Here is a 115,343-nt window from a genome sequence, read left to right as displayed (position 1 = left end):
AGCGATGCCTATCGTACAAGCTTATCAATCAGGAGTCGGGCAAACAATGGATGCCGTGTATGGGTCATCCAAGCAAAAATTGAGTCCAGCAGATGTGGCATTTATCGCGAAAGAAGCAGATTTACCCGTCTACGTCAAAGGTGTCCAATCAGAAGAGGATGTGGCACGTGCTTTAGACGCAGGCGCACAAGGCATCTGGGTTTCCAATCACGGTGGCCGGCAATTGGACGGTGGTCCAGCTTCCTTTGATTCGTTGCAAATCGTGGCAGAAGCTGTCGCAGGTCGTGTGCCGATTGTCTTTGATAGCGGTGTCCGTCGTGGGCAGCATGTTTTTAAAGCGATTGCCTCTGGCGCTGACTTGGTGGCCATCGGCAGACCAGCAATCTACGGTTTGGCCTTAGGCGGTCAAACAGGTGTCAAACAAGTCTTTGATTTCTTCAAGAAAGAATTAGAAATGGTCATGCAACTGGCGGGAACGCAAGATGTGGCAGCGATCAAAAAAGCCGTCTTGCGGGAAAATCGATATATGTAGGTATGTAGAGAAGGAGCCGCTAAGCGGCTCCTTGTTTTCTTTTTTGGAACTGTAAAAATGAAGAAGTCTGTTGTTGTGAATCCAAAAGCGAAAAAACTTCTTGCTGATTCAGCTGTTGATAGTAACGATCTCGTTCCTGATACTGTCGTGCAAAGCGATTGGCTTGAATGGTTTCGATGATGCCCAGCACCAAAGCAAGCAGTAAGGCAGTGCGAAACAACCAAACAAAAATCGCAAACCAATAGATCAGTGTGTAAAAAAGTGCGATCAAATAAAAGAAAGTGATGATATTCATGGTAAAATCGACTTTACGATAAAAAAAGAAACGCTTGTTGCTCAGTTCTTGATCCATGTTCATACCTCCGAAATCGCGTTTGTTAGTAAAAAATGATTGTGTTGATTTTATCATGAATCTGAACATGAAGCAAAGTTATCTGATTTGTCTGTCATTTCGTTCTTTCCATTGCGGTGTAAATCATTTTGCATCAGTCATAGAATCAGCTACACTAATGATATACAGTAAAAAGGAGCGAGTTGCATGATACCAAAAAAAATCCATTATTGCTGGTTTGGTGGCAATCCATTAGGAGAACAAGAAAAGAATTATATGGATACTTGGCGCAAGTATTGTCCAGATTATGAAATCAAACGCTGGGATGAGTCAACGATCGATTTGTCTAAATTTGGTCCTTATCTCAAAGAAGCCTATGAACAAGAAGAATGGGCCTTTGTTTCCGATGTTGTTCGGCTGTATGCGTTGGTGACAGAAGGCGGGATCTACATGGATACCGACATCGAAGTCGTCAAATCATTGGATGATTTACTTACACTAGATGCATTTATGGGATTTGAGATCGAAACCAAAATTTCTACAGGTATCATTGGGGCCGCACCGCATCAAACCTTTATGGAAGAATGGCTCCATGATTACGATGATCGAAGGTTCGTGCGAGCAGAAAAAACAGAAGACGTTGTGACAAATGTGATCCGCGTGACAGAATTACTTCAAAATCATGGCTTGCAATTAAACAATGAAAAGCAAACTGTTGCAGGAGTGACGATTTTTCCGCAAATGACTTTTTCACCGAAAAGCTATATTACCGGAGAAGTAGAAGAGGATCCATCAACACTAGTTATCCATCAATTTTCCGGTTCATGGTTATAACAATGAGAAGCCCCCAGCAAGGGCTTTTTTTGTTGCAAAGAATCGGTTATGATAGAACAATCTGATGAAAACGAGGAGGAGCAACAGTGGAAATCAAACAATGTACCATAGCAGATTTGGCTGAACTGGCTGAAATCAGTGTCAGCACTTATTTTGACACCTTCGAGGCGTTTAACTCGGCAGACAATATGCGCATTTACTTAGAAGAAGCCTATAACAAACCTAAACTAACTAAGGAACTGAATACAGCTGAATCAGCCTTCTTTTTTATTCAACATGAAGGTGAAACAGCTGGCTATCTAAAAATCAATTGGGGGCGCGCACAAACAGAATCGATTGCTCCTGATGGATTAGAGATTGAGCGAATCTATATCAAATCAGCTTTTAAACGATTAGGATATGGAAAACTGTTGCTGACGCATGCTGAAAAAATGGCTCGTGAAATGCAAAAACGCTCGATTTGGTTAGGCGTCTGGGAACACAATCCAAATGCATTAGCCTTCTACGATCAAATGGGTTTTGAAAAAGTCGGCAGTCATTCCTTTTTCATGGGAGATGATGAGCAAACGGATTTCTTGATGGAAAAACAACTTGACTAGATACAATCGATGAAAAGTGATAGATGTAGAAATCGCTTTTCATTTTTTTTGGAATCAAGTATAGTTAAAAAGGATCAATGAAAAAAAGTAGGATTGCTGCATAGCGATCGTTAAGGAGTTTAAAAGTAAATGGAAGAACGAAAAAATGAAAGTGTGTTATCCCGATTTATGAAAGGGGTCATTATTGCACTTGGCTTTATTTTGCCAGGGGTTTCTGGTGGGGTTCTAGCCGCTATTTTAGGGATCTATGAACGTATGCTTCGGTTTATGGCGCATCTAACCAAAAACTTCAAAGAAAACCTCTTGTTTTTCTTGCCAGTGGGTATTGGTGGGATTGTTGGGATTGGGCTATTATCGAAACCCTTAGAGTGGCTGTTGCAAAATTATCAGATTATCGTCCTTTGGGGGTTTGCCGGGGCAATCATAGGGACATTGCCTGCTTTGGCCAAAGAATCAACTGCCAAGAGCAAGCGGTCAAAAGGCGACCTTTTCTGGTTTTTCGGTACGATGGCTATTGGCTTTTTGTTCTTGTATTTCATGGGGGATATTTTAGGTACCATCCCAGCCAACTTCTTGGGTTTTGTATTGGCTGGCGGCTTGATTGCATTAGGTGTCTTGGTACCGGGTTTGAGTCCATCCAATCTACTGCTGGTGTTAGGATTATATGATCCGATGCTGAAGGGATTTAAGAGCTTTGATATTGTCGGTGTTTTTTTGCCAATCGCCATCGGTGGTTTGGCAGTCATGCTGCTGTTTTCTAAATTGATGGAGTGGTTATTGGCGCACTTTCATTCCAAAGTCTATCATTTCATTTTAGGTATCGTGGTTGCTTCTACTATTTTGATCGTGATTCCCCCAGTTGCCGACTATACAGGATTCACTTGGTTGACAGCTGTCATCGGGATCATCTTGTTTGGTTTAGGTTTGTGGCTAGGTCTATGGATGAGCAAGTTGGAAGATAAGTATAAATAGAGAAAGAGAGCGGTGAAAACTGCTCTTTTTTTGTGCAGAAACCATTTTTTGTATATGATTTTGAAATGAAACAGGAATGATAACTGTTATATTTTTGTTGCGATTTCCAAATGAATTTGATATATTAATCTTTATAATTAAGGAAAATATAGTATATAATACAGGGAGTATGCTTGTATGTTTAATAACGGGGTTAATTTTTTTTCTGATTAGAGATTCGCTCAGAAAGACGAGGAGGAAAACCATGCAAGATGCAACGTATTGGGCAGAACAATTAAACAACGGTAATCTCAGCTTTACGGAACGTTTAGATATGATCGAAACAAAGATTGCACAGCACAATCCAAAATTGAATGCGCTTATTCATGTGGATCGCGACGCTTCGTTGAAAGCTTATCAAGCTGGCCGCAAGCAACAGCGACTTTTTGGCGGTCAACCGATGCCTTTGAAAATTCTCGGTCAAAGCAAAGCGGGTTGGCCAGCAACAGCCGGTGCAAAGTTGTTTGCTGATATGAAAGCGAATCAGACCGCACATTTTGTGACGGCTCTTGAACAGGTTGGCTTTGTGCCTTTCGGACAGACCAATGCGCCAGAATTCGGTTTTAAAAATATAACGGATCCCGAACTATATGGTGCGACCCGTAACCCCTGGAATCCGCTCTTTTCTGCTGGCGGCTCAAGTGGTGGTGCCGCAGCCGCAGTTGCCAGCGGGATGTTCCCGATTGCGGGGGCCAGCGATGGGGGTGGGTCAATTCGGATCCCTGCTTCCTTCACGGGACTGATTGGATTGAAACCCACCCGTGGGGCAATGCCGGTTGGACCGGGTGAATGGCGCAGTTGGCAAGGTGCGTCGATCAATTTTGCCTTAACAATTTCTATGCGGGATACGCAACGATTGTTTTATGGGCTGCGAACGTCTCAACCAGCGGCGCCTTATCAGGCACCACAAGTGGAATGGACACATCACAAAGCCAGTCAGAAGAAGCAATTAAAGGTTGCTTTTTCTACGAAATCACCAGTGGGCCAGCAGGTATCCGAAACGGCAATTCAGGCAGTGAGAAATGCTGTAGATTTCTTGACTGAGCAGGGACATCAAGTGGAAGAAGTCGATTACCCCATCGATGGGCAGCGAATGATGCGCAGTTATTATGCCATGAACGGTGGCGAAACAGCGGCAATGTTTGCGGACATCGAAGCTGCACGTGGTCAAAGTGTGGGAATCAGTGAAATGGAATTGATGACTTGGGGATTGTATCAATATGGGCGTAAACTATCAGCGGCAACGTATATTCAATCCCTGCAGTACTGGGATCAAATTGCCGAAAGAATGGAACGGTTTTTTGAGTCGTTCGATCTGTTTTTGACACCAACGACAGCTTTCACAGCACCATTGATCAATGCAGACTTGCAAAGCGATGCGATCCGTCGCAACTTACAGCACATCGATGGTCTTTCAGAAGCGCAAGCAGCTGATGTGATATATGAGATGTTCGATCAGAGTTACCAACTGACACCCTATACACAATTGGCAAATCTGACTGGGCAACCAGCCATTAGTTTGCCAACGACGGTCAGTGATGAAGGGTTACCACTGGGGATCCAGTTTATGGCATCAAAAGGACGTGAAGACATCCTATTTCAAGTAGGGCAGCTGTTTGAAGACTGTGCGCAATTTCGGTTGCCCCCTAGTGTAACAGAATAAAGACTTTTTAGGAGGAAATAATGAGTATTTGGCATAAAGGAAAAGTAGCGATGGTGATTGGTTTGGCTAGTTTCGCTTTAGGTGCTTGTGGCAATCAAAGCGATTCAATTGAAGACCAAAGTGTAAGCAAAGTGGAAGAAGCTAAGACGTTAGTGGTTGCAACGTCTGGTACGCTTTATCCGTCTTCTTATTATAATGACAGCAATGAATTGGTTGGCTATGATGTCGATGTGGCAAAAGAAGTGGCCAAGCGATTGGGTGTCGAGATCGAATTCAAAGAATATAACGTTGATGGGCAAGTATCCTCTTTGACCAAAGGAGAGGCAGATTTTGCTGCCAATGATTTTGGCCTAACGGATGAACGGGCAGAAAAATTTAGCTTGTCAGAACCAATCAAATATTCGTTTGATAGTATGATCGTGCGGGAAAGTGATGATTCTGGTATTGCTTCGTTAGAAGATTTAAAAGGCAAAAAAGCGGCCGGTGAACCCAATACCAGTTACATGCAATTAGCGGAATCCTATGGCGCAGAGTTGGTGACTTATGACAATGCCACGAATGACCAATACTTGACGGATGTGGCCAATGGTCGGACTGATGTGATTTTAAACGATTACTATCTGCAAAAAATGGCTGTGGCAGCGATGCCAGATATTCCTGTGAAAATTTTGGAAGATGTTTATTTTAATCCAAATGAAACCGGGTTTTTATTTGTCAAAGATCACGAAGCGCTACGAGAAAAAGTAGATGAAATCTTGGCAGAGATGAAAGATGACGGCAGCTTAAAAGCGCTTGCTGAGGAATATTTCCAAACCGATATTTCGGTCAAATCTGATCAAGAATTTGACACTGCGGCATCAAACTGATGTATATACCAACGCTTGATTTGTCGTTGATGTGGGCGTCATTGCCTTATTTGTTGACAGGATTGTCCTATACAGTCGGTATTGCAGTTGCTTCTTTTCTTGGCGGCAATGTAGTGGGCATCTTGTTGACAGTACTAGGGATGATCCATAACCCAATTATTCGCGGATTTGTTCGGGGCTATCTTTCATTTCTGAGAGGTGTACCGGCGCTGGTCTTGCTGTTTTTACTCTATTTTGGCCTACCGTATCAGTTGTCTGCATTGAGCGCAGCGATTATTTGTTTCACATTGACCAGCAGCGCGTTTATTGGTGAAATCTATCGCGGGTCGATTGCAGGTGTGGATCGTGGACAGTTTGATGCTGCATATGCGTTGGGACTGTCTTTCAGTCAAACTATGCGCTTGATTATCTTACCGCAAGCATTTCGTATTTCCGTACCGGCGTTAAGCAACGTGGCAATGGATCTTTTAAAAGGGACCTCATTGGCAGCGATGATCACGATTCCGGATATTTTTCAAAAAGCCAAAATCGTAGGCGGACGTACCTTTGACTATATGTCGATGTATGTTTTGGTTGCTATCATCTATTGGCTGCTTTGCATGGTGATCGAGGCGGGGCAGAAGTGGTTGGAGAGTTATTTTATGCGAAGATTTACTGGTGGGACGGATTAGGTACTTTTATAAACGAAGCGTAATCTCTATAGGTAAATGGAGGTGCTCTTCGTTTTTTTTTTATTACGAATAAATAGATATTCCTTGACAAATCAATGTTGATTTCATGGTAAAATAGTTGGAAATACAGTTCAGAAGGAGGATTCAATGAAATACGAATGGCGAAAACAAGAAAAAGATGTGTATGTACCAAAGAAACCAACGATCCTCACAATACCAACCTATCACTTCATTGGGTTAAACAGTCAAGGTGATCCCAATCGACCGGCATTCGCTCAACAAATCGAGGCTTTGTATAGCGTGGCCTACAGCATCCGTATGGGATTGAAAAAAGGAACGATTGGTTCACCTTTTGAATATACGGTCTATCCATTAGAAGGTGTGTGGACCTCGAAAACAAAACCTGATGGTCCAGTGAAGAAAGATGAATTGATCTACAAAATCATGATCCGACAGCCTAAACAAGTCACAGAAAGTATGTTTCAAGCGCAGTTACTGGAAGTGAAAGAAAAAAAGCAAAATCCTTACTTGGATCATTTGATTTTTGAAAGTTATGAAGAAGGGTTGGCGGTCCAAGCGCTTCATATCGGCCCTTTTGAAACGGAGCCAGAAACTTTTGCTCAAATGAAAGAAGTATTGGCGCAAGAACAATTGATGATTCGGCCAACGATGGACAACTTTCAACATCGTGAGATCTATTTGAGCGATCCGAGAAAGACTGCACCTGAAAAAGCGAAGACGGTCTTGAGATGGGCGGTGGCATCGATTGGTGAGGAGGATGCGCTGAATGAGTAAACACTATCTAAGCATCGACATCGGAGGCACCCATCTCAAATCCGCATTGATTGACCGTTCCGGACATATTCTGGCAAAAACACGAACCAAAACACAGAAATCGTTGCCTGATTTTTTAGCAGCGATCGAGGGGATCATCAGTGAACGCCAACAAGAGATTCGTGGCATCGCTTTTAGTACACCAGGGAAGGTCGATACTCAGAAAGGAACCATTTCCTTTGGTGGTGCCTTGCCATTTTTGGATGGTGTGTCTTTGAAAGAGATACTGACGGCGAAGTTCGCTTTGCCTGTGTCAGTCATCAATGATGGCAAAGCGGCGGCTTTAGCCGAATTATGGTTGGGCAACTTGCAAGGTATCGACAATGGTGCCGCTATCACATTAGGAACAGGTATTGGTGGGGGCATCATTCTTGATGGTCGATTGGTCGAGGGTACTCATTTTCAAGCAGGAGAGTTAAGTTTCATGCTTAATGCTGCCAGAAATAGCGAGAATGTGAATGAACAAAGACTGTCGGTTCAGCAACTATATGGTTTTAGCGGCTCAGCAGTTGCCATGATTCGTCAAGCTGCGAAACAACTCGGACTGGATGACTTAGCGGATGGCGAAGCTGTTTTTGAAGCAATTAATCGTAAAGATCCACAGGTATGGCCTTTGTTTGTGGAATATTGCCGGGAAATCGCTTGTATGATTCTCAATGTTCAGTCAGTGGTCGATTTGTCCTGTTATGTGATTGGTGGGGGAATTAGTGCACAGGAAATTGTTTGTGAGGAAATCAATCATCAATATGATGGGTTACTAAATAGTTTGCCGTTGTTGCAACAAACACTGACTAAGCCAATGATCAAAGCTTGCCATTTTCAGAACGATGCCAATATTTTAGGGGCGTTGTATCAATTCTTTTTATCTCATGAGAATAATCAGTTAGCAAAATAAATAGTCAAAAACAGGCACATCTTGCCATTGATCCATAGGATCGGTAACAAGATGTGCCTATTTGATTTTGAACATATGAACTGTGTCTTAGCAGACAACAGCTTTATTTTTTCGCCGACCGATCTTCGTCACCTAAGTAATCTTTACTCGTGAAAGCACTGTGGAAGTATTTGCCATCTTGTCCATAGAAACGATTATAACGTTGCTTGAACTTGCGAAATAGATAGACTACCAATACTTTGATCAAGCAATAAATCGGAATCCCGAAGATCACTCCTACTAGGCCCATCAAATCCCCCATGACCAATAAAACGACCAAAATCGTAATAGGATGGATTTTCAAACGATCCCCCATGACACGAGGTACGACCAAATCGCCATGAAGTATTTGAACAGCGAACCAAGCAATCAAAAATTTGATCAACATGCCCGTCGAGTCCTGTGCAGCAATAAATAACCCCGGGAAGAAGACGATGAAGGGACCAATATAAGGGATAATACACAAAATACCAGCGGCAATGGCGATAATACTGGCATATTCCAAACCAATCAACAAGAAAACGACCCAGTAGATAGCGCCTAAAATTAGAGATGAGATGATTTGACCTTTTAGGAAAGCACCTACTTGCAGATCGGAGATTTTCACCAGTTCGTTAAAATCTTTTCTAAAGCGAGGCGGAATCAACGACAAAACCGAAAAATAAAACTTATTGGGATTGCGCAGCAAGAAGAACGCAATGATGGGTCCTGTGAATAATGCGATAAAGAGTGTGGAAATCGTAGAGAAAAGACTACTTAATCCAGCAGCACCTGTCTGCCAATAATTACCGATGAAGGACATGATGTTATTGGCAATATCTTGAAACGTATCCGTGATCTGACTCATTTCATCGTTGAAAGGTGTATTTGCTAAAAATGAATCAGCATTTTGTTGAAAATCATCCACTAAATCAGGCAAGCTATTGATTAGATCCGTGGTTTGTTGGGCCAATACAGGATAGAGCTGGAAACCTGCAAAGACGATCAACAAAGCAATAATCAAATAAATGCCCGTGATTGTGACGGTACGGGGAATCTTTGGTGCCAATTTGTCGACGATTGGATTAAATAAGTAGTATAAAATCAAGCCAAACAAAAATGGCGGGATAATAGCTGTTACGATGGCTGCAAAAGGTGTAAACAAAAAAGAAATTTTATTCAATAAAAAGATAGCGACTGTACATAGGATAATCAAGCCCAGAACATAATAACTGGTTTTGCCACCTAAAAATTGGATCAAACGATTTTTTTTCATAATATGCCTCACTTTCTATTCCTCATTATAGCGAATCTCATTATTTCTGTAAAAAAAGAGTGAGTCTGAACAAAAATATTTTTACTTTTAACGTCTATTGTCGTTTCTATTTATGTAAGGGCGCCACTTACAGATGCAACATGAATCAAAAGAAAGGATGTGGGGAATATGAAAATCGGTACAACAACCAAATTGGCCGTGCGTATTGATACGCCTGATTCAGAAAAGCCGATCAATCAAACATTGAATCGTGTCACGAATGGTGCCAGTGAAGCGCAAATCGTCGCTGTCGGCGAAGCATTGACGCAGTTCTCAGAGACCGCGGCATTGTCTTCCGTTGTCGAAACGATCCAAAATGAATATGTCAAATAACCGTTGCTGAAAGAAGCAAAGAAAGGAGACGCTGATGAAAAAATTACACACGATTTTCTTGAACAGTGAAGGCAAGAAGCATACCTTGCAACCGAAAGTCTTTGATGAAACGATTTCTGCCGAACAAGTGCGGCAAGGCATGGAAGCTATTGCAGCAGTGGGCATCTTTGCAAGCAATGATGTGCAATATTACGCAGAAGTATCAGGTGCGAAGATTGTTGAAACCATCGAAACACAATTGTTTTAAAAAATAGGCATACACAAAAACAGCGAAAGGGCCGCCTTTCGCTGTTTTTTTTTTATAGAAAAAGGCAGTAGCCGTTGTTTTAGCTGCTGGCTTCTTTTTTCTTCAATGTTGTCAAGGTACAACGGCCAACAGCGGTCTTTGGTCCATGTTCTTGCCAAATCGTTGCTTGCCAAGTTTGGATACGGGCGCCGATTTTATCAGGGGTGGCTTCAACGATCAGCGTGCCGTCTTGGACAGCATGTAAATGATTGACTTGCAGATCCACACCGGCAGCAAAAGCTTCATCTGCTGCTAATGCTTGGTTGGCGCCGATACTGCACGCCGTTTCGATCAACACACCATTGATCCCGCCGTGGAGGATACCGAAGGGCTGTTTGTGTTGTGGGCCAACATCCATTCGTAATCGGACAAGTGCAGCGGTGGTTTCCTCAATTTGAATGCCTAATGTGTCGAGTAAGTTCATACAGTGGACTCCTTTTTTTGTTTGATTATAGCATGTTTTCTGGCGGCTATCCCTGCACGTATTGGTTCAAATAAGATTTTTTATAGGAAATGAATGATTCAAAGCAATTTCCAACGAAAAGCACGTAGTTATGTGTATAATGGAACTATGTGAGTTGAGGAGGAAATTGGAATGAGAGAATGGAAATCCCTTAAAGAGTATGATGAAATTTTATTTGAACAGCATGGTAAAGTGGCGAAGATCACGATCAACCGTCCCCATGTACACAATGCCTTTACACCAAAAACGGTGTTTGAAATGATCGATGCATTTTCTATCAGTCGTGATGAACCCGGTATCGGTGTGATTATTTTGACTGGTGCTGGCGATAAAGCCTTTTGTTCTGGCGGCGACCAAAAAGTACGGGGACATGGTGGATATGTCGGTGAAGACCAAGTACCACGTTTGAATGTTTTGGACCTGCAACGTCTGATCCGGACACTGCCAAAACCAGTGATCGCAATGGTCAAAGGCTGGTCGATTGGTGGCGGGAATGTTTTGCAATTGGTCTGTGATTTGACAATTGCAGCAGAGAACGCTAAGTTTGGTCAAACTGGACCGAACGTGGGCAGTTTCGATGGCGGTTATGGTTCTGGATACTTAGCACGTACGATTGGCCATAAGAAAGCCAAAGAAGTCTGGTTTATGACAAAACAATATACAGCTGAAGAAGCATTAGCAATGAACTGGATCAATACGGTCGTACCTCTAGAAGAGGTCGAAGACGTGACGATGGAATGGGCTGAAACCATGTTGCAAAAGAGTCCATTGGCCTTACGAATGATCAAAGCTTCAATGAATGCAGATACGGATGGATTAGCGGGTATTCAACAATTAGCAGGGGATGCAACCTTGTTGTATTACACAATGGATGAAGCCAAAGAAGGCCGCGATGCCTTTAAAGAAAAGCGTCAACCTGACTTCGATCAATTCCCTAAATTCCCATAATGACAGGGAGTTGGCTGCAAAGGCAAGCACAACTTCATCCAGAACGACCAGCTTTTTATTGGCAGAATAAAAGCTGGTCGTTTGCTGCCTTACAAGCAGAAGTGAACCAATATACTGCCTATTATCATCCTAAATTAGAAGAAGCAAGCCGTGTAGCGATTTTCAGCGAGAATCAACCGGAAATGGTCTTTACGATCCTTGCCTTATGGGAATTAGGAATCGAAGTCCAGTGTTTGAATACCAGGTTGACCAATAAAGAGTTGGTCTTTCAACTGCAAGATGCAGATTGTCGTTTTGTGATCACCGACAAGCGGCTTGATTTAGCAAACGTTCAATTGCTGCCATTTGGCAAAACTGCAGCTGCTTCCTTTGAGGTGGCGGAACGTCAGGTGTATCAACCCAACCAGATAGCATCGATCATGTATACTTCTGGGACGACAGGGAAGCCAAAAGGCGTGCCGCAAACCTTTGGCAATCATCAAGCAAGTGCGCAAGCCACACAGCAAAACTTAACGATTTCAGTAAATGATTGCTGGCTGTGTGCCGTACCGCTATATCATATCAGCGGTTTATCGATCGTACTGCGGATGTTGCAATTGGGCATCAGTATGCGTTTGTATGATCGTTTCGATCCGCAAGACATGGCGACTGATCTAAGCAACAGTCAAGGGACAGTGGTTTCATTGGTGAGCAAAATGCTCAGGGATCTATTGCCCTTTGTACCTCAAGCAGGGTTTCCTGCGTTACGCTATATTTTGCTGGGCGGTGGCCCTATTGACCGCGGCTTACTTGCTCAATGTCAGCAAAAGCAGTTGGCTGTCATCCAGTCCTACGGCATGACGGAAACGTGTTCGCAAGTGGTTGCTTTACCGCCAGATAAAGCAATTGCCAAACGAGGGGCCTCAGGCATTCCGTTGAAGAATGTCCAGTTGCAGATTGTTGATACAACACATTCTTCAGGCGTAGGGAGAGAAGCAACCTGTACTGTCGGAGAAATCTACTTGAAAGGCCCAGCAATTGTCTCGAGTTATCTCAATGATCGAGGAAACGAACAGTGGGATCACCAAGGATGGTTTGCAACTGGCGATTTAGGCTATTTAGATGAAGAAGGGTATCTCTATGTAGTGAGCCGCTCAAGTGAACTGATTATTTCTGGCGGTGAAAATATTTATCCTGCAGAAGTAGAACAAGCACTGCAACAGCATCCAGCGATCGTTGAAGCAGCAGTTGTTGGCCAAGACAATCCTCAATGGGGGCAAGAAGCTGTTGCCTTTGTAGTATTGAATCAATCGGTCACCAAACAAGCTCTGCTGGATTCTTTAGAAGATACGATTGCCCATTATAAATTTCCCCGCCGTTTTTTCCAGATGGACACATTGCCACGCACAGCCAGCGGCAAAGTCATCAAGCGGCGGCTGTTAAGTGAAGAAAGAGTGAACGAGATTGAATAGTACTGTAACGAAAGAGTATCAACAAGCGTTTGATTCGGGGAAAAGCTACTTTAGTACCTGTGAAGAAATTGTCTGTGGTGATGTTTTGGCCCTTTATGCTGTGGCTGAGACAGCGAAAGGTGCCCGTTATTTTTGGCGCAATCCTGATCAAACGATGACAATAGCGGCATTTCATTGGTTAATCGATTATCAAGCACCTAGTTTAGCAACATTTGATGCGATTCAAAATGATGTGAAAAAAAACCATTATCAGCCCGAAACTGATGCCTGCCAAGCATTATTGCTGGGTGGTTTTGCTTTTGATACGCACCGTGCTGCGCAAGATGAATGGGGGCAGCTGGGCAGTGGTCTATTTGTGTTGCCTGAAATCATGATCAAACAAGAAGGAACCAAAACATGGGCTGTGTATACCGTTACAGCAGCCGACGAAGCAGAAAGACTGACCAAAGTTGCTGCACTACATGGGCAAGTCTTGTTATGGCTTGCTGCCTGTCGTCAAGAAAAACAAACGTCGTCGTATGCTGTGATGACTGACCAAGTAGAGGTTGCTGTTCCTGAATGGCTGCAAGCAGTCGATGCGACTGTCCAAGCAATCAAAGACCCGATCACAGATTTGACTAAAGTCGTCTTGGCCCGACAAATGCGCTTGACGACAACAGATACGATGCATAGTGAGACAGTTCTGGCACATCTGAACCAACAACAACCAAGTACCTATTTGTTTGCTTTGGAACAAGGCGATACCTTTTTTATTGGGGCTACGCCAGAACGCTTATTAAAAGGAACGAATGAGTATTTTGAAACGGTGAGTATTGCGGGTTCGGCTCCTAGAGGACAGACAGAGGCGGAGGATCAAGTGCTTGCTGAGGGGCTTTTGTCAGACCCTAAAAATACCCATGAGCATCAAGTCGTTGTGGATCGCTTGGCACATGCGTTGTCTACATTGATTGAAGACGGCTTCCATTCGGAAAAGCGTTCTGTAATCAAGAACCGTGATATCCAGCACTTATTTGTTCCGCTCAAAGGAAAACGGAAGCCGGCTGTTTCTTTTTTGACGGCGGTTCAAAAACTGCATCCGACACCGGCTTTAGGTGGGGAACCAAAAGAGGCGGCTGTTCAATGGATCAGAGACCATGAACCAAAAAGCCGTGGCATGTATGGGGGACCGATTGGTTGGTTAGGCATCCAAGAGGATACTGGCGAGTTTGCGGTAGCGATCCGTTCAGGAGTTGTAACCAAAAACGAGGCGACATTGTATGCCGGGTGCGGTATTGTCGCGGACTCACAGGCTTTAGCAGAGCAGCAAGAAACGCGTTTGAAATTTCAACCAATGAGAAGGGGGATCATCGGAGATGTCTAATCAAGAAGTGATGACGGATTATTTGCTGGCGGCGATCGCAGGCTTAAAAGCTGCTGGCGTCACCAGAGGGGTGATCAGTCCAGGTTCGCGCTCAACACCTTTGGCATTGTTGTTGCACCGGGATCCTGAGATAGAATGTTTTGTGGATGTCGATGAACGCTCGGCGGCTTTCTTTGCGTTGGGGATGACCAAAGTGGATGGAGAACCAACAGTCTTATTGTGTACATCGGGGACTGCTGCCGCCAATTACTATCCGGCGATTTGTGAAGCAGAAGCCGTCAATCTGCCGTTGATCGTGCTCACCGCAGACCGACCGCCTGAATTAAGAGGTGTCGGCGCACCACAAGCAATGGATCAGCAACAGTTGTATGGCTCCCACGTCAAACAAATGATTGAAATGACCGTACCTGAAAATCAACCGAATATGTTGCGTTATAGTTTTTGGCAAGCCGCCAATAGTGTGACAGAAGCCAAAAAACACCCCAAAGGTCCTGTGCATATCAATTTCCCATTACGGGAACCTTTGCTGCCAGATCTTGAGAAAAGCAGTTCCTTTCATCAACCATTCGTCTATGTAGAACCAATCAAGCAACTTGCCGAAGAAATGATCCAGCAAGTATTGCCGCAACTTCAAAAGAAGGGTGTCATCATTGTAGGAGAGGCTTTGACATTGACTCAAGCGCAACACTTGCGCCTCTTTGCTGGGAAAATCGGTTGGCCGATCATTGGTGATCCTTTGACCAATTTAGCCACCTGCGGCATAGCTGCAGGTACATTTATCAGCCAAGCAGATTTACTGCTGCCGCAAATAGACGAAACTTTTCAGCCAGAAGTCGTGCTGCGTTTCGGGCGCTTGCCTGTAACCAAGAATGTACTGTTGTGGTTGGACCGATTGCCAGCATCCACCACATGGTTATTTGTGGATGCTTCTGGACAATGGCAAGATCAATTGCATCGGGCGCATTATTTGATTGAAGCGGAAATCGATTGCTTTACTGACCAATGGCAACATCATGATTTTCAAGTCGATCAGGGGTGGATCACTCAATGGCAGAGAGTACAAACAGTTGCCAATCAGATCATCGTTGATCAATTCCTGGATCATCCTTTTGATGAGAGTCAATCTGTACGGATGCTGCAACAATCTTTGCCAACAGATGCACAGATTCTATTGGCCAACAGCAATGCGATTCGGTTCTTTGATCGATACGGCAGTGAAACAATGCAACCATATCGTGTGTATGGCAATCGGGGCGTCAACGGCATAGACGGGTTGATCTCGACTGTGGCGGGCATTGCGCAAGCGAGCCAAAAGCCAACCTATCTATTGATTGGTGATTTGGCTATGTATCACGATATGAACGGCTTACAGTTGCTGCGGCAATATCAGTTGCCGGTGACGATTATTTTGTTGAATAACGATGGTGGCGGGATTTTCTCTTTCTTATCGCAACAGACGTTAGCACCGGAAGATTTCGAGCCGTTATTTGGCACATCGTTGCATCTTGATTTTCAGAAAGTAGCCGCATTATATGACGCTGATTGGTCTTTAGCAGAAAGTGTTGAGGCGTTTCAAATGCAAATCAACGCGTCTGCTATGGAACCGCGTTTTCAAATCTTAGAAGTACGGGGCACTCAGCAAGAACCAGTTTCACTTTGGACACTGAGTCAGAAACGGTTTGCTGAGGAGTGGGCCAAATGATTCATCAGATTCGTGGCGTCAATTATGCGTATCAATGGCTGCAGCCTTATGATGATCAGCGACCAACGGTAGTTGCCTTGCATGGTTTTACTGGCACAAGGAACACCTTTGTGCCGATGTTTGACCAGCAGCAAAGCTATAATATATTGGCGATTGATTTGATTGGCCATGGGCAGACGGATGTGTATGTCCATCCCATGCGCTATGAAGTACCGCTATTAGTGGCTGATTTGGCGGAACTATTGGCATGGTTAGAGATACCGCGGTATCTCCTCTATGGCTATTCAATGGGGGCCAGAGTAGCGTTGGCTTGGACGACGCACTTTCCAGATGCTGTGGAGGGGTTGATTATGGAAAGTGGCTCACCTGGTCTATTCACTACTGCGGAAAGAAGCGCGCGTGTCAAACAAGACCGCCGTCTTGCGCTAAAATTGATGAAAGAGCCCCTCGCAACATTTGTTGAGTATTGGCAAGCATTGCCGTTGTTTGCAAGTCAGTATAAGTTACCAGCCGAGGTGCAGGAACGGGTTAGACATGGGCGATTACAACAAGCGCCTTTTGGCTTGGCGATGAGTCTGGCTTATGGGGGAACGGGCAAACAACCAAGCTATTGGGCTGCTTTGGCAAACATCCACTGTCCAATCCTTTACATCGCTGGAGACAAAGACCTTAAGTTCCAAGCTATCGGTTTACGAATGAAAGAACAGCAGCCAGCAATCACTTACCGCGTGGTTCCAGCAGCCGGACATTGTATTCACTTAGAACAACCAACTGCTCTTTTGCAGCAGATCAACGACTGGTTCTTCCAGCAATTTGACAGAACGGCGTAAGTTCAAAAGAAAGAGGTCGCATCTATGGATATCAAAAAAATAGAATCGATTGCTTGTCGATTGCCATTGAGACAGCCCTTTGTGACAAGCTATGGCCAATTGAATGAAAAAGCCTTTGATATCATACGCATCACAGCGGCTGATGGCAACGTAGGATTTGGCGAGCTGGTCGCATTCGAACAACCAGATTATATCGAAGAAACGCTTTTTTCAGCCCGGCAAGTGATCTGCCAACAGTTGCTGCCATTGTTGACTGCGACGCCTATCGATCACCCAGACCAAGTGTCTTCATTGTTTTCCGTTGTACAAGGCAATGCCATGGCAAAGTCTGCGGTGGAAACAGCAATGTGGGATTTATATGCCAAGCAAGCGGGGCGTAGTATCACTGATTTTTATCCCACGCAAAGGGGGAAAATCGCAGTAGGGGTGAGCGTGGGGATACAACCTGCGACTGATCGATTATTGGATCAAGTAGGACAATATGTCGCACAAGGCTACAAACGTATCAAACTGAAAATAAAACCAGGGCTAGATCGAGAACCGCTAGCAGCCATTCGCGCACGGTTTCCTGAAGTGTTGCTTATGGCAGATGCCAATGGCGCATATGTGGGACATGAGGAGATGTTATTGGCATTAGATGATCTTGGTCTTGTGATGGTCGAGCAGCCATTGCGGGTGCGGGATCTAACTGGACATGCTGCATTGCAAAAAAACATGCGCACGCCATTGTGCCTGGATGAAGACATTCGTTGTGCAGAGGATATTGCCACTGTGGCAGCTTTAGGCAGCTGCAGAGCAATCAATCTAAAGATTCCTCGAGTTGGCGGCATCACCGAAGCGCAGAAAATCGTGACAGCTTGTGCCGACAACGGATTGACTGTCTGGTTAGGCGGCATGTTCGAATCTGGCGTCGGAAGGGCGATGAATCTCCAATTCGCTAGCCAAGCGCCCTTTCAGTTTCCTGGGGATCTATCGGCCGCTGACCGTTATTATTATGATGACATTGTGACACAACCTGCTGTGATGGAAAACGGATTGATCACTGTACCAAGCGGATTAGGCTTTGGCGTGACACTAGATGAAGAGAAACTGACGAGATATGGACAAGCACCGCACATTATATTTGAACAAAAAAACAGCATCCCACGCGCGTGAGATGCTGTTTTTTTATGCTTTAAATTCTTTTTCGATCTGCAATCGTTGCACTTTCATCGTGGCTGTTCTTGGTATGTCTTCATAGTCGCGCAACAGTGGTTCATTCAGCCGAGGCAGATCAACTACCGCTTGCCACCAAGCATCCCAGTCCATGTCGCGATTGGGTGCCAAAGCGATGATTGGTTGAGGAGAATCTTCTTTGTCTCGAACAATCACAACTTCGGCCAGAAAATCAAGTTGATCCAGCAATAGATCTTCTAAAGCTAAATTACTTTCAATCGATTTGATCAAATCGACTTGACGGTCTTTCAAGTATAAGTGACCAGTTTCATCGATCATTCCATAATCTCCGCTATCCCACCATGCATCGTAGACATTATCTGCAAAACGCTGATCTTCTTTGTAATAGGTCAAAGCGCGACCTTTAGAAAGAAAGTGGATATGGCCATCGGTGTTGATGGGCAATTCATTGCCCTTGGCATCAGTGATCCGGGCCTTTGTCAAATCAGTTAACCCAACCCCCATATCACGGGCGTTGTTTTCTTTCAGGCTTTCAAGGGTATGGGCCTTCAGAATCATTGGCCCACACTCGCTTTGTCCATAGACTTGCAAGAAAATCGCCTCATGATCCGTTGCAGTTGCTAAGAAAGAAGCCATAGTCTGATTGTTGATCGCATCAAAGGTGGAATGATAATAACGAATACCCGCGAATGCTTCTGGGTGTTCTTCTGCCACAAAGCGCCATTGAACGAAATTGTTTGGATGTGTTTCTAACGCAATCGGCGGATATTCAGTGAGCATTCTAACAATATGCGGTCCAGTTGCACCGGCCAAAGGCATCATAGGAAAGCCCATCGCCATCAATGAAGAAATACCGATATTGAATCGAGAATGTACGGGCGAGATGTGAAATGCAACTAAATCAGATGCCGCTTGTTGCCGATCGATTTTGGTGAAAATGGTTTTTTGCCATTTGGTGCGCCAGCCCATGGATTGCGCCGAGTGACAAATCAATTTAGGTATACCCGTCGTACCAGAAGTGTGGGTCATATAAGAGATGTGATCCTCCGGCAGTTTCACTTGAGGGACTGGTTGGGCTGGTGCCAATAGTAATTTGCGGACAGTGATTTGTTTGTTCGCACTACTGTTTTTGACCAATGCGATCCGCGCTTCTGTTTCTTCGTCAAAGAGGATATAGGGATCTTCCAAACGCGCAACAAATACTTCAATCGTTGCTGCTGGAAAATGATAAGAAATCATGACAGGGACAGCGCCTAAATAAGAGGCAGCCGTAGCCAATAAATACGTATCAAACTTTGAGGATTTATACAAAATGATTTTGTCTCCTGATTTGACACCCAAAGCCGCCAATTGATAGGCTCTTTTTACGATTGCTTCATGGCTGGAACGGTAAGTGCTTTGGTAGCCCAATTCAGGAAAAGCACCTAAAATTTCATCATGGATGATTGGGACATCGGGGTATGTCTGTGCTGCTTCTTGGTAGTTGGTATATAGATTCAATGGTCGATAACTAAGTAGATCCATGTATGACACTCCTTAAAGTTCGTGAAACTATTCATTTACTGCTTATTTTAGCATAGTTGCGTTTTCACACAAGGTATTCTTACTGATTTTTTTAAAACAAAAACCTAGCCAACAGGGTCGACTAGGGCGATAAAAATGGCTATTTTCTTGCATACTTTGAAATAAATTCATTGATTGGCAGGCGGAAATCCAAATATCGCGCTTCTAACACTTCTCGTGACCATTCCCACCAAGCGATGTCTTGCAAAGCTTGAATCGTTTCTGGATCAAAACGGTATTTGATTGTTTTGGCAGGTACGCCGCCAACGATTGCGTAAGGAGGTACATCTTTTGTTACCACAGCATTCGAGGCAATCACGGCACCGTTGCCGACAGTGACACCTGCTTGCACGACTGCACCATGGCCAATCCAAACATCGTTGCCAATAGTGGTTGTTATTTCTTTACGTTTCGCCAAAAATTCTTGGTCCTTTGGGGCAAAACCGTAGCCTTCTCCGTTATACGCAAACAGATGCTGACTAGGTCTTTCGTAAGGGTGATTGGTTGGTCCAATGCGGACTGCTGCGGCTATACTGACAAAACGGCCGATTTGGCTGTTTTGAATAAAACAAAATTGTCCAGTATACGTATATGTATCCAACGTAGAATGATCGATATGGTTTGCTTCTCCGATTTCTACATAATCTTTGAGTTGCGTGTCTTGAACCTGTGAATCTTTGCCGATAATTGGTTGTTCATCCTGAAATTGTGTGATCGATAAATGCATATCCATCATCCTTTCTTGCGTATTGCTATCATTCTACCTCACTTTTGGGTAATATTTGATGAATAAGCATTTTGAAAGTGGGGGGATTTGGATGAGAAATATCTATTTGCTGGATAAAATAACAGAACCGACAAAAAGTAGAGCAATCAAAAAAAGGTATTCTTTTCAAGATTCGGCTACACCAGAAGCCATTTTTGTAAGAAGCAAACAAGTGCCGGATGCTATGATCACACCTGAGCTGGCAGTCATTGCGCGCTCGGGAACCGGAACAAACACGATCAATATTGAGAAATGTACAGAAAATGGCACAGTGGTCTTTAACACGCCCGGTATTAATGCCAACGCAGTCAAAGAATTGATATTGGCAAATTTATTTTTGCATGTACGCCCATTAAATAAAGCCCACACTATCATGGATCAAATCAAAGAAGAGGCGAGAAAAGGGGAAATTGCAGCGGCGGATATACTAGCTATTGCTGAAGAACGCAGGTCAGCAATCATTGGGGAAGAATTGGCGGGAAAGACAATTGGTATTCTAGGATTGGGTGAAATTGGGGAACGGTTAGCGGAAGCTTGTTTCCATTTAGGAATGGATGTGATTGGCTATGCGCGCACACAAAAAGAGAGTCAATTTTTCGAACAAACGGCAGAACTATCGGAACTATTGCAAGAAGCCGATTTTGTGGTTGTGTTATTGCCATTGAATGAACAAACAAGTGGATTGATCGATGAAGCAGCGATAGCCCAGATGAAGCCTGATACCGTTTTGCTAAACTTTGGCAGAGGGGAAATCGTTGAAGAAACAGCTGTACTGTCAGCATTGGACCAAGGAATCCTGAAACAGTACATCACCGATTTTCCGACAGCCGCGTTATTGAACCATCCGCAAGTGATTTGTTATCCCCACATGGGCGGAACGACGATCGATGCGTTGACCGCAGGAGACCAAGTCGTTTTTGCTCGTATGGATCGTTATTTGCGCTATGGGACGATCAAAGAAGCTGTGAATTATCCACAAGTCACATTGCCTTTTTTGGCCCCTCATCGGATAACGATTTTTCATAAAGATGCGCCGGGTGCGTTGGCACCGTTGTTAAAATTACTGTCAGAAGCGGCTATTGATATCGCGCATTTGGCGAGTGAGAGACAGTCAGGAATGGCGTATACGATCATTGATCTGGCTGAACATGATACGAAGGGATTAGCTGCCGTTGCCGCATTGCTGCGTGAATTGCCGCAAGTTCACCGGGTCCGTCTGCTGCGTAATCCCCATAGCGATGAATAGTTGTCAGGTGAGCCAATTCTTGTTATCATGAAAAAAAATGCAAAGGAAGTTCTTCATGACCAGTCAGTTCCCAAACAAAAAGAAAGTCGCATTGCCCAGATATCAACAGATTGCCGTCGAAATCGCTGAACGGATCGTTGAAAATCGTTATCAAGTCGGTCAAAAAGTCCATGCGCGTTCTACTTTAGCCAGCAATTTCAATGTCTCTCCTGAAACAGCCCGCAAAGCTATTAATGTCTTGGTTGATCTTGAAATCATGGATGTACGTCATGGCAGTGGTGCCTACATTGCTTCGAAAGAGAAAGCCCAAGCGTTTGTCGAGCAATATCAAGATGTTCAAACGATCCAGGAAATTCGCGCTGATATTTTAGAAAGTGTCGACCGCCAGCAGCAAGAACTGGATAATTTTTCTGAATTATTGAATGTGTTGGTGCAGCAAACCAAGAAAGTACATCATATGAGTCCTTTTGTGCCATTCGAGCTAGCTTTGACGGATGAAGCCCAACATTTAGAAAAAAGTGTTAACGAGTTGAATATTTGGCAAGTGACCGGCGCCACCATTATAGCCATTCAAACTACAACAGAATTGCTGCTGTCACCTGGACCCTATGCGAAATTCAGTGCCGGTAATAAGATATACTTTGTGGGTAATGAACTTTCGCTGCAACGAATGAACAATTTCTTTTACCCAAGTGATCCTCATTAAATCGAATAAATTTGGCTATTTCACATTGTCTGTGACTTAGCCGAATTTTTTTTTTGACAAAGTGACCACCGCTTGTTACTATAGTATGGTCACTTTCGTGAAATTTTTCAGAAAAAGGAGTAATTTTCATTTGAGTAAAGTTAAAGTGGAACACTTAACCAAAATTTTTGGCAAAAAGAAGCAACAAGCGTTTGCCATGATCCAAGAACAACGCAGCAAGAATGAGATTTTAGAAAAGACCGGGGCGACTGTTGGTGTGTATGATGTCAACTTTGAAGTCAACGAAGGAGAAATTTTTGTCATCATGGGCTTATCAGGGAGTGGGAAATCTACCTTGATTCGTTTGTTGAATCGCTTGATCGAGCCTTCTGGCGGAGACATCTATATTGATGGCGTAGATATTGCAAAGATGAGCAAAGAAGAGTTGCGGGAAGTCCGTCGTCATAAAATCAATATGGTATTCCAAAGTTTCGGCTTGTTTCCTCATCGCACGATTTTAGAAAATACCGAGTATGGTTTAGAAGTGCGTGGTGTGCCAAAGGAAGAACGAACCAAGAAAGCAGAAAAAGCGTTAGATAACTCAGGACTATTGTCCTTTAAAGATCAATACCCTGACCAGTTATCTGGTGGTATGCAGCAGCGGGTCGGCTTGGCACGGGCGTTAGCCAATGATCCAGAAATCTTATTGATGGATGAGGCCTTTTCAGCACTGGATCCTTTGATTCGTCGTGAGATGCAAGATGAATTATTAGAACTGCAAGCCAATGTCCAAAAAACCATCATCTTTATCACCCATGATTTGAATGAAGCCTTAAGAATTGGTGATCGGATCGCCTTGATGAAGGATGGACAAATTATGCAAATTGGTACAGGGGAAGAAATTCTAACCAATCCTGCCAATCAGTATGTCCGTGATTTTGTGGAAGATGTTGATCGGTCGAAAGTCTTGACGGCCCAAAATATCATGGTGCCAGCGTTGACTACCAATGTTGAAATTGATGGACCAAGCGTGGCTTTGAATCGTATGCGTAAAGAAGAAGTCAGTATGTTATTGGCTGTAGATAAGCGCCGTCATCTTAAAGGGAGTCTAACAGCTGAATCAGCGAGAGATGCCCGCAAAAACAATTTGAGCCTTAAAGAAGTCATTGATAAAAATGTTCAAAAAATTGATAAAGATATGTTGGTTACAGATATTTTCAATTTGATTTATGACTCTCCAACACCTTTAGCGGTCGTTGAAAATGATCGTTTGATTGGCGTCGTGATTCGCGGCAGTGTGATTGAGGCACTTGCAGAAACGGATACGCAATCAAGCACAAAGGAAGGGGTAGTCATTAATGGGTAACTTTTTACAACAAACGATTCCGGTAGCAGATTGGGTGGAGGCTTTTACTGAATGGCTGACAAGTACATTCAGCGGGTTATTCTCCGCTTTACAATCCTTTGGTCAATTGATCATGGATACCATCACCAATGTTTTATTGTTCGTACCGCCTTTGGTATTGATTGTGTTATTGACGATTGCCGCCTTCTTAGTGTCAGGTAAAAAATGGGGACTCACCGCCTTTACATTTGTTGGTCTGTTGTTTATTTATAACCAAGGTTTGTGGACAGACTTGATGAATACTGTGACATTGGTCTTGCTTTCTAGTTTGGTTTCGATCATTATTGGGATTCCACTAGGGATCCTCATGGCCAAAAGTGAAAAAGCACAAAGTATCGTCACACCGATTCTGGACTTTATGCAAACTATGCCAGGCTTTGTCTACTTGATTCCTGCCGTTGCTTTCTTTGGCATCGGTATGGTACCAGGGGTCTTCGCCTCTGTCATTTTTGCACTACCGCCAACTGTACGAATGACCAACTTAGGTATTCGTCAAATTTCTCGCGAATTAGTGGAAGCGTCAGATTCCTTCGGCGGCACTGGATGGCAAAAGTTGATCAAGCTTGAATTGCCGTTGGCCAAAAGTACCATCTTGGCAGGTGTCAACCAAACAACCATGTTGGCCCTATCGATGGTCGTCATCGCATCAATGATCGGTGCCCCAGGTTTAGGACGCGGCGTCTTATCTGCTTTACAGCGGGCACAAGTAGGGAATGGATTTGTCAGCGGTGTTTCATTGGTGATCTTAGCTATCATTATGGACCGCTTCACACAAAACTTGAATAAACCAGCACATAAGAAACAAGCCGTTACAGCGAAAAGCCGTAAGCAAAAAAGATTATTCGGCGGTGTTGCCGCGGTAGCAGTTGTGGCGTTGATCGGTGCGTCTGTAACTTTTGGAAATGTGTCAGACAATAAAGGCACTGTCAATTTGGCCTATGTTGAATGGGATACAGAAGTTGCCTCAACACATGTAGTCGCCGAAGTCTTATCTGAGATGGGGTATGAAGTCAATACAACACCTTTGGATAATGCGATTATGTGGGAATCAGTGGCAAAAGGCGAAGTGGACGGAATGGTTGCAGCGTGGCTGCCTTCTACTCATGAAGCCCAGTATGCACAATATCAAGATCAAGTGGAAAATTTAGGGCCTAATTTAGAAGGTGCCAAGCTAGGAATCGTTGTTCCCAGCTATATGGATGTAGATTCAATTGCGGACCTTTCAGATGAAGCAGGCAAAACAATCACTGGAATCGAACCAGGTGCCGGTGTGGTTTCAGCTGCTGAAAATACGGTTGCCTCTTATGATAATTTATCTGATTGGCAAGTGGCGACTTCCTCTTCGGGTGCCATGACAGTTGCCTTGGGACAAGCTATCAAAAATCAAGATGAGATCGTGATCACTGGTTGGTCGCCCCACTGGATGTTTGCGAAGTACGACTTGAAATATCTAGATGATCCTGAAGGAACGATGGGAGATGCGGAAAGCATCAATACGATGGTACGCCAAGGGCTCTCTGAAGATATGCCTGAAGTTTACGACGTACTGGATAAATTCAGCTGGACCCAAGAAGACATGGAAGAAGTCATGTTAGCCATCAATGATGGTGCATCTGCAGAAGACGCAGCTAAAGATTGGGTAAACAATCACGCAGAAGAAGTTGCAGCGTGGACAAACTAAAATAGACAACAAAACCAGTCCAATTTGGGACTGGTTTTGTTGTTCTTAGAAATTTATCCTGTTAATCGAACGAATGAAATACTGGTTCCATTTGATCAAAGGTACAAATATGATCAAAACCTAAAGTGTGCAGTAACGCTTGTCCTTCTCGAATTTGAAAGCCTAAATGCTCTGGCTTATGGCTGTCGCTGCCAATCGTGATGATCTTCCCGCCTAAGTCACGGTATAGTTTCAAAATCTCAATGGACGGAGTATACCCGTTGATGCCATAACGGTACGAGGAAGTATTGAGCTCGATGCCTTTCCCGTCGCGAATCACAATTTTAAGAATCTCGGCAATTTGTTCCTTTGTCGTGTCAAAGGCATCTTTTTCTTTATCCAAGTAGCGACGGATCAGATCCATATGCGCAAGTGCTGAATAATCTTTATAAGTGGTGACTAAGTGATACATCTCTTCATAATAACGTTGATAACTCTCTTGCTGGCTGCGTCCTTGTTGATAGGCACCTGTCCAAAATTCTAAATCATCTATTTGATGAACGGAGAGCAAGATGAAATCAAACGAATGGGCATCAAATAGTTTTTGGAATGGGGGAATGGTATGCATTTGCATACCAAACTCCATGCCTGTTTTGATTGTGATTTGTGCTGCATATTTTTCTTTTAATTCAGCCAACTCTTTAAAATAGCGTGGATAATGGACATTTTTTACGACTTTATTTTTTCCTACTAGATAGGTATCCTCAGGTTGCCAGTCTTCTTTAACGCCATAATCGACATGTTCTGTAAAACAGATTTCAGATAAGCCTTTTTGAATGGCATCTCTGACAACATCTTCCATGAGGTACCAAGAATCATCGCTATAATCGCTATGGACATGGTAATCAGTAAATAACATATCTTTTCTCCTTTAGTCGTTGTTAAGTGACTGTATTTTACTATCCAATTCTGTTGTCAATTCAATCAAATTGCCCTCAGGGTCTTGAATCACTGCTTCATAATATCCATCACCCGTTGTTCGGGGACCATTTAAAAGAGGAAAGCCATCTTCGACAAACCTTTTGGCAAGTTGGTCCACATCTGATTTGCTGCCTACAGCTAGTGCTAAGTGCGTATAGCCATAGCTTTCTGCATTACGTGGACTTAAATGTGCTTTCGTTGTTAATTCTAGGCGACTACCTGAATCAAAACTGAGAAAATAAGATTGAAAGCCTGTTTTTTGATTATGGTATTTATCCCCGCTTTTTGCACCAAAATATGTTTCATAGAAAGACTTCATTTCCTCTAAGTCTTTTGTAAAGATAGCGAGATGCTCTATTTTCATTCTATCTTCATCCTTTCTTTTTATGTGAAAAGAACTTAATAAACTTTGTTTAAAAAGATGCATATAGTATACCTTTATAAAGAAAATTAATAAAGCTATAAGCTATAAATAGTACTGAACATTTGATATGATACGAATGGAATGGAGGCTGAGAGATGAAGGCGTATCAACCAAAAAATATTAAAGAGCATAATCAACACTTATTGCTGTCTATTTTAAAAGAGGAAAGAGTCGGTATGACAACACGTCAATTGGCAGAGTCCTCTGGCTTAAGTGTTGTTACAATCAATAAGTTACTGCCGGAACTGATTGAAAATCTGTGGATCACACCTTCAGAAGTGCGCCAAAAAACTGGTGGAAGAAGGGCTTTTGCTTACCAGTTCAATGCATCGAGAGCATTTATTTTGGTGGTACAATTTATTGAAAAAAAACAGATGATCGATTTTTGTTTTTCAATCGCAGATTTACATGGTGACATCGTATTCACTATTGAGAAAGAGATAGAAGATATACAAAACTTCCGAAAAATGTTAAAGGAACTGAAGCGTCTGTATCCGAAAATCCATAAAACGGTGATAGGTATTCCAGGTGTAGAAATCGTTGGAAAACTTGAGATTTCGGATGTGCCATTTCTAAAAGGTGTCACTTTAAGAGAAATCATAGCTGCCGAAATTGGTGCCGATGTAGTGATCGAGAACGATGTGAATGCAGCTGCCATGCATTACCGAAGCGGTTCATCAATCGTTGGTGTCATCTATTTTCCTGAACAATTTCCACCAGGGGGTGCGTTGGTCATTGGTCAGCAGTTGTTTACCGGGGCCAATCAAATGAGTGGCGAAATCAAGTATTTGCCGCAATTTGATAAGGTATCCTTCCCATTGAAAGTGGGAGAAATTCTTATGCAAGTCAACGCGGCTGTTCAAGCGATGGTTGCAATGTATGATCCCAATAAACTGATCTTATTTATCCCGGATAGATGGGCTGACAGCGTGGTGCCACAATCAGTTGCAACGCATTTGGCTTCTGTGTATGCAGATCTTATTCTGCCAGAGATCGTGGTTGAGACAGCATTTGTACAAGCTTGTTTGTCAGGATTGATTCAGATTGGCATTGAATGGCCAACAATCGACTACTAAGAGGGATCTTGGGTTTTCTTATGTAAGCAAAGAGACTGTCAGGTCTTATTTCTGACAGTCTCTTTACGCTAAGACTTATTCGCTAATTTTTGTGCTTTTTCGGTATTGGCAAAGTGCAGCTTGGCGTATTTGCCTAGTAAGTCCTCGCCGCCGATGTGCAATATCTTGGCCGCAACTAAGTCTGAAGCATGGCCAGCGCCAGAAGGTACTTTAAAGCCAAGGTTTTTCGATGCTTGATCCAGTTCATCCAGAAATACTGTCCGGCAGAGAATCGAAGCTGCAGCAACAGATAGATGGTACTGTTCGCCTTTGGTGGCAAAATACAAAGGTGCCGTAACAGCATGTTTTTCCGATTGTAAATAAGTACGATAATTTTTTTCTGACGTAAATTGATCGATCAAAATCGCTTCAGGTTTTTGCGGTGCGATCTTTTCCAGTAATAAGCGGATAGCTTGATTGTGCAAGGCAACTTTCATACGGACGGTATTGTACGCTGGTTGGATCTGATTGTATTTCTCAGGTGTGACAGTCAGTAGTTGGAATGGCACCAAATCTTTGATTTTTGGGGCCATCGCGCGAATTTGCTGATCGGTCAGCATTTTGGAATCTTTGACGCCAAGGGCTTTTAAAGCAGGTAAATGGGCTTGATCCGCATAGACGGCACAGACGACCAATGGACCCAAATAACTGCCATTGCCGACTTCATCACTGCCGATGGCACTCTTCTCGCTAAAACCCGCGGGAAGGGGATTGTCAGTCGTTTGTTTGGATTTGCTTGCAGTCGGGCTACCCCATAATGCTGCTTCTTTTTCCGCATTTGTCCCTTGAAACATGACTTTACCTGATTGGTAGGCAGTAATGGTGGTTTGATTTTTCTTCGCTGTGAACAGTGTGTAGGGCGCTGTTTTGGGTAAGCGGTCTGACTGATAATACTGTGTGATTTTTTTCATTTCAGCTGGTGATACTTTGATGACGGTCGCGGACATATTTTTCCTCCTTACACTTTGTTTTTACACGCAAAAACAAAGGATACATGAAGATTTTATCATACTTTCGTCGCTTTTTTTGCCTTGAATCAGGAATAGCAAAGTGAAGCATGGAAATTCAGAAGAAAATCACGTATAATAGTGAAGAGTTTGCGACAAGTATGGTTTAGGTGATAGAATAATACAGAATGTAGGCAGTGGGAGGAAGTTTCCTATGACGGAGCAAAAGAAACGCTACAAGGCAGTGATTGCAAATCAAAACTATACGATCATTGGCCGTGAGAGCAAAGAACATATGGATATGGTGACAAAACTGGTGAATGAACAACTGGTTGAAATCATGCAGTTATCCCCTCAGACGGACAAAGAACAAGCATCGATTTTGTTAGCAATCAATGCCATTTCAGATCAATTGAAGAAACAAGAACAATTATTGCGCTTGCAAAGAAAAGTGGATGAATTACGTGTTCAAGCCATTAAAGCCACAGAATTGGAAAACCGGATCAAACGGATCGAAGCCATAGAATCTGAGGCCCGTAAAGTATTGGATGATACCGGACGCAGCGAGGTGGAAATCCACAATCATGTGGAAGCACAACAGATTTTGAACGAACAACGAAAACGAAACATTCAAGAAAAAACAGCCCATGGCTAGTGTGGCGTAGAAAGGATACCTAAATGATTGGATTAGTGGTTGCGATTCTGCTCTTAGCTGCCTTTTATGGTGGGGCGCGTCGTGGGACCAGCTTACAGTTGGTTTCAGTGTTGGGGTTTGTACTCTCTTTCATGATCGCCGTAGCGAACTATCAGGATATTGCAAAAAAAATTGAATTATATGTTCCTTATATGTCAGTTACAGCCGATTCTAAACTGAAATATTATGATCTGGATATGGCATTGGACTTGGATAAGGCTTATTATGCAGCTGTGGCCTTTGTGATGGTCTTGTTCGCAGGATGGTTGCTCACCAAGTTAGTGGCGATTTTTGCGGATAGCTTGCGATACAAACGGCTGCGTTTTTTGTATGGGTATGATTGGGCGTTGGCAGGTGTCTTGAATGTGATATTGATGTATATCAATTTGTACATCTTCTTCATGATTCTTTCGATGATTCCTTTTGCGACAGTACAAAACCTATTTGATAAAAGCAGTACAGTCGATTTTATTGTCAATCATTCGCCAATTATTTCAGATTATTTCTATCAAATTTGGATCACCGATGTGATTGGTTAAGACGTTGAGGCAGATGGTTGGATAGCCAGACTGCCTTTTTTATAGCAAACAACAGCAAAGCAGGTGAAAATGAATGAACAAAAAAATATTATCCGTATTGGCATTTGATCAGGTGAAACAAAACATTGCCCAATATATCGTTACAGCGCAAGGGAAAGAAGCGCTTGAAAAACTGGTTCCTTCTAGTGATGCATCAGTGATCACAGCGTGGCTTTCTGAAACGCAAGATGCGCTGAAAGTGCATCGGTTACGGGGAGGGATTCCTGTGCCGAAAATCGAAAATATCCGCCCGCAAATGAAGCGAATCGAAATTGGTGCCGACCTGAATGGTATCGAATTAGCGCAAGTCGCGAGAGTGTTGTCTACCACACAAGAGCTCAAGCGTTTTTTTGATGATTTATCGGATAGCGAGATCGAATTCGCCCGTTTGTATCATTGGGAAGAACAGCTGATTTCCTTACCGGCCCTCAGTCGTCGTTTAAAAGAAGCCATTGACGAGGATGGTCGGGTCACAGATGATGCATCTCCAGCGTTAAGGGGGATCCGCCAGTCGATTCGCCGTTCGGAACAAACGATTCGAGAAACGCTAGACAATATCGTACGTGGCGGCAATGCAAAATATCTAAGTGATACGATTGTCACCATACGAAATGACCGCTATGTGATCCCTGTTAAACAGGAATACCGCGGTGTTTTTGGCGGCGTCGTCCATGACCAAAGTTCGTCAGGACAAACATTGTTTATCGAGCCAAAACAAGTAGTAGAACAAAACAATCGCTTACGTCAACATCAAATCGCCGAGCGAGATGAAATCACACGGATTTTAGCAGAATTGTCAGCAGAATTGGTCCCTTATCAAAAAGAAATTCTGCACAATGCGTATGTGATTGGCCAATTTGATTTTATGAATGCCAAAGCCCGTTTTGGTAAAGAAATGAAGGCCATCGTACCAACCATAGATAGCGAAAATCATGTGGTCTTCAAACAAGCCCGCCATCCTTTGATCGATCAAGAAAAAGTGGTGCCGAATGATATTCAAATTGGTCAAGATTATCAAGCGGTCGTCATTACCGGACCAAATACCGGTGGGAAGACGATCACGTTGAAGACGCTAGGACTATTGCAAATCATGGGTCAAGCAGGGTTACCGATATTGGCTGAAGAAGACAGCCAAATGGGTATCTTCACTGAAATTTTCGCAGATATCGGTGATGAACAATCGATTGAACAAAGCCTATCGACGTTTTCTTCTCATATGACGACCATTGTCGATGTTTTGGATAAAGTCGACAGCCACAGTCTGGTTCTGTTTGATGAATTGGGCGCTGGAACAGATCCTCAAGAAGGTGCCGCGCTAGCGATTGCGATTCTAGATGATTTAGGGGCTAAATCCGCTTATGTGATGGCAACGACCCATTACCCAGAATTGAAAGTCTATGGCTATAACCGTGCCAACACGATCAATGCGTCCATGGAATTTGATGTGGATACCTTAAGTCCTACGTATCGCCTATTGATTGGGGTACCAGGAAGAAGTAATGCCTTTGAGATCTCCAAACGATTGGGTCTGCCAACAGGTATTATTGATCAAGCCAAGCAAATCATGGATGGGGAAAGCCAAGATCTAAATGAAATGATCGCTGATTTAGAAAACCGCCGCAAAATGACGGAAACGGAATATTTAGAAATACGACACTATGTCAAAGAAGCGCAAGATCTGCATAAAGAATTGCAAAATGCCTATGGCTACTTCTTTGAAGAACGTGAAAAAGAATTGGCTAAAGCGCGTAAAGAAGCCAATCAAATCGTAGAAGACGCCAAAGAAGAATCAGAGAAAATCATTGCGGATATTCGCAAAATGCAACTGGCTGGTGGACAAACAAAAGTCAAAGAACATGAATTGATCGATGCCAGAACGAAATTATCTGGTTTGCAACAAGAAGAACAGCTACAAAAAAACAAAGTACTGCAAAAAGCCAAAGCAGCCAAAACCTTGAAAACTGGTGACGAAGTCTTGGTAACTTCATATGGCCAACGAGGCGTGTTGCTGAAACCTGTTGGTAAGGATCAATGGCAAGTGCAAATCGGCATTTTGAAAATGACTCTGCCAGCAGCAGACTTGCAGCCAGCAGCGCCTGTCAAAGAACCTGTGCAGCGTGTTGTGAATACGGTCCGTTCTGCAGATAGCAATCCTGTCATCAATCAATTGGATTTGAGGGGCAAACGATACGAGGAAGCCTTGGCAGAAGTTGATCAATATTTGGATGCAGCCATTTTGTCAAACTATCCGCAAGTCACCATCGTCCATGGCAAAGGAACGGGTGCTTTGCGTCAAGGGATTACTGAATACTTGAAAAATCACCGTTCTGTCAAAAGCTTTGAATTTGCGCCAAGCAACCAAGGCGGCAATGGTGCGACAATCGTGAAATTTAAGTAATTCTTCATGATTCTTACCTTTTGTAAGCAGACGGTTTTAAAAAATGTTTGATCCATGTTATACTTTTTTTAGTCACACAAATGGAGGGGAAGTACAATGGCATTAGAAATTACAGATAAAACATTTGCAGAAGAAACCGATAAAGGTTTAGTACTGATTGATTTTTGGGCAACATGGTGTGGTCCTTGTCGTATGCAAGCACCAATCTTAGAACAATTAGCAAGTGAATACGATGAAGATGAATTAAAAATCGTGAAAATGGATGTGGATGAAAATCCTGAAACACCAGCTTCATTTGGCATCATGTCTATTCCAACTTTGTTGTTGAAGAAAGACGGCCAAGTGGTCGACAAAGCGATTGGGGTCCACACAAAAGATCAATTGAAAGCATTGATCGCTGAACATAGCTAAGACGATTTCAAACAGTTGAGCAAAGACTTCGCGGTCCTTGCTCTCTTTTTTTTTATCATTTTTTACGGTCAGTGGTATACTAAATTGGTAGGGTTGATTCATCGGATACACACAAAGAAATCATCATAGAACAAAAGGGGGAGTAAGGATGAAAAAAGTCAAACGTCGGGTACTGAACAGTGTATTTGCCTTTCTATTACTGGCAACACCAGTTTTGGGTACGGGCATCGAGGTTTACGCAACAGCCACAGATACTACTGCCACAAGTGACAGTGCCGCAACAGATACGGACAGTGCCATTGAGGAAGAAAATAGCACGACCCAATCAACAGGAAATGGCGCCTCTGGAGAACCTTCGACTTCAGAAGAAGAATCGCAATCAACTACAGATACAGGTTCAGATACACCTTCATCATATGAAGGTGTGATAGAGGAACAAACTTCCGGATCGGCTGCAACTGAAAAAAATCCGTCTAGCGCAACAAGTGAGGAATCAGAATTACAAGGCATCACTTCATTCTCTGATCAAACAGAGGCAATCGTAGTTGAAGAAGTCCAAGGGTATGTAACTCAATACGTGAAATTGAAAACGATAGCCATCAATGACACAGAAAATGTGCCAACAAGTACACTATTCTATCAACTGACAGAAGGAACGTTAACAGAGAATGGATCAAATCAAGCCCTCGCTGGTCAAACTTTCAAAGCTGTTAAGAAATATCAAGAGCCAACAACCAAGCAAGAGTACCTGCTATTGCAAAATGACCAAGGTAAGGCAGGCATTGTCGAAATAGGCGCTGTATCGATTGCTTCTGGCACGCTAAAAACCGAGCAAACATATGTGACAATCCAAAAAAACAATTATCCAGTATGGCAATCGGTCTTTTTGGATACACAATTGACGACCACGGCAAATTACAATCAAAAAACGTATCTAGTGAAAGAAAGTTTTTACAAAAACAGCAACAAAGCAACCTATTATGCATTATATGACAACAAACAAACCTTTATCGGTTGGGTCAATGCGGCTGGTACCAAAGCAGCGGCTAATGCAGGCGGCGTGTGGCAAAAAGAAAACAAATATGCAACGATCACCAGCAGCAATTATACGTTATGGCAAAACTTCAATTGGACAGCCCAAAAAGGCACCAGTGCGGCAATCAATGGTCAAACTGTGAAAGTGACAGGGAAATATCGTCATTTCAATGGGTCAACCTATTATTCTCTGTATGACAAAAACAACAAATGGCTGGGTTATATCAATGCGACAGGCGTGAAATTGTCTAGTAATGCGCAAGGAGCCTATCAAAATTATGGCAAGTACGTGACTCTGACAAAGAAAAATTACACGATTTGGGGCAATTTCAGTTGGACAAGCAAGAAAAACAATACAACGACCTTAGCAGGGAAAACTTATCTTGCCAAAGGAAAATATAGTCATGCCAATGGGGCTGTGTACTTGTCATTATATGACAAGAGTGGTAAGTGGATCGGGTATCTAAATGCCGACGCAGCTACAGTTGCCAACAATCAAGGGGGGACTTGGCAAAGTGAAAAGTTGACTGTTCAAATGAAAAATAGCAATTACACATTGTGGCAAGACCTCAACTTTTCTAAGAAAAAAGCCAGCAGCAGCAATTACCTGAATCAAACGATTCAAGTCACTGGCAAATATCAACATTACAATGGATCAACCTACTATTCATTGTACAAAAACAATCAATGGCTAGGCTATATCAATGCAACAGGGGTAAAAACAGCCCATACGATCTATTCACAAAGTTCGATCAGTCGCTATGTGATCGTCAACAATAGTAGTGGCAATTTCTTTGATAAAGCCGATCCTAATAGTACGAAGTTAGGTGCCAAGAGTGCCTACAAAGGCTATATGGCTCAAGCAACCAAACTCGCAAAGACGAGCGATGGCAACTATTTGTATTTGGTTTCTCCTGCTGGGAAAATCGGCTGGATCAAAGAAAGTCAGACCTATAGTGTCAATAGTAATTTTTGGATGTACACAACTGGCGGCAAGTATCCGTCGCTAGATGTGAAAAATTTAAATATCCAAGTCTCTATCAGTAAACAAAGAGTCTATATCAAATCAGGGGACAAAGTGATCTACACAATGCTTTGTTCAACTGGGGCAGTTGGAACACCGACACCATTAGGTAGTTTCCGTATCCAAGCTGAAAAAGGCCTTGCGTTCTCAAGTGCCGCTTATTACCGCTCCTTTAAAGATCACGGTGTGTATTTGTTCCACACGATCCCAACGAGTATTGCATGGTCCACCAACACCTTCAGTGCAATCGAAGGACGGAAATTAGGCACGCGGGCATCTCATGGGTGTATTCGCTTGGCGGTACCTGATGCCAAATGGTTCTATTACAATATGCCATACAATACACCAGTCAAAATCGTCAACTAAATTTCTGCGCTGTTTCCTCAATGGGAGCAGCGTTTTTTGTCTGAAAGGGTTTGACACAGTGACTGAGATTCGCTACTATATCATTAAGTGATATAGTTTGCAGGATGGAGGAAGAAAATGGAGGAAGCATTGACGGACGCAACCTATTTGATTTTATTGGCATTGCTCAAGCCGCAACATGGATATGCCATCATGAAACAAGTCCATGAAATCAGTCAAGGTTCCTTTGAAATTGGACCAGCGACCATGTATACCATCTTAAAAAAATTGACCAAGAAGGAATGGATCATTTTAGAGGAAACAGCCGATCGCAAAAAGATTTATCTCATCACACCTCAGGGCAGAGACGTGTTAGAAGCAGATATTCGCCGGCGGAAACTTTTTTATGATATTGGTGCTGGAATGATGATGAAAATGGGAGGGAGTGAACATGAAAAAGCGTAAGATTTTATTCTCTTTGGGGGTTGCCTATTACCCAGAGAAAGAAATGCTTCGACTACAGAAGCAAGCCATGTTAGGGTGGCATTTTGTGGGCATGAATCGGTTGGGCTTTTTACGGTTTGAGAAACAGGCACCGCAAGCAAAGAAATTTGCGGTTGACTTTTTTGACGGTGAATCGTCAGAAGAATCTGAGTATATCGCATTGTATGAAGCAAGCGGCTGGCATTACATCAGCAACTATCAAAAACGGTATTATTATTTTGAAGGAAATTTAGCGGCACCACCGATATTCAGTGACCAAGATAGTTACCAAGAACGGATCAATGCGGAACAACGGTATTTGATCAAACGATCTTTTTGGGTCGCATTGGTGGGGGCTTTATTATTGGCAATATTGTATAGCGTCAAATCAATCTGGCATTGGCAGGATCATGCTATTTGGTCATTTGTATTTGGCATTTGTACCGGGCTGCTGTTTGTTCCCGTCATGATTGCCATCGTTTCTTATCTAATGGGCAAATTATACAAAGATCGCGCTGCGTTTTACAACCAGCCTGAGAAAATTGCCAAGCGGCAAAAGGTGGTGCGGGATCTCCTGATTATGGCCTTGGCAGGCGCTGTTGCAGGGGGTATCATCGGTTATATATTTGGATAAAAGCAGAAAGAGGAAGGTGAAAATGTGTTAGAAGCAAAACAACTAGTGAAAACATTTGGAGATTATACAGCTGTTGACCAGCTTTCATTTGCCATCAATGATGGGCAAATCATGGGCTTGATCGGGCAAAACGGTGCAGGAAAAACAACGACGTTTAGACTGATCTTGGATTTCTTAAAAGCAGACCAAGGCGAAGTTTTATGGGATGGGCATAAAATCAGCGAGAAAGAGTATAACTTGATTGGTTACTTACCGGAAGAAAGAGGACTTTACCCTAAAGTAACAATTGAAGATCAATTGATTTACTTTGCCCGCTTACGGGGGAAAAGTAAGGCTGAAATCGTACCAAAAATCGATTACTGGATGGATAAATTTCAAGTCAAAGGCAAAAAGACTGACAAAGTGAAGTCGTTATCGAAAGGGAATCAACAAAAAGTTCAGTTGATCGCTACCTTGATTCATGAGCCGAAGCTGGTGATTTTGGACGAACCCTTCAGTGGATTAGATCCTGTAAATGCCGAGTTGTTGAAAAATGGAATCATCGAATTGAAAGAGAAAGGCTCATGTGTGATTTTTTCCAGTCATAATATGGATAATGTGGAGAAAATTTGCGACCATTTGATCATGTTAAGAGATGGCGCAACGGTCTTGAATGGCCGCGTGCATGAAATCAGAGAGTCATTTGGTCGGACGAAGGTCTTTCTGGAATCTCATTTGACCAAAGAACAAATCGTTGCAATCGATGGGGTGGAACAGGTTCACTTACGGGAAGATGGCAGTTTTGATATCACGATCAATGATCCCAAGGTTGGGCGCAACATCTTTGCATTAGCTACGGCGGATGGGTATATTCCTATGTTCAATCAGCAACCGCCAACCCTAGAAGAGATTTTCAAACGGAAAGCGGGGCAAATCCATGAATAAATTTTGGGTCATTGCGTTAGATGTATATAAGAAAAATATCAAGTCGATTTCATTTTTGATCATGATACTGGTCCCTTTTATCGCTGTCGGTGTCTTCTATGTGATTGGACTATTTATGGATGGTGCGGATAACGAGGATACGATTGCAGTGTATGCCAATGAGCCGGCGATTGCGGAAACTTTTGCAGCACAAAGCAATGATGACTATACATTTGAAGTTGTCGCTAGTGAGGCCGAAGGTGAAGCGCAATTGGCAGATGAATCCGTTAAGGGATTATTGGTGATTACGGCTGCGGAGGATCAATTGAGTGGAGAACTACTTAGTGAATCTTCGCTAGGACAAACGACTGAATTGACGATCCAACAATTGTTATCTGGCTTGCAGTCATCATTAAGAGCCGATGCATTAGGGTTAACTGGTGAGGAAGTCGGTCAATTGGCTGAACCAGCAACATTCAGTAAACAAAAAGTTTCTTTTGATGAAGATGGCGCCATGACTTTTGGCGAAGACCATAGTGATATGCAGTATATTGTCAGTTATGTAGCAACGATCATTTTGTTCTTCTTTATTCTGACATATGCCCAAATCATTGCCCAAGAAATTGCATCAGAAAAAGGCACGCGGATCATGGAAGTGATATTGTCCAGCACCCGTGCCCAAACCCATTATTATGCAAAACTAACAGGTGTGATCATGGTCGCTGCCACTCAGTTGTTGGCGTATGCAGCAGTATTTGGCGGTAGTTATTTCTGGATCAAAGATATTCCAATGATCAGCAGCTTTATTGCCAATTTTTCATTAGATGGCATCTTTGGTTCGTTCATGGTTTTCTCACTTGTCTTTGTCTTTTTAGGTATTTTGATTTATGCAGTGCTCTCGGCTTTGTGCGGCTCCCTCGTCAACAAAGCAGAAGACACTGCAAAAGCCATTATACCGGTAACATATCTCTCTTTAGCTGGGTATATGTTAGGTTTGGTATTAGGTGCGGCAGATCCTAACAACATCATCATGCGCGTGACATCCTATATTCCATTTCTTTCATCATTCATTATGCCAGTACGCTTGGCAAATGATACGGTGGGCGTCGGCGGCGCATTGGTGTCGGCCGCGATTCTATTGGCATCGACCCTTGCGTTGATGTTGGTTTCCGCAAAAATGTATAAATCCAATGTTTTGATTTACAATGACAATGGCTTGATTGCTTCGTTGAAACAATCGATTGTCTTAATGAAAAACGAAAAATAAACCCAAAAAAGGTCAGCTGATGCAGCTGGCCTTTTTGCGTGGTTGATGATTATAGCGTCTGTACAAAAAAGGTGAAGATCGCTTGTTCAGAAGGTCTAGTTTGGGCAGCGAGTTCCGGATGCCATTGAATGCCTAAAATTGGTGCGCCAAAGGCATGAGATTCGATTGCTTCCACGACACCATCAGGGGCGGTAGCAATCACTTGGAAATCTTTCGCGATCTCTTTCACTGCTTGATGGTGAAAGGAGTTGACTGGATAAGTAGTGCCCAATAATTTGCCAAGCTGACTGTCTGCATTGAGCGTTACATCATGGGTAGCAAAGCGAAAAGGTGTGGGCAACTGCACATGTTTCAGGTGGGGATTCTCCATCAATGAGAGGTCTTGATACAGACTGCCGCCAAAGGCTACGTTGATCAGCTGCATGCCGCGGCAGACACCGAAAATCGGTTTCTTTTGGGCGACTGCTTCTTTGATCAGTGCCAACTCAAAGGCATCACGCTCTGGATGCGTTCCTTGAATCAACGGGTGAAGGGTTTCTCCGTAATGTTGAGGAGAGACATCGTGTCCGCCCGCAAGTAAGAGCTTATCGATCCGAGAAATATAGGCTTTTGCATCCTCTATGACACCCATTGGGATCAAGAGAGGGATCCCTCCGGCTTCTTGAATATGGGTGACGAAATTTTTTGGGGTATAGGTTAACCAATGCTCGCTCTCTTCAATCATTGATCGTTCGTTGGCTGCAATGCCGATAATGGGTTTCATCGTCTTTTTCCTTTCTGATCGTATGTATAAACAAAAATAAAAAAGGACATAATGTCCTTTTTTTATATGACTATTTTTCGCGGATAACCTCGATTTTATAGCCGTCTGGATCTTTGACAAAATAATAAGAGGGTTGTGTGCCAGGTAAACCTTTTAGATCAGTGACATCAAAACCAGCTGCTTTATGTGTGTCATGCAACGCTTCTAGATCAGCACTGCTGATGGCGATGTGGCCATAGCCATCACCTAAATCATATCCAGGATGATCATAATTGTAAGTCAATTCCAACTCATAATCATCTCCAGGTAAAGTTAAGTAAACCAAGGTAAATTTGTGTTCAGGGAAATCGCGGCGACGAGATTCTTCAAAACCAAAGGCCGTTTGATAAAAATCTAAAGAGGCTGTTAAGTCTTTGACTCGTACACATGTGTGTGCCATTTTCATAAAATGCAATCATCCTTTCTTCTTTTGTTACCTCAATCATAACATAATTCGTTTTCTAGTGGGGAGAAAATGATTTCATACCTATTTCTCGCTTGTCCCTCGCAAGTCCATAAGGTAAAATGGAAAGAAAACTTGTTGGAGGGTATCATGCCGGAAAATGACATCGTGTTTGGGGTTAAAGACGAGCAGCAAGTGTACAAAGCACGGTTTGGCGCCTATGTCGTCATACCAAATGAAGAAAATAAAATCATTCTAGTGCAAGCACCAAATGGGGCGTATTTTTTGCCGGGGGGCGAAATTGAGTCTGGAGAATCGAAAGAAGAGGCCATTGAGCGGGAGCTGATTGAGGAATTAGGTTTTAAAGGGGAAATCGATCAATATTTTGGCGAAGCAGTGGAATATTTTTATTCTCGTCACCGCGATACGTACTATTATCATCCAGGCTATTTTTTCTTAATGACCAAGTGGCAGGAGATATGTGCACCTACTGAAGACAACAATCAACTCTCTTGGCAAACAGCGGACAATGCGATTCAGTTATTGAAACGCGGCAGTCATCAATGGGCAGTTAAACAATGGATACAGCAAAAAAGCAAGCAGGATTGACCCTGACTTGCTTTTTTTGCGTAATCGTGACAGACAGCGGATAGCAAAAATGGTTACTGATCGTTTGCTTGCAACACGTATTCGTTGATTACTTTTGCTACGCCATCTTCTTCGTTTGTCGCTGTAATGACATCGGCCATGTTGCGGACATTGTCCGTTGCATTCCCCATGGCTACACCGATGCCTGCATACTCGACCATCGTCAAATCGTTTTCATTGTCGCCAATCGCCATGACCTCAGATTGATTAATGCCTAAATGTTCTGCTAGTTTTTTGACTGCAGCACCTTTATGGGCTTTTTTGTTTAAGACTTCTAGGAAAAACGGGGCACTTTTGACAACGTTGTATTGATCGGTCAAAGCAGCAGGTAAATCAGGAATCACACTGTCTAACAAAGCAGGATCATCGATCATCATCATTTTGATGATATTCAAATCAGCGGTCATTTCTTCTGGTGTGCGATATTTCAGCGGCATATTGACCAAGAAGGCTTCATACACCGTATAAGGGCTGATGTCGCGATTGGCTGTATACATTGTATCTTGTGTTTCCACATGCAGATGCACACCGAGTTGGCGGGCAGTCATTTCAACAAACAAATAATCTTCTTGCGACAACCCAAATTCAGAAATGATCTCTTGGTTTTTAGTCTTTTGTACCAATGAACCATTGTAAGTGATCACAAAGTCGTTGTCGGTAAATAAATCTAATTCGGTCAATAAATCTTGTACGCCGGTCAACGGGCGACCAGTACATAAGACGATACGTACACCTTGCGCTTCGGCTGCTTTCAATGCTTTGTAAACGGCAGGTGTGATTTTACGGTCGTCATTTAACAATGTGCCATCGATATCGATAGCGATCAATTTGATGCTCATAATTTCCTCCTAAAAGTTGCTTGGTTTGATCAAAGCGCCATTACGAATATAAGTCGCAAACGCTTGATAGGTCTCCTCAAATAAATCATAGTGATTTTGCAAGTTGGGGTCAATCATTTCTTTTGGAAAATAAAAACGACGATCCCCTTGGGTTTGCCCCGCCAAAGCGGCCACCAGTTGACTGGCTTTAGATAACTCGGTCAGCGTCCCATCTTTTTCTTGTAATTCGATTTGCGTGCGATGCATGCCCGAGGTCGGGCGATAAAAATCATAAGGCAAATCAAAACTAGAGTTGATAGCTGTATAATATGTTGGATTGAAGCCGACTTTCTCTACTAATTTTTTTAAGTCCTCGATCAACGGCAATTGTGCATCATCCGTGAAACGAATCGATTTTAACGGTTTGCGATTCAAGAACCGTTTGGCAAGATCGCTTAAAATCAGATCAGATTCTTCTGTCCATTGAGTGAAATACGTATTCAATACGCCATCGTCTAATTTCAGGTACTCTTCCAACGAAAAGTCTTGTCTCAAAAAGGGCAGCAATAACTGAGAATGATGTTGGAATAGTTCATCGTTCTCCGTATAGCATTCAGCAGCGCGATTCAACAGATGGGCCAAAATCACTTCCATCCCTCTTGAACTAGCATGGAAATAAACCTGAACATACATTTGATAGCGGCTGACGATATAATCCTCAACGGCGTGCATCCCATTCATCGAAAAGGCGATGCCACCCTCATAGGGACGAATGACCCGCAAAATCCTCGTTAAATCGAAAGTGCCGTATTCTGTACCAGTGAAGTACGCATCTCGCAGCAAATAGTCCATGCGATCGGCATCGATTTGACTAGAGATCATTTGGACCACCTGCGGATTGGGATAAGTTTTTGTGATGACGCTGGCGACTTTTTCGGGAAATCCTTCGGCCACTCGATTCAATATTTGATGGACTTCTGTTTCCGGCGAGGTGATGATTGCCACCGTGATGGCTTCATGGTCGGTGTGGAAAATGTGTTCAAAGGTGTGGGAATAAGGGCCATGACCAACATCATGCAATAGTGCTGCACACAATGTCACCAATCGTTCCTGATCATCCCACCCAGAAGGGCCAACCTTTTCGATCGAATAATTTCGTTGAAAAATATCGCAGATGCGCCGACTGATCTCATACACACCTAAAGAATGGGAAAAGCGGCTATGCTCTGCGCCATGAAAGGTAAAGGAAGCAGTACCCAATTGTTTGATTCGTCTTAAGCGTTGCACTTCTTTCGAGTTGATCAAATCGAGGATCACTTGGTGTTGGACATGTACATAATTATGAACAGGGTCACGAAAGACTTTTTCGATTGCTAAGGTTTGGTTTTTATAAGAGATGGACATCGTTGACCTCCTTTAAAGGTTCATTTCTCTGGGCCATATGTGTGAGACGTACAGCAAGTTCTTCTAACTGTTGATTCGCTGATAGCCACTCGTTGACATCGATTGGTGTGACGGCATCATTGCGTAATGTGCTAAGCGCGTTTGACAAACGCGCCATGACTTCTTGGATGGTCCATTGGTGGTCGGACACGGCTGATAATGTTGTCATACTTTCTGGATTGACAGCAGGATAGCCATTGGTGCCAAAGGCTGTTTTTAAGCCAGCTTGATAGAAGCGCCGCACCAGCTCTCCGCGACTTTGCTGATCGCCATTGACACTTAAGTACATCATGACAGCGATCCCTTCTTTGATTCTACGTTGCGCCGTGCCCGCGATTTTCTGACCGTTGATGCTCAAATCAAAGCTGCCAGGACAATAAGAATCGGAGATCTCATACGCGGCAATGTCATGCTCTGGAAAAGCATGCTGCAGTAATGTCTGCATCAATATATAGGCTGCATCGGTAGAGGCGGCCAACTCTTTGGGGAAAATCAGCGACACATTCAAAATGCCGGCATCGCTAATCACACCTAGACCACCAGAATTTCTGATTACAGGTTGAAAGTGCGCTTTTTTCACTTCAGTTAACGCGTCCTTCAAATCAGGAAGACGGGTGTCTTTCATGCCAAGAATCAACGTATCAGACAACTGCCAAAAATGGCAAAATGCTTGCTGTGTATGACCAGCATAGGCTGTTAGGACGTCTGTCAGTGCAAATGGGACAAACGGGGATGGGGCATTCGGTAATGTATGGTCAATGGAATAAATCGTCAAGACAAGTTAAACTCCTTTATCGGGTATTCTCTGTCTTCTCATTATATACGATTATCCGACATTTAAGTAAAAGAATGAAACAATTCAACTTATTTTCATATGATTGGGGAAAAATGTGGTAACTGAAATGATTGACAAATGATTGAAAAAAAGCAAGAATGTAAGTGAAATCTGTGAAGGAGGCAATGAAACATGCAAGAACTATCGCAGGGTGTTCCGATTTCGATTCATTTGACGACCAATGTTCGCCAAGGGGATCAGACAGAAGACTTTCTTTTTGATTTGCAAGGACAAGCAGTCAAAATCGGAGATACCTTATACATAAGATACAAAGAAATCCAACCGGATGGGGAAGAAATCCCAGTCACAATGAAAATCATGCCCGATGGTGTAATCCAGTTGATTCGCTCCGGAGAAATGCGGATGCGTTTGAAATTTGCTTATAAAGAGCAGTTAGAAACAAGTTATCAAACACCATATGGCACGATGATGTTTCATACCTTTACCAATCATCTGCATGTCAGTTTAAAGGATCGCCCTTACTCCGGCAAAGTTGATATTGAGTATGATTTGTTCGCCGCAACGGACAAAATCGGTGCATACAAGCTGGCCCTTGAATTTACAGCATAAGGAATTGTAAATACTAAAAGAAAAAATTGCAATTTGATCAACAATTTTGTATGATTAGGAGTAGACTGTGAAAGGACGTGTCCAGTTTGGAAATTAATGTATTTGAAGGTGTAAACAAACACGAATTATCGATGATCGAAGTTGCACATGCAATTTTAGAACAGCGTGGAGATGTCATGGATTTTTCTGATTTGGTCAACCAAATCCAAAATTATCTTGAAGCATCAGATAGTGAAATTCGTGATTCATTGGCACAGTTTTATACTGACTTGAATATTGATGGTAGTTTTATTTCTTTAGGTGACAACCGTTGGGGTCTGCGTTCATGGTATGCCATTGATTCGATTGATGAAGAAGTCAATCATGGTGTTGATGACGAAGATGAAGATACCCCGCGCCGTCGCAAACGCAAAAAAGTCAATGCCTTTATCAATGATGATGAAGATGCAATCGATTATAACGATGATGATCCTGAAGATGCTGATTTGTCAGAAGATGAAGAAGACGATCTCTTTGATGACGACGATGATGACGATGAAGAAATCTCTGCATACAACTCTGATCTACAAGAAATCGGCGCTGACAACAACGACGATGATGAAGAAGAGTTGCCAGGCAACATTGAAGAAGATTTGACAATTATCGATGATGACGATGAAGATGATTTTGCAGAAGATGAAGAAGAGGAATAATCCTCTTCTTTTTTTGCGCAGCGACATCCAATGAGGCAAATGTTAAAGCCATCTTTGCTCATTAAGGCACAATGAACAGACACAAAAAAAGGATCGCAAGCTGCGATCCTTAGATGATTTTGAATTATTGGTCAAAAACAAGTATACTGATGATGCGAAGAAATAAAAAACGCGCCTTGAGGGAATCGAACCCCCGTCTCAAGAACCGGAATCTTACGTGATATCCACTACACTAAAGGCGCGAAGCACAAATAATAGTTTAACCAATTTTAAAGAAAAAAACAAGGGGTAGAATGATGAAATTTCAACAGCAATTTTCACAACAGCAAAAACAGACACAAAAGCTTGCTATGACGCAGAAATTACAACAGTCGATCCAAGTGCTGCAGTTTTCTGCGGATGAGTTGATTGCGTTTATTGACGATCAAGCGCTGGAAAACCCGCTGATTGAACTCGGAGAGTACGACACGCCGATCATTCCCACAAAAAGCAGCCAGTCTTCTGACCAAATGATGGATTATCTCAGTCAGATCCCAGATCAACAGACCTCTTTATTTGAATATCTGATTGAGCAAGTCCACCTCAATTATCGAGATACATTTTTGCGGACGATTGTATTGTATTTGGTAGAATCAATCGACTTGAATGGCTTTCTGACGATTGATCTGAATCAAGCCGTGCAACAAATGGGGGCGACACCGATTCAGGCGTTGGATGCTTTGACTCTGATCCAACAACTCGACCCGGCTGGCGTAGGTGCCAGAGATCTACGTGAATGCCTGATGCTCCAGACAGAAAGAGATGATTTCGCGCCGCCGTTGGCTTATATCGTGTTAGAGGAGTACTTTGATGATTTGGCTGCTCGGAAATGGGATACGATCGCCAAAGGATTACAGATATCTTTGACCGATGTCCAAGTAGTCTTTGATTATATCCAAACATTGACCCCTACACCAGGCGCCGCTTTTGGTTCTTCAGACGGTCTATATATCGTGCCTGACCTGACTGTCAAAATGGATAAGGGGATCCCTGTCGTGCTCTCTAACAAACGGGCATTGCCTGAAGTGCATTTCCAACAAAGTTATTTTGACCGTTTGAAACAAAGTGGCGATCAAGAAGTACAACGCTATTTAGAAAACAAAGCGCAAGAATTCGAGTGGCTCAAAAAAACACTCCAACAAAGAGGGGATACGATCTATCGTGTTGGCGAACAAATCGTTACCCGGCAGCAAGCCTTCTTTACCGACGCAGCGCGTCCATTAAAACCGATGATCCTCAAAGAAATCGCTGAAGCGATTGGCGTTCATGAATCGACCGTTAGCCGCGCGGTGAATGGCAAATATTTGGAAACCAGTTTTGGTGTCTTTGAATTGAAAATGTTCTTCGGTCAGAAAGTGTCTACACAAGAAGATGGTGACGATCTAACGACCCAGTCGATTAAACAAGCTCTGAAGATCTTGATCGATGAAGAAAATAAACAAAAACCGTTATCTGACCAAAAGCTGGCGGGCCTGTTGAAAGAACAAGGTATAGATATCTCCCGCAGGACGGTGGCCAAATATCGAGAGGCAATGGGAATCCAAGGCTCTTCAAAGCGAAAACGATTTGATTGACCCTACAAAATGAGAATCAATGAGAAAATGGAAAGGAAGTGGCAGGAGCCAAAGCCTTTCCATTTTTCAGTGAATGGCTAAAACTTCGCTTATTCTGAATATTTTCTGGAAAGCTGACGAATTGTGGTTGAAATAGTTGCGTAGAATGGTTAGAAGTGCTACTATTATTGGTGTAGGAAATACAAATCGTATTTTTTTTACAGTCAATGGGTCATTTTAAGTCATTGTAGGACGAAAGTTGTCCAACGGGAGGATGTATCATGCTCGATGAATTAAAATTGATTGAGGCAATCACCCCGGATATTCTTGCTGTGCTCCAAGAGCGTTACCGGATTCTACGGAATATTTATTGGATGCAGCCAGTCGGACGCCGAACACTTTCAGAAAGTTTGACCATGACAGAGCGTGTGCTAAGAACCGAGACGGATACCCTCAAAAAGTTGAAACTGATCGATTCTTCAAAAAGCGGCATGCAGCTGACTGCCTACGGAGAAGAAGTGTATACCAAAATTGGGACATTGATGGACCAACTGTTCGGCATGCACCAAATCGAAAAACGATTATCAGAAACCTTTGGCATCGCGCGTTGTTTGATTGCCAGTGGCGATGGGGATCGGCAGCCAAAAGTGATTGCAGAGTTTGGACAGCTATTGAATGAATCACTTGACTTGCTTTTGCCTGAAGGAGACAATACCATTGCAGTAATGGGTGGTACAACGATGGCGAAAGTCGCACAGGAACTGACGAATTTAGAAACAACAAAACGACACAACTTATTCGTACCTGCACGAGGCGGGATCGGTGAGTCGGTGAACGTTCAAGCGAATTCTGTTAGTTCAGTGATGGCGATGCAAACCAACGGCGATTATCGTTCGTTGTTTGTACCAGAACAATTAAGCATGAACACGTATGAGTTTTTGTTGAAAGAACCGGCGATCGTTGATGTCTTAAACTTGATAAGTCAAGCAAATTGTGTTATTCATAGTATTGGGCGAGCTTTACACATGGCAGCAAGACGCAAAATGTCAGAAAAAGAAATGTTGATGTTGAAACAAAAAAATGCAGTAGCAGAATCGTTTGGTTATTTCTTTAATGAAGCAGGTGAAGTGGTCTATAAAGTGCCGCGCATCGGTTTGCAATTAAAGGATCTGCAACAAGTACCTATCGTATTCGCGATCGCTGGCGGAAAGTCAAAAGCCAAAGCGGTCAATGCATATATGAAAAATGCACCAAAACAAACCTGGCTCATCACAGATGAAGCTTGCGCAAATGAGATTTTAAAAGGGGCAACCCTTTAAAATAAATAATTTTTATGATTTTCATAAGGAGGAAATCTTAAATGACAGTTAAAGTAGGTATTAATGGATTTGGACGTATCGGACGCTTAGCATTTCGTCGTATCCAAGAAGTAGAAGGAATCGAAGTTGTGGCTATCAATGACTTAACAGATGCTAAAATGTTAGCTCACTTGTTAAAATATGATACAACACAAGGACGTTTCAACGGTACAGTTGAAGTTCATGAAGGATCTTTCAACGTGAACGGCAACGAAATCAAAGTATTGGCTAACCGCAACCCTGAAGAATTGCCTTGGGGCGAACTAGGTGTTGAAATCGTGTTAGAATGTACTGGATTCTTCACTTCTAAAACAGCTGCTGAAAAACATTTAACAGCTGGTGCAAAACGTGTAGTTATCTCTGCTCCTGGTGGAGACGATGTACCAACAATCGTTTATAACACAAACCATGAAACTTTAACAGGTGAAGAAACAGTTATCTCTGGTGCTTCATGTACAACAAACTGTTTAGCACCAATGGCGAAAACATTAAACGACAAATTTGGTGTTATCGAAGGCTTAATGACAACTATCCATGCTTACACTGGTGACCAAATGACATTAGACGGACCACACCCTAAAGGTGACTTCCGCCGTGCCCGCGCTGCTGCTGCAAACATCGTACCTAACTCAACTGGTGCTGCTAAAGCTATCGGCTTAGTAATCCCAGACTTGAACGGTAAATTAGATGGCGCTGCACAACGTGTTCCAGTTGCAACTGGTTCATTAACTGAATTGGTTACTGTTCTTGACAAAGAAGTAACTGTTGATGAAATCAACGCAGCAATGAAAGATGCTTCAAACGAATCTTATGGCTACAACACAGACGAAATCGTTTCTTCAGATATCGTTGGTATGACTTTTGGTTCATTATTTGATGCAACGCAAACAAAAGTAATGACAGTTGGCGACAAACAATTAGTTAAAACTGTTGCTTGGTACGACAATGAAATGTCATACACTGCACAATTAGTTCGTACTTTAGAATACTTCGCTAAACTATAAGATTAGCGTCGCGTAATTTAAAACCATCGCAAGAGAAAGCGGGGAAGCAGCGCGCTTCTCCGCTTTTTTTACAATTATGATTAGGAGGCATCTCTTCATGGCTAAAATGACAGTCCAAGATATCGATGTTAAAGATAAAAAAGTCCTTGTGCGTGTTGACTTCAATGTTCCGTTAAAAGACGGCGTCATTGGTGACGATACACGTATCAAAGCAGCATTACCTACAATCAACTATGTGATTGAAAATGGTGGGAAAGCAATCTTATTTTCTCACTTAGGTCGTGTAAAAGAAGAAGCAGACAAAGCAGGTAAATCCTTAGCACCTGTTGCCGCTCGCTTAAGCGAACTTTTAGGCAAAGATGTCACTTTTGTCGACCAAACACGTGGCGAAAAATTAGAAGCAGCGATCAATGATATGAAAGATGGCGATGTTGTCGTATTCGAAAACACACGTTTTGAAGATGTTGATGGCAAAAAAGAAAGCAAAAACGATCCTGAATTAGGTAAATACTGGGCTTCATTGGGTGATGTTTTTGTCAATGATGCGTTTGGTACAGCACACCGTGCCCATGCATCAAACGTTGGAATTGCCTCAACTGGTATCCCAACTGTTGCAGGCTTCTTGATGGAAAAAGAAATCAAATTCATCGGTGAAGCAGTCGAAGAACCAAAACGTCCAATGATCGCAATCCTTGGTGGTGCGAAAGTATCTGATAAAATCGGCGTGATCGAAAACTTGATCCCTAAAGCGGACAAAATTTTGATCGGCGGCGGTATGACGTATACTTTCTACAAAGCCAAAGGAATGGAAATCGGCAACTCATTAGTTGAAGCAGATAAAGTTGAATTGGCAAAAGAATTGATCGAAAAAGCTGGCGACAAATTAGTCTTACCAGTGGATTCAATCACTGCTGCTGAATTCTCAAATGATGTGCCAACTGAAGAACATACTGGCGATGTACCTGCAGGCCAAATGGGCTTAGATATCGGACCTGATACAATCAAATTGTTCTCTGATACCTTAAAAGGTGCGAAAACCGTTGTATGGAATGGCCCAATGGGTGTATTCGAAATGTCTAATTTTGCAAAAGGTACGATCGGTGTTTGTGAAGCCATTGCAAACCTTGAAGATGCAACAACGATCATTGGTGGCGGTGACTCTGCAGCTGCAGCTGAACAATTAGGCTTTGCGGACAAATTTACCCACATTTCAACAGGTGGCGGTGCCAGTCTAGAATTACTAGAAGGCAAAACCCTTCCTGGATTAGCAGCAATCAACGACAAATAATCAATAACGAGGGGCAGGTGCTAAGCAAGATTGCTTAGTGCCCCTTGATAATGAAAAGGAGTACCAGACTATGCGCAAACCAATTATTGCCGGAAACTGGAAAATGAACAAAACTGCAAAAGAAGCAAAAGAATTTGCTGAAGCAGTCAAAACAAAAATCCCTAGCAACGAATCTGTAGATTCAGTGATCGGTGCCCCTGCATTGTTCTTAGAAACATTAACAACTGCAGCACAAGGAACTGAATTAAAAATCGCTGCCCAAAACAGCTACTGGGAAAATGAAGGTGCCTTTACTGGCGAAACTTCACCTGCAGCTTTGGCTGACCTAGGTGTTGATTATGTCATCATCGGCCATTCAGAACGCCGTGAATACTTCCACGAAACAGACGAAGATATCAACAAAAAAGCCAAAGCAATCTTTGCCAATGGTATGTTGCCTATTCTTTGCTGTGGTGAAACGCTTGAAACCTACGAAGCAGGTAAGACTGCTGAATGGATCGAAGGACAAATCACTGCTGGATTAGAAGGATTGACAGATGGTCAAGTCAGCAATCTAGTGATTGCTTACGAACCAATTTGGGCAATCGGAACTGGTAAATCAGCTGATGCCAACATTGCAGATGAAATTTGCGGTGTGGTACGTAAAACAGTTGAAAAACTGTATGGCAATGAAGTAGCACAAAGCGTTCGTATCCAATACGGCGGTTCTGTGAAACCAGAAAATATCGCTGAATACATGGCAAAAGAAAATGTTGATGGTGCTTTAGTTGGTGGCGCAAGCTTACAAGCTGATTCATTCTTAGCATTGTTAGACGCTGTAAAATAATTTTATTTTCATGAAATTATCATTTGCAGTATGCTGATTTTTTCACTACAATGAATATGTTCGCAAGGGCTTGACCCTTAAGATAAAACAAACTCAAAGGAGAGACAAAACATGTCAATTATTACTGATGTTTACGCACGCGAAGTCCTTGACTCACGTGGTAACCCAACTATCGAAGTAGAAGTCTACACAGAATCAGGTGCTTTCGGCCGCGGAATGGTGCCTTCAGGCGCTTCAACAGGTGAACACGAAGCAGTTGAATTACGTGATGGCGACAAAGCTCGTTATGGCGGTAAAGGTGTGACGAAAGCAGTTGACAATGTAAACAACGTCATTGCAGAAGCAATCATCGGTTACGATGTACGCGACCAAATGGCTATCGATAAAGCAATGATCGCTTTAGATGGAACTCCTAACAAAGGTAAATTAGGCGCCAACGCAATTTTAGGTGTATCTATCGCCGTTGCACGTGCAGCTGCTGATTATCTTGAAGTGCCTTTATACCACTACTTAGGCGGATTCAATACAAAAGTATTGCCTACGCCTATGATGAACATCATCAATGGCGGTTCTCACTCAGACGCACCAATCGCTTTCCAAGAATTCATGATCTTGCCAGTAGGCGCGCCTACTTTCAAAGAAGGTCTACGTTGGGGTGCTGAAGTATTCCATGCCTTGAAATCAATCTTATCTAAACGTGGTTTAGAAACTTCAGTTGGTGACGAAGGTGGTTTTGCACCTCGTTTTGAAGGCACTGAAGACGGTGTTGAAACAATCTTAGAAGCAATCAAAGCTGCTGGTTTAGAACCAGGTAAAGATGTATATCTAGGTTTTGACTGTGCATCATCAGAATTCTACGAAAATGGCGTGTATGACTACACTAAATTTGAAGGCGAAACTGGCGTGAAACGTACAGCTGAGCAACAAGTTGACTACTTAGAAGAATTAGTTAACAAATACCCAATCATCACAATCGAAGATGGTATGGATGAAAATGACTGGGATGGTTGGAAACTATTAACTGAACGTCTAGGCGACAAAGTTCAATTAGTAGGTGACGATTTGTTTGTTACCAACACTGAAATCCTTGAAAAAGGAATCAAAAACGGTATCGGTAACTCAATCCTTATCAAAGTAAACCAAATCGGTACATTGACTGAAACTTTCAATGCCATCGAAATGGCTAAAGAAGCTGGCTACACTGCAGTTGTATCTCACCGTTCAGGTGAAACAGAAGATTCTACAATCTCTGATATCGCTGTAGCAACAAACGCTGGCCAAATCAAAACTGGTTCTCTTTCACGTACTGACCGTATTGCAAAATACAACCAATTACTACGTATCGAAGATCAATTAGGCGAAGTTGCTGAATACAAAGGATTACAAGCATTCTACAACTTGAAAAATAAATAAGCACTTACGCTTATTGACTTGATTGATAAAGCCTGTCGGGAGGAATCCTGACAGGCTTTTTTTGCGTTACATTGTGATGCTTTTATGTACACATAGGCTAGATAAAGTGGTTCATTGCTTGTAGCAGAAGATGTGAAATAAAAAGCAAAGCGCCCTTTTGATTGAGTGAAACCGGAGTTGCAGACAAACATTAGCAGTTCCGTTTTTTGGGGTACATGTTTAGATACAGATAAGAACTGTGATAGAAAACAATAAAATTTTTCGTTAAAAAAATGAGAGAATAATCAAATGAATTTGAAATTTTCATTTGCGTTTTCATGAAAATGTTTTTTTAAAGATAATCCCAACATTGAGGGACATTATAAAGAAAGGATTTCCATCAAAAAAAGAAAACTAAAACCCAAAATCCGATCATCTGTCAAAGAAACTTTATTTCTCCTTTGTAAAAAAAAGATGAAATATCTAATCATTGCCAATCTATTTGTTATTATCGTTTTCCTAGAAAAGAATAATTTCACATTTTTCTCCCATAATCGGTTCACTGTGTACTTTTGCATTTTTGCTGGGAAACAATTAGGATAATCAGCAGTAGAAAAAGAGATTATTGGAGGAACTAAGATGCGCAAGCTTGTGAAACATGTACGTTGGTCTATTTTGGCGGTCATTCTTTTATTTTTGTCCTATGTCAGTCCTTTGTTTGTTACGACAGCTCTAGGTGATACAGCTGTTGAGACAAAGTTATTCGATGGAGAGATTGGACAAGCGACAATTGCTTATTCAGTCGGAACTGATCAAACGATCAATTGGCAAATAACGATCAACAAAAACCAACAGGATGAAGCGAATCAGGTCGCATTTTCTTTAAGTAGTGAGGGCCAAATCGTCTCGCCATCTGATGTAACGAGTCATGGCGTTTCATTTGTGCAAAATGACAATCGTCTGATTGAAGAAACAGCCTGTGGTGCTTTTGATACAACGACGGTGACGTTTAAAACCAGTCAAATCAGTGCACTCGCGATTCAAACAACTGTAGAAACATCAGGTAAGGCAACAAGTTCAGTAGTGACAGATTTAGGCAGTGTGACAGTAAACGTGACTGATCCTGAGGATATCACAGTTGGCACAACGTCGACTGTTTTGCAAGAATCCAGTGCACTAGCGACAAGCGGGAGTCAAACGGAAACTTCTGCTTCAATTGAAATGCATTCGGCAGACAGCAGCACGAGTGAAGTAACCTCTGATCATGCGTCAGAAACGACGCAAGCAACAATAGAGAATCAAGTACCTACGGGAGGATCAAGTACAAGTGATCTGACAAACAGTGGAGATGCACTGCTTGGTGTGGCGCAATTTTTTCATATCTTTGCCAATCAAGCAACGTTAAATGCCCATACGAACGGCAATCTAGCGGTTGGCAATCTAACGGGTCATGTCAATTTTGGTACCAGCATTCATGATGGCGCTCTTCATCAAGAAATCAATTATATCCAACAAGTGACACAAATCGCCAATTCATCCTTTGTTTCTGCAACCAGCAATCGTTCAAATAAAGTGATTTTCGGTTCCGGTGTCACATTGGGATTAGAAGATCAAAACCATCAAGCAGCTGTTTATGTGAACGGTCAGCGAATGGATCACTTGCGTACATCGGAAGTCTATCAAGATGCAAAAACGCCGTATATTGATTTCGACAGTGTGTTTCAAACGTTAGCAACAACATCTGAAACATTGCAAGGCTTAGAACAAACCAGTGGGGTAAACGCTGATTTTTCAGACAACAATCGTCGAACGATTGTTCTGGGCCAAAGCGCCATAGATCAACTTTCAGATAGCCTGCCTGTCGTGTTGACATTGACAGATGAAAATGGTCAACCATTGGCCGGAGGTACCTTCGAGTTGGAGAACCAAGACACGCAACAAGAAGTGGAAGATGAAACTACCAGTCAACAAGGAACCGTATCAGCAACTGATTTACCTTCAGGGCATTATGCCTATGTTGAAACGCAAGCCCCTGAAGGCTATCAATTAAATACAACACCTCAGACATTTGTCGAAGACAGTTCGAACACGGCGGATAAAATCGTTGTCAACTTATCTAAAGCCGATCTCGAAAAAGATACCCCTATCACGATCAAAGGGTTAAGCAAACAAGGGACAGCGGTGATCATTAATGTGGACACAGAAGGGGCCAGCGAGATCAATATCAAATCGCAAATCAAACTGGAGTACTCGGATGGCACCACGAGAAATAGCCAAGAAACTGAAGATTTTTCGGATGCCACATTGTTGTGGAACTTTACGAATCGCGCAGAAGGTCAAACGATCAATGTCAATAGTCCTTTTCAAGGAACGCTTCTGGCTGTGGGAGATACTGTAAATGTACAACAAAATCTAGATGGCAGTATCATTGCAGATACAGTCAACATCAATTCAGAGACCCACCGATGGGATTTGCAAGCTGATGCTGCTTTGACACCGCAGATCAGCTTACATGTGGTGAATATCAAAGTAGCAAGTCAGGAAACCACATCACTATCTGGGTCAAAAACTTGGATTGATGAGGACAACAAATATCAAACCAGACCGGAAAGCATCACTGTGGATCTTTTGCAAAATGGTACGAAAATCGATGCGCAAGTAATCAGAGCAGATAATAATGGAGATTGGCATTATACCTTTGATAACTTGGTGAAATATGATAGTCAAGGAGCGGCTTATACTTATACAGTTACAGAAGAACCGGTGGCAGGGTATACAGCTACAGTCAATGGGACAACAATCGTCAATACCTATGACACGCCGAGTGAACCGAGTGAACCAAGTGAACCGAGTGAACCAAGTGAACCGAGTGAGCCAAGTGAACCGAGTGAACCGAGTGAACCGAGTGAGCCAAGTGAGCCAAGTGAGCCAAGTGAACCAAGTGAACCAAGTGAACCAAGTGAACCGAGTGAACCAAGTGAACCGAGTGAACCAAGTACACCTAGCGAAACGTCTGAATCAACGACTACGACTGAATCTATTCAATCTACCACGGATCGTTCTGATCAAAGCAAGAAACTACCAAAGACAAATGAAACAGTTTCCTACCAACTGCCTGCCTTGGGAACGGCTTTCTTAGCAATAGCAGGGATTGTCTTGATTCGACGCAAAAAATAATCGCATCCGCATGTTGCACCTCTCTTTGATACTAGAAAGGAGCAGCATGCTTTTTTTATTTGGCAATAGCTATTCAAAATTTTGGCTCAATCACTTTGTAAATGGTACACTAAATGTAAGGGGGGCGCCTATGATTTGGTTATTGATCGTATTGCTTATTTTATGTGGTTCTTTATATTACATCTACCGTACTGCGCATCTTAAAAAAGGTGTTCGCTATTTCGTTTCGGCCATCATTATGCGAAACAACGAATGGTACGTCAAAGAAGGCAGAAAAAAATTGGGTATTCCTTATGAAAATAGAATAAATGAAAACGTAGATTCATTCTGGGATCAAGGTGCAGATTGCACATTGGTTTCCGGTGATGATTTATTATTGACAGCAAGAGTGTTTGACCAGTGTGCCAAGACATGGGTGATTTGCCTGCATGGCTATCGCAGCGATGGACGTTCAGATTGCCAAGGTCCTGCTGAGAAATTTTGGCAAGCAGGGTATAATGTATTGGTTCCTGATTTAAGGGCACATGGGCGCAGTGAGGGCAAAGAAATCGGCTTAGGCTGGTTGGATCGGTTGGACTTGCTTTTATGGATCGATACAGTCTTAGAAAAAGACAATCAATCTCGTATTTATCTGTATGGTCTTGGGATGGGGGCAGCAACCCTATTATTGGCCAGTGGGGAAGTGATGCCGACACAAGTTTCTGGACTGATTGCAGATAGTAGTTATACTTCGGTCTATAGCGGGATCCGTTCGAGTTTGCCACAATTTTCTCGATTGCCAATCAAACGTTTTTTACGGATTGCGAACCGATACAGCAAGCAGCTAGTGGGGTACCCTTTTTTGCAAATATCTGTGACACGACAGATTGGCAGCAATCACTTGCCTGTCTTGTTCTTACACGGAGAAGCGGATACTTTTTTGGCAGTCAGTGAATCCAATACGTTGATGGAAGCAACTGCTGGAACAAAGCAGCAAGTGGTTTTTCCTGAAATGGGTCATTTGCAAGCAGTTACGGATGCGCCTGAGTACTGGCCGACGGTGCTTGGCTTTATTGCACAACAACAACCACAGACTTTGTCTGATAGGAAGGATGTAGAGAATGGAAATTAAAGAAGAAAACAAACGGTTTGCATTATATGATGAGGAGACAGAAGTGGGTGAAATCACTTGGCAAGAAGCATCAGGAGATGTCTTGGTCGTGGATCATACGTTTGTTGACAGTCACTATCGGGGACAGCAGCTGGCACAAAAACTATTGGCAGCTGTTGTGGAAAAAGCCCGCCGTGAAAAGAAAAAAATCATGCCGGTCTGTTCCTTTGCTGTAAAAGAATTCAAAGAAAAACCAGCTTACGATGATGTTTTAGCTCGTTGATGATGTTGACAAAAGGTTAATTGATTGATCAGTTCATGTTGCGATTTGCAAAGGATACGATTTATGGTAGCTTAATCGTGTGTGGGATGGTACAATGGAAAAGACAACTTTAGCAAGCGAGGAGGAGCTATCGTGTATAATCTTTTACTCACCGCAGTGATTGTTATTTCCATTATTATGGTCATCACGATCATGATGCAGCCTAGTAAACAAAATAGTGCAGCAAGCGCATTTTCTGGCGGCGCAGATCAATTGTTCGGTAAGCAAAAAGCCCGCGGATTTGAAGCGGTCATGCAACGTTCAACAGCTGTTTTAGGCTTTGTTTGGATGGTTTTGCTCTTTATTTTGGCTTATCTATCATCAAGTTAATCAAATTACCGCTGAACCTCTCTTTGTGAGAGGTTTTTTTCGTCTATTAGGAATTTTTTTTGATTGTAAAAACCAATCTATTTTCATGAACTATGGTAGAATTGGTCGTGAGGTGAAAGGAAAAAGATGAAAACTTTTAATCAACCAAAACCAGTATTTGCGCCCCATGGGAAGCGGGCAGTCATTTTGTTCCATGCCTATTCAGGCAGTCCAAATGACGTCAGAATGCTTTGTCGTTTCTTAGAGCAGAAAGAATATACCGTTTATACACCCATGTTTACAGGTCATGGGACACCCAATCCAGAGGACATCCTGAATGAAGGCATGCATGTATGGCAAGAAGATGCAGCGGCTGCAGTAGCTTATGTAAAAAATCAAGGGTATCAAGAAATCGCGGTTCTAGGATTATCGATGGGTGGGATCCTGGCGATGGATCTCTTGACGAAGGACGAAACACTTCTTGGCGGCGGGGTGTTTTGTTCACCATTGTTTCAAACTGACAATCAAGTTCCAATCAATTTTGAAAAATATGCAGCGATGGTATTGGACTTTGCAGACGTCACTGAACAACAGAAACAGACCATCTTGGCAGAAGTGCCGGCCAAAGTGCGTCAGCAATTGGCAGGTATTGAGGCAGTGGGGCAAGAAACAGCAGCCAATTTATCGGCTATCAAAAAGCCCATTTTCCTTGCCCAAGGAGGGAAAGATCAAATGATCGATCCGCAGACAGTGTTTAAGACTGCTGCGGGACTCTCTCACGTGCCGTATACACTGCAATGGTATCCAGCAAGCGGTCATGTCGTCACAGTAGGACCTGAACGTAAAAAATTAGAGCAAGACGTGTTTGCATTTCTAGAAACACTAGCTTGGAAAGAGTGAGAAATGACAGAAAATATCAAAACAAAAATAGTCAGCTTTTTGAAAGACAGTAAAAAGAAAAGTTTTTCAATGGAAGAGATTGCTGAAGGGCTAGGACTGCAAAAAAGTACCGACTTCAAGAATCTCGTTCAGACGGTTGCTGCAATGGAAAGAGAAGGCACCGTCATCTTCAATAAAAAAGGCAAAGTCAAGCTGCCGATGGAGCGGGTCTTGATCGAAGGGACTTTTCGTGCCAATGAGCGCGGCTTTGGCTTCGTATCTTTAGCAGATGAAGAAGATGATGTCTATATTCCTAAAGAAGCGACCAATTACGCAATGGATGGAGATACGGTCATCATTGATATTGTCCATGTCGCTGATCCTTTTTCAGACAAAGGTGCTGAAGGGAAAATCGTTGATATCAAGCAGCGTGCCATCACTCAATTGGTGGGTGAATTCACGTTGTTCGATGAACGAGAGATCGAAGAATCTGATTTGTATGGTGTCGTACAGCCCAAAGACAAAAAACTTAGTGAGTTGAAAGTATTTATTGGTGCCCAAGGGATTCGTCCAGTCGATGGCAGTATTGTGATCGTCGAAATCAGTCATTATCCAGAAAAAGGCTATGCAACGAGTTTAGAAGGATTGATCACCAAAGTCGTCGGACACAAAAATGATGTAGGCATGGATATCTTGTCGATCGTTGTGGCCAACGGGATTCCAACAAAATTTGAAGAAGAAACACTCGCCGCCGCGGATGCGGTACCAGACACGATTGATCCAGCCGATTTTCCGGAGCGGAGAGATTTGCGGGATCAGCAAATCGTTACGATCGATGGTGCAGATGCAAAAGATTTAGATGATGCAGTCACTGTGAAGGCATTGCCTGATGGGGGGTTCTATTTAGGTGTGCATATTGCAGACGTGTCTTATTATGTGACCCAAAATAGCCCGCTGGATAAAGAAGCGTATGAACGGGGAACGAGTGTCTATTTAACGGATCGTGTGATCCCGATGATCCCTCAACGCTTATCCAACGGAATTTGTTCCTTGAATCCCCAAGTGCCACGGTTGACTATGAGCTGCGAAATGTGGATCGATCAACAGGGTCAAGTCAAGGACTACAACATCTTCCAAAGTATCATTCAAACATCAGCCAGGATGACCTATCAAGCAGTCAATCAAATTTTAGAAGAAAATGATCCTGAGGTGTCGGCGCAATATGAAGCCCTCGTACCGATGTTTCATGACATGCGTGCATTGCATCAAGTATTAGAGGCGATGCGGACGAAACGAGGCGCTGTGTCCTTTGAGGACCGAGAAGCCAAAGTCTTGGTTGACGGTGAAGGACATCCGCAAGAAATCGTATTGCGAGAACGTGGTGTGGGAGAACGAATGATTGAATCATTTATGCTGGCTGCCAATGAGACAGTGGCCCGCCACTTCAATCGCTTGCATTTTCCCTTCATCTATCGGATCCATGAAGAGCCTAAAGAAGAAAAAATGCGTCGTTTCTTTGATTTTGCATCGGCATTAGGCATCGTTGTCAAACAAAGCAATGGCTCGATCTCGCCAAAACAATTGCAGCAAATCGTTGAAGATGTAGCGGACAAACCAGAAGCAATGGTCGTCAATACGATGTTGCTGCGCAGTATGCAGCAGGCCAAATATTCAGAAGAAAATGTCGGCCACTATGGCTTAGCAGCTGAAGACTATACCCACTTTACTTCTCCAATTCGCCGCTATCCAGACTTGATCGTCCATCGATTGATTCGTTCTTATACAGAAGATCCGTCAGAGACCAATCAGGAAAAATGGGCGGCTGTTTTGCCCGATATCGCTCTCCATAGTTCGCAAATGGAACGTCGGGCTGTAGAAGCAGAACGGGAAGTGGATGCGCTGAAGAAAGCCGAATATCTATCTGATAAAGTCGGTGAAGAATTCGATGGCATCATTAGCTCGGTAGTCAAATTCGGGTTATTCATCGAATTACCAAATACAATTGAAGGGCTGATCCATATCACAGCCCTTAAGCAAGACTATTTCCATTATTTGGAAAATCATTTGGCGTTAGTCGGCGAACGCACTGGGTTGACCTTTAAAATTGGTCAAAAAGTCAGAATCAAAGTCATCAAGTCAGATCCTGAAACAAGAGAAATCGATTTTGAATTGGTAGAAGCAGAAGAAATCCCTAAACTGCAAGCACCAAAAGGCAAAGGAAACCAGCGTCCACAACAGGCGCAGCACGGCCGCAACAGCAAAGGTAAAGATAAAAGTAAAACTGGCAGAAACCAACAACGCTCGGATGACAAACGTCATGAAGGCAATGGAAAAGGGAAGCCAAAGAAAAACGGCAACAAGAAGAAAAAACCTTTTTACAAAGGAATCAAGAAAAAATAATTGGAGGGATGCTTCATGCCTAAAGGGGAAGGGAAACTGATTGCCCAAAACAAAAAGGCCCGCCATGATTACACGATTCTCGATACGATCGAGGCGGGAATCGTGTTGCAAGGAACAGAGATCAAGGCCATTCGCAACAGCCGAATCAATTTGAAAGATGGATTTGTCCGCCTGCGAAATGGCGAAGCTTTCTTAGTCAATGTCCATATCAGTCCTTATGAGCAAGGAAATATGTTCAATCATGATCCATTACGCACCAGAAAGCTGTTGCTGCACAAAAAGCAAATCGCACGATTGATTGGTGAAAGCAAGAATACTGGGATGACGATCATCCCTTTAAAAGTCTATATCAAGGACGGTTATGCCAAGGTTTTGATTGGACTTGCAAAGGGGAAACGCGAGTACGACAAGCGTGAATCGTTGAAACGTAAAGATCAGGAAAGACAAATCGATCGGGCTCTCAGAAATTTCTAATAATTAGAAGTCTTCTTTTAGAATTTTCTAGAGGGTATTGCTTTGAAAATCGATGTAAATTTGGTAGCATTTAAGGGAAAGCTGTTGATAAATCAAGCTTTTTCAAAGCAGTCACGATCTACCATGATTTTGAGGTTTTTCATGATTTTAGCAAATCGACTTTTTTGTCTAATTTTCTTGAAAATACTTTGAAATTTTCCAGTCGTGGTGGTATGATACCGATTGTTATGAGAGGAAACGCATTGTAACACCAGATATTTTCTGGAGATGACAGGAAAAGAGGTGAGAAAGATTGGATGAAAAATCGCTCATGTTTCATATCGGTCCAATATGGTTTGATGGAACAGTAGCAATGATGACAATCATTTCTTGTATAATTGTTTTTTTGGTGGTCTTTATTTGTTCGCGAAATTTGCAAATGAAACCGAAAGGGAAGCAGAACTTCATTGAATGGGTCATTGATTTTGTTCGTAATATCGTTGCGGACAACTTACCAGGATCTCAAGTGAACAACTTTCATTTGCTGGGTGTAACAATGTTTCTTTTTGTGTTCGTAGCGAATGAGATTGGCTTGGTAACAAAAATTGTGACCAGCGATGACATCACGCTGTGGAAGAGCCCAACTGCAGACCCCTTTGTCACTTTGACATTAGCACTTATGGTTATTGCCTTAACACACTTCTTTGGAATCAAGTCCCTTGGTTTCAAAAATTATTTGATCAATTCTTACTTGAAACCAGTCGGCTTCTTATTGCCGCTGAAAATCATTGAAGAATTTACCAATGTGATCACATTAGGGCTGCGGTTATACGGAAACATTTTTGCCGGTGAAGTCTTATTGGGATTGATCGCCAACATGTTTATGAGTTTAGGCTGGTGGTCCTTACCGATCGTCATGCCTCTAGAGATGATTTGGATCGGCTTCTCGCTATTTATCGGTGCGATCCAAGCCTATGTATTTGTTACATTGACCATGGTATTTATGAGCCACAAAATCGTGGCAGAACATTAATCAGTACACACATTAGGAGGAAAATAGAATGAACTTTATCGGAGCAGGATTAGCAATTATCGGAGCAGCAATTGGTGCAGGTTATGGTAATGGACAAGTAATCGCAAAAACAATCGAATCAATGGCACGCCAACCTGAAATGTCAGGTCAATTCCGTTCAACAATGTTTATCGGGGTAGCGCTAGTTGAAGCTGTGCCGATTCTAGGTGTAGTTATCGCGTTGCTTTTAGTCTTCCAGTAAGACGAAAGTGAAAAGGCAGAAACGAACAATTGTCCTCGTTTTTGCTTTTTTATCATGAACCAAGGACTTTCAGAAAGGAAGAATCGTTATGCTAAATCAGTTGGTTATAGCGGAAGTACAAAATGCCATGCTCGGCAATATTATTGTTGTCAGCGGATCAATTCTTCTTTTGCTATTCTTATTGAAACACTTTGCATGGGATGCCATCAGCAGCATGATGCAAAAACGGGAAGATAAAATCGCCAATGATTTGGATTCAGCGGAACAATCACGTTTGAATGCAGCAAAACTGGAAAAAGAACGCCAAGATCAATTGGCCAGCTCTCATTCAGAAGCTGCGGAGATCATCAAGAGCGCCAAAGACAGCGGTGAATTAAGTCGGCAAAATATTTTGAGCGAAACCAAAGAAGAGGTTACCCGCTTGAAAGAAAAAGCCAATTCAGATATCACCCTTGAAAAAGAAACTGCACTAAAAGAAGTGAAAGATGATGTTGCAGAATTATCACTTCAAATTGCAGAAAAAATCTTAGGCCGCGAATTGACTCCCGAAAATCATGAATCCCTCATCAATCAATATATCGAAGGATTAGGATCAGTGAATGAAACTCGATAAATTCACAGTCGGTAAACGCTATGGAAAAGCCTTGTTCGAATTGGCGATAGACGAACAGCGCTTAACAGAGGTTTATCAAGAATTATTGACACTGCGTCAGGTGTATCAAGCGTTACCTGAATTTGGGCAAATCGTCACTGACAATCATTTAGACATTCATGAAAAAAGAAAATTGTTTGATCAGTTGTTGAAAGGTTTTGACGGGTTAGTCAGAAATTTCTTAGAGATCGTCTATGAATACAATCGAATGGATGATCTGTTATTGATCATTGATGAATATGAACGCCGTTATGATGAATACCAAGGGTTGGTCCTAGGTACTGTCACTACAGCAGTTGCACTTTCAGCGGAACAAAAATCCGCGATCGAACAACAGATTGCCCTGAAACTAGGATACAAACAAGCACAATTAAAAACAGCGGTCGATCCAGAGATTTTAGGTGGGGTCATCGTTGAAGCAAACCATCAAGTAATCGATGGTAGTATAAAGAGCCAGCTGGATTATCTGCGTCAGCAAATGGGCAGATAAACAAGAGATAAGAGGTGAATCGGATGGCAATCAAAGCAGAAGAAATTAGTGCCTTGATCAAAGAACAAATCAAAAATTATCAAAATGAACTTTCTGTAGAAGAAATTGGTACCGTCACTTATGTAGGGGATGGTATCGCTCGTGCCCACGGTTTAGAAAATGCAATGAGTGGAGAATTGCTTGAGTTTTCAAACGGTTCTTATGGTATGGCTCAAAACTTAGAATCCAATGATGTGGGTATCATTATCCTAGGCGATTTTGAATCCATTCGTGAAGGCGACAAAGTAAAACGTACAGGTAAAATCATGGAAGTACCAGTTGGTGACGCCTTGATTGGACGGGTCGTGAATCCTTTGGGTCAACCAATCGATGGTTTAGGTGAAATCGTGACAGATAAATCTCGTCCGGTGGAAGCCGCAGCACCAGGTGTTATGCAACGTAAATCTGTTGCTGAACCAATGCAAACAGGGCTGAAAGCCATTGATGCATTAGTACCAATCGGTCGTGGTCAACGGGAATTGGTCATTGGTGACCGTAAAACAGGGAAAACAACGATTGCAATCGATACGATCATCAACCAAAAAGGGCAAAACATGATTTGTATTTATGTCGCAATTGGACAAAAAGATTCGACTGTACGTGCACAAGTTGAAACATTGCGCAGATATGGTGCATTGGATTATACGATCGTTGTATCTGCTGGTGCCTCTCAACCTGCACCACTACTGTATATCGCGCCTTATGCTGGCGCAGCCATGGGTGAAGAATTCATGTATAACGGCAAACATGTCTTGATCGTCTTTGATGACTTATCAAAACAAGCTGTTGCCTATCGTGAACTTTCCTTGCTGTTGCGTCGTCCGCCAGGTCGTGAAGCATATCCAGGGGATGTCTTCTATTTGCATTCTCGTTTACTAGAAAGAGCAGCCAAATTATCTGATGAATTGGGCGGTGGCTCAATGACTGCCTTGCCTTTCGTTGAAACACAAGCCGGAGATATTTCTGCTTACATCCCAACCAATGTGATTTCAATCACGGATGGTCAAATTTTCTTGGAAAATGATCTGTTCTATTCAGGTGTCCGCCCAGCCGTAGCTGCTGGATTATCCGTTTCACGGGTAGGTGGCTCTGCGCAAATCAAAGCCATGAAAAAAGTAGCAGGTACATTACGTCTGGATTTAGCTAGCTATCGTGAATTAGAAGCCTTCACACAATTCGGTTCTGATTTAGATGCTGCGACACAAGCAAAATTGAATCGTGGCCGCAGAACAGTTGAAATTTTGAAACAAAAATTGCATGAACCGTTGGCAGTTGAAAAACAAGTCGTGATTTTGTATGCATTGACACATGGATTCATCGACAGCATTCCAGTCAACAAAGTGCTTGACTTTGAATCAGATTTATTCGAATACATCGAAGCCAATGCGGCAACGATTTTTGAAACGATCCGTACAACAAAAGATTTGCCAGAAGAAAGTTTGCTAGATGATACAATCAAAGCCGCAAAAGATATCTTTATGGCAAGCAATACATCACGGGTTTCTGCACAAGACAAAGTGACCACCATGGAAAACGCATAAAAGAGGTGAGAAAAGATGGCTGCTTCATTAAATGAAATCAAGCAACGAATTGCCTCAACAAAGAAAACCAGTCAAATCACAAATGCCATGCAAATGGTGTCTGCAGCGAAATTGACGAAATCTGAAGCTCACTCAAAGCAATTTCAAGTCTATGCGAATAAAGTGCGAGAAATCGTGACGCATTTAACAGCGCAGCAGCTTTCTGATTTAGCAGGTTCTGGTCCCAGAGACGGCGTCAATTATAACAGCATGCTAGTCAGCCGCCCAGTGAAGCGCACAGGGTATATCGTGATCACTTCTGATGGCGGACTGGTGGGGGGCTATAACAGCTCGATCTTAAAACAAATGATGACGATGTTGGAAGAAGATCATGCGCAAAACGAAGAATATGTGATGATCGCGATTGGCGCGACAGGTGCTGATTTCTTCAAAACCAGAGGCATCAAACTGGCGTATGAATTAAGAAACCTTTCTGATCAACCAAGCTTCGATGAAGTACGAAAAATCGTGACATTGGCGACAACAATGTACCAAAATGAAGTGTTTGATGAGTTATACGTTTGTTATAATCACCACATCAATTCTTTGACGAGCCAATTTCGGGTCGAAAAAATGCTGCCAATCTCTGATCTGGATCCTGAAGAAGCAGAAAGTTATGAACAAGAATATTTGTTCGAGCCTTCAAGAGAAGCCATTTTGAATCAATTGCTGCCGCAATATGCGGAAAGTTTGATTTATGGCGCCATTGTTGATGCAAAAACTGCTGAACATGCTGCCGGAATGACAGCGATGAAAACAGCAACAGATAATGCCAAAAATATCATTGGGGACCTGACGATCTCATATAACCGAGCACGTCAAGGCGCTATTACCCAAGAAATCACCGAAATTGTTGCGGGGGCATCCGCATTAGAATAGTTTCGAGAACGAATGGAGGAATACGAATGAGTTCAGGCAAGATTGTTCAAGTCATTGGTCCCGTTGTCGACGTGGAATTTTCTCTAGACCAATCCTTACCAGATATCAACAATGCGTTGATTGTATACAAAAAAGACGCCAACAAAACAAAAGTTGTTTTGGAAGCTGCGTTGGAGCTTGGTGATGGTGTGATCCGCACGATCGCCATGGAATCAACAGATGGATTACAACGAGGAATGGAAGTTATCGACACAGGTGCCTCTATTTCTGTACCAGTTGGTACAGAAACGCTAGGCCGGGTATTCAACGTCTTAGGCGATACGATCGACTTGGAAGCACCATTTCCTGATGATGCGCCCCGTAGCGGGATCCATAAAAAAGCCCCTAATTTTGATGAATTGTCTACAAGTACAGAAATTCTAGAAACTGGGATCAAAGTTATTGATTTGCTTGCACCTTACTTAAAAGGTGGTAAAGTTGGTCTGTTTGGTGGTGCCGGTGTAGGTAAAACCGTATTGATCCAAGAATTGATCCATAATATCGCCCAAGAACATGGCGGTATCTCAGTCTTCACTGGGGTTGGTGAACGGACCCGTGAAGGGAACGACCTATATAATGAAATGAAAGAATCTGGCGTTATTGAAAAAACAGCCATGGTCTTTGGCCAAATGAACGAACCACCAGGTGCCCGGATGCGGGTAGCGTTGACTGGTTTGACATTAGCGGAATACTTCCGCGATGTAGAAGGTCAAGACGTATTGCTCTTTATCGATAATATCTTCCGCTTTACTCAAGCCGGATCAGAAGTATCAGCTTTACTAGGTCGGATGCCTTCAGCGGTTGGGTACCAACCAACGTTGGCTACTGAAATGGGTCAATTACAAGAACGGATTACCTCAACCAAAAAAGGATCCGTTACATCGATCCAAGCCATCTATGTACCAGCGGATGACTATACCGACCCAGCGCCAGCCACAGCCTTTGCCCATTTGGATGCAACGACCAACTTGGAACGTAAGTTGACAGAACAAGGGATCTATCCTGCCGTTGACCCATTGGCATCGTCTTCAAGTGCATTAGCACCTGAAATCGTCGGCGAAAAACACTATGAAGTAGCCACTGAAGTGCAACATGCATTGCAACGTTATCGTGAGCTGCAAGATATCATTGCCATCTTAGGGATGGATGAATTATCTGATGATGAAAAGACATTGGTTGCCCGCGCACGTCGGATCCAATTTTTCTTATCACAAAACTTCCACGTAGCAGAACAATTTACTGGTCAACCAGGTTCATATGTACCTGTTGAAGAAACCATCAAAGGGTTTGCAGAGATTTTGGAAGGTAAGTACGATGACCTGCCAGAAGAAGCCTTCCGTAGTGTGGGCCGTATCGAAGATGTGATCGAAAAAGCAAAGAAAATCGGCTACTAGTTTAATTAGCCATGAAGAAAGAGGGGAACCTCATGGATCATTTTCTAACAGTGAATGTGGTGACACCTGCTGGTTTGGTTTACGATCATCATGCCCAAATCGTCGTTGCGCGTACGACAGACGGTGAGATAGGTATTTTGCCGCGGCATGCACCGATCATTGTCCCATTGGCTATCGATGAAATACGGGTCAAACGGGTCGATTCTGATACCCACGTAGACTGGGTTGCCGTTAACGGTGGTATTTTAGAGGTTCGTGACAATGTCGTATCGATCGTGGCCGATAGTGCGGAACGTGATCGAGATATCGATGTATCCCGAGCTGAACGTGCCAAACAACGTGCAGAACGTCAAATCGAAGAAGCGAAGCAAGTAGAAGATGTTGATCAACTGCGTAGAGCAACGGTGGCATTGCATCGCGCAATCAACCGGATCAATGTGTCTAAACACTCATAAAAAAAGCAAAGGCTGCGGCCTTTGTTTTTTTGTATTCCAAAGAAAACGTTTTAAAAACTTTTTAAAGACTTTTATTGCCATTTTAAGGAAAGATTATTTTTTATATTTACAGGTTTGTGTTATGATAGTAACGTTCATAAAAAAGGAGTCATGTTATGCAAGTATATGGGATCGATGCGATCATTCGAATCGTCAGTCATTTGGCTTTTATTTATCTTGCCTTTTGGGCATTACAATCCGTGCGGATCGATGCTTTTTTTAAAGCATTGCAAACCACACAAATTAGAATGGTCATGGTGCTTATGGCGATCGTATTAGGATATACAGCGAGTACTTTTTTTCTTGAACTGATCGCGCTTTGTCGCAATTTATTTTTAATAGGATTTTAAGATTTTCAATAATATATGCAAGTATACAAGAATCCGTGCTATAATTGGCAAGGTTTTGTATAGGTCTCAGCGCATTATTTGGAGGGAACATAATGGAAGAAATGATCGTTCAAGGTGGTAATCGACTAACTGGTACAGTGAAGATCGAAGGGGCAAAAAATGCTGTTTTACCAATCTTAGCGGCAAGCTTGTTGGCAGAAGAAGGTACAACGACTTTGACAAATGTACCAATTCTATCTGATGTTTTAACAATGAGAGAAGTGATTCGACACCTAAATGTCGCAATCGATTTTGATAAAGATAAAAATAAAATGACGATCGATGCATCAAAAGATTTGGCGATTGAAGCGCCTTATGAGTATGTTAGTCAAATGCGTGCCTCAATCGTTGTAATGGGTCCATTATTGGCCCGCAATGGTCATGCGAAAGTCGCAATGCCTGGCGGATGTGCCATTGGCAAACGACCAATCGATTTACACTTGAAAGGATTTCAAGCGTTAGGTGCTGAGATCATTCAAAAAGATGGATACATAGAAGCAATTGCCGATGAATTAAAAGGAAGCAGTATTTATTTAGACTTTCCAAGTGTCGGCGCCACTCAAAACATCATGATGGCCGCAGTCAAAGCCAAAGGAACGACGACGATCGAAAACGTTGCGCGGGAACCTGAGATCGTTGACTTAGCGAATATCTTGAATAAAATGGGTGCCAAAGTATTTGGTGCCGGAACAGAAACAATGCGCATCGAAGGTGTCGATCATCTGCATGCGGTCAGCCATTCGATCGTTCAAGATCGTATCGAAGCGGGAACTTTTATGGTGGCAGCAGCGATGACAGAAGGCGATGTGATCATCAAGGATGCGATTTCTGAACACAATCGTCCATTGATTTCTAAGTTGACTGAAATGGGTGCAACGATTACTGAAGTCCCTGAAGGCGTTCGGGTCGTAGGACCAGCACAATTAAAGGCGACAGATGTCAAGACGATGCCTCATCCAGGGTTTCCAACTGATATGCAAGCGCAAATGTCTGCCATCCAATTATTGGCAGCTGGCACAAGTGTGGTCAATGAAACAGTCTTTGAAAATCGATTCCAACATTTGGAAGAAATGCGCCGCATGAATGCCCATGTCAAAATCGATGGCAATGTGGCAGTGATCGAAGGCGGTCATGAATTACAAGGTGCATTGGTTTACGCAACTGATTTGCGTGCTGCTGCAGCATTGATTTTATTGGGCTTACGCTCAACTGGCCGCACACGGGTCCGCAACTTGAAATATTTGGATCGCGGCTATTACAAATTCCATCAAAAATTGCAACAACTAGGCGCTGATGTTGAACGGGTCTCAGAAGCAGTTGAAGAAACAGCAACCGTCACTGCATAGTTGAATAGGAGAGATAAAGGTGAACTTGAATCGCTATATTTTAACTAGCTTAATGAAAATATTGTTGGTTATTTTAGGTGCCATTTTGCTATTTTTGGCTGGCACGATGATTGGCTACGGCATTATTGGTGACGGCAGTCCCTTTAAAGTATTCTCTCCAAGTCTTTGGAATCATATTTTAGATTTCATGAAATAAATAGGCGACTAGGATAAGGCCCATGCTTTGTCCTAGTTTTTTTTCATCTGGTTGTGAGTCTATGATAGAAAAGGAAGCATATCTTATGAGTAAATTATTGATTGGATTGGTTCGGTTTTATCAGCGCTTTATTTCGCCCTTATTCCCCCCCAGTTGCCGTTATTATCCAACCTGTTCAAGTTATATGATCCAAGCAATCCAAGTGCATGGCGCAGTGAAGGGGACAACGATGGGGATTTCCCGCATCCTACGCTGCCATCCTTTTGTCAAAGGCGGCATCGATTATGTACCGCGTCACTTTTCTTTAAAACGCAATACGGTGGATACCGAAAAACCAATCTATCGTTCATATAAGAAAAAGTGATAGACATATCTGAACGCTATCAAAGAGTAGAAAGGAGTGAACAGCGTGATTCGTTCGTTGCATGCAGGCGAGACATATCCATGGCGGTTGTTGTTGGATGCAGATCCAGATAGAGAGACCGTTGAAACGTATCTTGCCCAAAGTCAAGTACTGGTGTTTGCGGAGCAAGATTGCCCAGTAGGTATGATTGTTTTTCAACAACAGCTCGATACATGGGAAATCATGAATATCGCCGTCGCACCTACGCATCAAAATAGGGGCATCGGCCGACAGTTGCTGCAAGCAGCAGAGGCCTTCATTTTGGCGCATAACCGGCAACAAACAACGATTGATTTGTTGATCAAAACGGGAGATATCTCACCTGCCCGCTATTTATATTAATCAGAAGGATTCATCTTGCATAGTCGCCAAAAAAATTATTTTATCAAACATTATCCCGAGTCAATCTATGAGGAAGGACAACAGCTATTTGATCAAATCATTTTGGTCAAACAGTTGATTCGCAGCTGAGCAATCAGCTGGTTTTTTTGCATTTACTAGAAATCGCTTTCTTAAACGAGGCGCTTGCGTTAAAATAAAAGGGACACTCTAAAGATAAATGAGGGACATATATGGCAATTTTAGTATTTGATATGGGTGGATCTGCGGTAAAATATGGGGTGTGGACAGGGAGTGAACTGACCGAAAAAGGAAAATTTGTCACACCAAAAACATGGGCAGCAATGAAACGCCATTTGAAAGAGGTTCAAGATAACGTTAAAGATAATAGTACAATGAAGATTGAAGGTGTTGGTATAAGCGCCCCGGGTGCTGTCAATGCTGAAGAAAGACAAATCAACGGCATCAGTGCGATTCCGTATATTCACGGGTTTGATATCTTTAGTGAATTAGAAGCATTGTTCCAATTGCCCGTAGCGATTGAAAATGATGCCAATTGTGCGGGGTTAGCCGAGTTCTATCAGGGGGCGGGAAAGGGATTTGAACAAGCCGCTTTTGTAGTGATTGGCACTGGGGTCGGCGGTACCCTGATCAATCAAGGCCAATTGATTCGCGGTGCGCATCTTTATGGTGGTGAATTTGGGCTGATGATCTTAGATCAAGGGAAGACATTTTCCCAGTTAGGCACAGCTGTACAAATGGCGTGGCGCTATTGTGATCGAATGGGGATCGATCGTGAGACGATCACAGGAGAAGAGGTCTTTGCCCGCAGCGAATCAGGTGATCCAATCGCAGCGGAAGAGGTGGACAATTTTTATCGTTATTTGGCACAAGGTTTGTTCAGTATCCAATTCGCCTTTGACCCAGAAGTGATCATCATCGGAGGTGGTGTCAGTGCCAAAGAAGGCTTGCTGGCAGAAATTGAGGGTCGTTTATCCGTCATGTTGGCAGCCCAAGGATTGAATGATTTTAAACCGTTGATCAAACTGTGCGATTATCGCAATGATGCCAATCTGGTGGGAGCGGCCGCAAATTTCACAGCACAAAGCTGACATCTAACAGCCTGAGTATTTGTTTGGCTTCTTGTCGACAATGAAGCTGAGGAACAAAAGTGTACCTGACTTTTGTTCCTTTTTTTATGAAAAACGCTCCCAATACTATGGAAACAATGTTTTGAATCGGAGTGATTTTGTTATGGTAAAAAAAAACCAATCGAATAGATGAAATATTCTGATAATTTGTTGACATTTCCCCGTTTTTTGCGTATATTTGATAACATATCTAGGGGATGTAAAGGAGAGGATCATAAATGAAAAAGAAGTTTGCATTTTTATTTGCGAGTTTGTTTCTATTAACAGCCTGCAGCGCAGGACCAACTGGTGGCACATCAAGTGATGGTTCCGCTGATGGCGGTAATAAACAAGAGGGGGACACAATTAAAATCGGCGTCAACCTAGAATTATCTGGTGCCGTAGCGGCGTATGGTTCCGCTGAAAAAGAGGGTATTGACTTAGCGGTTGAAGAGATCAATGCAGCTGGCGGTGTTTTAGGTAAAGAGATTGAAATCGTGTCTAAAGATAACAAATCTGACAACAATGAAGCTGCAACTGTAGCTGCAAATTTAACAACCAATGACAAAGTCGTAGCAATCATTGGACCGGCCACATCGGGTGCAACAAAAGCAGCACTGCCAAATGTGACGAAAGCCCAAGTACCATTGGTGACACCTTCAGGTACTGATGATGCAATCACTGTCAACGGCGACACAGTCCAAGATTTTGCTTTTCGCTCATGTTTCCAAGATAGTTTCCAAGGAACGATCTTGGCTAAATACGCAGAAGACAATTTAGAGGCATCTAAAGCAATCATTTTAGGGGATAATTCAAGTGATTATGCGATTGGCTTAACGGAAGCCTTTAAATCTAGCTATACTGGCGATATCGTAATGGAAGAAAACTTTACTGAAGGGGACAAAGACTTCCAAGCTGTTTTGACAAAAATCAAAAATGCAGACTTTGATGTCTTGTTTATCCCAGGATACTATACTGAAGCTGGTTTAATCATTAAACAAGCACGGGAATTAGGTATTGACCAACCAATTATTGGTGCGGATGGCTTCGGCGATGAAAAAATGGTTCAAACAGCAGGTGCTGAAAATGTTTCTGACGTCTATTATACAGGGCACTTCTCAACTAATGCGCCAGCAAATGACAAAGTAGAACCTTTTGTTGCAGCATTCAAAGAAAAATATGGCAAAGAACCTTCTGCTTTCAATGCATTGGCTTATGATGCAGTCTATATGATCAAACAAGCAATCGAAGATCAAGATTCAGCAGATTCAACGGCAATTGCAACAGGTCTTTCTGAATTGACAAACTTCCAAGGTGTGACAGGTGAAATCACCATGGATGCCAACCATAACCCAGAAAAATCAGCAGTTGTATTAGGATTGACAGATGGGAAAGAAACATCAGCAGATACAGTAAATCCGTAAACAAGATAAAACACACGCAAGACACAATGACTGAGGCAAGCCAGCAACGGTTGTCTCAGTTTCTTTTCTCTTTGTTATCAATGAAGTACATATAAAAAAATATTGGATGTGAGCATATGGAAATGATGATCCAGCAATTGATCAACGGCTTGTTCTTGGGTAGTATCTATGCCCTACTCGCTCTGGGTTATACGATGGTGTATGGTATCATTAAATTAATCAACTTCGCCCATGGTGAGGTATATATGATTGGTAGTTTTATTGGCTACTTTTTGATCAATCAATGGCAATTAGGCTTTTTCCCGGCGCTGTTTATCTCAATGATCGCTAGTGCTGCTTTAGGGGTGACAATCGAGTTTTTGGCGTATCGGCCACTACGAAATTCAACGCGAATCTCAGCATTGATCACGGCGATCGGTGTATCTTATTTTTTACAAAATATCATGATCTTTTTCTTTTCAGCCGATGTCCGTCCTTTTCCGCAAGCAATCGCGCGTAAGACGTATTCAATCGGCTTCATCGAAGTCAGCAATATTCAATTGTTGATTCTGGCTATCTCGTTGACGTTGATGATCTTATTGCAGCTAATTGTCAAAAAAACTAGAATGGGTAAGGCGATGCGGGCAGTGAGTGTCGATGCTGATGCAGCGCGTTTGATGGGAATCAATGTCAATCGGACGATTTCATTTACCTTTGCTTTAGGTTCAGCTTTGGCAGCCGCTGGCGGTATGTTGATTGGTTTGTATTACAATTCCATTGATCCTTCCATGGGTGTTGTACCAGGGCTTAAATCATTTGTGGCGGCTGTTTTGGGCGGCATTGGGATTATTCCAGGTGCTGCATTGGGTGGTTTTGTGATTGGCTTGATAGAAACAACTGCAACAGCCCTCGGCTTTTCCGATTATAAGGATGCGTTGGTGTATGCAATTTTAATAATTATATTGCTTGTACGTCCTGCAGGGATCTTAGGCAAAAATATCAAAGAGAAAGTGTAGGTGGTCAGAATGAAAAAGAATATAAAATATAATTTGATTTGGCTCGCTCTGGCAGCTATCGTTTACTTTGGTTTATTTGCCGCTTATAACGGTGGGATGATCAACTTGTTCTCAGATGCGATCATTGTCAATATCGGTATCAATATTATTTTGGCAGTTGGCTTGAACTTGATCATCGGTTTTTCTGGACAGTTCTCATTGGGACATGCTGGTTTTATGGCAATCGGTGCCTATGCAGGAGCGATTCTTTCTGCCAACAATCCAACCTTCGGGGGCTTTCTAAGTGGTCTCTTGGTGGGGATGCTGGTTTCAGGTTTTATTGCATTGGTCGTGGGTATTCCTACACTTCGCTTAAAAGGTGATTATCTAGCCATCGCCACATTAGGTGTTTCTGAAATTATTCGGATTTTACTGATCAACTTAAGAGGCTTGACCAATGGTCCTGCAGGTATTTTTGGCTTACCGCAATTCAGTAATTGGCAAATCGTTTTTATCTTTGCCTTTTTATCGATTCTTGTGGTATCGAATTTTATCCATAGTGGTCCAGGGCGGGCAACATTGGCGGTTCGTGAAGATGAGATCGCCGCTGAATCAATGGGTGTCAATACAACCAAGTATAAGGTCATTGCCTTTGTTATGGGGGCGGTATTGGCTAGTATTGCAGGCACGTTGTATGCCAGTTATCAACAATCGGTCTTTCCAAAAGATTATGGGTTTATGAAATCGATCGATGTCTTGATCATTGTCGTGTTTGGCGGGCTGGGCAGCACAACAGGCGCAGTTGTTTCAGCTATTGTTTTGGGTATTCTAAATATGTATTTGCAAGGCTTCTCTGACTTGCGGATGATTATTTACGCGTTGGCCTTGATCATCATCATGATCTTCAAACCAAGCGGCTTATTGGGGACTTGGGAGTTCTCAGTGAAACGCTTAGTGGATAAATTCTCGAAAAAGGGGGATGACAAAGATGCCTCTATTAGAAGTTAAAAGTCTAACCAAAAATTTCGGCGGTTTGGCCGCTGTATCACATGTTGATTTGCATCTTGAACACAATGAACTTGTCGGGTTGATTGGCCCCAATGGTGCTGGAAAAACCACCTTATTCAATTTGTTGACTGGTGTGTATGAACCAAGTGAGGGGGATGTCTTGCTGGAAGAACAAGGCAAACCTGTCCGCTTAAATGGTCGGAAACCGTATAAAATTGCTGATTTAGGTCTTTCAAGGACCTTTCAAAATATTCGTTTGTTCAAAGATTTAACGGTGATGGACAATGTCTTGATCGCTATGAACAGCAAACACAATGAAGGGTTGTTCACCAGCATTCTGCGTTTGCCTAAGTTTTACAAGAATGAAGAAAAGATGCGGGAAAAAGTGTTAGATCTGCTGCGAATATTTGATTTGGATGGCAAAAGTCAAACATTGGCAAAGAATTTACCTTACGGAGAACAACGCCGTCTAGAAATCGTGCGGGCATTGGCGACAGAGCCAAAAATTTTATTTTTGGATGAACCGGCGGCCGGCATGAATCCGCAAGAAACAGCTGATTTAACGAAACTGATCTATCAGATCCAAAAAGATTTTCAATTGACGATTCTATTGATTGAACATGACATGAGTTTGGTCATGGAAGTTTGCGAACGAATCTATGTATTGGAATACGGGCAAGTCATCGCTCATGGTCAACCGGAAGAAATCAAAAATAATCCACGGGTGATCGAAGCCTATCTGGGAGGGGAAATCTAATGCTGAATATTCAAAATCTTAGTGTGCATTACGGGATGATCCAAGCCGTTCATGATGTGTCCTTTCATGTAGAAGAAGGCGAAATCGTCTCACTGATCGGTGCCAATGGCGCTGGGAAAACCACTATTTTAAGAACGATTTCCGGATTGATCCGTCCCTCTAAGGGCAGTGTGACATTTGAAGGCAAAACCATTGAAAAAGAAGCGCCGCAAAAAATCGTTGCTTCTGGTTTATCGCAAGTCCCAGAAGGTCGACATGTCTTTCCTGGTTTGACCGTCCAAGAAAATTTAGAAATGGGCGCATTCTTACGAAAAGACAACGGTGTGAAAGCTGATTACGAACAAGTTTACCAAAAGTTCCCAGTATTGAAAGAACGTTTGTCGCAAGACGCTGCAACCTTGTCGGGGGGAGAACAGCAAATGTTGGCGATGGGTCGTGCATTGATGTCTAAACCTCGTCTGCTGTTGCTAGACGAACCATCCATGGGATTGGCACCGATTTTTATCAAAGAGATTTTTTCGATCATCCAAGAGATCAAAGAACAAGGGACGACGGTCTTATTGATTGAACAAAATGCCAAGATGGCTTTATCGATCGCGGATCGCGGCTATGTACTTGAAACCGGAAAGATTGTTTTAGAAGGAACGGGCCAAGAGCTGCTAGCCAGTGATGAAGTCCGCAAGGCTTATTTAGGAGGATAAAGAGATGAGTGTGAGTGATTTTATGACCAAATCGGTGGTGACTGTCCAATCCAACACCCCGATTTTCGATGCAGTTGATTTAATGAAACAGCATGATATCCATCGTTTGCCAGTCGTCGATCAAGATAAACTAGTTGGCTTGATCACGGAAGGGACAATCGCTGAAGCGATGCCCTCGAAAGCAACGAGCTTAAGTGTCTACGAAATGAACTATCTGTTGAACAAAACCATAGTGGCCGATATTATGTTGAAGAAAGTGACGACAGTCGCGCCAGATGCTTTATTAGAAGATGCGATTTCTTTGATGCGGGGCGAGAATGTTGGTGTCTTGCCAGTATTAGAAGACACGCGCTTAGTTGGGATCATTACCAATAATGATATTTTTGATGCTTTCCTCAAAATCACCGGCTATCATGATGGTGGTACACGAGTGTCCATCGAAATCACCGATGATCATGTTGGCGTACTAGCAGATGTCACAAAATTATTGGCGGCGCATCAGATGAGTATTTTGACAGTGGTCGTCAACCGGATGGCATTGAAGACGATTGTTGAGATTCAAGTGGAATCACGTCAAGTTGATGAAATCAAACGTGTGTTAAATGATGCTGGGTATACTATTACCAGTGCTGTATTGACCAATCAAGCATAATGATGCGAAAAAATATGCCAGTCGCAAGACTGGGCATATTTTTTCGTTTTCAAATGAGATTTGCTTTTGCTTTTCATGATTTTCTGGTAGAATAATGAAGTGCTTTAGAAGAGGGGTGTCAGACATGTCTAAAAAAAATAAAGATATTGAAGTACGAATCGAAGAGACAATTAAACCTATTCATGGCAAAGACTATACCGTCAATCAACTGTTCATCGGCAAAAAAATGATCGGCGAGATTATGACCATGGGACCTAAAGAATTTCAAAGCTTTTTAGGGGATGAAGATCTAGGCGCAAGTCGTAGTTTAGAAACGGCCATCGAAACGGTTATTCGACAATGGAATTTACATGATTAATTTCTAGAAAAAGTTGCATTTTGCTCTTGCAATTTGTTATCTTTTTCGGTATTATAACTATTGTCAGGTTTTTAAGAAAGCTTTTGGAGGAGTAGCGAAGTGGCTAAACGCGACGGACTGTAAATCCGTTCCTTAGGGTTCAGTGGTTCGAATCCACTCTCCTCCACCATTTATTGGGGTATAGCCAAGCGGTAAGGCAACGGACTTTGACTCCGTCATGCGTTGGTTCGAATCCAGCTACCCCAGTCAAGTATGAATCAGTCAAAAAGCAGCGAGAATTATCGCTGCTTTTTTTCGTTATTTATTTCAAGGGATGCCGGTACAGATCAAGGGTTATAAGTTGAAGATTTTTTTCATTTACGATAGGCTTAAAGAAAAGAATACAGGAGATGAGACGAATGAAGTTCAAATTGAATATCAAAGATAAAGTCACTGAAGCGGCTGAACATGTATATGATGTCATGAAGAAAAATGAATATGTCATCAATGTGGCACCTAAAGGAATCAAAGTCAAGAAACAACGGCAAACGCAAGACACGATTAAATGGCGGGCGAAGAATCGTTAAGCCATGATACTGACAAAAAAACTGCCGATGGCAGTTTTTTTTAATCCTCAATCTCAATCCCCAAAACCGTCAAATGACCATTCGCTACTAACTTGATCACCAATTTAGCCAACTGATTGGGTGGCATCGTAGTGTCTGACGTCAGCCACCAATGCAAAGTACCGACAAAAATCGATGTGATGTATTCAATAATGAAATCAAGGGGAACTTCGATATTGCTCTCGGTGATGCGAAGTGAAGAGAAAATGGCATCATAGCGCTCCGTGAGCAAGATACCTAATTTCCGACGAATGATTTCAATCGCAGCACCATCCATGATCGTCAAATAAAACTGGCTGTTTTCATGGATGTGTTTGAAAATATGGGTCATGGTAATTTCGACTTTTTTGAGTTTGATCAAATTACCTTGTACCAAATCTTCTAATGAAAGAATATCTGAGAAGGAATCAAGAGCCAAATCAAAGATGCGTTCGTATAAGTCTTGTTTATCTTTGTAGTGGGCATAGAAGGTCGCACGATTGATCATCGCTTCATCGGCAATATCTTGGACAGTGACTTGTTCGTAACCTTTTTGTTCGACTAAACGAATAAAAGCGTCGACAATTAATTTGTTGGTACGTTGTACTCGGAGATCCGTCTTTTTCACATGTGAACTTCCTCTCAATTTAAACAACAGATTCTAGGGGAATGTTGCTTAACCCACACCTTGCATGAATCTGTTTGTTGAATTATCAATGAATTGTTTTACAATAGACATAAGTATTATAACAAACAGTTTGTTAGTTATTCAACAATGTGTTGTTTAAATGGAGGCCCAACATGAAAAAATATAAAGCAGGCATCGACGTAGGTTCGACGACAGTCAAATTCGTGGTGCTTGATGAAGACAATAGGACGATTTTTGCAAAATATGAGCGGCATTTTGCGGATATTCAAGGTGCCACACAACGGATTCTGACAGAGGCGCAACAACTCATTGGGTCGCAGTCAATGGCTTTGGCGATCACAGGTTCTGGGGGGATGGGCTTAGCAGAAGTTTTGCATATCCCTTTCGTTCAAGAGGTGATTGCCTGCACAGAAACAGTAGAAACGTTTATTCCTGAAACCGATGTGGCGATCGAATTAGGTGGAGAAGATGCGAAAATCACCTTTTTTGAAGGTGCTTTGGAACAACGGATGAATGGGAGTTGTGCCGGTGGTACAGGTGCCTTTATTGATCAGATAGCTGTTTTGTTGAAAACAGATGCAAATGGGGTCAATGAATTAGCCAAAGATTACCAAACCCTATACCCCATAGCTTCTAGGTGCGGTGTGTTTGCCAAGACTGATGTGCAGCCATTGATCAATGAAGGTGCCGCAAAGGCGGATATTGCTGCGAGTATCTTTCAAGCAGTAGTGAATCAGACAATTGCTGGTTTAGCGGCAGGCCGTAAAATCAAAGGCAAAGTGGCATTTTTAGGTGGCCCATTATACTTCATGTCGGAATTGCGCCAACGATTTATTGATACACTGGACTTGAAAGCCGAGGATATTATTTTTCCAGAAAACCCTCAATTATTTGTGGCTATGGGTGCAGCCCTTTATGCGGAGGATGAACGTTCAATTACAACGTTATTAGATCGTTTGACGAATGGAGCGCAAGGGAAATTGATGCCCTCAGATACTTTAGCACCGCTGTTTGCTGATGATGCTGCGTTGGCTGATTTTCGTGAACGCCACGCCCAAGCTGTGGCACCAGAAAAACCGTTGCAACACCACACTGGACCAGCATTTCTAGGAATTGATGCCGGATCGACGACCACCAAAGTTGTTTTGATCAATGAAATCGGCGACATACTTTTTTCTTTTTATGGCAATAATGAGGGAGAGCCCTTAGCAACCACGATGACGGTCTTAAAAGACCTTTATCAAAAGATGCCAGCGGATGTCTTTATTGCCAAGTCAACGATTACTGGCTATGGAGAACATTTGATCAAACATGCTTTGAAAGTGGATCTTGGTGAAGTAGAAACCATGGCCCATTATAAAGCTGCCAATCATTTTCAACCGGGGGTCGACTTTATTTTAGATATTGGTGGTCAGGACATGAAAGCCATGACCATCAAAGATGGTGCGTTGTCTTCTATTCAGTTGAATGAAGCTTGTTCATCCGGTTGCGGTTCTTTTATTGAAACCTTTGCCAAATCGATGAATCAGGATGTCCGTGATTTTGCCCAAGCAGCTGTCCATGCCAAGGCGCCTGTTGACTTGGGTTCACGTTGTACCGTCTTTATGAATTCTAAAGTCAAACAAGTTCAAAAAGAAGGCGCCTCAGTAGGGGATATCTCCGCAGGCTTATCTTATTCAGTCATCAAGAATGCCATTTACAAAGTCATCAAGATTCGACGTCCAGAAGATTTGGGTGAAAAAATCGTTTGTCAAGGCGGGACTTTCTATAATGAGGCTGTCTTGCGAGCGTTTGAATTAATCAGTGGGCGAGAAGTTGTCCGGCCATCGATTGCCGGTTTGATGGGGGCATATGGGGCTGCACTGATTTCATTGGAAAACTATGAGTTAGGGGCAGAAAGCACCTTGTTGTCATTGGGCGAAATGGAATCTTTTGAAGCCGAAAAAGAGTTCACGCATTGTGGATTATGTGAGAATAATTGTTTATTGACCGTCACTTTGTTTTCTGATGGTCGTAAATTTATCACCGGGAATCGCTGCGAGCGTGGCGCGCGTATCAAAATCAAAAAAGAAGACCGCAAAGTCAACTTGGTTGATGAAAAATATCGCCGGATGTTTAAATACCGCTCTTTAAGAAAGAAGGAAGCCATTCACGGAAAAATCGGGCTGCCTCGGGTCTTGAATGTATATGAAAACTATCCGTTATGGCATACATTCTTTAGTGAATTAGGGTTTAGCGTCACACTATCCCCAAGATCAAATAAGGATTTGTATGAAAAAGGCATCGAAACAATCCCTAGCGATACCGTTTGTTATCCAGCTAAGCTGGCGCATGGTCATATTCAAGCCTTGATTGATCAGGAAGTCCCGTTGATTTTCTATCCAGGCGTGATCTTTGAACGGAAAGAAACGGCCACTGCTGAAAATAATTTTAATTGCCCAATCGTTCAAAGCTATCCCGAAGTGATTCGCAACAATGTCGATGCGATTCGTGAAGGACTTGTCGATTACCGCTGTCCATTTTTAAACTTAGCAGATGAATCATCTATGGTTAAAACCTTGACCGCAGCTTTCCAAGACTTCCATTTTTCTAAAGACCAGATAGCAGCTGCATTGCGCCATGGCTTTGAAGAACTGGACCAATGCAAAGCAGATATTGCTGCAAGAGGCGAAGAAACGTTGCGCATGCTGATGGAAAGCAATCAAAAAGGTATCGTATTGTCGGGGCGGCCCTATCACTTGGATCCTGAAATCAATCATGGTATCGCAGAAGTGATTACCCAAGAAGGGTTTCATGTCTTGACGGAAGATAGTATCGCCCATTTAGGCAATGTCGGTAATTTACGCGTCGTCGATCAATGGGTCTATCATTCCCGGTTGTATGCAGCTGCCCGTGTAGTTGCTAAGAACAAGAATTTGGAATTGGTTCAATTGAACTCCTTTGGGTGTGGCATCGATGCGGTGACAACAGACCAAGTGGAAGAAATCATGGCCCAGTATGGCAAACTATATACAGTCTTAAAAATTGACGAAGGAGCAAACTTGGGGGCCATCCGTATTCGGCTGCGCTCGTTGAAAGCTGCTGTCAATGAACGAGACAAAACGCATTTTGAACCCAAAAAACAATTCGAAGAACCAGCCAAAATCACCTTCACAAAGGATATGCGCAAACAGCACACACTATTACTGCCTATGTTATCACCGATCCATCAAAGTGGTTTGGTAGATGTTGCCTTGCAGGCTTCTGGTTATCGGGTCGTCTGCTTGCCAGCGGATGATCGAGAAGCGGTCAATGTCGGCTTGCGCTTCGTGAATAACGATGCGTGTTATCCAGCGATCATTTCAATCGGCCAACTCGTAGAAGCGTTGCAAAGTGGAACCTATGATGTGGAAAATACCAGTGTATTGATGACGCAGACAGGCGGCGGCTGTCGTGCAACGAATTACATTCCGTTATTGAGAAAAGCATTGAATGATGCCGGATTTCCACAGGTACCAGTTGTCTCGATTTCAATGGGCAATACAGGTGTCGAATCCAATCCTGGTTTCCGCTTCACCTATCCGATGATGAAGCGCGTGGCAGTGGCGTTTTTATATGGCGATTTGTTTGAGCGTTTGGTATATCGTACGCGGCCGTATGAACAAGTAGCAGGGGCTGTGGATCAACTTCATCAAGACTGGATCAAAAGAATCGAAAAAAACATTCGCAATGGCTCATTTTCACTCTTTAATCGCTATTTGAAAAAAATCATCCATGATTTTGATACGATTCCTTTGACCGATGTGCGCAAACCACGCGTAGGTGTGGTTGGAGAAATCTTAGTGAAATATTCACCGACTGCGAATAATGATATCGTTCGATTGTTGGAGGCAGAAGGCGCAGAAGCTGTAGTGCCTGATATTGTCGGCTTTATGAACTATTCTTTATACAATCAAGTATGGCGGTATGAACATTTGGGTATGGCCAAGAAAAGCCAATTGTTGGCAAACTTTATGATCGCAATGATAGAAAAAATCCAAAAACCGATGGATAAAGCGCTACGGGCGTCAAATCGGTTTGATGGGATTGATTCGATCCACCAATTGGCTGATGAAGCCAGTAAAATCATTTCAATCGGCAATCATACTGGCGAAGGCTGGTTCTTGACGGGGGAAATGATTGAATTGCTGAAACATGAAGTCAATAATATCATTTGTTTACAGCCATTTGGTTGTCTGCCAAACCATGTGGTCGGTAAAGGGGTTATGAAAGAATTGCGTCATCAATACCCTAAAGCCAATATTGCAGCCATCGATTACGATCCGGGTGTTTCCGTCGTGAATCAGTTGAACCGCATTCGCTTATTGATGGCGACTGCCAATAAAGCAATGGATGCTGAAGAAAAGGTGTCGAACAGCTAAACCAATTTCATCCGATATAAAAAGGGCTTAAAAATCAAATATGAGCCAATTCTTTTGGAATAGGCTTCAAACTAGGAAAAGAGAATTGGCCCATGTAAATTTTTAAGGCTTTTTTTCGGCTGTTCTATTGGTATTTTAGGTATATACCAGTTATAATGAAGAGGAACGGAGGAATGTATTGTGGTGGAAAAGTTACCTGTTTATATTCAAATTCATGATCAAATCAAAGCAAATATTGAAGACAATACGTACAAAATCGGCGACCGTTTGCCTTCTGAAAGGGAGTTGTCTAAACAATTTGGCGTTAGCCGAATGACTTTACGACAAGCCATTCAAACATTGGCTGATGAAGGGATCCTTGAACGCAAAATCGGATCTGGTACCTATGTATCTCGTCAAAAAGTCCAAGAAAAGATGACTGGGACAACCAGTTTTACAGAAATCATGCATTCCCTTGGCCGTGTGCCGTCAAGTAAAGCTGTTGCTTATTTTTTGACTGCACCTAGTTCAAGCGAGATGGAAAAGCTGCAGCTTGCAGGCCACGAAACCATTTTGAGAATGGAGCGGATCCGCTATGCTGACGATGTGCCGATTTGTTTTGAAGTAGCTAGTATCCCTGAAAAGTTGATTCGTGATCTAAGCAAAGATGAGATTATCTCTTCCCTTTATAAAGTATTAGAAGAGAAAGGCCATCACAAAATTGGCGGTTCTTCTCAAACGATTTCAGCAATGCTGGCTTCTGAACAGATTGCAGAATATCTAGATTTAAAACGTGGCGATGCGATTTTGCGTATGCGGCAAATTACTTCATTCGAAAATGGGCAACCCTTTGAATATGTCAGAACGCAATATGCTGGGAATCGTTTTGAGTTTTATATGGAAAAATAATCGATTTTGCGCCTGCGCAAATAAGCCGATATGCAGCGCAGCAGTGGAATGAGCGTTTCTCTGTGCAGTGTGCTATCGGCCTTTTTTATCATTGAAGCAGGAAGTATGCGAAAAAAGCAAGAGACTTGCGGGTCACTCATCAGCTGCTGAGTGGGAAATGGCTCTTTCGACATATGAAGCCGCGCCATGTGTCATTGTGACCTGTCCTTGGAGCAGATCAATCAATGCTGCTTCAACGTGTTCTTTGTCTGAATCAGGAACCATCAATGTCAGCGTGATTTTATCGGTATATTCAATGTCATTGATAACCATTTGTTGCAACGCTAAATAATTTTGCAACTTTCCGAGTAACGAATAGTCGATCGTCAAAAGCAATGATTGATGATAGATGCCTTCGACAAGGCCCACTTCAGAAAGACCAGCTGAGACTGCACTTGAATAGGCACGAATCAAGCCGCCGGCACCTAACTTTGTGCCACCAAAATACCGAGTGACAACAGCAACGACATTGATTAGTTGATTTTTTTTCAAGACTTCTAAGATAGGGACTCCAGCAGTGCCGCTAGGTTCTCCATCGTCACTGCTGCGTTGGATCTCGTGATGTGTGCCTAGAACATAAGCACTGCAATTGTGATTGGCTCTCCAATGCTCTTTTTTGATTTGTTGAATAAATTGTTTGGCGTCTTCTTCATCAGTTATTCGTTTTAGAAAACAAATAAACCGAGATTTTTTGATGTCGATCTCACTTTGGCCATTCTCACGGATCGTTCGATAAGATTCGATGGTCATCGCCTCCTTTTGTTTCTAGTATAGGCAAACTTGGCGTAAGATACAAATATCAATTTCCAGTTCAATCTGCAAAAAAATTAAAGGAGGCGTTGACGCTGGGCAGACGCAAAAAGTACGATTCAATCACGCATTACCTTAAAAACAACGGCGGATCACAAGTCACGCTGACATTTACTCAATTTGATGAATTTCTTTTCCCAGCAACTGGGTTACCGAAAAGTGCCCGAAGGAACAGTGATTGGTGGGCCAATGATTACCGCCATCCAGAAAATGGCGCCTATGCATGGCTGAATGCGGGCTACGAGGTCGTTCATGTCAATCTAAATAAAGAATATATTGTTTTTAATCGCCTCGTGAAATCAAATTGGCTGATAGATAGAAAGCGTTGACAAATTCGCAACTTGATTTATACTAGAGATAGGAAATGTTATCTTATTCTTAAAATTCAGGGAGTGTTCGATATGGCAAAAAAAACAATCATGTTAGTTTGTTCTGCAGGGATGAGTACAAGTTTATTAGTAACAAAAATGCAAAAAGCTGCTGAAGCAAAAGGCTTAGAAGCAGATATCTTTGCAGTTTCAGCATCAGAAGCTGACCAACATCTTGAAAGTAAAGATGTCAACGTGCTATTATTAGGACCGCAAGTACGTTTTATGAAAGGTGACTTCGAAAAACGTTTGGCACCAAAAGGGATTCCATTAGAAGTCATCAACATGGCTGATTACGGCATGATGAATGGCGAAAAAGTATTAGACCAAGCATTGACTTTGATTGGTGAATAGTCATTGAAATAGATAAGATCTTGAAGAGAACTATGACAGTGCGCACTGTCGTATTTCTCTTTTTTTGCGTACTTATTATTGATAGGAGCGTGATGTAGATGGAGTCAATGTTGGGTAAGCAGCAAGCAGTTATCAATGAAGAAGTGTTAGAAAGGCAACAGATGATTGATTGCCGACCCGCTATGGTGTTAGAGGGGCGTGTGATCATCTGTCAGCGCTGTGGCACAAGACATGTGAAGACTGATGTTCGATTACCTTCCGGACATTATTACTGTCCGAGTTGCAGTCGCTATGGCCGCATAACATCCGAGCATCAATTATGCTGGCAAAGCAGCCAAGTGCAGCCAATCGATCATCAGGTAGTCTTTCCTGGAGTACTGACTACTTTCCAAAAAGCGATCTCTGATCGGTTGGTCAGAAACTATCAAGAAGGACGATCAACGCTGGTGTGGTCGGTGACTGGCTCTGGGAAAACGGAAATGATGTTTGAAACGATCGCCGCTGCTCGCCAAAAAGGAGCGCGGGTGGCGATCGTTTCCCCCCGCATCGATGTTTGTCGAGAATTACATCCGAGGATCCAGCAAGCTTTTCCCAACGAAGCATGCTTACTGCTTTATGGGGATTCAGAAGAACCGTATCGCTATACCCATTTATTGGTGGCGACGACACACCAACTGCTGCATTTTTATCGCAGTTTCCCCTTGATCATTGTAGACGAAGTGGATGCCTTTCCTTACGAAGGCGATGAGCAGCTGCGTTATGGATTGCAGCAGGCGTTGACCGAAAATGGGGCTTTGATCTATCTGAGCGCGACGCCTTCAGATCGGTTGCTAAAAGAAATCAGTGGAACATTTCAGATCGAAAAAATGCCCTTGCGGTTCCATCAGCGTCCCTTGATCGTTCCGCAGTTATACTGGCTTGAAAAATGGCGACGGCTTGACCAGCGCAAAAGCTGGCGTCGTTCCTTCGTCAAAGAACTGCAAAGGTTGGCAGAGAAAAACTTTGTTCTAGTCTTTTGCCCGAGTATTCCTTATATGGAACGTGTTGCAGCCGTGATTGCCAAAGAACTGCCAGATTATTCTATCTCGAGTGTCTCATCAAAGGACGTCCAACGGAGTGAAAAGGTCACTGAGGCGCGTCAACGGGCATTTCAGATACTGTTTACCACAATGATCTTAGAAAGAGGAGTGACTTTTGAACGGGTCTCTGTCATTGTTTTAGGGGCAAACCATTCTATCTACACCAAATCGGCATTGGTTCAGATCGCTGGGCGTGTTGATCGCAAAGGGGCCTTCAATCATGGGGAAGTGCTCTTTTGCTATAACCAAATGACGCCAGCCATACGCAAAGCCATTGCTGAGATCAAAGCCATGAATCAATTGGCACAAAGGTGGTTAGCAGATGATTTGTAGTTGGTGCCATCAGGATGTGTTAAGAGAAGTATCTATGTTGGAACTGTTATGCCCACTTTTGATCCCATCCGACTTACGATGCCAGAGCTGTGAAGATCGCTTAGAGAGGATCGATTGGCAGGTGTGCTGTTCTTGTTGCGGACAAAGGGATACGCAGCATTGTTCGGACTGTCAGGAATGGACCCGCACTCATCCGGATTTTGTGTTCGATCATCGAGGCATCTTTGCTTACAATGAAGGGATGAAAGAGTGGCTGCACCAATATAAGTTGGTGGGCGATTACCGATTACGAAACGTCTTGGCAACAGATGTCAAAAAAGTATTGAAGGCCTATCGCTATGATCAACTGATTCCAATCCCTTTGTCAACCGACCGATACAAGAGCCGAGGCTTCAATCAAGTGACTGCAGTATTAGATGCAGCTGGGCTGTCCTATGAAGAACACTTACTTAAACCAATGGCCCTCGCACCTCTAGCAGCTTTGTCAAAGAAAGAACGTATGGCGATCCCTCAGCCTTTTTGCTTGAAGAAGGGAGCAGCAGAATGCATCATGGGAAAGAAGATCTTATTGGTGGACGACGTCTATACAACAGGTCGAACGTTATATCATGCCGCTGCACTGATCCATAGCTGTCAACCAGCGTCTGTTCAATCCATCTCTTTTGCCCGATGACCCGTTTTTTTTGAAAACGTTTGAAATTTATATTCGATTTACTAGGCAAATTCATCAGAGTTCGATATAATAGAATCAAGAAGAAGAAAAGAGTGGTCCTTTTCCTTCTTTACTGGTAGACGAAAGGGGTAATTTATATGTTCAGATACAATGTGCGTGGCGAAAATATCGAGGTAACTGAAGCAATCCGCGACTACGTAGAAAAAAAAGTAGGTAAACTAGAACGTTATTTTAATGATGTGCCTGAAGCAACAGCGCACGTTAATTTAAAGGTATATACAGAAAAAACTGCGAAAGTGGAAGTAACGATTCCATTACCATTTCTAGTGCTTCGTGCGGAAGAAACATCACCTGATCTATATGCTAGTATTGATTTGGTCGTTGATAAATTAGAACGTCAAATTCGCAAATTCAAAACCAAAATCAACCGCAAATCAAGAGAAACAGCATTGGTACCGCCAACTGATGGTGATTTATTCACGTCAGAATCAAATGATGAGGAAACGATTGGTTCAGATTTGGATATCGTGCGTACAAAACGCCTATCGCTGAAACCAATGGATAGTGAAGAAGCTGTTCTGCAAATGAACATGCTTGGACATAACTTCTTTATCTTTGAAGATGCCGAAACCAATGGAACCAGCATTGTGTATCGCCGCAAAGACGGTAAATATGGCTTGATCGAAACAGATTGATCAGACCTACTCTTTGACAACACAACACCCCAATTCAATACACTGAATGGAGCAGCTATGGCTGCTCTATTTTTTTTTGCAAAAAAACTGTATCTCAGCATCTTGATCGAAGATAGGCTGAAATACAGTAAGATAGCGGGAGTGTCTAGTTATTTGACAGAACCGGAGGTAATTCCTTGAACGTAGTATTTTTGCATATAAATAAATAGCAGTGTGATTGGAATCGCAATCAAGACACATCCAGCCGTAAAGGACATGAACAATGAATTTGCGGTGGTTTTGGTCATCATAGAATACAGGCCAATCGCAACTGTGTAGTTCTTGACATCATCACCCATAATAATACGGGCAAAGATAAAGTCCATCCAAGGCCCCATAAAGGCCATCAAAGAGGTATAAACGATGATCGGTTTTGATAGAGGCAAAGTGATTTTTGTAAAAATATCCCATTTGTTCGCCCCGTCGATCATTGCTGATTCGTCTAAAGCCATCGGAATCGTATCGAAAAAGCCTTTTGCCACATAGAATCCTAAAGCGGCACCAGCAGAATAGACCAAAATCAAGGCCAATAAACTTTGGGTTAAGTTCAATGCTTTCAAAATATAGTAGACTGCAATCATACTCATAAATCCAGGGAACATATTTAAGACCAATGCCACTTTCAAAAATGGTTTTCTTAGTTTGAAGCGCAACCTTGACAATGAGTAAGCCATCGCAATCGTGATAAATGTAGAAAGCAAACAGCTGCACGTTGCAACGAATAAGGTGTTTAAGAACCAACGAACAAAGGGATAACTGCCTGAGTCATTGGCGAGCAGTTGGCGATAATTTTCCAATGTGAATTCTTTTGGAATAATATACGGGACGAAAGCGCCGCCTTCACTTCTAAAACTCGTGAGAACGATCCAAACGATCGGAAATAACCAGATCACAGATAATATGATCAGAATAGTATAAATGAGGAAACGTGTATTCGATTGTCCTTTTCTGTAACTGTTTTGCTTTGTTTTGGTAGCCATGGATCATCCCTCCTTATATGAATTGGTTCGTGTGTAGGCAAATAGGCTGAAGACTGCGGATAGAATAAAGATCAGGATACCAATCACCGAAGCTAAATTGTAATCCATTGTATTGACGGTCAAGTTATACAACCATGTTACTAAAAGGTCGGTTGAACCCGCACCATAGTAGTTCGAGTTAGAAGGACCGCCGCCTGTCAATAGGAAAATGACATTAAAGTTATTGATATTACCAATAAATTGTTGAATCAGCGCTGGCATCATGACGAAGAGAATTTGCGGGAAAGTGATCGAATGGAAAATTTGGAAACGATTCGCTCCGTCAATTTCTGCCGCTTCGATTTGCTCCTGGTCTAAGTTTTGTAAAATACCGGTAGTGACCAACATTGTCGCCGGTATACCGATCCACATATTGACGAAGATAATACTAACTTTGGCAAACAAAGGATCTGTCAAAAAAGGAATCGCAGTATTGATCCAGCCGAGATTCAAGAGAATAGAATTGATTGGTCCAGAACCATTCAAAAGATTTCTCATGATCAATAACGAAACAAATTGAGGCACTGCCATGGTCAGAACAAAAATCGTCCGCCATACCTTCTTGTATCGAATACCTTTCGCATTGATCAGCAATGCAAGAATGACGCCGAAGAAGAAACAAGTGATCGTCGCCAAAACAGCCCAGATCAATGTCCATGTCAAAACTGGGAAAAACGTAGAAGCCATATCTCCTGAAATGACATTGGTGAAGTTTCTCAAACCTACCCATGTAAATAGATTTTTGGGCGGGAGGTTTTTGTGATCATAATTTGTGAATGCAATAGAAATCATGTATAAAAGCGGTAAGATTGTAAAGAATAGGACCCCAATCAAAGGAATGGTCATTAATGTTGCGTGGAAACGTTCGTTCACAAGACTACGCAAATCGTCCATTGTTGAAGGGATTCGCTGGTCGTTTTTTTTCAACGTATAAAGATGTCGTGTACTTTTCAGATTCATGACATACAAAACGATCAATAATACACAGACAAGCAATGAAGCAATACCGAATAATAGTAAGAGCATGGAGTTATCGCCTTTTTGCAAAATATCGATACCCATTGCTTCGTTGTAGACCAATCCTTGTTTTTGGGTACCTAATGTTTGCAACATGAGCAACGCGTGAAAGCCATTTCGGATAAACCATGCGAGGAACCCAATTTGCGCACCTAGGAAAATGATTCCTTTCAACCATTGTTTGTGGGCCAAATTCGCGCAACCCATGATCAGAAAGGAAGCTTTCTCAGACCAATCTCCATGTTTCAGCACTTCTCGATAAGTGACAGCTGAAGCATTCTTTTTGTTAAACATGTGTATTCACCTTACTTTCTTTCCTTAAATAGAAAAGGGAAAGCAGGCTTTCCCTTTTCGACCCGTATATGATTATTCACTTACTTTTGAAATATCGGAAACAAATTTGTCCAATTTATCTTGGAAATCATCTGCTTTGATTTGACCTTTGTACGTGTCATTGATCAAGGCATCCATTGGCGGCCAGAATGAAACCATCTCTGGCAGTTTCGGCATAACAACAGAATGATCTGTATCTGACATCTCCATTACCGCTTTTGCCACAGCGTCAGAAGTCACTGCATCAGATGATTGGGCATCTTTGTTAGAAGGAACTACGCCATTTTCAGTAAATTCGATTTCTTGCGTTTCTTGATTACTTAAATATTCAGCCAGTGCCATTGCAGCTAAAGGTGCTTGTGTTTGTTGGTTGACCGCATATAATTTCACGCCCAAGAAAGCTTTCATTTGTTGTGCGCCGCTGCCGAAATCGATTGTTGGATATGCTGCTACGCCCATGTTGTCGCCTAGGGCTTTTTCTACGTCATTTTTAGACCAAGGGCCAGAAAGAAAGGCATCTGATTTACCAGATTGCAAGTCAGATAATGCTGATTCGCTGGCTTGTAAAACACCTGCATTGTCTTTTTGATCCGCAATCCATTGCATCACTTCGATGCCCGCTTCGTTATTGAAGTTTGTGCCATTGATATCTTCGCCATCATCTCCATATAAGACGTTGCCATTGCTCATAAATAATGGTCCGAAAATATAGTTGGCGCCATCTTCAGCAAAGTTCGTACCGATCACACCAGCAGAAGTCAAACCTTCCCAAGTTTTCACATCATCTTCGCTTAAAGTAGACGTATTGTAATAAAGAACTTGTGATTCGACGCCGTAAGGATAGCCATAAATTTTATCTTGCCAAGTAACCGCATCGACAGCTGCTTCAACGTTGGTATCTTTGATTGTTTCAGCTTGTTTTTCACCAATTGGATAAATCAAACCCGCTTCAGCCATTTGTCCAACTTGGTCATGAGGCATCATGAAGACATCTGCTGCTTGTTCTGGATCTTTGGAAACATCTGCTTTGGCATCTGCAGAAGAGCCAACAGCAACTGTGACAGTTACATCAGGATATTCTTCTTCGAATTTATCTACTTGTCCTTGAAGTGCATCAATGTGTTCCGTATCGACCCATAATTTGATATCGCCTTCAACCTTGGTGCTTGTTTCTGTATCGCCGGCAGTAGACGTGTCTGTATCATCACTACTGCTGCCGCATGCGCCTAACACCATTGCTGATAAACTAAGAATACTGCCCCCGATAAGTAATTTCTTTACATCTACTTTCATCTTATTTCCTCCTAATATGAATGATTACGTTTACATCTATCATTATGCAACCGATTGCGGATATAGTCAAGCTGTAAATTGTTTTTTTTGAAAAAATCATCTAAAGTCCTTTAATATCAATAATTATGTGTGTTTTTAAAGATTTTTCTGATAATTAAACCTAAGTTATTGCACAATAGATTTGTGATTTATAGTGACGGCTAAAATATAATCTTATAAAGAAAGCAAACGGTTGCGATAGAGTAGGTCTTGTAATTCCTTCAATAAACTGTCAGAAAAACATCACGCTCTTTAAGTTTTTGCTGTATGGTTGACTTCCCGCACGAAAAATATTTCATTTATGATGAACAAGTGATAAAATGGTTAGGAGAGTTTCTAGCTTGGAAAAGTAGATATAAAAGGAGAATTAGTTACGCATGGCCAATTTTTTTAGAAAATTAATCGAAAACGATAAAAAAGAATTAAAACGTCTTGACCATATTGCCACTCAAGTTGAATCCCACGCGGACGAAATGGCCGCTTTAACAGATGAACAAATTCGTGAAAAAACCGAGGAGTTTCGTCGCCGTTATCAAGGTGGAGAGACATTAGATCAATTACTGCCAGAAGCATTTGCGGTTGTCCGCGAAGCTGCCAAACGGGTGTTGGGATTGTACCCTTACCATGTCCAATTGATGGGTGGGGTGGTCTTGCATGACGGGAACATTCCTGAAATGCGTACTGGTGAAGGGAAAACCTTGACCGCTACATTACCCGTTTATTTAAATGCCATCAGTGGCGAAGGGGTTCACGTCGTTACCGTCAATGAATATTTAGCCACCCGTGACTCAACAGAAATGGGCGATCTTTATGAATTCTTAGGTTTGACAGTTGGTCTGAATATCAACGCTAAATCAGCCGAAGAAAAACGAGCGGCCTATGCGTGTGATATCACGTATAGTACCAATAATGAACTAGGATTTGATTATTTGCGGGATAATATGGTCGTGTATCGTCACCAAATGGTGCAACGTCCATTGAACTATGCCATCGTCGATGAAGTCGATTCGATCTTGATCGATGAAGCGAGAACGCCACTGATCATTTCAGGTCAAGCCGAAAAATCAACGGCATTGTACAATCGTGTCGACAATTTTGTCAAACGCTTGGTGGAAGAAGAAGATTACAAAATCGATATCCAATCAAAAACGATTGGGTTGACTGAAAAAGGTATCGAGAAAGCCGAAGAAACATTTGGCTTGAATAATCTCTATGATATTGAAAATACAGCGTTGACGCATCATATGGATCAAGCTTTGCGGGCCAATTACATCATGATTCGCGACTTTGATTACGTGGTCCAAGATGGCAAAGTCTTGATCGTTGACCAATTTACGGGGCGGATCATGGATGGTCGTCGCTATTCTGATGGGTTGCATCAAGCCATTGAAGCCAAAGAAAATGTTGAAATCGAAGATGAAACCAAAACCATGGCATCGATCACCTTTCAAAACTATTTCCGGATGTACAAAAAATTGTCTGGGATGACGGGTACTGCCAAAACGGAAGAAGAAGAGTTCCGTGAAATCTATAACATGCAAGTCATCCAAATTCCGACAAATAGACCAATCGTTCGGGATGACCGTGCAGATTTGCTCTATCCAACTTTAGAAAGCAAATTCCAAGCAGTGGTCCAAGACATCAAAGAACGCCACCGCAAAGGACAACCAGTTTTGGTTGGTACAGTGGCAGTTGAAACTTCTGAATTGCTGTCTAGCATGCTTGACCGTGAGAAAATACCGCATGAAGTGCTGAATGCCAAAAACCACTTTAAAGAAGCGGAAATCATTTTAAATGCCGGTCAAAAAGGTGCAGTCACGATCGCTACCAACATGGCTGGTCGGGGAACTGATATCAAGTTAGGTTTAGATGTCGCAGAACTTGGCGGTTTAGCCGTTGTTGGTACGGAGCGCCATGAATCACGCCGGATCGATAATCAGCTGCGGGGACGGGCGGGACGCCAAGGCGATCCTGGTATGTCACAATTTTATCTTTCATTAGAAGACGACTTAATGAAACGATTCGGTTCTGAACGAATCAAAGTTTTCTTGGATCGGATGAAGATTGATGAAGAAGATGCAGTGATCCAAAGTAAAATGTTGTCTAAACAAGTTGAATCTGCCCAAAAACGGGTTGAAGGAAACAACTACGATACCCGTAAGAATGTCTTGCAATACGACGATGTGATGCGGGAACAACGGGAAGTCATCTACGGCCAACGCCAAGAAGTCATCAAAGAAGAAAAAGACCTATCACAAACTTTGATGAATATGGTCAAACGCTCAATCAGTCGTATTGTGGATAGCCATACGCAAGGGGAAGAAAGCGAATGGAACTACGAAGGTATCGTCGATTTTGCGGCAAATGCTTTGGTTCATGAAGAGAGCATCTCAGTCGATAGCATAAAAGGAAAATCAGCACAAGAAATCAAAGACTATCTGAATCAACGGGCGCAAGAAATCTTTGATCAAAAGAAAGCGCAGTTGAATAGTCCTGAACAATTACTGGAATTTGAAAAAGTGGTTATTCTACGTGTTGTAGATACCAAATGGACAGATCATATCGATGCGATGGACCAACTACGACAATCTGTTGGATTGCGGGCCTATGGACAAAATAATCCATTGGTTGAATATCAAACAGAAGGATACAATATGTTTGAAAATATGGTTGGGGCAATCGAATACGAAGTAACCCGATTATTCATGAAAGCTGAAATCCGCCAAAACGTCCAACGGGAACAAGTGGCCCAAGGTGAAGCGCAAGGCGTTGAAGAAGCACCGGCCAAACAAGAGCCAAGTTTTAAAAATGTTGGTCGCAATGATCCGTGTCCTTGCGGCAGCGGTAAGAAATTCAAAAATTGTCACGGGAAAAACATGTAAGAATGTAAAGTTGGGGTAGGCTGGCAGGAATTTTTGTCCAGCCTACTTTCACGTACAACGAAAAGAAAGAAGGAAATATAATGGAAATCGCAGATATCCGTAATCAATTGAATGAAATGCATGAAAAAATAACTAGTTTTAGGGGGTCTCTTTGACTTAGATCAATTAGAAGAAGATATTGCAGAAGCAGAACATCAAATGGCGGACCCTACGTTTTGGGATGATTCAGAAAAAGCACAAACGGTCATCAATGCCAACAATGCCAACAAAGAAACCTATGATCAATTCAATCAGCTGGCAGAAGAATTGGAAGAATTAGATGTCATGCTGGAAATGATCCAAGAAGAATCCGACGAAGAAATGGAAGCTGAATTGGCTGAGCGGATGCAACAGTTAAGCGACAAGATGGCGACTTACGAATTGGCGATGTTGCTGGATGAACCTTATGACCGCAACAATGCGATCATCGAATTACATCCTGGTGCTGGCGGCACCGAGTCACAAGACTGGGGCAGCATGCTCTTGCGGATGTACACGCGTTTTTGCGAACAACAGGGGTATACAGTGGAAATGCTGGACTATCAAGCAGGGGATGAAGCAGGTATCAAAAGTGTGACACTATTGGTCAAAGGTCATAATGCGTACGGCTATCTGAAATCCGAAAAAGGTGTCCATCGATTGGTCCGTATTTCGCCTTTTGATTCTGCGAAACGCCGCCATACATCATTTTGTTCCGTCGATGTCATGCCTGAATTAGATGGCAATATCGACATCGAAATCAATTCTGATGATTTGAAAATCGATACCTATCGGGCCAGTGGTGCAGGTGGTCAGCATATCAACAAAACGGAATCAGCTGTTCGAATCACCCACTTACCGACTGGAACGGTCGTGGCCAGTCAAGCACAACGTTCACAATTGAAAAACCGAGAACAAGCGATGGGTATGTTGAAGGCCAAATTGTATCAATTAGAAGTAGAGAAGAAAGAACAAGAAGCGGCTGCCCTGCGTGGCGAGCAGATGGAGATTGGCTGGGGTTCTCAAATTCGGTCGTATGTCTTCCATCCTTATTCAATGGTCAAAGATCATCGGACCAATTTTGAAACAGGGAATGTTCAAGCAGTGATGGACGGTGATCTTGCTGGATTTATCGATGCCTTTTTGAAGCTAAAACTAAACCAAAAATAACCTTGCCTGTCCTTAAACAGATTGACATATAATTGTAATCTGTTGCAAGCAATGTGAAATATATTCGTGCTATAATAAGCCAGTATGAAAATTTTTGAGATGGAGAGATAGCTGTATGATTGAAATGAAAGACATAATGAAGAAGTACTCTAATGGTACGACTGCTATCCGCAACCTGTCGATCTCAATTGATCAAGGAGAATTTGTCTATGTCGTTGGACCTTCCGGCGCGGGCAAGTCAACGTTTATCAAATTGATGTATCGAGAAGAAAGAGCCACTAAAGGTGTTTTGAATGTCGCAGGCTATGATTTAGTCGGCATGAAAAGTCGTGAGATTCCATTGATGCGTCGAGAAATCGGTGTTGTCTTCCAGGATTATAAATTATTGCCCCGCAAAACGGTCTTTGAAAATGTGGCCTATGCGATGCAAGTAATCGGACGTAAGCCCCGAGATGTCAAAAAACGGGTGATGGAAGTGCTTGATTTAGTTGGATTGAAACACAAAGTTCGTGTGTTCCCTAGTGAATTATCGGGTGGGGAGCAACAACGGGTGTCGATTGCTCGTGCAATCGTCAACACCCCTAAAGTGTTGATCGCGGATGAGCCAACTGGGAACTTGGATCCAGAAAATTCTTGGGAAATCATGAAATTATTGGATCGAATCAATGCCCAAGGAACGACTGTTGTGATGGCAACACATAACAGTACAATCGTAAACACGATCCGTCACCGCGTGATCGCAATCGAAAATGGCCGCATTATTCGCGACCAAGCGGAAGGAGAATATGGCTACGATGATTAGAACTTTTTTCCGTCATCTCCTTGAGAGTATCAAAAGTTTAAAACGTAATGGCTGGATGACGATTGCCTCATTAAGTGCAGTCACCATTACTTTGACACTGGTCGGTATCTTCTTGGGTGTTATCCTAAATGCCACGAAATTAGCAGAGGATATCCGAGAAAACGTGGATGTTTCTGTCTTTGTCGATATTGGTACAGAACAAGAGGATATGGATGCTTTAGAACAACAACTAAAAGATTTGCCGAATGTCTCGGAAGTTCACTTTTCCAGTCGTGATGATGAGTTGAAGAAAATTCAAGATGCGATGGGTGATTCTTGGAACTTGTTCGAAGGTGATAGTAATCCTTTGTATAATGTGTATGTTGTCAGCGCGACAGATCCGGAGTATACCAAAGATATCGCAGATCAAGCTGGAGATTTGGCCAACGTCTTCAAAGCAGACTATGGTGGCGATTCTTCAGATAGAATCTTTTCGTTGTCAGCGGCTGTTCGAACATGGGGCTTAGCTGCGGCAGTACTATTGATTTTTGTGGCAATGTTCTTGATCTCGAATACGATTCGGATCACGATTATGTCGCGACAAAGAGAAATCCAAATTATGCGTCTAGTGGGTGCGAAAAATGGCTACATCCGTTGGCCTTTCTTCCTTGAAGGTGGTTGGATCGGTTTGTTAGGCTCAATCGTTCCAATTGCAATCATGTACTTCGGCTATCATCAAGTATATGCTTTGGTCAATCCTTCGCTGTTGCGGTCTAACTATAGTTTGATTGCACCACACACATTCTTATTGCAAGTATGCGGTGTGATGGCGTTGATTGGGATTGTGATTGGCTCTTTAGGCTCAGTCTTATCCATGCGTCGTTTCTTAAAAGTATAATAGCCAAAAAAAGCTGATTCTGCTGAATCAGCTTTTTTGTGTCAGCGGGCATGACGGGACGGTTGAGGTACTGGTATGTAACGAAAGTGTGACTTTACATTAAACGCTATCTTAGCTATGCTTGATGATAGTAAGGAGTGGAGGTATCTTCATGTTTGGTATGGACAATTTCATCACCGTTCTTTTTGTGGTCAATTTATTGTTATCCATGATTATTATTTTCAGAGAGCGTAAACAAACGGCCCAAACATGGGCTTGGCTTTTGGTTTTACTGTTTGTACCAATCGTTGGTTTTGTTTTATATATTTTTCTTGGAAAGGGTATCTCCAAAGAGAAGATTTTTGACATGCGGGCGCAAGCGAATGTGGGGTTGAATGTTGAACTGGAAGAACAAAAACAAGCACTCAAACGCGGACTCTTTCCCCATCCCCCCACTGATCAAGTAGAAGTCAAACAACTGGTCTATATGCTGACGGTATTTGGACATTCGTTGTATACAACAAGCAATCAACTGACGCTGTATACAGATGGCCGGGAAAAATTTGATGCGCTGATCGCAGATATCGATCAAGCGCATGCCCATATCCATATGGAATATTATATTTATCGCGGGGACGCTTTAGGTGTTGAAATCAAGGAAGCGTTAGTGAGGGCTGCTAAACGTGGCGTAAAGGTACGCGTTTTATTGGATGCATGGGGCAGTTCTAGTGTGTCTCTGAAATTCTTTGAAGAGTTGCGGGTGCATGGTGGACAGGTGTCTTTCTTTTTTCCATTGTTTGTTCCTTTTATCAATCCGAGAATCAACTATCGCAATCATCGAAAAATTGTTGTGATCGATGGGAAAATTGGGTATACTGGCGGTTTTAACGTGGGAGATGAGTATCTCGGTGTTGTTGAAAAGTTTGGCTACTGGCGAGATAATCACTTACGTATCGTAGGCCCAGCGGTCTACTCATTACAGAATCGGTTTTTAATGGATTGGAATTCGCAGCACAAGTTAGAAATCAAATATGATGAAGCGTTGTTCCCGTCGATCCACGCCACAGGGACGGTGGCTGCACAAGTGGTAACCAGCGGTCCTGACACGGAACGCGAAGAAATCAAAATGACTTATTTGAAAATGATCAATTTGGCAAAAAAAAGAGATCATGATCCAAACGCCGTATTATATCCCAGATGAATCGATCCACAATGCGCTGAAGCTTGCTTTGATTTCAGGGATCAAAGTCCATATCCAGATTCCCAACAAGCCGGATCATCCATTCGTGTACTGGGCGACTTATTCATTTGCAGCAGAACTGCTACAGTTTGGTGCTGTGATCGAAACCTATGAAAAAGGCTTTATGCATGCCAAAACCATGATCATTGATAGTGGGGTGGTATCGATTGGTTCAGCCAATATCGATGTCCGTTCCTTTAGGTTAGACTTTGAGGTCAATACCATCATTTACGATGTTGAAACTGCCACGAAAGCAAAAACGGCCTTTTTACGTGATTCAGCGGATGCAAAAGCGCTGACGAAAGCGCATTATCAACAGCGCTCAGTGGTAATCAAGATCAAAGAGGGTTTGGCACGATTGATCTCGCCATTGTTATAAAAAATGCCTCTCACAGTTTTTGATTCACTGTGAGAGGCATTTTTTTAACCCATGATGCTCGTGTATGCGGCTAGGAAAATTGATCCGACTGTCAGAATCAACATTGTCCAAATGACAACCTGTGTCACCTTAGCAAATGTGCTTTTTGGTTTTTTCTCGTTCATCTTAAATCCACCTTCAAGAGTTATTCTAGTGACAGTTTACCTTCAATTTGCTGATAACTCAAGATAAAGACGATAGAAATTAATAAAAAAACAACCAAATGGCAAAAATAAAGAGAGAATGACAAGATACGCTTGTTGAAGAGCTTTCCTTCTGTTTTAATATAAGAAGAAAACACCTTGGTCAGTGAATACGCCTTTTGACAAGACGGTAGGTACATCTTGTCATGTCTGACTTAATTGTCTATATATTTTTAAACGAACTGAAATAAGGTTGTAAAGTAAATCAAGTATAGTGACACTAGTTGTTAGAAAGGATTTTTTGTATGTCATCATTTCATCCAATTGTTTTGTTTTGGTATATCTATCCAGCCGTTGTTTATCTCGCTTGCCGGTTCTTGGTATCGACTCTTTCCTTAAATGATCGATTCCACATCAAGGCGCCAGATGTCGCGGTTCCTTTTTTGATCATCGGGATTCATCGATTGTCTACGTATACCTTTGATCAAGCAATCACGCTCTATTATCTGTTATCGATATTTTTACTAGGTATCTTATTGGCGATTTTTCAAGCATACTATTATCAAGAGATTGATTATGGTCGATATGGCAAGATGTATTGGCGAAGTATTTTTTTGTTTACGATTGTTTTTCATGTTGTGTTGGTTATCTTCAATATTCTTGCTTATTTATAATTTTAGTACACGAGTAAAATGACTCGTGATTCGCTTAAAGTTTTTTTAAAGACGCTAAAAAGTCGTTAGACCCGCAATTATTCATTTGGTAAAGAATAGTCAAAGAACTTCCCGTCCAAATTTCATGGAATTTGTGGTAGAAAGTGGGGGATTGTGGTAGACTGTGAATATCAAGTGGAGATTGGGGGTTTTTGTCGATGTTTATGGGTGAATATCAACATGCAATCGATTCAAAAGGCCGTCTAATCGTCCCTTCGAAACTCCGTGAAAAACTTGGAGAAAAATTTGTTGTCACCAGAGGGCTAGATGGATGTTTGTTTGGCTATCCGTTGTCTGAATGGGAAACACTTGAAGAAAAATTAAATGAAATGCCCCTTGCAAAGAAAGATGCTCGGACATTCGTCCGTTTCTTTTATTCAGCTGCGACAGAATGTGAAATAGACAAGCAAGGTCGGATCAATATCCCAGTTACTTTAAGAACACATGCGGCATTGACGAAGAGCTGTGTGATCATTGGGGTCGCAAATCGAATTGAAATTTGGGATGAAGAACGCTGGCAGGCATTTACTGCTGAAGCAGAAGAGAATTTTGATGAGATTGCTGAAACGATGATCGATTTTGGCTTATAGATAGGAAGAGGAAAAAACAAATGGCAGATTTCAAACACTACACCGTAATGCTTCAAGAAACAGTCGACGGACTGAATATACGTCCGAATGGCATCTATGTAGATTGTACATTAGGTGGAGCTGGCCATAGTGAATATCTCTTATCTCAATTGTCAGAAGAGGGTCATTTATATGCGTTTGATCAAGATCAAACAGCAATCGATCATGCCAAGGTTCGCTTGGCACCTTATATAGAAAAAAATATGGTGACATTTATCAAAAGCAATTTCCGTTATTTGCAGGATGCGCTTGCGCAGCAAGGTGTAACCAAAGTCGATGGTATTTTGTATGACCTAGGCGTTTCTTCTCCACAGTTGGATGAAGCCGAACGGGGCTTTAGTTATCACCAAGATGCGCCACTAGATATGCGAATGGATCAATCTGCACCGTTGAGTGCCTATGATGTGGTCAATACCTTTGAGTATCATCAATTGGTCAAAATATTTTTCCGTTATGGAGAAGAAAAATTTTCAAAACAAATTGCCCGTGAGATTGAACGCGTCCGTGGGCAACGTCCAATCGAAACAACGGGGGAACTGGTAGAAATCATTAAAACAGCGATTCCCGCACCAGCTAGACGAAAAGGCGGACATCCAGCAAAACGGGTTTTCCAAGCAATACGGATTGCAGTCAATGATGAATTGGGTGTGATCGAAACTTCTTTGGAACAAGCCATTGAATGTTTGGCCAAAAATGGTCGTATCAGCGTGATCACGTTCCACTCGTTAGAAGACCGCATCGTTAAATCGATGTTTAAAGAGTACAGCAGCCCGAAAGATATGCCGCCGGGATTGCCTATCATACCAGAAGAATTTCAACCAACATTGAAGTTGGTCACAAGAAAGCCAATTTTACCTTCTGAAGAAGAAGTAGAAGAAAACAATCGCTCACGCAGTGCGAAACTGCGAATTGCGGAAAAAACAAAGGAAAGCGAAGGGTAGCAGCTATGGCAGAATTAAAAGTCCATGACTATGAATTCACAGAACCTCATGAACATGAATTCACTGAAGAAACTGAACAAATAGCTGATAAACTTCCCCAAGACCCACAGCGTCCTGAAGTGATCCGCATCCCAGCATCTCCGCAACGACGGTTAAAAAGTATTTCTGCGTTGGAAAAGCTCATTGCTACATTTGTTGTTCTGGCCGTGATTACCTTAGCGATCTTGACGATCAGTATTCGGACCAACATCAGCCAAGTAGAACATGACATTTCATTGATTCAATCAGACATCAATGAAAAAACAGCTGAAGCAGAGCAATTAGAACAAGAGAAAAACGAACTTTCTAAAACCGATCGCATCAAGAAGATAGCTGAGGATCAAGGATTGTCCATTGATGATGGCAATTTAAGGAAAGTGGATTAGATGAAGCTAACAGATAAATTCAAGCAATACTTAAAAAAGAACAATCAAACTACGATGAACAATCGCAAAAAAGTAGGTATTATTCTCTTTGCTACGAGTATTGGATTGTTCTTTTTGTTTGTCACGCGTTTGAGCTATATCGTGATCGTTGGTGATGTGGCAGGAACTTCTCTCGCTGAGAAAACCAAAAACTTGTACCAAGGCAGTGAAGTGATCCAAGCCAAACGAGGAACGATCTATGACCGAAATGGCATTGCCATCGCAGAAGATGTTACATCATATTCGATTTATGCAGTTTTGAACCAAAACTACGTAGACGGCAAAAAGAAATTATATGCTGAAGAAGAGAACTTTTCTAAGCTAGCGAAAATACTTTCTGACACATTAGGTATCGATGAAGACACTACTGTGAAAAAATTAGAAGCAGGTCTTACGGATCAATTGTGGCAAGTAGCGTTCGGTAGTAAAGGGAATAACATTACATTAGAACAGAAGAAAGCTATTGAAGAAGCGATGGAAAAAGAAGGAATCGCAGGATTCCACTTTGAAAGTCACCCTGCGCGTCTATATCCGAATGGTATTTTTTCTTCTCACTTTATCGGCTATGCTGTTGCCAACGATGATGATACTGGACTTGAAGGGAAAACAGGTTTAGAGGCAGCCTATAATGATATCCTATCGGGGACTGATGGCAAAATCGTTTATCAAAAAGACAACAACCAAAATCCATTGCCAGGTACGGTAGCAGAAACAGTAGCGGCTGTGGATGGTAAAGATGTTTATACAACGATTGACAGCCGTATCCAAAGTTATTTAGAAACACTTATGGATTCGGTCTTTGAAGACAATAATCCTGAAAATTTGACCGCCAATCTGATGGATGCCAAAACAGGGCAAATCATTGCAATGGCGCAACGCCCTACCTATAATCCAGAAGATCTAGATTCAATCAATGATTGGCAAAATCTATTAGTTGAAGACAATTATGAACCAGGGTCAACGATGAAAATCTTGACGACAGCCGCGGCAATCGATCAAGGGATTTTCAATGAAAATGAAACATTCACCCCAAGCAGTGATGGATTAAAGCTCTATGATGCAACGATCAATGACTGGGATTATGGACAAAAAGGCACATTGACGATGCGACAAGCCTTGTCATGGTCTAGTAATATTGGGATGGTCACATTAGAACAACGGATGGCCGATCGTTGGCAGCAATATTTGAAACAGTTTGGTTTCGGCCGCAGTACGTATTCCGGCTTGCCAAATGAAAACACTGGGATTACTCCAGAAGACAATCCCGTCAGTCAAGCAATGACTTCTTTTGGTCAAGCAATCGGGGTAACGAACTTTCAAATGATGCAAGCATTCACTTCAGTTGCCAACAACGGCACGATGTTGAAGCCGCAATTTATCAGCAAAATCGTTGATACACAAACCGGAGATGCCACAGTCACCCAAACAGAAGAAGTGGGTCACCCAATCACTGAAAATGCGGCAACCAAAGTGCGAGAGTATATGCGGGATGTTGTTGAAAGTGAAAACTACGGAAGTGCATATGGTATTTACGAGTTGCCTGGCTATAATATATCTGCCAAAACAGGAACAGCCCAAGTGGCAGATCCTGATACTGGAAAATATTTATCTGGTGGATCAGATTACTTGTATTCAGTTGTCCTAATGTTTCCATCGGAAGAGCCAGAGTATATCTTGTATTTAACGATCAAGTTACCTGAAAAACATGAAAGTACAGTGTTGGCTGAGATTGCCAACCCATTGATGAAACGGGTCATGGATCTGAAGAATGCTTCATTAGATGAAACAACAACTACGAGTGAAGAAATCACTGTCAACGATTACCGCAATCTTGATACAGAAGCTGCAGCCACTGACGTACAAAAGCTGGGCTTGATCCCAGTTGTGATTGGTGATGGAGACGAAGTTACCGCACAGTCGGTAGATAGCGGCACTACGGTGATGGCCGGTGAACGGGTCTTGCTGATCACCAACAGTGATACGTATGAGATGCCTGATACAACAGGCTGGTCTAAGGCGGATTTAATCAAATTTGGCAGCTTGCTCAATATTGATGTCACCTTTGAAGGCGATGGTTACTGTACTGCGCAAAGTGTCGAGGCCTATATAGAATTGTCGGGACAATCAATCAAATTTACTTTAAGCAAAAACGAATAATAGGAGAGAATAACATGGAATGGACAGAGATGATATTACCGCTGGCGAGTAGTTTTGCCATTGTAACAGCTACGATGCCCCTGTTTATCGGGTATTTTCAAATGAAGAAATACGGACAGGAGATTCGTGGTGAAGGACCCAAATGGCACAATATCAAAGCGGGCACACCTACGATGGGCGGATTCGTCTTTTTGATTGCTGCGATGATCACCACGATTTGGGTTGGTGCGTGGCAACATCAACTGACGGCATCATTGTTCATTCTTTTGTTTGTCACTTTATTGTATGGTGCGTTAGGATTTATTGATGATTTTATCAAAATCTTTCAAAAGAGAAATATGGGTTTAAACTCATTGCAAAAGTTGATTGGACAGATCGTTGGCGGTGTTGTCTTTTACTTGGTTTTCTTGTCTGAAGGAAATGCCAATACCTTAAATCTGTTTGGTTTGGATGTACCATTAAATATTTTCTACGGATTATTTGTTATTTTTTGGCTAGTTGGCTTTTCCAACGCAGTCAATTTAACGGACGGTATTGATGGTTTGGTCGCTGGCTTGGGCACGATTTCTTTTGCGACATATGGAATCATCGCTTGGCGACAAGGTCAAGTCGATATTTTGATCGTTTGTTTGGCGGTCATTGGTGGTTTGATTGGCTTCTTTCCTTACAATCGTAAACCTGCAAAAATTTTCATGGGCGATGTTGGTTCCCTTGCTTTGGGTGGTCTATTAGCGGCAATTTCGATCTTATTGCACCAAGAATGGACGTTATTGTTGGTCGGCTTGATCTACGTATGCGAAACTGCGAGTGTCATGCTGCAAGTGGCTTCCTTTAAATTAACTGGCAAACGGATCTTTAAAATGTCTCCGATTCATCATCACTTTGAAATGAGTGGTTGGTCAGAATGGAAAATCGACACTGTTTTTTGGTGTATTGCATTGGTTTGTTCGATACTTACATTAGTCATTGTATGGTAGGAGATGGAAAATGATGAAGAATATAACAGCATATCAAAATAAAAAAGTTCTTGTGTTAGGATTAGCAAAAAGTGGATTCAGCGCGGCCAAATTATTACATGATTTGGGCGCGTTGGTGACCGTCAATGACGGCAAACCTTTTGCAGAAAACCCCGAAGCACAAGATCTTTTGGCGTTAGGCGTAAAAGTGATCACAGGCAGCCATCCAATTGAATTATTAGATGAAGGCTTTTCATTGGTGGTCAAAAATCCAGGTATCCCTTACACACAACCAATCGTTCAAGGGGCTATAGCAAAAGGGATCCCAGTGATCACCGAAGTGGAATTGGCTTATGAAATATCAGAGGCGCCAATCATTGGCATTACTGGGACCAACGGCAAAACGACAACGACGACTATGATTGCGCAAGTATTGAATGCGGGCATGACAGAAGGCAAAGCGCTTCTTTCCGGAAACATTGGCTTTCCTGCTAGTTCAGTTGCACAAACTGCACAAGCCGAAGATCGATTGGTGATGGAACTATCAAGTTTTCAGTTGATGGGGATTGATACGTTGCGACCACGTATCGCCGTGATCACCAACATCTATGAAGCCCATATCGATTATCACGGCAGCCGTCCTGAATATGTGCATGCTAAGTGGAAGTTGCAACAAAATATGACCGCTGATGATTATCTTGTCATCAATTGGAATCAGCCTGAATTGCAGAAATTAGCAGCAATGACTGCAGCAAAAGTCGTACCTTTTTCTACGAAAGAACAAGTGGACGGCGCCTATTTGCTGGAGGGCAATCTGTACTTCAAAGAGGAGCGGATCATGTCCGTAACCGAAGTGGGTGTACCAGGTAGTCATAATGTTGAGAATGCCTTAGCTGCGATTGCTGTCGGCAAGCTAGAAGGGATGTCAAATGATGACATCAAAGAAGCGTTGCAATCATTCAGTGGTGTACCCCACCGCACACAATATGTCGGTACCTATCACGATGTGAAATTTTATAACGATTCCAAAGCGACCAATAGTTTGGCTACTAAAATGGCCTTAGACGGATTTGACAATCAACGGTTGATTTTATTGGCGGGTGGATTAGATCGTGGCAATGAGTTTGATGACCTTGTGCCTTATTTCATCGGACTAAAAGCAATTGTTTTGTTTGGTGAAACGAAGGATAAATTAGCCAAAGCAGCTAAAGAAGCACATGTGCCAATTATAGAGATGACCGAAAACGTCACAACGGCGGTGCCAATCGCCTTCAAACATAGTCAAGCAGGGGACACGATATTATTGTCACCAGCAAATGCTAGTTGGGATCAATATCCTAACTTCGAGATTCGCGGCGATAGATTCATGACAGCCGTATCAGATTTAAAAAGAAATGAGTGAAAACCATGAAAATTTTAGTAACTGGTGGCGGAACTGGCGGACATATTTATCCGGCCCTGTCTTTTGCGGATTATGTGAAATCTATTGATAAAGATGCAGAATTTCTCTATATTGGCGCCACCAGAGGTTTGGAGAATAAAATCGTCCCGCCAACTGGGATTGCCTTTCAGACATTAGAGATCCAAGGATTCAAGCGGAAATTATCATTGGATAATGTCAAAACGATCCAGTTGTTTTTGAAGAGTTATCGCGCAGCCAAAAAAATCATCAAAGACTTTCAGCCAGATGTCGTGATCGGGACCGGCGGCTACGTCTCTGGCGCAGTTGTTTTTGCGGCGTCAAGATTAAAGGTTCCAACAATCATCCATGAACAAAATAGTGTTCCAGGCATTACCAATAAATTTCTGACGAAACATGTGGATCGAATCGCGATCGCATTTCAAGATGCGGCGCAGTATTTTCCTGATAAAAAAACGGTTTTAGTCGGCAATCCGCGGGGACAAGAAGTGAGAGATTGTCAGAAGTCGGCGATTTTGTCTGCCTATGATCTGAAGCCTGGACGACCGACTGTATTGATATTTGGCGGCAGTCAAGGAGCAATGAAAATCAATCAAGCGTTGATCGAAGCGATACCGTTGTTTGCCAAAAAGGACTATCAAGTCTTGTACGCTTCTGGTGAACGGTATTACAAAGAAATAGAAGAGAAAATCGGTATGTCTAAGGATGCTTTCCCAAATATCAGCATTCGACCATACATAGACCAAATGGCGGAAGTGATGGCCAATAGCGACTTATTGATCGGTCGAGCAGGGGCAACATCGATTGCTGAATTTACAGCTCTGGGGATTCCTGCTATCTTGATTCCAAGTCCTTATGTGACCAATGATCATCAAACCAAAAATGCGCAGAGTTTGGTTCATGCGGGCGCTGTCAAAATGATCGCTGACAGTGAGTTGAACAGCAATAATCTAGTCGCTGCGGTCGACAGTATTATGGAAAACGAACCTTTACGCAAAGAAATGGCGCATGCATCTAAAGAACAAGGAATCAGCGATGCTTCTGAAAGGTTATTTCGACTTGTGCAAGAGGTCATCAAATAGTACAATGTGTGGGATAGAAAGGAGCGATTATCATTAGTAAAGACAAACAACCTCATGATGATCAAACCCCATCGTCAACGGAAGGGTTGACCCCTTGGCAAAGAGAAAACTTAAAGTACCTGCATGATAAAGGCGATCAGCCTATCTGGACACAAGCCGCTGACAACGATACAGAGCCTGTCGACGACGAGTCTGAAACATCGGATGAACAGCCAACAGCGCCATCTTCGGAAACAATGGACGAGCCTGTTGATGAAGTGCAGGCGAATACGCAACCACGCTCCTTTGCAGATCGACTGCCGAACTTGAAACAGTACCGAAATCGTCAGCTTATGCGGCGATTAGCGCTTATTATCGGCATCTTGATGATTCCGTTATTGGTCGTTTTGTACTTTGTCTCGCCATTAAGCAGATTAAGTGAAGTGATTGTCAAAGGAAATGAAGATGTATCGCAAGAAGAGATCATCGCGGATTCAGAGTTGACCCTTAATGAAGATCTATGGCCGCAATTTCTCGGTCGCAATGCACGAGAAGCAGCCATCGAAAAAGCAATCCCTCGTATCAAGAACGTGACGATTTCATTGGTTGGCTTGAACCATTTTGAAATCGCCGTACAAGAATACGAAGAAGTCGCATTGTTGGCTAAAGATGACACCTATGCTGCTATCTTAGAAAATGGCACTGTTCTCTCAGAAACGAGCGATCAACCAATCGAAGGATTACCGATATTAGAAGATTTTACAGATGAAGGCAACATCAAGGCAGTCTTGCATGCCTATCAACAGCTAAGTCAAGAATTACAGGATGGTATTTCTCAAATCAAATCGACACCAAGAGAAAGCAATGATGAATTATTGACATTATTTATGAATGATGGGAATCAAATCATTGTCAATATTTCTAATATGGCGAGTCAAATGCAGTATTACCCGCAAATCGCGAATGATCTGTCAGAAGCGAGCATTGTCGATATGGAGGTTGGTATCTTTACTTACCCAATTTCCAGTACCAAAGATCAGGATGGAGAGACTGAATCGTCCACTGATGCTGATTCTTAGAAAAAAATCAAGAGTTTTTTTATTAACTTGTTTCTCTAAAGCGCCAATATATGGTAGAATTGGTAACAGTGAACAAATTATTCGATTGAACATTAAAAACGGACTGTGATGGTTCGCTATATATCCAATTTAAGTAGGAGGGAACCCCATCCATGGCAAAAACGGGAATGTATGTTGGCCTTGATATCGGAACGACATCGGTGAAAGTTGTTGTTGCTGAATACGTTGACAGCCAAATGAATATTATTGGTGTAGGAAATGCAAAATCTGAGGGAATCAACCGCGGAATCATTGTAGATATTGACAAAACGGTGCAAGCCATTCAAAGAGCAGTAAGACAGGCAGAAGAAAAAGCAGGAATTCAAATTCGCAGCGTCAGTGTAGGCGTGCCGGCTAATTTACTTGATGTAGAAAATTGCCAAGGTATGATCGCAGTCAATAGCGAATCAAAAGAAATCACAGACGAGGACGTGCGTAATGTTGCTTCAGCAGCACTTGTCCGCTCCACACCTCCAGAACGGCAAATCATTGCCATTTTGCCGCAAGAATTCACCGTTGATGGATTCGAAGGCATCAAAGACCCACGGGGAATGATCGGTGTTCGTTTAGAAATGTTTGGTGTCGTATACACTGGACCAAAAACGATCATCCACAATATCCGCAAATGTGTCGAAAAATCCGGCTTGATCGTGAATGAAATGGTGATCACGCCTTTGGCTTTGACAGAATCGATCTTGTCTGACGGCGAAAAAGATTTTGGTACGATCGTTATCGACATCGGCGGTGGACAAACAACCACTTCTGCGATGCATGATAAACAATTGAAGTTTACACATGTCAATCAAGAAGGTGGCGAATTCGTCACCAAAGATATTTCTACTGTATTGAATACATCATTCAATAATGCAGAAGCGCTAAAAATCAATTATGGCGATGCCTATCCTGAAAGAACCTCTGCCAGCGAAGAATTTCCAGTAGACGTGATCGGCAAGTCTGAACCAGTGAAAATCGATGAGCGTTATCTTTCTGAAATCATTGAAGCGCGGATGGAACAGATTTTTATCAAATCTAAAGAAGTGTTGAATGAAATCGATGGCTTAGAATTGCCTGGCGGTGTAATTTTGACCGGTGGTGCAGCGAGCTTACCAGGTGTTGTAGACTTGGCACAAGAAGTATTTGAAACGAATGTAAAATTATACGTACCAAACCATATGGGCTTACGCAATCCTGTCTTTACAAATGTGATCAGTATCGTTGATTACTCTGCCAACTTGAGTGAAGTCTATCAATTGGCGAAAAGCGCGATCACTGGCGAAAAGACGTCACACCAACAGCCCGTAGCTGTCCAACAAGAAGTCAGCTATGAACAACAGTACGAAGCACCGGAAGAAACCTATGAAGAAGTTGAAGAAGAAAAAGCGACTGGCTCTATTACCAATCGCGTGAAAGATTTCTTCTCAAATATCTTTGAATAACCTAAAAATGATTTTCAGGAGGAAGACAAATTATGGAATTTTCAATTGATAATAACATCAATGATGGTGCTGTCATCAAAGTCATCGGCGTCGGCGGTGGCGGCGGCAATGCTGTCAATCGTATGATCGAAGAAAACGTCAAAGGCGTAGAATTTATTGCAGCCAATACAGACGTTCAAGCATTAAAAAATTCAAAAGCAGAAACAGTGATCCAATTAGGCCCTAAATATACCCGTGGCCTTGGTGCTGGTTCTCAACCTGAAGTAGGCGAAAAAGCAGCAGAAGAAAGTGAAGATGCGATTCGCGATTCATTACAAGGCGCGGACATGATCTTTATCACAGCTGGAATGGGCGGCGGTACTGGTACAGGTGCTGCACCGATCGTTGCGAAGCTTGCGAAAGAAATCGGCGCATTGACTGTCGGTGTTGTCACACGTCCCTTTACGTTTGAAGGACCAAAACGCGGCCGTTTCGCTGCTGAAGGTATCGCCAAATTAAAAGAAAATGTCGATACATTATTGATTATTTCTAACAACCGCTTATTAGAAGTCGTTGACAAGAAAACGCCTATGCTTGAAGCATTCCGCGAAGCAGATAATGTCTTGCGCCAAGGTGTGCAAGGTATTTCTGATTTGATCACTGCACCAGGCTATGTCAATCTTGATTTCGCTGATGTGAAAACCGTGATGGAAAACCAAGGTACTGCCTTGATGGGTATCGGTGTAGCCAGCGGAGAAGAACGTGTGATCGAAGCAACGAAGAAAGCTATTTCTTCTCCATTGCTTGAAACATCAATCGATGGTGCGGAACAAGTACTATTGAATATCACTGGTGGGTTAGACATGACATTATTCGAAGCGCAAGATGCTTCTGATATCGTTGCTCATGCTGCAACTGGAGATGTCAATATCATCTTAGGTACATCGATCAATGAAGACTTAGGTGACGAAATCAGAGTGACTGTGATTGCGACAGGCATCGATCCGTCAAAGAAAGAACGCACAGCTCGTTCAAGTAGACAAAATCAAAGCCAAATCCATTCTATTCCGCAAAAACCAACATTAGATATGGAACAAGCACGTCCAGCTCAAGCTGAGGACAATAGCGGTTTTGGTGATTGGGATATCCGCAAAGAGCAAAATGTGCGCCCTAAAGTAGAAGAAAACACATTCGAAAATGTGGAGAAAAAAGAATTCGATACATTTAGTCGTGAAGATGTAAAATCAAACGATGACGACGAGTTAAGCACACCACCGTTTTTCCGTCGCAAACGCTAGGAGGCAGAGCACATGATTTCTGAGAACTTGCACAAGATCCAGCAAGAGATACAGGATTCCTGTGCTCTTGTTTCTAGACAAGCGTCGGAGGTTCGATTGGTTGCTGTCACAAAATCTGTGGATACAGAAACCACGCGCATTTTACTGGAGGCCGGTGCCGAAGATTGTGCTGAAAATCGCGTCGAGCAATTACTTTCAAAGAAACAAGCACTCAAGGATTATCCTCATGTCAAATGGCATTTTATTGGTAATTTACAGCGTAGGAAGGTAAAATCAATTATTAATGAAATTGATTACTTTCACGCTTTGGACTCTTTGAGATTAGCTCAAGAGATCCAAAAACGAGCAGAACAGCCAATCAACTGTTTTGTGGAAGTGAATGTTTCGCAGGAAGCATCGAAACAAGGGATTGCAGTTGAAGAAGTCGAAGGGTTCATTCATGATCTTGCTTCTTTGGATCAGATTCGTGTCGTAGGCTTGATGACGATGGCGCCTCTTGATGCGTCCAGCAGTCAACGGCATCAATTGTTCAAAACCTTAAAGCAAATACAACAGCGGATCGCTGACCTGCAACTTACACATGCCCCTTGTTTAGAAACAAGTATGGGAATGAGTAATGATTTTCCAGAAGCTATTCAAGAAGGAGCAACTTTTATCCGTGTAGGAACAGCATTATTTCAATAGTAAAGGAGGTTGACTGATGTCGCTCAAAGATAAATTAACCAATTTTTTTGGCCTAACTGATGAAGAAGATTACGAGAGTGAATCGTATGAGCAAGAGAATACCTTGAGAGCAGTGCCTAAAGTGGCTGTAAATCAAGGAAATACGTATACTGCGCCTAAAGCTGCCAATGGTCCAGCGTTTACTTATTCTGAACCAGAAGCGCGGAATCAAACACAGTCGCAACAACATCGTTATCAGCCTCAAGGCAGCAGTTATCAACAATCAACTGCGGCACCTGAGCGCAGCAAGCCAACATTCAAGACGGAAGAAAAAGTGGTTTCAATGGCGCAGCAACGCAGTAGCAGCAATGTGAAAAGCAAAGAGACTAGACCGACAATGGCTGGTAAAATCACAATCGTTGAACCGCGGGTCTATTCTGAAGCGATGGGAATTGCCAAACAAGTCATCAATGGTGATGCTGTACTTGTTAATTTTCACTTAATTGAAGAATACCAAGCCCGCCGAATAGTTGATTTTTTGACTGGAACAGTGTACGCTGAAGATGGAGATATCAAACGGGTCGGCGATGAAATTTTTCTTTGCACCCCTAAAGGAATGGAAATCGACGGCACTGCGCAAACATTGGCAGATACAAATTTCTTTGATCTTTAATTTGAGGAGGAACGCCGATTTTAATCTATAATCTTTTGAAACTGTTCAATGATGCAGTTTACTTATACACGATTTTACTTGTGATCTATGCACTGTTATCTTGGTTTCCGGGGGGATACCAATCGACCTTTGGCCGTTTCTTATCTAAAGTCTGTGAGCCCTATTTAAGTCTGTTTGATCGTGTGAATCTCAGCATTGGCGGCATTGACTTTACGATTGCTGTGGCAGTGATCGTGTTACAGTTGGCCTCACAAGGTCTGACTGTGATCGTAACATCAATTTTATTTTAGAAGTAAGGGGTGATTATCGGTGAACGCAAATGTCTATCAACATTTTCGAAACGATGAGCGCCCTTTTATTGATTCCGCTGAAGGTTGGATCGAGCAAGTGCAAATGCAATATGCACCTTTCTTAACTGATTTCCTTGATCCCAGGCAAGCGTATATCTTGGAAAGTTTGATTCGACAATCAACAGATCTAAGTTACCGCTTTTTTGGCGGGTATGAAGCAGCGGAAAGAAGGCGCTGTTTGATTTATCCGGATTATTATGTTCCAACTACGGATGAATTCGATATGACATTATTCACGATCCAATATCCCAAAAAATTTACTGTGCTTAGCCATGGAAAAGTGTTAGGGACATTGATGGGTACTGGGGTCAAAAGAGAGTATTTTGGCGATATTCTTTCTGACGGTGACATCTGGCAAGTATTCGTTGCCACAGAGGTCAGTCAATTTATCCAATTGCAAGTTGAAAAAATAGGCAATGTTTCTGTGCGATTGGAAGAAACCAAGTACACAGATCTGATCGTACCGAAGGATGGTTGGACAGAAGAAAGAGAGACAGTCAGTTCATTGCGACTGGATACGGTGATTTCTGCCGTATATAATATTTCTCGCCAACGGTCCAAACAATTGATTGAGTCTGGGAAAGTCAAAGTCAATTGGACTGAAGTACTACGACCAGATTTTGTTCTGGATTTACTGGATATCATATCAGTAAGAGGATTTGGTCGGATACAAATACAAGGGTTAGAAGGTACAACCAAAAAAGAAAAAGTTAGATTGTTGTTAGGTGTTCTACGTAAATAAATCAAAGAGGTGTAAATTATGGCATTAACTCCATTAGATATTCAGAATAAAAACTTCTCAGTCAAAATGAGAGGATATAATCAAGATGAAGTCGATGATTTCTTAGATATGATCGTCCGCGATTACGAAGAAGCTGTCCAACGCAATCGTGAATTAGAGAAATCTTTGAAACATGCGGAAGAAAAACTTGAATACTTCAATGAATTAAAAGACGCATTGAACCAATCGATCATTGTCGCACAAGATACAGCTGATAAAGTAAAAACAAGTGCTAGCAAAGAGTCCGAAGTCATCGTGACATCTGCCCAAAATAAAGCGGATGAAATGGTGGCAACAGCCGAAAAACGGGCCCATGCGTTGAATGTTGCTGCTGAAGAAAAAGCCAAAGAAATCTTAACGGATGCAACCAATAATGCCCGCCAATTGGCAACAGAGACCAACGACTTGAAAAAGAAAACCCGCGTTTTCCACAACAACTTATTGGTTATGCTACAAACGCAATTAGAACAAGTCAAGAGCCCAGAATGGGAAGAAATCTTGGCACCATTCTCAAGCTATGTACAAGATTCTCACCAAGTCATTAGAGAAGTTTTATCAAAAGAACTTGACAGTGAAAATACTTCTGGAGTAAACTCAGAAGCAGTAGACATCCAAGAATCACCTATCGATGTAGTTGAATCAAGCGAAAAAATCGTTGATGTCAGTGACAACAGTGAAGTGAAAACATTGGATGATGCAAGAAGTTTATTAAATGAATTAAACAAAACAGACAACGACTAGAAAGCAGAACAAAAAGATTTCTTATATTTTTCAAGCGAGTTTGGGAGAGTGGAAGCCAAATAAAACCCTGTAAGAAATCAAATCATCTGTTCGTCGCCGTTTCGAAAGGGCTCCAAAAGCCCCATTAAAAACCGCCGCCTGATCCCGTTACCGATCAACAAAGCGTTATCATAGATAACAAAATTTGGGTGGTACCACGAACACGTTCGTCCCTTCACGGGAAGAACGTGTTTTTGCTGTGAATCACTACGACTGACTTGCGAAGCAAGGCAGAGTAGATGATGAACAGTACTAGCTGACCGCAGGGAGGGTAGTCACCCC

Annotated in this window: 115 protein-coding genes, 3 tRNA genes and 1 pseudogene (1 of these 119 only partly in view); 99 read left to right on the top strand and 20 right to left on the bottom strand. The window is 42.4% G+C overall.

Annotation, left to right across the window (positions count from 1 at the left end):
* On the top strand, nt 1-532 hold the 3' portion of the coding sequence (locus A5886_RS12375) for an alpha-hydroxy-acid oxidizing protein (protein ID WP_086275410.1). Its footprint begins 572 nt before the window's first position; only the last 532 of its 1,104 coding nucleotides appear in the window; the start codon falls outside the window, past its left edge; it ends in the stop codon at nt 530-532.
* Between the two features lie 19 nt (nt 533-551).
* Here the strand turns inward: A5886_RS12375 and A5886_RS12370 are convergent, their stop codons facing one another.
* A complete protein-coding gene (locus A5886_RS12370; protein ID WP_086275409.1) occupies nt 552-884 on the bottom strand; it encodes a hypothetical protein in 333 nt (110 codons plus the stop codon).
* 186 nt (nt 885-1,070) lie between these two features.
* Between A5886_RS12370 and A5886_RS12365 the strand changes: the two genes are divergently transcribed.
* The 8 genes from A5886_RS12365 to A5886_RS12330 all read left to right on the top strand — a co-directional run bounded on the left by A5886_RS12365 (nt 1,071) and on the right by A5886_RS12330 (nt 8,236).
* Complete coding sequence (locus A5886_RS12365; RefSeq protein ID WP_086275408.1) at nt 1,071-1,697, top strand: glycosyltransferase family 32 protein; 627 nt, start codon at nt 1,071-1,073, stop codon at nt 1,695-1,697.
* Between the two features lie 86 nt (nt 1,698-1,783).
* Nucleotides 1,784-2,296 (top strand): GNAT family N-acetyltransferase, encoded by a 513-nt coding sequence (locus tag A5886_RS12360; RefSeq protein ID WP_086275407.1) that lies wholly within the window; start codon nt 1,784-1,786, stop codon nt 2,294-2,296.
* 129 nt (nt 2,297-2,425) lie between these two features.
* A complete protein-coding gene (locus A5886_RS12355) occupies nt 2,426-3,268 on the top strand; it encodes a DUF368 domain-containing protein (RefSeq protein ID WP_086275406.1) in 843 nt (280 codons plus the stop codon).
* A gap of 244 nt (nt 3,269-3,512) precedes the next feature.
* The gene (locus A5886_RS12350) at nt 3,513-4,970 is read left to right on the top strand and encodes an amidase (protein WP_086275405.1); all 1,458 of its coding nucleotides are present in this window, start codon (nt 3,513-3,515) and stop codon (nt 4,968-4,970) included.
* 20 nt (nt 4,971-4,990) lie between these two features.
* On the top strand, nt 4,991-5,836 hold the full coding sequence (locus A5886_RS12345) for a transporter substrate-binding domain-containing protein (protein WP_143353792.1): 846 nt from the start codon (nt 4,991-4,993) through the stop codon (nt 5,834-5,836).
* The gene (locus A5886_RS12340; protein ID WP_086275404.1) at nt 5,836-6,507 is read left to right on the top strand and encodes an amino acid ABC transporter permease; all 672 of its coding nucleotides are present in this window, start codon (nt 5,836-5,838) and stop codon (nt 6,505-6,507) included. The genes A5886_RS12345 and A5886_RS12340 overlap by 1 nt, the downstream gene beginning before the upstream one ends.
* 147 nt (nt 6,508-6,654) lie before the next feature.
* The gene (locus A5886_RS12335) at nt 6,655-7,302 is read left to right on the top strand and encodes a GyrI-like domain-containing protein (protein WP_086275403.1); all 648 of its coding nucleotides are present in this window, start codon (nt 6,655-6,657) and stop codon (nt 7,300-7,302) included.
* Nucleotides 7,295-8,236, top strand: a complete 942-nt coding sequence (locus A5886_RS12330) for an ROK family protein (RefSeq protein WP_086275402.1) — start codon at nt 7,295-7,297, stop codon at nt 8,234-8,236. The genes A5886_RS12335 and A5886_RS12330 overlap by 8 nt, the downstream gene beginning before the upstream one ends.
* Before the next feature lie 103 nt (nt 8,237-8,339).
* Here the strand turns inward: A5886_RS12330 and A5886_RS12325 are convergent, their stop codons facing one another.
* Nucleotides 8,340-9,530 carry an AI-2E family transporter gene (locus tag A5886_RS12325; RefSeq protein ID WP_086275401.1) on the bottom strand — a complete coding sequence of 397 codons (1,191 nt, stop codon included), beginning with the start codon at nt 9,528-9,530 and terminating at the stop codon, nt 8,340-8,342.
* Between the two features lie 168 nt (nt 9,531-9,698).
* Between A5886_RS12325 and A5886_RS12320 the strand changes: the two genes are divergently transcribed.
* Nucleotides 9,699-9,902 carry a DUF1659 domain-containing protein gene (locus A5886_RS12320; RefSeq protein ID WP_086275400.1) on the top strand — a complete coding sequence of 68 codons (204 nt, stop codon included), beginning with the start codon at nt 9,699-9,701 and terminating at the stop codon, nt 9,900-9,902.
* Nucleotides 9,903-9,936: 34 nt separating this feature from the next.
* The gene (locus A5886_RS12315) at nt 9,937-10,149 is read left to right on the top strand and encodes a DUF2922 domain-containing protein (protein WP_086275399.1); all 213 of its coding nucleotides are present in this window, start codon (nt 9,937-9,939) and stop codon (nt 10,147-10,149) included.
* A 79-nt stretch (nt 10,150-10,228) separates the two neighbouring features.
* Here the strand turns inward: A5886_RS12315 and A5886_RS12310 are convergent, their stop codons facing one another.
* On the bottom strand, nt 10,229-10,612 hold the full coding sequence (locus A5886_RS12310) for a PaaI family thioesterase (RefSeq protein ID WP_086275398.1): 384 nt from the start codon (nt 10,610-10,612) through the stop codon (nt 10,229-10,231).
* A 171-nt stretch (nt 10,613-10,783) separates the two neighbouring features.
* On the opposite strand from A5886_RS12310, the gene menB reads away from it, so the two are divergent.
* The 6 genes from menB to menC are packed head-to-tail and all read left to right on the top strand — an operon-like array spanning nt 10,784 to nt 18,097.
* Entirely contained in the window at nt 10,784-11,599 is an 816-nt protein-coding gene (gene menB, locus A5886_RS12305) for a 1,4-dihydroxy-2-naphthoyl-CoA synthase (RefSeq protein ID WP_054115518.1), read from the top strand.
* Entirely contained in the window at nt 11,599-13,050 is a 1,452-nt protein-coding gene (gene menE, locus A5886_RS12300; protein ID WP_086275397.1) for an o-succinylbenzoate--CoA ligase, read from the top strand. The genes menB and menE overlap by 1 nt, the downstream gene beginning before the upstream one ends.
* Nucleotides 13,043-14,410, top strand: a complete 1,368-nt coding sequence (locus tag A5886_RS12295; RefSeq protein WP_086275396.1) for an isochorismate synthase — start codon at nt 13,043-13,045, stop codon at nt 14,408-14,410. The genes menE and A5886_RS12295 overlap by 8 nt, the downstream gene beginning before the upstream one ends.
* Nucleotides 14,403-16,112: a 2-succinyl-5-enolpyruvyl-6-hydroxy-3-cyclohexene-1-carboxylic-acid synthase gene (gene menD, locus A5886_RS12290; protein WP_086275395.1), complete on the top strand. Its 1,710-nt coding sequence runs from the start codon at nt 14,403-14,405 to the stop codon at nt 16,110-16,112. The genes A5886_RS12295 and menD overlap by 8 nt, the downstream gene beginning before the upstream one ends.
* The gene (gene menH, locus A5886_RS12285; RefSeq protein WP_086275394.1) at nt 16,109-16,942 is read left to right on the top strand and encodes a 2-succinyl-6-hydroxy-2,4-cyclohexadiene-1-carboxylate synthase; all 834 of its coding nucleotides are present in this window, start codon (nt 16,109-16,111) and stop codon (nt 16,940-16,942) included. The genes menD and menH overlap by 4 nt, the downstream gene beginning before the upstream one ends.
* A 24-nt stretch (nt 16,943-16,966) precedes the next feature.
* On the top strand, nt 16,967-18,097 hold the full coding sequence (menC, locus tag A5886_RS12280) for an o-succinylbenzoate synthase (RefSeq protein WP_086275393.1): 1,131 nt from the start codon (nt 16,967-16,969) through the stop codon (nt 18,095-18,097).
* Between the two features lie 12 nt (nt 18,098-18,109).
* Here menC and A5886_RS12275 read toward each other — a convergent pair whose 3' ends face one another.
* Together A5886_RS12275 and A5886_RS12270 are read right to left on the bottom strand one after the other, a co-directional pair.
* Nucleotides 18,110-19,642, bottom strand: coding sequence for an AMP-binding protein (locus A5886_RS12275; RefSeq protein ID WP_086275392.1), 1,533 nt, complete (start codon nt 19,640-19,642; stop codon nt 18,110-18,112).
* A 139-nt stretch (nt 19,643-19,781) separates the two neighbouring features.
* Complete coding sequence (locus A5886_RS12270; protein ID WP_086275391.1) at nt 19,782-20,408, bottom strand: DapH/DapD/GlmU-related protein; 627 nt, start codon at nt 20,406-20,408, stop codon at nt 19,782-19,784.
* Nucleotides 20,409-20,499: 91 nt separating this feature from the next.
* Here A5886_RS12270 and A5886_RS12265 point away from each other — a divergent pair, with 91 nt between their 5' ends.
* The 4 genes from A5886_RS12265 to A5886_RS12250 all read left to right on the top strand — a co-directional run bounded on the left by A5886_RS12265 (nt 20,500) and on the right by A5886_RS12250 (nt 25,464).
* Complete coding sequence (locus tag A5886_RS12265) at nt 20,500-21,693, top strand: phosphoglycerate dehydrogenase (RefSeq protein ID WP_086275390.1); 1,194 nt, start codon at nt 20,500-20,502, stop codon at nt 21,691-21,693.
* A 55-nt stretch (nt 21,694-21,748) separates the two neighbouring features.
* On the top strand, nt 21,749-22,399 hold the full coding sequence (locus tag A5886_RS12260; RefSeq protein ID WP_086275389.1) for a GntR family transcriptional regulator: 651 nt from the start codon (nt 21,749-21,751) through the stop codon (nt 22,397-22,399).
* Nucleotides 22,400-22,529: 130 nt separating this feature from the next.
* Complete coding sequence (locus A5886_RS12255; RefSeq protein ID WP_086275388.1) at nt 22,530-23,744, top strand: quaternary amine ABC transporter ATP-binding protein; 1,215 nt, start codon at nt 22,530-22,532, stop codon at nt 23,742-23,744.
* A complete protein-coding gene (locus tag A5886_RS12250; protein ID WP_086275387.1) occupies nt 23,737-25,464 on the top strand; it encodes an ABC transporter permease/substrate binding protein in 1,728 nt (575 codons plus the stop codon). The genes A5886_RS12255 and A5886_RS12250 overlap by 8 nt, the downstream gene beginning before the upstream one ends.
* Nucleotides 25,465-25,525: 61 nt before the next feature.
* On the opposite strand, the gene A5886_RS12245 is transcribed toward A5886_RS12250, so the two are convergent.
* Together A5886_RS12245 and A5886_RS12240 are read right to left on the bottom strand one after the other, a co-directional pair.
* Nucleotides 25,526-26,362, bottom strand: coding sequence for a histidinol-phosphatase HisJ family protein (locus A5886_RS12245; protein ID WP_086275386.1), 837 nt, complete (start codon nt 26,360-26,362; stop codon nt 25,526-25,528).
* Between the two features lie 12 nt (nt 26,363-26,374).
* Nucleotides 26,375-26,788 carry a VOC family protein gene (locus A5886_RS12240; protein ID WP_086275385.1) on the bottom strand — a complete coding sequence of 138 codons (414 nt, stop codon included), beginning with the start codon at nt 26,786-26,788 and terminating at the stop codon, nt 26,375-26,377.
* A 155-nt stretch (nt 26,789-26,943) separates the two neighbouring features.
* Here A5886_RS12240 and A5886_RS12235 point away from each other — a divergent pair, with 155 nt between their 5' ends.
* Nucleotides 26,944-27,924, top strand: coding sequence for an ROK family transcriptional regulator (locus A5886_RS12235; RefSeq protein WP_086275384.1), 981 nt, complete (start codon nt 26,944-26,946; stop codon nt 27,922-27,924).
* Nucleotides 27,925-27,992: 68 nt separating this feature from the next.
* On the opposite strand, the gene rnhC is transcribed toward A5886_RS12235, so the two are convergent.
* The gene (rnhC, locus tag A5886_RS12230; protein WP_086275383.1) at nt 27,993-28,910 is read right to left on the bottom strand and encodes a ribonuclease HIII; all 918 of its coding nucleotides are present in this window, start codon (nt 28,908-28,910) and stop codon (nt 27,993-27,995) included.
* Nucleotides 28,911-29,124: 214 nt separating this feature from the next.
* Here rnhC and zapA point away from each other — a divergent pair, with 214 nt between their 5' ends.
* From zapA to A5886_RS12185, 9 genes are all read left to right on the top strand, one after another.
* A complete protein-coding gene (gene zapA / locus A5886_RS12225) occupies nt 29,125-29,565 on the top strand; it encodes a cell division protein ZapA (protein ID WP_086275382.1) in 441 nt (146 codons plus the stop codon).
* A 23-nt stretch (nt 29,566-29,588) separates the two neighbouring features.
* A complete protein-coding gene (locus A5886_RS12220; protein WP_086275381.1) occupies nt 29,589-30,143 on the top strand; it encodes a CvpA family protein in 555 nt (184 codons plus the stop codon).
* Nucleotides 30,144-30,216: 73 nt separating this feature from the next.
* Complete coding sequence (locus tag A5886_RS12215; protein WP_086275380.1) at nt 30,217-32,580, top strand: endonuclease MutS2; 2,364 nt, start codon at nt 30,217-30,219, stop codon at nt 32,578-32,580.
* Between the two features lie 96 nt (nt 32,581-32,676).
* Nucleotides 32,677-32,991, top strand: a complete 315-nt coding sequence (gene trxA / locus A5886_RS12210; RefSeq protein ID WP_054115496.1) for a thioredoxin — start codon at nt 32,677-32,679, stop codon at nt 32,989-32,991.
* A 148-nt stretch (nt 32,992-33,139) separates the two neighbouring features.
* Nucleotides 33,140-35,416, top strand: a complete 2,277-nt coding sequence (locus A5886_RS12205; RefSeq protein WP_086275379.1) for a L,D-transpeptidase family protein — start codon at nt 33,140-33,142, stop codon at nt 35,414-35,416.
* Nucleotides 35,417-35,533: 117 nt separating this feature from the next.
* Complete coding sequence (locus A5886_RS12200) at nt 35,534-35,860, top strand: PadR family transcriptional regulator (protein WP_086275378.1); 327 nt, start codon at nt 35,534-35,536, stop codon at nt 35,858-35,860.
* Complete coding sequence (locus tag A5886_RS12195; RefSeq protein ID WP_086275377.1) at nt 35,847-36,512, top strand: DUF2812 domain-containing protein; 666 nt, start codon at nt 35,847-35,849, stop codon at nt 36,510-36,512. The genes A5886_RS12200 and A5886_RS12195 overlap by 14 nt, the downstream gene beginning before the upstream one ends.
* A gap of 24 nt (nt 36,513-36,536) precedes the next feature.
* Complete coding sequence (locus tag A5886_RS12190) at nt 36,537-37,436, top strand: ABC transporter ATP-binding protein (protein ID WP_086275376.1); 900 nt, start codon at nt 36,537-36,539, stop codon at nt 37,434-37,436.
* Nucleotides 37,429-38,682 carry an ABC transporter permease gene (locus A5886_RS12185; RefSeq protein ID WP_086275375.1) on the top strand — a complete coding sequence of 418 codons (1,254 nt, stop codon included), beginning with the start codon at nt 37,429-37,431 and terminating at the stop codon, nt 38,680-38,682. The genes A5886_RS12190 and A5886_RS12185 overlap by 8 nt, the downstream gene beginning before the upstream one ends.
* A 49-nt stretch (nt 38,683-38,731) precedes the next feature.
* Here A5886_RS12185 and A5886_RS12180 read toward each other — a convergent pair whose 3' ends face one another.
* Together A5886_RS12180 and gloA are read right to left on the bottom strand one after the other, a co-directional pair.
* Entirely contained in the window at nt 38,732-39,445 is a 714-nt protein-coding gene (locus A5886_RS12180) for a gamma-glutamyl-gamma-aminobutyrate hydrolase family protein (protein ID WP_086275374.1), read from the bottom strand.
* Between the two features lie 70 nt (nt 39,446-39,515).
* Nucleotides 39,516-39,890 carry a lactoylglutathione lyase gene (gene gloA, locus A5886_RS12175; RefSeq protein WP_086275373.1) on the bottom strand — a complete coding sequence of 125 codons (375 nt, stop codon included), beginning with the start codon at nt 39,888-39,890 and terminating at the stop codon, nt 39,516-39,518.
* 147 nt (nt 39,891-40,037) lie between these two features.
* On the opposite strand from gloA, the gene A5886_RS12170 reads away from it, so the two are divergent.
* Nucleotides 40,038-40,496: an NUDIX hydrolase gene (locus A5886_RS12170; protein ID WP_086275372.1), complete on the top strand. Its 459-nt coding sequence runs from the start codon at nt 40,038-40,040 to the stop codon at nt 40,494-40,496.
* 53 nt (nt 40,497-40,549) lie between these two features.
* Here the strand turns inward: A5886_RS12170 and yidA are convergent, their stop codons facing one another.
* From yidA to A5886_RS12155, 3 genes are read right to left on the bottom strand one after another with little or no spacing between them, the layout of a single operon-like run.
* On the bottom strand, nt 40,550-41,374 hold the full coding sequence (yidA, locus tag A5886_RS12165; RefSeq protein WP_086275371.1) for a sugar-phosphatase: 825 nt from the start codon (nt 41,372-41,374) through the stop codon (nt 40,550-40,552).
* 9 nt (nt 41,375-41,383) lie between these two features.
* The gene (locus tag A5886_RS12160) at nt 41,384-42,757 is read right to left on the bottom strand and encodes an HD domain-containing protein (RefSeq protein WP_086275370.1); all 1,374 of its coding nucleotides are present in this window, start codon (nt 42,755-42,757) and stop codon (nt 41,384-41,386) included.
* The gene (locus tag A5886_RS12155; protein WP_086275369.1) at nt 42,741-43,571 is read right to left on the bottom strand and encodes a lipoate--protein ligase family protein; all 831 of its coding nucleotides are present in this window, start codon (nt 43,569-43,571) and stop codon (nt 42,741-42,743) included. Before A5886_RS12155 ends, A5886_RS12160 begins: the two co-directional genes overlap by 17 nt.
* Nucleotides 43,572-43,763: 192 nt before the next feature.
* Here A5886_RS12155 and A5886_RS12150 point away from each other — a divergent pair, with 192 nt between their 5' ends.
* Nucleotides 43,764-44,201, top strand: a complete 438-nt coding sequence (locus A5886_RS12150; protein ID WP_086275368.1) for a YwiB family protein — start codon at nt 43,764-43,766, stop codon at nt 44,199-44,201.
* Between the two features lie 86 nt (nt 44,202-44,287).
* Complete coding sequence (rpoE, locus tag A5886_RS12145) at nt 44,288-44,893, top strand: DNA-directed RNA polymerase subunit delta (RefSeq protein ID WP_086276055.1); 606 nt, start codon at nt 44,288-44,290, stop codon at nt 44,891-44,893.
* A 170-nt stretch (nt 44,894-45,063) separates the two neighbouring features.
* Here rpoE and A5886_RS12140 read toward each other — a convergent pair.
* Nucleotides 45,064-45,135: transfer RNA gene (locus A5886_RS12140), tRNA-Arg, on the bottom strand.
* Nucleotides 45,136-45,189: 54 nt separating this feature from the next.
* Here A5886_RS12140 and rpoN point away from each other — a divergent pair.
* The 37 genes from rpoN (at nt 45,190) to A5886_RS15900 (ending at nt 78,067) form a co-directional block, all read left to right on the top strand.
* Entirely contained in the window at nt 45,190-46,506 is a 1,317-nt protein-coding gene (rpoN, locus tag A5886_RS12135) for an RNA polymerase factor sigma-54 (RefSeq protein ID WP_086275367.1), read from the top strand.
* Nucleotides 46,507-46,766: 260 nt separating this feature from the next.
* On the top strand, nt 46,767-47,804 hold the full coding sequence (locus A5886_RS12130) for a sugar-binding transcriptional regulator (protein WP_086275366.1): 1,038 nt from the start codon (nt 46,767-46,769) through the stop codon (nt 47,802-47,804).
* 41 nt (nt 47,805-47,845) lie between these two features.
* A complete protein-coding gene (gap, locus tag A5886_RS12125; RefSeq protein ID WP_054115482.1) occupies nt 47,846-48,847 on the top strand; it encodes a type I glyceraldehyde-3-phosphate dehydrogenase in 1,002 nt (333 codons plus the stop codon).
* Between the two features lie 97 nt (nt 48,848-48,944).
* Nucleotides 48,945-50,135 carry a phosphoglycerate kinase gene (locus A5886_RS12120; protein WP_086275365.1) on the top strand — a complete coding sequence of 397 codons (1,191 nt, stop codon included), beginning with the start codon at nt 48,945-48,947 and terminating at the stop codon, nt 50,133-50,135.
* A gap of 70 nt (nt 50,136-50,205) precedes the next feature.
* Nucleotides 50,206-50,961, top strand: a complete 756-nt coding sequence (tpiA, locus tag A5886_RS12115) for a triose-phosphate isomerase (protein ID WP_086275364.1) — start codon at nt 50,206-50,208, stop codon at nt 50,959-50,961.
* Nucleotides 50,962-51,072: 111 nt separating this feature from the next.
* Nucleotides 51,073-52,374 carry a surface-displayed alpha-enolase gene (gene eno, locus A5886_RS12110; RefSeq protein WP_086275363.1) on the top strand — a complete coding sequence of 434 codons (1,302 nt, stop codon included), beginning with the start codon at nt 51,073-51,075 and terminating at the stop codon, nt 52,372-52,374.
* A gap of 618 nt (nt 52,375-52,992) precedes the next feature.
* The gene (locus A5886_RS12105) at nt 52,993-55,530 is read left to right on the top strand and encodes a Cna B-type domain-containing protein (RefSeq protein WP_143353791.1); all 2,538 of its coding nucleotides are present in this window, start codon (nt 52,993-52,995) and stop codon (nt 55,528-55,530) included.
* A 130-nt stretch (nt 55,531-55,660) separates the two neighbouring features.
* The gene (locus A5886_RS12090) at nt 55,661-56,641 is read left to right on the top strand and encodes an alpha/beta hydrolase (protein ID WP_086275362.1); all 981 of its coding nucleotides are present in this window, start codon (nt 55,661-55,663) and stop codon (nt 56,639-56,641) included.
* On the top strand, nt 56,631-56,903 hold the full coding sequence (locus A5886_RS12085) for a GNAT family N-acetyltransferase (RefSeq protein WP_086275361.1): 273 nt from the start codon (nt 56,631-56,633) through the stop codon (nt 56,901-56,903). Before A5886_RS12090 ends, A5886_RS12085 begins: the two co-directional genes overlap by 11 nt.
* Before the next feature lie 132 nt (nt 56,904-57,035).
* Nucleotides 57,036-57,272: a preprotein translocase subunit SecG gene (secG, locus tag A5886_RS12080; protein WP_086275360.1), complete on the top strand. Its 237-nt coding sequence runs from the start codon at nt 57,036-57,038 to the stop codon at nt 57,270-57,272.
* A gap of 126 nt (nt 57,273-57,398) precedes the next feature.
* Nucleotides 57,399-58,151 (top strand): alpha/beta hydrolase, encoded by a 753-nt coding sequence (locus A5886_RS12075; RefSeq protein WP_086275359.1) that lies wholly within the window; start codon nt 57,399-57,401, stop codon nt 58,149-58,151.
* 3 nt (nt 58,152-58,154) lie between these two features.
* Nucleotides 58,155-60,530 (top strand): ribonuclease R, encoded by a 2,376-nt coding sequence (rnr, locus tag A5886_RS12070; RefSeq protein WP_086275358.1) that lies wholly within the window; start codon nt 58,155-58,157, stop codon nt 60,528-60,530.
* Between the two features lie 15 nt (nt 60,531-60,545).
* Nucleotides 60,546-61,004, top strand: a complete 459-nt coding sequence (gene smpB / locus A5886_RS12065) for an SsrA-binding protein SmpB (protein WP_086275357.1) — start codon at nt 60,546-60,548, stop codon at nt 61,002-61,004.
* Nucleotides 61,005-61,296: 292 nt separating this feature from the next.
* Nucleotides 61,297-62,016 carry a F0F1 ATP synthase subunit A gene (gene atpB, locus A5886_RS12060; RefSeq protein WP_086275356.1) on the top strand — a complete coding sequence of 240 codons (720 nt, stop codon included), beginning with the start codon at nt 61,297-61,299 and terminating at the stop codon, nt 62,014-62,016.
* A gap of 28 nt (nt 62,017-62,044) precedes the next feature.
* Nucleotides 62,045-62,257 (top strand): ATP synthase F0 subunit C, encoded by a 213-nt coding sequence (atpE, locus tag A5886_RS12055; RefSeq protein WP_054115471.1) that lies wholly within the window; start codon nt 62,045-62,047, stop codon nt 62,255-62,257.
* Nucleotides 62,258-62,345: 88 nt separating this feature from the next.
* The gene (gene atpF, locus A5886_RS12050) at nt 62,346-62,870 is read left to right on the top strand and encodes a F0F1 ATP synthase subunit B (RefSeq protein WP_086275355.1); all 525 of its coding nucleotides are present in this window, start codon (nt 62,346-62,348) and stop codon (nt 62,868-62,870) included.
* Nucleotides 62,857-63,399 (top strand): ATP synthase F1 subunit delta, encoded by a 543-nt coding sequence (gene atpH, locus A5886_RS12045; RefSeq protein WP_086275354.1) that lies wholly within the window; start codon nt 62,857-62,859, stop codon nt 63,397-63,399. The genes atpF and atpH overlap by 14 nt, the downstream gene beginning before the upstream one ends.
* A gap of 23 nt (nt 63,400-63,422) precedes the next feature.
* Complete coding sequence (atpA, locus tag A5886_RS12040; protein WP_086275353.1) at nt 63,423-64,979, top strand: F0F1 ATP synthase subunit alpha; 1,557 nt, start codon at nt 63,423-63,425, stop codon at nt 64,977-64,979.
* Nucleotides 64,980-64,994: 15 nt separating this feature from the next.
* A complete protein-coding gene (locus A5886_RS12035) occupies nt 64,995-65,897 on the top strand; it encodes a F0F1 ATP synthase subunit gamma (protein WP_086275352.1) in 903 nt (300 codons plus the stop codon).
* Nucleotides 65,898-65,923: 26 nt separating this feature from the next.
* Nucleotides 65,924-67,330 carry a F0F1 ATP synthase subunit beta gene (gene atpD / locus A5886_RS12030; protein ID WP_086275351.1) on the top strand — a complete coding sequence of 469 codons (1,407 nt, stop codon included), beginning with the start codon at nt 65,924-65,926 and terminating at the stop codon, nt 67,328-67,330.
* Nucleotides 67,331-67,362: 32 nt separating this feature from the next.
* A complete protein-coding gene (locus A5886_RS12025) occupies nt 67,363-67,785 on the top strand; it encodes a F0F1 ATP synthase subunit epsilon (protein WP_086275350.1) in 423 nt (140 codons plus the stop codon).
* Nucleotides 67,786-67,940: 155 nt separating this feature from the next.
* The gene (locus tag A5886_RS12020) at nt 67,941-68,174 is read left to right on the top strand and encodes a DUF1146 family protein (protein WP_086275349.1); all 234 of its coding nucleotides are present in this window, start codon (nt 67,941-67,943) and stop codon (nt 68,172-68,174) included.
* A 92-nt stretch (nt 68,175-68,266) separates the two neighbouring features.
* Nucleotides 68,267-69,559, top strand: coding sequence for a UDP-N-acetylglucosamine 1-carboxyvinyltransferase (murA, locus tag A5886_RS12015; protein WP_086275348.1), 1,293 nt, complete (start codon nt 68,267-68,269; stop codon nt 69,557-69,559).
* A gap of 19 nt (nt 69,560-69,578) precedes the next feature.
* On the top strand, nt 69,579-69,755 hold the full coding sequence (locus A5886_RS12010; RefSeq protein ID WP_086275347.1) for a DNA-directed RNA polymerase subunit beta: 177 nt from the start codon (nt 69,579-69,581) through the stop codon (nt 69,753-69,755).
* Between the two features lie 85 nt (nt 69,756-69,840).
* On the top strand, nt 69,841-70,119 hold the full coding sequence (gene yidD, locus A5886_RS12005) for a membrane protein insertion efficiency factor YidD (protein ID WP_218776641.1): 279 nt from the start codon (nt 69,841-69,843) through the stop codon (nt 70,117-70,119).
* Nucleotides 70,120-70,164: 45 nt separating this feature from the next.
* Complete coding sequence (locus A5886_RS12000; protein ID WP_256926214.1) at nt 70,165-70,500, top strand: GNAT family N-acetyltransferase; 336 nt, start codon at nt 70,165-70,167, stop codon at nt 70,498-70,500.
* A 230-nt stretch (nt 70,501-70,730) separates the two neighbouring features.
* Nucleotides 70,731-71,609, top strand: a complete 879-nt coding sequence (locus A5886_RS11995; protein WP_086275345.1) for an ROK family protein — start codon at nt 70,731-70,733, stop codon at nt 71,607-71,609.
* Nucleotides 71,610-71,866: 257 nt separating this feature from the next.
* Nucleotides 71,867-73,051, top strand: coding sequence for an ABC transporter substrate-binding protein (locus A5886_RS11990; protein ID WP_086275344.1), 1,185 nt, complete (start codon nt 71,867-71,869; stop codon nt 73,049-73,051).
* 116 nt (nt 73,052-73,167) lie between these two features.
* Complete coding sequence (locus A5886_RS11985; protein WP_054115458.1) at nt 73,168-74,046, top strand: branched-chain amino acid ABC transporter permease; 879 nt, start codon at nt 73,168-73,170, stop codon at nt 74,044-74,046.
* 9 nt (nt 74,047-74,055) lie between these two features.
* A complete protein-coding gene (locus A5886_RS11980; RefSeq protein WP_086275343.1) occupies nt 74,056-75,033 on the top strand; it encodes a branched-chain amino acid ABC transporter permease in 978 nt (325 codons plus the stop codon).
* Nucleotides 75,014-75,790: an ABC transporter ATP-binding protein gene (locus A5886_RS11975; protein WP_086275342.1), complete on the top strand. Its 777-nt coding sequence runs from the start codon at nt 75,014-75,016 to the stop codon at nt 75,788-75,790. The genes A5886_RS11980 and A5886_RS11975 overlap by 20 nt, the downstream gene beginning before the upstream one ends.
* A complete protein-coding gene (locus A5886_RS11970; RefSeq protein ID WP_086275341.1) occupies nt 75,790-76,491 on the top strand; it encodes an ABC transporter ATP-binding protein in 702 nt (233 codons plus the stop codon). Before A5886_RS11975 ends, A5886_RS11970 begins: the two co-directional genes overlap by 1 nt.
* A gap of 4 nt (nt 76,492-76,495) precedes the next feature.
* The gene (locus tag A5886_RS11965) at nt 76,496-77,143 is read left to right on the top strand and encodes a CBS and ACT domain-containing protein (protein ID WP_086275340.1); all 648 of its coding nucleotides are present in this window, start codon (nt 76,496-76,498) and stop codon (nt 77,141-77,143) included.
* 124 nt (nt 77,144-77,267) lie between these two features.
* Nucleotides 77,268-77,501 carry a DUF2969 domain-containing protein gene (locus A5886_RS11960; RefSeq protein WP_086275339.1) on the top strand — a complete coding sequence of 78 codons (234 nt, stop codon included), beginning with the start codon at nt 77,268-77,270 and terminating at the stop codon, nt 77,499-77,501.
* Nucleotides 77,502-77,586: 85 nt separating this feature from the next.
* Nucleotides 77,587-77,670: transfer RNA gene (locus A5886_RS11955), tRNA-Tyr, on the top strand.
* Nucleotides 77,671-77,675: 5 nt separating this feature from the next.
* A tRNA-Gln gene (locus A5886_RS11950) sits at nt 77,676-77,747 on the top strand.
* Between the two features lie 152 nt (nt 77,748-77,899).
* Nucleotides 77,900-78,067: a hypothetical protein gene (locus A5886_RS15900; protein WP_179190034.1), complete on the top strand. Its 168-nt coding sequence runs from the start codon at nt 77,900-77,902 to the stop codon at nt 78,065-78,067.
* A gap of 40 nt (nt 78,068-78,107) precedes the next feature.
* On the opposite strand, the gene A5886_RS11945 is transcribed toward A5886_RS15900, so the two are convergent.
* A complete protein-coding gene (locus A5886_RS11945; RefSeq protein WP_086275338.1) occupies nt 78,108-78,713 on the bottom strand; it encodes a TetR/AcrR family transcriptional regulator in 606 nt (201 codons plus the stop codon).
* A gap of 173 nt (nt 78,714-78,886) precedes the next feature.
* Between A5886_RS11945 and A5886_RS11940 the strand changes: the two genes are divergently transcribed.
* Complete coding sequence (locus A5886_RS11940) at nt 78,887-83,134, top strand: 2-hydroxyacyl-CoA dehydratase (RefSeq protein ID WP_086275337.1); 4,248 nt, start codon at nt 78,887-78,889, stop codon at nt 83,132-83,134.
* 180 nt (nt 83,135-83,314) lie between these two features.
* Nucleotides 83,315-84,022, top strand: coding sequence for a GntR family transcriptional regulator (locus tag A5886_RS11935; RefSeq protein WP_086275336.1), 708 nt, complete (start codon nt 83,315-83,317; stop codon nt 84,020-84,022).
* Between the two features lie 132 nt (nt 84,023-84,154).
* Here A5886_RS11935 and A5886_RS11930 read toward each other — a convergent pair whose 3' ends face one another.
* On the bottom strand, nt 84,155-84,811 hold the full coding sequence (locus tag A5886_RS11930) for a YigZ family protein (RefSeq protein WP_086275335.1): 657 nt from the start codon (nt 84,809-84,811) through the stop codon (nt 84,155-84,157).
* 95 nt (nt 84,812-84,906) lie between these two features.
* On the opposite strand from A5886_RS11930, the gene A5886_RS11925 reads away from it, so the two are divergent.
* From A5886_RS11925 to hpf, 5 genes are all read left to right on the top strand, one after another.
* Nucleotides 84,907-85,200 (top strand): DUF7662 domain-containing protein, encoded by a 294-nt coding sequence (locus A5886_RS11925; RefSeq protein WP_086276052.1) that lies wholly within the window; start codon nt 84,907-84,909, stop codon nt 85,198-85,200.
* Between the two features lie 72 nt (nt 85,201-85,272).
* Entirely contained in the window at nt 85,273-85,593 is a 321-nt protein-coding gene (locus A5886_RS11920) for a PTS sugar transporter subunit IIB (protein WP_005228768.1), read from the top strand.
* Between the two features lie 98 nt (nt 85,594-85,691).
* Nucleotides 85,692-87,005 (top strand): DEAD/DEAH box helicase, encoded by a 1,314-nt coding sequence (locus A5886_RS11915; RefSeq protein ID WP_086275334.1) that lies wholly within the window; start codon nt 85,692-85,694, stop codon nt 87,003-87,005.
* Nucleotides 86,995-87,678 carry a ComF family protein gene (locus tag A5886_RS11910; protein WP_086275333.1) on the top strand — a complete coding sequence of 228 codons (684 nt, stop codon included), beginning with the start codon at nt 86,995-86,997 and terminating at the stop codon, nt 87,676-87,678. Before A5886_RS11915 ends, A5886_RS11910 begins: the two co-directional genes overlap by 11 nt.
* A 137-nt stretch (nt 87,679-87,815) precedes the next feature.
* Nucleotides 87,816-88,373: a ribosome hibernation-promoting factor, HPF/YfiA family gene (gene hpf / locus A5886_RS11905; RefSeq protein WP_086275332.1), complete on the top strand. Its 558-nt coding sequence runs from the start codon at nt 87,816-87,818 to the stop codon at nt 88,371-88,373.
* A gap of 149 nt (nt 88,374-88,522) precedes the next feature.
* On the opposite strand, the gene A5886_RS11900 is transcribed toward hpf, so the two are convergent.
* From A5886_RS11900 to A5886_RS11890, 3 genes are all read right to left on the bottom strand, one after another.
* Nucleotides 88,523-89,392: a sugar ABC transporter permease gene (locus tag A5886_RS11900; protein WP_086275331.1), complete on the bottom strand. Its 870-nt coding sequence runs from the start codon at nt 89,390-89,392 to the stop codon at nt 88,523-88,525.
* Between the two features lie 3 nt (nt 89,393-89,395).
* Nucleotides 89,396-90,742 carry a carbohydrate ABC transporter permease gene (locus tag A5886_RS11895; protein WP_086275330.1) on the bottom strand — a complete coding sequence of 449 codons (1,347 nt, stop codon included), beginning with the start codon at nt 90,740-90,742 and terminating at the stop codon, nt 89,396-89,398.
* A 72-nt stretch (nt 90,743-90,814) separates the two neighbouring features.
* Nucleotides 90,815-92,074 carry an extracellular solute-binding protein gene (locus A5886_RS11890; RefSeq protein WP_086275329.1) on the bottom strand — a complete coding sequence of 420 codons (1,260 nt, stop codon included), beginning with the start codon at nt 92,072-92,074 and terminating at the stop codon, nt 90,815-90,817.
* Nucleotides 92,075-92,490: 416 nt separating this feature from the next.
* Between A5886_RS11890 and secA the strand changes: the two genes are divergently transcribed.
* The 5 genes and pseudogenes from secA to cls all read left to right on the top strand — a co-directional run bounded on the left by secA (nt 92,491) and on the right by cls (nt 99,460).
* Nucleotides 92,491-94,995 carry a preprotein translocase subunit SecA gene (gene secA, locus A5886_RS11885; protein WP_086275328.1) on the top strand — a complete coding sequence of 835 codons (2,505 nt, stop codon included), beginning with the start codon at nt 92,491-92,493 and terminating at the stop codon, nt 94,993-94,995.
* 80 nt (nt 94,996-95,075) lie between these two features.
* A protein-coding gene (prfB, locus tag A5886_RS11880; RefSeq protein WP_143353790.1) for a peptide chain release factor 2 occupies nt 95,076-96,183 on the top strand; the annotation gives its coding sequence in 2 pieces (ribosomal slippage) (nt 95,076-95,147 and nt 95,149-96,183; 1,107 coding nt in all).
* A gap of 115 nt (nt 96,184-96,298) precedes the next feature.
* Entirely contained in the window at nt 96,299-96,985 is a 687-nt protein-coding gene (ftsE, locus tag A5886_RS11875; protein WP_086275326.1) for a cell division ATP-binding protein FtsE, read from the top strand.
* A complete protein-coding gene (gene ftsX / locus A5886_RS11870; RefSeq protein WP_086275325.1) occupies nt 96,978-97,862 on the top strand; it encodes a permease-like cell division protein FtsX in 885 nt (294 codons plus the stop codon). Before ftsE ends, ftsX begins: the two co-directional genes overlap by 8 nt.
* 151 nt (nt 97,863-98,013) lie before the next feature.
* Nucleotides 98,014-99,460 (top strand): annotated as a pseudogene (gene cls / locus A5886_RS11865) (cardiolipin synthase).
* A 44-nt stretch (nt 99,461-99,504) separates the two neighbouring features.
* Here the strand turns inward: cls and A5886_RS11860 are convergent.
* Complete coding sequence (locus A5886_RS11860) at nt 99,505-99,624, bottom strand: DUF4044 domain-containing protein (protein ID WP_082348610.1); 120 nt, start codon at nt 99,622-99,624, stop codon at nt 99,505-99,507.
* Nucleotides 99,625-99,947: 323 nt separating this feature from the next.
* Here A5886_RS11860 and A5886_RS11855 point away from each other — a divergent pair, with 323 nt between their 5' ends.
* The 16 genes from A5886_RS11855 (at nt 99,948) to A5886_RS11780 (ending at nt 115,022) form a co-directional block, all read left to right on the top strand.
* Nucleotides 99,948-100,316, top strand: coding sequence for a DUF3397 domain-containing protein (locus A5886_RS11855; RefSeq protein ID WP_086275324.1), 369 nt, complete (start codon nt 99,948-99,950; stop codon nt 100,314-100,316).
* Nucleotides 100,317-100,513: 197 nt separating this feature from the next.
* On the top strand, nt 100,514-100,945 hold the full coding sequence (gene mraZ / locus A5886_RS11850; RefSeq protein ID WP_086275323.1) for a division/cell wall cluster transcriptional repressor MraZ: 432 nt from the start codon (nt 100,514-100,516) through the stop codon (nt 100,943-100,945).
* Between the two features lie 20 nt (nt 100,946-100,965).
* Nucleotides 100,966-101,925, top strand: coding sequence for a 16S rRNA (cytosine(1402)-N(4))-methyltransferase RsmH (rsmH, locus tag A5886_RS11845; protein ID WP_086275322.1), 960 nt, complete (start codon nt 100,966-100,968; stop codon nt 101,923-101,925).
* A gap of 5 nt (nt 101,926-101,930) precedes the next feature.
* Entirely contained in the window at nt 101,931-102,350 is a 420-nt protein-coding gene (ftsL, locus tag A5886_RS11840; RefSeq protein WP_086275321.1) for a cell division protein FtsL, read from the top strand.
* On the top strand, nt 102,351-104,546 hold the full coding sequence (locus A5886_RS11835; RefSeq protein ID WP_086275320.1) for a penicillin-binding transpeptidase domain-containing protein: 2,196 nt from the start codon (nt 102,351-102,353) through the stop codon (nt 104,544-104,546).
* 14 nt (nt 104,547-104,560) lie between these two features.
* On the top strand, nt 104,561-105,523 hold the full coding sequence (mraY, locus tag A5886_RS11830) for a phospho-N-acetylmuramoyl-pentapeptide-transferase (protein WP_086275319.1): 963 nt from the start codon (nt 104,561-104,563) through the stop codon (nt 105,521-105,523).
* A gap of 13 nt (nt 105,524-105,536) precedes the next feature.
* The gene (murD, locus tag A5886_RS11825) at nt 105,537-106,904 is read left to right on the top strand and encodes a UDP-N-acetylmuramoyl-L-alanine--D-glutamate ligase (RefSeq protein ID WP_086276051.1); all 1,368 of its coding nucleotides are present in this window, start codon (nt 105,537-105,539) and stop codon (nt 106,902-106,904) included.
* 5 nt (nt 106,905-106,909) lie between these two features.
* Complete coding sequence (gene murG, locus A5886_RS11820; RefSeq protein WP_086275318.1) at nt 106,910-108,004, top strand: undecaprenyldiphospho-muramoylpentapeptide beta-N-acetylglucosaminyltransferase; 1,095 nt, start codon at nt 106,910-106,912, stop codon at nt 108,002-108,004.
* An 86-nt stretch (nt 108,005-108,090) separates the two neighbouring features.
* Complete coding sequence (locus tag A5886_RS11815) at nt 108,091-109,062, top strand: cell division protein FtsQ/DivIB (protein WP_086275317.1); 972 nt, start codon at nt 108,091-108,093, stop codon at nt 109,060-109,062.
* A gap of 152 nt (nt 109,063-109,214) precedes the next feature.
* Complete coding sequence (gene ftsA, locus A5886_RS11810; protein WP_086275316.1) at nt 109,215-110,537, top strand: cell division protein FtsA; 1,323 nt, start codon at nt 109,215-109,217, stop codon at nt 110,535-110,537.
* Nucleotides 110,538-110,569: 32 nt separating this feature from the next.
* Nucleotides 110,570-111,814 (top strand): cell division protein FtsZ, encoded by a 1,245-nt coding sequence (gene ftsZ, locus A5886_RS11805; RefSeq protein ID WP_086275315.1) that lies wholly within the window; start codon nt 110,570-110,572, stop codon nt 111,812-111,814.
* 12 nt (nt 111,815-111,826) lie between these two features.
* Nucleotides 111,827-112,498: a YggS family pyridoxal phosphate-dependent enzyme gene (locus tag A5886_RS11800; protein ID WP_086275314.1), complete on the top strand. Its 672-nt coding sequence runs from the start codon at nt 111,827-111,829 to the stop codon at nt 112,496-112,498.
* 16 nt (nt 112,499-112,514) lie between these two features.
* Nucleotides 112,515-113,150: a cell division protein SepF gene (locus A5886_RS11795; RefSeq protein ID WP_086275313.1), complete on the top strand. Its 636-nt coding sequence runs from the start codon at nt 112,515-112,517 to the stop codon at nt 113,148-113,150.
* 41 nt (nt 113,151-113,191) lie between these two features.
* Nucleotides 113,192-113,440, top strand: a complete 249-nt coding sequence (locus tag A5886_RS11790) for a YggT family protein (RefSeq protein ID WP_086276050.1) — start codon at nt 113,192-113,194, stop codon at nt 113,438-113,440.
* Between the two features lie 19 nt (nt 113,441-113,459).
* Nucleotides 113,460-114,242, top strand: coding sequence for a YlmH family RNA-binding protein (locus A5886_RS11785; RefSeq protein WP_086275312.1), 783 nt, complete (start codon nt 113,460-113,462; stop codon nt 114,240-114,242).
* Nucleotides 114,243-114,260: 18 nt separating this feature from the next.
* Nucleotides 114,261-115,022, top strand: coding sequence for a DivIVA domain-containing protein (locus tag A5886_RS11780; RefSeq protein ID WP_086275311.1), 762 nt, complete (start codon nt 114,261-114,263; stop codon nt 115,020-115,022).
* Nucleotides 115,023-115,343: the final 321 nt, after the last annotated feature.

The organism is Candidatus Enterococcus testudinis, from assembly GCF_002140915.1.
Classification (GTDB): Bacteria; Bacillota; Bacilli; order Lactobacillales; family Enterococcaceae; genus Enterococcus_D; species Enterococcus_D testudinis.
Note: the sequence above shows the minus strand (reverse complement) of the source record. Positions and strands in the feature narration are given on the sequence as shown.

Excerpts from the sequence above, each read along its gene's own strand:
- A5886_RS12370 (WP_086275409.1), bottom strand. The coding sequence starts at position 884 with ATGGATCAAGAACTGAGCAACAAGCGTTTCTTTTTTTATCGTAAAGTC.
- A5886_RS12365 (WP_086275408.1), top strand. The coding sequence starts at position 1,071 with ATGATACCAAAAAAAATCCATTATTGCTGGTTTGGTGGCAATCCATTA.
- A5886_RS12355 (WP_086275406.1), top strand. The coding sequence starts at position 2,426 with ATGGAAGAACGAAAAAATGAAAGTGTGTTATCCCGATTTATGAAAGGG.
- A5886_RS12350 (WP_086275405.1), top strand. The coding sequence starts at position 3,513 with ATGCAAGATGCAACGTATTGGGCAGAACAATTAAACAACGGTAATCTC.
- A5886_RS12345 (WP_143353792.1), top strand. The coding sequence starts at position 4,991 with ATGAGTATTTGGCATAAAGGAAAAGTAGCGATGGTGATTGGTTTGGCT.
- A5886_RS12340 (WP_086275404.1), top strand. The coding sequence starts at position 5,836 with ATGTATATACCAACGCTTGATTTGTCGTTGATGTGGGCGTCATTGCCT.
- A5886_RS12335 (WP_086275403.1), top strand. The coding sequence starts at position 6,655 with ATGAAATACGAATGGCGAAAACAAGAAAAAGATGTGTATGTACCAAAG.
- A5886_RS12330 (WP_086275402.1), top strand. The coding sequence starts at position 7,295 with ATGAGTAAACACTATCTAAGCATCGACATCGGAGGCACCCATCTCAAA.
- A5886_RS12325 (WP_086275401.1), bottom strand. The coding sequence starts at position 9,530 with ATGAAAAAAAATCGTTTGATCCAATTTTTAGGTGGCAAAACCAGTTAT.
- A5886_RS12320 (WP_086275400.1), top strand. The coding sequence starts at position 9,699 with ATGAAAATCGGTACAACAACCAAATTGGCCGTGCGTATTGATACGCCT.
- A5886_RS12315 (WP_086275399.1), top strand. The coding sequence starts at position 9,937 with ATGAAAAAATTACACACGATTTTCTTGAACAGTGAAGGCAAGAAGCAT.
- A5886_RS12310 (WP_086275398.1), bottom strand. The coding sequence starts at position 10,612 with ATGAACTTACTCGACACATTAGGCATTCAAATTGAGGAAACCACCGCT.
- menB (WP_054115518.1), top strand. The coding sequence starts at position 10,784 with ATGAGAGAATGGAAATCCCTTAAAGAGTATGATGAAATTTTATTTGAA.
- menE (WP_086275397.1), top strand. The coding sequence starts at position 11,599 with ATGACAGGGAGTTGGCTGCAAAGGCAAGCACAACTTCATCCAGAACGA.
- menD (WP_086275395.1), top strand. The coding sequence starts at position 14,403 with ATGTCTAATCAAGAAGTGATGACGGATTATTTGCTGGCGGCGATCGCA.
- menH (WP_086275394.1), top strand. The coding sequence starts at position 16,109 with ATGATTCATCAGATTCGTGGCGTCAATTATGCGTATCAATGGCTGCAG.
- menC (WP_086275393.1), top strand. The coding sequence starts at position 16,967 with ATGGATATCAAAAAAATAGAATCGATTGCTTGTCGATTGCCATTGAGA.
- A5886_RS12275 (WP_086275392.1), bottom strand. The coding sequence starts at position 19,642 with ATGGATCTACTTAGTTATCGACCATTGAATCTATATACCAACTACCAA.
- A5886_RS12270 (WP_086275391.1), bottom strand. The coding sequence starts at position 20,408 with ATGCATTTATCGATCACACAATTTCAGGATGAACAACCAATTATCGGC.
- A5886_RS12265 (WP_086275390.1), top strand. The coding sequence starts at position 20,500 with ATGAGAAATATCTATTTGCTGGATAAAATAACAGAACCGACAAAAAGT.
- A5886_RS12260 (WP_086275389.1), top strand. The coding sequence starts at position 21,749 with ATGACCAGTCAGTTCCCAAACAAAAAGAAAGTCGCATTGCCCAGATAT.
- A5886_RS12250 (WP_086275387.1), top strand. The coding sequence starts at position 23,737 with ATGGGTAACTTTTTACAACAAACGATTCCGGTAGCAGATTGGGTGGAG.
- A5886_RS12245 (WP_086275386.1), bottom strand. The coding sequence starts at position 26,362 with ATGTTATTTACTGATTACCATGTCCATAGCGATTATAGCGATGATTCT.
- A5886_RS12240 (WP_086275385.1), bottom strand. The coding sequence starts at position 26,788 with ATGAAAATAGAGCATCTCGCTATCTTTACAAAAGACTTAGAGGAAATG.
- A5886_RS12235 (WP_086275384.1), top strand. The coding sequence starts at position 26,944 with ATGAAGGCGTATCAACCAAAAAATATTAAAGAGCATAATCAACACTTA.
- rnhC (WP_086275383.1), bottom strand. The coding sequence starts at position 28,910 with ATGTCCGCGACCGTCATCAAAGTATCACCAGCTGAAATGAAAAAAATC.
- zapA (WP_086275382.1), top strand. The coding sequence starts at position 29,125 with ATGACGGAGCAAAAGAAACGCTACAAGGCAGTGATTGCAAATCAAAAC.
- A5886_RS12220 (WP_086275381.1), top strand. The coding sequence starts at position 29,589 with ATGATTGGATTAGTGGTTGCGATTCTGCTCTTAGCTGCCTTTTATGGT.
- A5886_RS12215 (WP_086275380.1), top strand. The coding sequence starts at position 30,217 with ATGAACAAAAAAATATTATCCGTATTGGCATTTGATCAGGTGAAACAA.
- trxA (WP_054115496.1), top strand. The coding sequence starts at position 32,677 with ATGGCATTAGAAATTACAGATAAAACATTTGCAGAAGAAACCGATAAA.
- A5886_RS12205 (WP_086275379.1), top strand. The coding sequence starts at position 33,140 with ATGAAAAAAGTCAAACGTCGGGTACTGAACAGTGTATTTGCCTTTCTA.
- A5886_RS12200 (WP_086275378.1), top strand. The coding sequence starts at position 35,534 with ATGGAGGAAGCATTGACGGACGCAACCTATTTGATTTTATTGGCATTG.
- A5886_RS12195 (WP_086275377.1), top strand. The coding sequence starts at position 35,847 with ATGAAAAAGCGTAAGATTTTATTCTCTTTGGGGGTTGCCTATTACCCA.
- A5886_RS12185 (WP_086275375.1), top strand. The coding sequence starts at position 37,429 with ATGAATAAATTTTGGGTCATTGCGTTAGATGTATATAAGAAAAATATC.
- A5886_RS12180 (WP_086275374.1), bottom strand. The coding sequence starts at position 39,445 with ATGAAACCCATTATCGGCATTGCAGCCAACGAACGATCAATGATTGAA.
- gloA (WP_086275373.1), bottom strand. The coding sequence starts at position 39,890 with ATGAAAATGGCACACACATGTGTACGAGTCAAAGACTTAACAGCCTCT.
- A5886_RS12170 (WP_086275372.1), top strand. The coding sequence starts at position 40,038 with ATGCCGGAAAATGACATCGTGTTTGGGGTTAAAGACGAGCAGCAAGTG.
- yidA (WP_086275371.1), bottom strand. The coding sequence starts at position 41,374 with ATGAGCATCAAATTGATCGCTATCGATATCGATGGCACATTGTTAAAT.
- A5886_RS12160 (WP_086275370.1), bottom strand. The coding sequence starts at position 42,757 with ATGTCCATCTCTTATAAAAACCAAACCTTAGCAATCGAAAAAGTCTTT.
- A5886_RS12150 (WP_086275368.1), top strand. The coding sequence starts at position 43,764 with ATGCAAGAACTATCGCAGGGTGTTCCGATTTCGATTCATTTGACGACC.
- rpoN (WP_086275367.1), top strand. The coding sequence starts at position 45,190 with ATGAAATTTCAACAGCAATTTTCACAACAGCAAAAACAGACACAAAAG.
- A5886_RS12130 (WP_086275366.1), top strand. The coding sequence starts at position 46,767 with ATGCTCGATGAATTAAAATTGATTGAGGCAATCACCCCGGATATTCTT.
- gap (WP_054115482.1), top strand. The coding sequence starts at position 47,846 with ATGACAGTTAAAGTAGGTATTAATGGATTTGGACGTATCGGACGCTTA.
- A5886_RS12120 (WP_086275365.1), top strand. The coding sequence starts at position 48,945 with ATGGCTAAAATGACAGTCCAAGATATCGATGTTAAAGATAAAAAAGTC.
- tpiA (WP_086275364.1), top strand. The coding sequence starts at position 50,206 with ATGCGCAAACCAATTATTGCCGGAAACTGGAAAATGAACAAAACTGCA.
- eno (WP_086275363.1), top strand. The coding sequence starts at position 51,073 with ATGTCAATTATTACTGATGTTTACGCACGCGAAGTCCTTGACTCACGT.
- A5886_RS12105 (WP_143353791.1), top strand. The coding sequence starts at position 52,993 with ATGCGCAAGCTTGTGAAACATGTACGTTGGTCTATTTTGGCGGTCATT.
- A5886_RS12090 (WP_086275362.1), top strand. The coding sequence starts at position 55,661 with ATGATTTGGTTATTGATCGTATTGCTTATTTTATGTGGTTCTTTATAT.
- A5886_RS12085 (WP_086275361.1), top strand. The coding sequence starts at position 56,631 with ATGGAAATTAAAGAAGAAAACAAACGGTTTGCATTATATGATGAGGAG.
- A5886_RS12075 (WP_086275359.1), top strand. The coding sequence starts at position 57,399 with ATGAAAACTTTTAATCAACCAAAACCAGTATTTGCGCCCCATGGGAAG.
- rnr (WP_086275358.1), top strand. The coding sequence starts at position 58,155 with ATGACAGAAAATATCAAAACAAAAATAGTCAGCTTTTTGAAAGACAGT.
- smpB (WP_086275357.1), top strand. The coding sequence starts at position 60,546 with ATGCCTAAAGGGGAAGGGAAACTGATTGCCCAAAACAAAAAGGCCCGC.
- atpE (WP_054115471.1), top strand. The coding sequence starts at position 62,045 with ATGAACTTTATCGGAGCAGGATTAGCAATTATCGGAGCAGCAATTGGT.
- atpF (WP_086275355.1), top strand. The coding sequence starts at position 62,346 with ATGCTAAATCAGTTGGTTATAGCGGAAGTACAAAATGCCATGCTCGGC.
- atpH (WP_086275354.1), top strand. The coding sequence starts at position 62,857 with ATGAAACTCGATAAATTCACAGTCGGTAAACGCTATGGAAAAGCCTTG.
- atpA (WP_086275353.1), top strand. The coding sequence starts at position 63,423 with ATGGCAATCAAAGCAGAAGAAATTAGTGCCTTGATCAAAGAACAAATC.
- A5886_RS12035 (WP_086275352.1), top strand. The coding sequence starts at position 64,995 with ATGGCTGCTTCATTAAATGAAATCAAGCAACGAATTGCCTCAACAAAG.
- atpD (WP_086275351.1), top strand. The coding sequence starts at position 65,924 with ATGAGTTCAGGCAAGATTGTTCAAGTCATTGGTCCCGTTGTCGACGTG.
- A5886_RS12025 (WP_086275350.1), top strand. The coding sequence starts at position 67,363 with ATGGATCATTTTCTAACAGTGAATGTGGTGACACCTGCTGGTTTGGTT.
- A5886_RS12020 (WP_086275349.1), top strand. The coding sequence starts at position 67,941 with ATGCAAGTATATGGGATCGATGCGATCATTCGAATCGTCAGTCATTTG.
- murA (WP_086275348.1), top strand. The coding sequence starts at position 68,267 with ATGGAAGAAATGATCGTTCAAGGTGGTAATCGACTAACTGGTACAGTG.
- yidD (WP_218776641.1), top strand. The coding sequence starts at position 69,841 with ATGAGTAAATTATTGATTGGATTGGTTCGGTTTTATCAGCGCTTTATT.
- A5886_RS11995 (WP_086275345.1), top strand. The coding sequence starts at position 70,731 with ATGGCAATTTTAGTATTTGATATGGGTGGATCTGCGGTAAAATATGGG.
- A5886_RS11990 (WP_086275344.1), top strand. The coding sequence starts at position 71,867 with ATGAAAAAGAAGTTTGCATTTTTATTTGCGAGTTTGTTTCTATTAACA.
- A5886_RS11985 (WP_054115458.1), top strand. The coding sequence starts at position 73,168 with ATGGAAATGATGATCCAGCAATTGATCAACGGCTTGTTCTTGGGTAGT.
- A5886_RS11980 (WP_086275343.1), top strand. The coding sequence starts at position 74,056 with ATGAAAAAGAATATAAAATATAATTTGATTTGGCTCGCTCTGGCAGCT.
- A5886_RS11975 (WP_086275342.1), top strand. The coding sequence starts at position 75,014 with ATGCCTCTATTAGAAGTTAAAAGTCTAACCAAAAATTTCGGCGGTTTG.
- A5886_RS11970 (WP_086275341.1), top strand. The coding sequence starts at position 75,790 with ATGCTGAATATTCAAAATCTTAGTGTGCATTACGGGATGATCCAAGCC.
- A5886_RS11965 (WP_086275340.1), top strand. The coding sequence starts at position 76,496 with ATGAGTGTGAGTGATTTTATGACCAAATCGGTGGTGACTGTCCAATCC.
- A5886_RS11960 (WP_086275339.1), top strand. The coding sequence starts at position 77,268 with ATGTCTAAAAAAAATAAAGATATTGAAGTACGAATCGAAGAGACAATT.
- A5886_RS15900 (WP_179190034.1), top strand. The coding sequence starts at position 77,900 with ATGAAGTTCAAATTGAATATCAAAGATAAAGTCACTGAAGCGGCTGAA.
- A5886_RS11940 (WP_086275337.1), top strand. The coding sequence starts at position 78,887 with ATGAAAAAATATAAAGCAGGCATCGACGTAGGTTCGACGACAGTCAAA.
- A5886_RS11930 (WP_086275335.1), bottom strand. The coding sequence starts at position 84,811 with ATGACCATCGAATCTTATCGAACGATCCGTGAGAATGGCCAAAGTGAG.
- A5886_RS11920 (WP_005228768.1), top strand. The coding sequence starts at position 85,273 with ATGGCAAAAAAAACAATCATGTTAGTTTGTTCTGCAGGGATGAGTACA.
- A5886_RS11915 (WP_086275334.1), top strand. The coding sequence starts at position 85,692 with ATGGAGTCAATGTTGGGTAAGCAGCAAGCAGTTATCAATGAAGAAGTG.
- A5886_RS11910 (WP_086275333.1), top strand. The coding sequence starts at position 86,995 with ATGATTTGTAGTTGGTGCCATCAGGATGTGTTAAGAGAAGTATCTATG.
- hpf (WP_086275332.1), top strand. The coding sequence starts at position 87,816 with ATGTTCAGATACAATGTGCGTGGCGAAAATATCGAGGTAACTGAAGCA.
- A5886_RS11900 (WP_086275331.1), bottom strand. The coding sequence starts at position 89,392 with ATGGCTACCAAAACAAAGCAAAACAGTTACAGAAAAGGACAATCGAAT.
- A5886_RS11895 (WP_086275330.1), bottom strand. The coding sequence starts at position 90,742 with ATGTTTAACAAAAAGAATGCTTCAGCTGTCACTTATCGAGAAGTGCTG.
- A5886_RS11890 (WP_086275329.1), bottom strand. The coding sequence starts at position 92,074 with ATGAAAGTAGATGTAAAGAAATTACTTATCGGGGGCAGTATTCTTAGT.
- secA (WP_086275328.1), top strand. The coding sequence starts at position 92,491 with ATGGCCAATTTTTTTAGAAAATTAATCGAAAACGATAAAAAAGAATTA.
- ftsE (WP_086275326.1), top strand. The coding sequence starts at position 96,299 with ATGATTGAAATGAAAGACATAATGAAGAAGTACTCTAATGGTACGACT.
- ftsX (WP_086275325.1), top strand. The coding sequence starts at position 96,978 with ATGATTAGAACTTTTTTCCGTCATCTCCTTGAGAGTATCAAAAGTTTA.
- A5886_RS11860 (WP_082348610.1), bottom strand. The coding sequence starts at position 99,624 with ATGAACGAGAAAAAACCAAAAAGCACATTTGCTAAGGTGACACAGGTT.
- A5886_RS11855 (WP_086275324.1), top strand. The coding sequence starts at position 99,948 with ATGTCATCATTTCATCCAATTGTTTTGTTTTGGTATATCTATCCAGCC.
- mraZ (WP_086275323.1), top strand. The coding sequence starts at position 100,514 with ATGTTTATGGGTGAATATCAACATGCAATCGATTCAAAAGGCCGTCTA.
- rsmH (WP_086275322.1), top strand. The coding sequence starts at position 100,966 with ATGGCAGATTTCAAACACTACACCGTAATGCTTCAAGAAACAGTCGAC.
- ftsL (WP_086275321.1), top strand. The coding sequence starts at position 101,931 with ATGGCAGAATTAAAAGTCCATGACTATGAATTCACAGAACCTCATGAA.
- A5886_RS11835 (WP_086275320.1), top strand. The coding sequence starts at position 102,351 with ATGAAGCTAACAGATAAATTCAAGCAATACTTAAAAAAGAACAATCAA.
- mraY (WP_086275319.1), top strand. The coding sequence starts at position 104,561 with ATGGAATGGACAGAGATGATATTACCGCTGGCGAGTAGTTTTGCCATT.
- murD (WP_086276051.1), top strand. The coding sequence starts at position 105,537 with ATGAAGAATATAACAGCATATCAAAATAAAAAAGTTCTTGTGTTAGGA.
- murG (WP_086275318.1), top strand. The coding sequence starts at position 106,910 with ATGAAAATTTTAGTAACTGGTGGCGGAACTGGCGGACATATTTATCCG.
- ftsA (WP_086275316.1), top strand. The coding sequence starts at position 109,215 with ATGGCAAAAACGGGAATGTATGTTGGCCTTGATATCGGAACGACATCG.
- ftsZ (WP_086275315.1), top strand. The coding sequence starts at position 110,570 with ATGGAATTTTCAATTGATAATAACATCAATGATGGTGCTGTCATCAAA.
- A5886_RS11800 (WP_086275314.1), top strand. The coding sequence starts at position 111,827 with ATGATTTCTGAGAACTTGCACAAGATCCAGCAAGAGATACAGGATTCC.
- A5886_RS11795 (WP_086275313.1), top strand. The coding sequence starts at position 112,515 with ATGTCGCTCAAAGATAAATTAACCAATTTTTTTGGCCTAACTGATGAA.
- A5886_RS11780 (WP_086275311.1), top strand. The coding sequence starts at position 114,261 with ATGGCATTAACTCCATTAGATATTCAGAATAAAAACTTCTCAGTCAAA.